We start from the raw sequence: 114,652 nt of genomic DNA on the forward strand, positions 1-114,652 counted from the left end.
GCCGGGAGCCTCGGCACGACCGGCGCCAGCGCGCACCGGATCGAGAACACGAGCGCCAGCGGCGCCAGCGCGTTCCTCGACGCCGTCGACGCCGTCCGGGCAGGACGCGCCGACGTCGCGCTCGTCGTCGGCGGCGAGAAGATGTCGACCGCGGACACGGCCACAGCCACGGAGGTCATCAGCCGGATCACCCACGAGGACGAGTACGCCCAGGGGATCACGCTCCCCTCCTTCGGCGGCCTGGCAGCCGACCGCTATCTGCGGGAGCACGACGCGACCCGCGAGGACCTCGCACGGGTCGCCGTGAAGAACCACGCCAACGCGGCCACGAACGAGTACGCGCAGTTCCGGAAGCGGATCGACGTCGACGACGTGCTCGACTCCCCGACCGTCGCGAGCCCGCTCCGGCTTTACGACTGCTGTCCGACGGGGGACGGCGCCGCGGCCGTCGTGATCACCAGCGAGGAGTTCGACGGCCTCGCGGCCGACGGCGGCGACCTGTCCGGTGCCTCGGGCAGCGTTGAAATCGCGGCCTGTGAGGGGGCCGTCGGCACGCACGCGGTCGCTGACCGCCCGGATCCCCTCGAGATCGAGTGCGTCCGCGAAGCGGGAGCCGCCGCCTACGACGCCGCCGACGTGACGCCCGACGCCGTCGACGTCGCCTGCATCCACGACGCGTTCTCGATCCTCGAATGGCTGGAGACCGAGGAGCTCGGGCTCGCCCCTCGCGGTGAGGCCTGGAAGCTCACGCGCGACGGGGAGACCGAAATCGACGGCTCGCTTCCGACCAATCCCGGGGGTGGCCTCAAGGCGCGAGGCCACCCACTCGGCGCCACCGGCGTCTCGCAGGTCGTCGAGCTCGTCTGGCAGCTCCGCGGCGACGCGCCGGCCGAGCGCCAGGTCGACGACCCCACCACCGGCATCGCCGTCAACGTCGCCGGCTTCGGCAACAACAGCATCTGCACGATCCTGGAGGCGGGTCAATGAGCCGGGCGCTGGAGTGCTCGGTCTGCGGCCGCCGGAGCTTCTACGACAAACGCCGGTGCCTCGACTGCGGCTCGGACGCGTTCGAGGAAGTCGACCCCGGGACGGGTGAGCTGCTCGCCGTCACTACCGTCGAGGTGACGCCGGACGGCGTCCGCGAACCGAACGCGCTCGGGATCGCCGCCTTCGACGGCGACGCGAACGTCGTGGCGCAGCTCGACGATCCGGCCGCGGTCGACGTCGGCGACGGCGTGCGGCTGGACGGTGACCACGACCTCCGGCAGGCCGAGGACGGACCGATCGTCGGGCCGCGGCTGGTCGTCGAGTAGCAGGACGGAGTAGGGGTCCGTCGCCGTTGTGGACGCGGGAAATGGGTCGCCGTTGTGGACGCGGGAAATGGGTCGCCGTTGTGGACGCGGGAAATGGGTCGCCGTTGCGGACGCAGGAAAGTGGCGTCTCGCGGCGGTCGAGGAGAGTGCTTCCGAAGCTATTCTTCGCGCTCGGCGAGCAGTTCGTCGATGCTTTTTACCTGTCTTACTGGCTTTCGCCCTTCCGGCGGCCAGCCGAGGGCGAGGAGCCGGACTGGCTCGTCGAAGGGGTTGTGGATGAGGTGGGCCCCTTCCCGCCCGGCGTCGAAGCGGACGACGTCGTCCGGCTCCGCGACGAAGCGGTCGTCGTCGACCTCGACGCGACAGCGGCCGGCCGCGACGTAGACGAGCTCCTCCTGATTCTCGTGGTAGTGGAAGTGGTTCTGTGAGAGGCGCTCGCCCGGTTCCAGGGTCGCGACGTTGAGGTTGAACAGATCGATGCCGAGTTCGTCGGCGAGTTCGAACCGCTCGCCGGGCTTGTCGTCGCGGCTACTCGTCTCGCGGGGTCGGACGTGGGTCCAGCCGTCGGACATACCCGAACGTACGCTCGGTGTCGCATAAAGGTACGCGGAGCCGCAAAAGAGACCTCCGAGTGAGTTAGCTACGCGAGAGCCGGGGGAATCGAACGGTGGCGAAGTCCCCGAGGTAGACGATGCTGAGAGCGATGACGACGGCCAGAACCGCCTGAACGACGACCATCGGGGCGAACACCGCGCCCGCTCCGAGCGCGAAGAAGCCGACCCGGGCCGGGGCGGACACCGTCTCGCTGATGCGGCCCGTGAAGGCGACGCTGAACGCGACGAACCCGCTGAACACGAGCAGGAACGAGACGAACGTCATCAGGCTCGGGTACAACAATGCCTGATTGTACATGAACGCGAACGGGAGCAGGAACATCGGGAAGCCGAGCTTGAGCGACTCCAACGCGGTCTCCCAGAACTTCGACCCGGCTATGCCCTGCCCGATGATCACCGACAGCGCGATCGGCGGCGTGATGTTCGACACGATCGCGAAGTAGAACACGAACATGTGCGCCGTGAACTCCGGGATGCCGATCTGCACCAGCGACGGGGCGACCAGCACGGCGACGATCATGTACGCCGCCGTCGTCGACATGCCCATGCCGAACGCGATAGCGGCGATCATCGCGAGCAGCAGCATGACGACCATGCGGCCGGCCGCGATCGTCACCAGGAACGACGAGAGCTGCTGGGCGAACCCGGTCACGGTGAGCGCGCGGATGACGATCCCGAGGCTGGCCAGCAGGATCGTGATGTCGATGGTGGCCTCGGCGCCGCGGCGAAGGCCCTCCACCGTCTCGCGGAGGTACTGCCGACCGGCGGGGCCGGCCGCTTCGTCCGTCCGGACGACGTCGGTGCCGACCCGGAACAGCCGAAGGATCATCAGGAGTCCGATCGCGATGAAGCCGGCGAACATCGGGTCCGCGCCGACGACGACGAGGTAGTACAGCAGGACGACGAACATGCCGATGTACTCGTAGTGCCGGAAGACGTCGAACAGCCGACGCACCGAGCTGCGACCCTCCTCGTTCACCGTGATCGTCGTCGACACCGAGTTCGAGGTGGCGAGCGAGATCGAGACGGCGACCGTGAGGAAGAACAGGACGGCGGGGGCGACGGCGCCGACGACGATGTCCGAGTAGTTCGGCTCGATGAGTTCGGCCATGAGGAACGCGCCCGCGCCCATGATCGGCGGCAGGACCTGACCGCCACAGGAGGCGACCGCCTCGATGGACGCCGCGATCTTGGCCCGGTAGCCGTTCTCCTTCATCAGGGGGATCGTGAACGCGCCCGTCGTCGCGGTGTTCGCGGCGGTCGATCCGTTGATCGACCCCATGAACATGCTGGCGGCGACGGCGACCTGGCCGATCTCGATGTGTTTCCGCTTGGCCGCGATCCGGGTCATCCCCTTGATGAACGTCGCCATCCCGCCGTACTTCTCCATGAGTCCGGCGAGAATGAGGAAGATGACGACCCAGGTGGCCGAGATCTGCAGGAGCGCGCCGAAGAGCCCCTGCATTTCCACGGTGTTCATCGTGATGATCCGCAGCGGCGTCAGGCCGCGATGCTGGAGGATCCCCGGCATCATCGGCCCGAAGTAGGAGTACACGAGTCCCGACGCGGCGATGGCGCTGATGAGCTTTGAGATGTGAAGCAGGGCGAACAGCACCAGACCGATCACGAGGGCGCCGAGGTAGACGAACCTGTCAGGGTAGATCCCGGCAGCCTGGACTATCATGTCGTAGTTCGCCTGAATCACGTACAGCGGGACGACGGAGACGATGCTGTACAGTCCGTAGCCCACCGTCTCGACCTTGCCCCGGATCGTCGAGCGGTCCGCATCCACCATCCGGAACAGCCCCCACAGGACGAGCACCATCGCGAGGTGGATGATCCCGTGGCGGGAGGCCGGAATGGCGAACGTGTACGCGAACCACATGTGGTACGCGAAGAACACGATAGCGATCGCGTAGATCAGGACGTCGATCGGTCCCTTGGTCAACAACGATTCGTCATAGTGATCCCGGAACTTCTCGTCGATCGTCTGCTCGATGTCCTCGAGCGTCCGGGTACTCGCCTCGTCGGGTGTGTTGTCGGTTCCCATCTATTCTAAGAAAACAACGGCGGTGGTTCCAAATGAAAGTTCGGGACGACTGCAGTCGTCTCAGTTGGCTTCCGGCGGTGCGGTCAGGTCGTACTCCTCCCAGAGGCCGGCCTCCTTGTAGTACTCGTAGGCGCCCTGGTGGATCGGCACGTCGGGGTGGAGCGTTCCCAGGAACGCGTCCGCGTCCGGGAAGAAGCCCATAACCTCGTCCTCCTCGACGAGGTCCTCGCCGTGTTCGTGCGTGAACTTCGCGATGTCGTAGACGACGTCGTTGCTGGCGCTGGCCTTGACGGCGTACAGGTACGTCAGCGTGAACGAGTCGATCGGGCCGCTGTAGTTCTCCGAGAAGCTCGAGACCGTCTCCTCGTCGAGCTGGACGTACGTCGAGTACGAGAGGTCGTCCGAGAGCGCCTGCTTCGTCGAGTCCGAGAACTGGAGCGGCTTCCAGTTCACCGTCGCGTCGATCTCCTGGAACCAGCCCTGCGCGATGTCCTGGTTTACCGTCCAGGTGAACGCCGCGTCGACCTGGCCGGACCGGAGCGCGCTCGGGATGTCGGCGAACGCCATGTACCGGTTGTCGATGTTGTCGAGACCGATCTCCTGATCGACCAGCCATTCGACCGGCGGGCGCGTACCGGAGCCGGCGGAGGAGATGGCGACTGACTTGCCTTCGAGGTCGTCCCAGCCGCTCACCTTGTCCGCGTTGTAGAGGCCGAAGTTGTAGAAGCCCATGTACCCACGGACCTGCCGGATGGAGTCGAAGTTCTCGAGCGGCTGGTCGGCGTACGCACCCTCGTCGGGCGAGTCCTCAAGCAGCTGGGTCGTCGTCCCGCTCATCTCGTACTGACCGGCGTCGAACCGGCGGTAGGACGCACTGGTTCCTTCCGTAATCACGGCCTCGACGTCGACCGAGTCGAGGAGGTCGTTCTGGTTAGCGTAGCTGGTCCAGGTCGAGCCGATACGGAACGAGGACGAGCCCTGCGACGAGGTCCCGAGCGTCCACTGCTCGGCGTTCTGCGATTCCGTTCCCGTCCCGCCACCGTCGCCGCCTCCACCGTCGCCACCGCCGCCACCGGCGGTCTGGTCGAGACACCCGGCAACGCCGAGGATACCTGCTGTCGCTGCGCCCTTGATAAATGTCCGCCTGTTGCTGTCGTGCTTGTCTGACATAGTCTGAGTCGTGCCAGCGTTTCTCACTCGCTGACCGTCTATTGCGCACATTGTGAGAAGGTTAGTTAAATCTTTACCCACCTGGTCGTTCGTGTTGTTTATCTACGATCATCCGGCGTCGAAGGATGAGGTCTGACAGCGGGCTGTCGCTTCCAGCACTGTCACGACCGGAACGCTTTATATTGGTTCCCCGAACGTGACTGTATGCGTGCGGTTCAATATCACGAACACGGCGACGAGAGCGTACTGACCCTCGAGGACGTCGAGCAGCCGACGCCGGCGCCGGACCAGGCGCTCGTCCGGATCGAGGCGGCGAGCGTCAACCCCATCGACACCTACATTCGCGGAGGCAACGTCTCCCCGCCGAGCGGACTCCCACACGTCGGCGGGTCCGACCTCGCGGGCGTCGTCGAAGCGGTCGGCGACGAGGTGACCAGGTTCGAACCCGGCGACCGCGTGTTCGCGACCGGGCTCGGCCTCTTCTCGCCGGGCACGTACGCCGAGTACACGGTCGCCCCCGAGTCTCAGCTCGCGTCGCTCCCGGAAGGCGTCGAGTTCCGCGACGCCGCCGCCGGGGCGATGGCGTTCGCGACGGCCTGGCGGGCGCTCGTCACCCGCGGCGACCTTGAGCTCGGCGACGTCGCCCTCGTCCACGGCGCGTCCGGCGGCGTCGGGCACGCTGCTGTGCAGGTCGCGAAGGCCGCCGGCGCGTTCGTCGTCGGAACCGCCCGCGAGGGCGAGGCGGCCGACCTCGCGCGCGAGTACGGTGCTGAGGCCGTCGTCGACTACCGATCCGACGACCTCGCGGACGACCTCGAAGCCGCCACGAACGGCCGCGGGGTCGACGTCGTCTTCGAGCCCCACGCGGACCTTCACCTCGCGGCGAACCTCGACGTCCTCGCGCGCGGCGGCCGCATCGTCGTCATCGGCGAGGAGAACCCGATCGAGATCGACGCCGGCGTCTCGATGACGGCCAAGCAGGCGGACGCCGACCTCCGCTTTATGTCCCTGATGGCCTCGCCGGACGACCAGGTCCCGATCCTCGAACGCGTCGGCGAACGACTGGCCGACGGCCGCTTCACCGTCGAGATCGACGAGGTGTTCGGCCTCGACGAGCTGCCGGCGGCTCACCGGGAGCTGATGTCCTCCGGGACGCTCGGGAAGATCGTCATCGACCCGAGTAAGTAGGGCGCGATTTCGTGTTTCGGTTGTCATCGGACGATGGTCAACGACAGTGTGTTGAGGGTTTTGAATAATTTTTAAATAGGTCGGCCCAGGCGTCAGGTGTGGTTCCCGACAGCGACGTGAATTCCCGGTAATTCCTCGGCCGTATTTATAAGCATAGTCGCCAGGTGATACGGTCTCGCTCTTGACAGCACCGCAAACGCCCGGAAAGCCCTCGGCCGCTCGCGGTCGCTCCGCGACATATCCGCGGCTCTCAGCACCGCCCGCCGCGGATAGGGGCCGGCGGAGCGACTCCCCTTCGGCGCGACCGGCCATCGCCCTTTCAGTCCGCCAGGACAGCACCGCAACAGCAACCGCGACAGCCTCGCACGGCAACCGCAATTCCTCAGTCCTCCCCAGCCTCGGCCGGGGCGCGCCGGTCCAGCACCGCGCGGCGCGCCCCGGCCTCCCTCGCACGCGTTACTCGCGCGCGCCGACCACGGCCGCGCCGCGACCGCCCGCCAGCGGCCGCAAGCGACACCCGTCAACCACTCGGTGGGTGGGACTGAAAGGGGCAGCCGCTGCGCGGGACGCCCTGCGACGCAAGCACAGCAGCCAGCGAACGAGCAACTCGAGTGAGCTGGCGAGGCGGACAGCGAGCAGCGCGACCGCTCAGCGGCTGGGGCTTTCTGGGCAGGCTGAGTGGTGTCGCAGGCGGCGACAGCCGGATTTGTTTATAAGCGCCACCGCACCACGCTGGGGGATGTCCAGTGACCTCGCCAGCCAAAGGATCGCTCGACCGGAGAAGACGAACAGTTCGCGCCGTGGTTACCGTGTTCTCTTAATCAGCGTCAGCGGAGACGCCCTCGGTCGACGGGATGACGCCTTCCTCCTGCATGCGAGCGATGCGGTCCTCGTCGTAGTTCAGCGCGCGGAGGATGTCGACGGTGTCCTCGCCGAGCAGGGGCGGAGCGTCCTCGAAGCCGGAGGACGCCTCGTCGTAGTTGAGCGGGTGCTCGAGGACGGGGATCTCGCCGGCTGCGGGGTGCTCGACGTGCTGGACGACGCCGCGGGCCTCGACCTGCTCGTTGTTGAGCGCCTCGTCGACGTCGAACACGGGGCCGACGGGGAGGCCCTTCTCCTCGGCCAGCTCCTCGACCCACTCGTCGGTCGTCCGCTGCTGCAGAACCTCGGAGAGCTCGGCCTCGAGCTCGTCCATGTGGTTCACGCGGTCGGCGTTGCTCTCGAAGCGCTCGTCGTCCTTGAGGTCCGAGCGGCCGATGGCGTCGCAGAACCCCTCCCAGAGCTTCTGGTTGCCGCAGGCGACGTTGAGGTGGCCGTCCTTCGTCGGGTACGTCTGGTACGGCGCGAGCACGGGGTCCTTCGTTCCCATCCGCTCGGGCTCCTCGCCGACAAACGACTTGCCCGCCTGCTTCGTGAGCCACGGGATGGCGGAGTCGAGCATGCCGAGCTCCACGCGCTCGCCCTCGCCCGTGCGCTCGCGGTGGTACAGGGCGTTGACGATGCCGAAGGCGGCCCACATCGCGGTGATGAGGTCCGTCTGGGGGAGCCCGACCTTCGCCGGCGGCTTGTCCGGGTGCCCCGTCACGCTCATGATCCCGCTCATCCCCTGCACGAGGAGGTCGTACCCGGGGCGGTCGCTCCAGGGACCAGTCTCGCCGAACGCGGAGATCGAGCAGTAGACGACGTCGTCGTTGTACTCCTGCACGCTCTCGTAATCGACGTCGAGGCGCTCGGCAGTGCCGGGCCGGAAGTTCTCGACGACGACGTCGGCCTCGCTGATGAGGTCGTAGAGCGCCTCGAGCCCCTCCTCCGCCTTGAGGTTCAGTTCGATGCTCCGCTTCCCGTAGTTGACCGTCCAGAAGTACGGGGACTCGCCCTGCTCCGCCGCGGAGCGGCCGGGGCCCTCGTAATCCTCGACGTCGACGAACGGCGGCCCCGAGTACCGGCTGTCGTCGCCGACGCCGGGTCGCTCCACCTTGATGACCTCCGCGCCCTGGTTGGCGAGCATCGTCGTCGCGAACCCACCTGTGACGAACGTCGTGAGGTCGACGACGGTGATCTCTTCTAACAGTCGCTGGTCGTCCCGCTCATTGCGAATCATACGCATCCGTTCGTAGTATTGGAAATAAATCTACTGGTGACCGCGATACGTTGCCGGTCGCCGCGCCAGGTCGAGAGTCCGTCCCCGGTCAGGCGAGCCGCCGGAGCAGGAGCGCGCAGCCGACGCCGGCCGCGGCGATCGCCGCGAGCGCGACGAACAGCGTCGAGCTCGTCGCGTAGGTGAGTACGGCGCCCGCCATCGACGCCCCGAGCGCCCCGATGCCGAACATCGCGAGGTACGTGTAGCCGTAGGAGAGCCCGTGGACGTCGTCGGCCGCCTGCTCCGCGATGACGACCTGATAAATGGGTGCCGTGCCGTAGACGAAGAAGCCGAGCGCGAGGCTGACGGCGACGAGCGGGACGACCCCGACCGACGAGGCGACCGGAAACAGCAGTGCGAGCGCAACGAGCACGCCGAGCGACCCGGTGAAGGCGGTCGTGCTCGGGAGCCGATCCGTCAACCGCCCACCGGCGTACTGCCCGCCGATGCCCACCGCGAGGAGCGCCGAGTAAACGTGCTGGGACGGGTTGACCTCGCGGCCCAGGACGTCGATCGGTGCGAGCGCCGTCGACCCCGCGAGCACGTCCGGGAGGAACGTCAACAGCCCCCGGTAGTACGTCCCGTATAGCAGGACGGCGACGAACGCCACGGAGAACCCGAGCCCGAACAGCGAGCGAGTGTCGGCAGCAGTCCGGCGCAGGTCGTCGCGGAGCGTTCCCGCGGATCCCTCCGAGGAGGTGTCGGAGTTCTCGTCGACCCCTTCACCGACCTCCTCGCCGATCGCCTCTCCTACCTCCTCGCCGACCTCCTTACCGACCTCTTCACCGACGCCCGCCGCGGCCACCGATTCGAACTGGATCCGGGACCCGACGAACGCGGCGACGAACGCGGGCAGCGCCAGGAGGGCGACCGCAACTCGCCACTCGACAGCGAGCAGGAGCAGCGCGGTCACGAGCGGGCCCGCGGCGGTGCCGACGTTGCCGCCGGCACCGTGGTAGGCGAAGACCGTCCCCCGTTCCTCCGCCGACCGGCTGATCAGCGAGAGCCCGCAAGGGTGATAGAGGCTCGCGAAGGCGCCCCAGACGACGACGGCCACGCCGAGCGTAACGACGCCCCGAGCGAGGCTGACGAGCAGGAACGAGGCGCCCATCCCGACGACCGACAGGAGGATCAGCCGGCGCGACTCGAGCCTGTCCGCCAGGATGCCGCTGGGGAGCGCGCCGATGCCGACGAGTCCGTAACCCGCGCCGACGACGAGGCCGATGACCGCCGCCGACACGCCGAACTCCGCCATCCAGAGGCCGACGAACAGCGGGATGGACAGCTCGTAGGTGTGAAAGAGCGCGTGGGCCAGGGCCGTGAACCGCACCAGCCCGCGGTCGTTGGCTTCCATCGAGTCGAGATACGACGTCGCCCCGTGAAAAAGACACCGAGTACCGGATTAGAAGGCCGATTCCCGAATCGAGCGTTTCCGACGCCGCGCTATCGCCGGCGGTCAGCCCTGGACGGAGTGGGCGATGTGGAGCTCGAGCTCGTTGGTCGCGCCGAGGATCCGCTCCGGCAGCGTGTCGGTGAAGCGCTCGCCCTTGACCCGGTTCGCGGGACCGGCGACGCTCAGCGCGCCGACGACCTCGTCGTTCGCGTCGGTCACGGCCGCGCCGACCGCGTGAACCCCCTCCGTCGTCTCCTGGCGGTTGAACGCGTAGCCACGGTCCCGAATGCGGGCTAGCTCCTCGTCCAGCTCCGCCCGTGAGCTGACCGCGTTCGGGCCGGACGTGGTGAGCCCGCGTTCCTCGAGGATCTCGTCGACGCGATCGCCGTCGAGGTCCGCGAGGATCGCCTTGCCGGCCGCGCTGGTGTAGAGTTCGCCCCGCTTCCCGGTTGTCGCCCCGGTCTGGACCGCGCTCTCGCCGACGTTCGTGTACAGGTAGACGCGCTGGCCGTGCTCCTCGACGATAAACTGCGCTCGTTCCCCGGTTTCGGTCGCGAGCGTGTCCACCTTCTCCTTGATCATCGGGTACGCGGTGGTTCGTCGCCGGGCGTGCTCCCCGACCGTGAGGAAGCCGAGCGCGACGTGGTACTCCTCGCCGTCGCGCACGGCGTACTCGTGTTTCCGTAACGTGGCCAGATGTCGATGAACCGTGCTCTCCGCAAACCCGAGATATTCGGATATCTCCTCGATCGTTCCGCCGTCGAGGTCGCGGAGGGCGTCGACGACCTCGAACGTCGTCTCCGACGTTTTCGCTACCGATTTGATGTCCTTGCTCATACCGATTCTCTCAGCCGAAAGGACTTCAATCCCGCGTTCTCGGATATTCCCGCGATCCTCGGCGAGTATCGCGAATTGCCGTGTGGTCGAATTCGAATTATCCTCCCTCTGTCCGAGAATGTGGGATATGAGAGCGCGGGAGGTACTTACTATGATTACAACAGTAGGAATGTAATGGTTATCTTTGCTGACCTCGATCGGGAGCACCTCCGTGATCGGGGTAGCGATTATAAAACCATCTAGAAGCTGAGAGAACTCGTGATAATACAGTTATTTTATAAGCTTCTGTTGACTGAGGTATTTGTTTCGAGTTGACACCACAATATAAAAGTTGATAAACACAATATTTCCAGCATTTACACGGTTATTCGGAGCAGAATAATAGATCTAGAAGTATATTGTTTCCCCAGATCCAGAAGCGCATATACTACTATAGAATTTGAGTATCCTATATGTATGATATGTAAGAGAGAGTTAGTCGGCACTCGATACATCTCCAAGAAACGGGGACACCTTCCACCCCGAACGACCGGAACCCGTCTACGCGATGCGTGTCGCTGGGTCTGCCACTACAGCCCTGAATCAGGACCAAAAATACGGAACGGGTCAGTAGGCGGGCGATTCCGCCTGGATGACCTGGGCGAGCTCCCGTTGCTCGTCCGCGAGGAGCGTGTTCAGGTCGTCGTGGGTGACGATCCCCGCGAGGTTGCCGTCGTCGTCGACGACCGGCATTCGACGGACGCAGGCGTCGCCGAGTTCGTTACACAGTTCCATGACGCCCGTGTCCGTCCTCACCGTCCGCAGTTCCCGCGTCATCGCGTCTTCCGCCGACCACCCGTCTGCGGTCCCCCCGTTCGCGAGGACCCGGGTCGTGAGGTCGCGGTCGGTGACGATCCCCTCCGGTCTCCCGTTCCGTTCGATGACGACGCTACCGACGTTTTCTTTCTCCATCCGCTTGGCCACGTCGCCAACCGATTCGTCCGGGCGTGCCGTTACGACGTCCTCCCGCATCAGGTCGGATACTGTCATGGTTGGGTAGAGCGCGAGGCTCCACGTAATGGCTCGCCTCCAACCTGCTTGACATTTTGGGCCAACGGTACGCCCGACGGTCGAGATGGATCCTGCCGGAGACGGCGGTAACCGGCTGGTATTCGGTGTTCCGACTCGACGTCGGCGCCCCCCTCCTGAAACGGTGACCTATAAAAAGGCCTCGACGGGTGCGGTAAAGACGATCTCCTCGCCGCCGTGGCTCGACTGGGTTCGTTGTTGGTGGAACCCGTGGGACCGGAAGAACTCCCGGGCGCTCGGCTGGTCCACCGGCGTGCACGTCCTGATGACGTCGACGTCCTCCTCCGCGAGGTGGGCCGCGAGGCGTTTGAGAAGCCGCTTTGCGACGTCCTCGCCCGCTCGCTCCGGATGCACCCAGAGAGCGAGGAGTTCGGCCGCCTTTCCGTCCTCGTCCGGATGCGCGAGCGCCAGACCCATCGGTTGCCCGTCCTCCTCGACGAGGAAACAACAGTCCGCGGACGCGGCGGCCTCGCGGACGCCGACCTCCGAGACGTCCAGTAACGGTGCGCCGATATCGTCGAAAACGGTAGCCTCGCCCGCGCGGGAGACCGCCGCCCGTAGCGCCTCGGCGTCAGCCGGGCGCGCCGGTCGGACTCGCATTGTATACGACGAGAGGAGAGACACCGGGGAATATCTTTCGCACCGCGCAACCGATCACGGCCGGACGCTGATGTCAGTGAATAACGCGGCAGATATTGGCCTGTTCGGCGAAAACGGAAGCGACGGCTCGGTAGGGGAAATCACCGGGGGGAACGGACCCGCGCCGGCGACGGGTCGTGCGAGGTGTCGTGGTTAGGCGCGCTCGACGCCGATGGAGACCGTTTCGCCCTCGATCTCCCATTCCTCGACGAGGTCGTCGGCCGCCTCGGGGCTGTCGAGCCACTCGTCGGTCCGGGTCTCGTCGGCGATCAGCTCGCGGTGCTGGTCGACGAACTCGGCGACCCGCGCGTCGTCGGCGTCGACGCCCAGGTTGATGCGGGCGTCCACGTCGAGGTCGAGGTCCTTGCGCATCTCCTGGACGCGGCGGATCACGTCGCGGGCGTAGCCCTCGGCCTCGAGCTCGGGCGTCAGTGACGTGTCGACGTAGACGGCGCCGTCCTCGAACTCGACGCCCGTGACGTGTTCGGGCGGTTCGGCGACGAACTCGACCATCTCATCGGTGAGTTCGACGGGCTCGCCGTCGACGAGCACCTCGTCGTTCTCGACTGCCTGGCGCGTCGCGCCCTGCACGGCGTCCATCACCTTCTGGGCCTCGCCGCCGAACGCTGGGCCGATTTCGGCCATCTGCGGCTCGGCGTGTTCGACGAGCTCCTCGAAGCCCTCGGTGACTTCCAGGCGACGCGCGTTGACGCGGTCGAGGATGAGGTCCTCGAGGTTGCGGACGGCGTCCGCAACGGCCGCGTCCTGCGTCTCGACGACGACGCGTGGAACGGGCCAGCGGAGCTTCCGACCGGCCTGCTGGCGCGCGTTGGCTGCGGCCTCCTCGACGTCCCGCAGGACCGCGACGTCGTGCTCGAGCGACTCGTCGTGCAGGTCGGCGTCGTATTCGGGGTACTCCAGCGCGTGGACCGTCTCCGCGGTGCCGTCGAGCGTCTGGTACATCCGCTCGGTCATGTACGGCGCGAACGGCGCGAACATGCGGAGCACCTCGTCGAGCACCGTCGACAGCGTCGCGTAGGCGCCACGTTTGGAGGCCGAGTCGGCATCCTCCCACATGCGCTCGCGGATCGCCTTCACGTAGAACCGGGAGACGTCCTGGGTGATGAACTCGATCAGCTCGTTGACGACGTCGCTGACGTAGTAGTCCTCCCAGTACTCCGCCACGTCGGCCTTGACCGACTGGAGCCGCGAGAGGATCCACTCGTCGACGACCTCCAGCTCGCCGTCCTCAAGGGAGGCGTCGGCCGGGTCGTAGTCGTCGAGGTCCATGTACGGCAGCGGGAAGCGGAACACGTTCCAGAAGATGTTCAGCTTGCCCTGGATCTCGCCGAGGCCGTCCCACTCGAACGCGAGGTCGTCGCCCTGCTGGTCGTGCGAGAGAAGGTACGTGCGAAGGGGGTCACGGCCAGCGCGGTCGATGGCCTCCTCCGGCGTGACGATGTTGCCGACGGACTTCGACATCTTGCGGCCGTCGCTGTCGTTGGCGAAGCCGTGCATGAGCACCTCGTCGTACGGGATCTGGCCGACGGCGGCGGTGCCCATCCCGAGCTGGGACCAGAACCAGCCGCGCGTCTGGTCGTGCGCCTCGATGATGAGGTCCGCGGGCCAGAGTTCGTCGTGGGCGTCCTCGTCGCCGGGGTAGCCGAGCGTGCCCCAGGTGGCGACGGAGGAGTCGAGCCAGACGTCGAAGACGTCCTCGATGCGCTCGTAGGTGGTCCCGTCCTCGACGATCGTCAGGTCGTCGACGCTCGGTCGGTGGAGGTCGATCGCCTCGGGGTCGACGTCCTCCTCGACGCGCTCGGCCAGTTCCTCGCGCGTCGAGACGACGATCATCTCCTCGTCGAGGTTGCCCTCGTCGGCGTCCTCGGGGACCCAGATCGGGATCGGGATGCCCCAGTAGCGCTGCCGGGAGACGTTCCAGTCCGGCGCGTCTTCGATGAAGTCGCGGAAGCGCTGGTCGCGAGCCCACTGCGGGTGCCACTCCGACTCCTCCATGTTCTCGAGGAGCTCGTCTTTGATGTCCGTGATCGAGATGAACCACTGATCGGTGACGATCTGGATGATCCCGGTGTCACAGCGCCAGCAGTGACCGTACGAGTGGTACACCGTGTCGTGCGCGAGCATGTGGCCCTCGGCGACCAGGTCAGCGATGATGTCCTCGTTGGCGTCGCGGACGAACCGGCCGGCGTACTCGCCGGCGCGGTTGTCGAACTCGCCGCCCGGGCCGACCGGACAGTAGATGTCGAGCCCCAGTTCCTCCCCGCGGTGGAAGTCCTCCTCACCGTGCCCGGGTGCGGAGTGGACGAGGCCAGTGCGGTCGGCCTCGACGTAATCGGCCGTGTACACCTGGCCGGCGCCCTCGAAGTCGGGGTACTCGTCGACGTGGTCCGCGAGGGGGTGGTCGTACGCCCAGCCGACGAGCTCCTCGCCGGTCAGCTCGGCCTCGACCTCGTAGTCGTCGTAGCGGCCCTCCTTCAGCACGTCCTCGACGCACTGCTCGGCGACGTAGAGGACCTCCTCCTCGCCGTCCCGCTCCGCGCGGACGGCATTGTACGTGAGCTCGTCGTCGACAGCGACGAACGTGTTCGCGGGGATGGTCCACGGCGTCGTCGTCCAGATGACGAGGCTGCCCTCGCGGTCCGCGAGGGGGAACTTCACGTAGATGGAGGGGTCCTCGACGTCCTCGTACTCGACCTCATTGTTCGCGAGGCCCGTCTCACACCGGGGGCACTGCGAGATCGACCGCTTGCCCTGCTCGACGAGGCCGCGCTCGGCGACCTGCGAGAAGGCCCACCAGGCCGACTCCATGTACTCCGGGTCGATGGTCTTGTACGGGTCGTCCCAGTCCATCCACGTCCCGATGGACTTGAAGTCCTCGTCCATCGCGACGCGGTTGGTCTCGGCGAACTCCTTGCACTCCTCGATGAACGCCTCCATCCCGTAATCCTCGATGTCCTGCTTGGACTCGAAGCCGAGCTCCTCCTCGACTTTGACCTCGATGGGGAGCCCGTGCATGTCGTAGCCCGGCCGGTCCGTGACCCGGTGGCCGGTCATGCGCTTGTACCGGATGACGGCGTCCTTCAGCGTCTTGTTCCACGCCGTGCCGAGGTGCATCTGCCCCGACGTGTACGGCGGGCCGTCGACGAAGAAGAAGGGCGGGTCGTCCGCGTGGGCCTCCTTCGTCGCCTCGTACGCGTCGTGTTCGTCCCAGTAGCCCTCGACCGTCGACTCCACGTTCTCGGGCGTATACTGGTCGTCTACCTGCTCCATACCCGAGGGTATCCCGCCGCGTATTTGAATACGGCGGAGTTGCAGTCGCCGCGTCGCCCCAGTCGCTCGGGCAATCTACAAGGGGGCCGCTGCAGAATCGTTGGCTCACCCCCCGAAAGATGCCCCGTGACACCCGACTCACGACCGTCGAGACCGTCCACGACGCCGGCTCCTGGCTGTTCACCGTCCGCGACCGATTCGACGCCGAGGAAGAAGTGCTGCTCGTCCCCTGCGAGGACGGCGTCGAGGCCTGGGTGAACCAGTGCACGCACGAGGCCCAGCGGTTCGACACCGGCCGCGGCGCGCCGATCCGCGACGGCGAGCTCATCTGTCCGAAACACGGGTCGCTGTTCGACACCTGCTCCGGCCACTGTGACAACGGAAAAGCGGCCGACACAACGCTCCCGTCCGTCGAAGTCGACGTCGACGACGGGGAAATCTACCTCGCGGACGCCGAGTACGAGTACCTCCACGAGGGCGGCATCGAAGACGACGAGGGGCCGTCCTCGACCTCGCACCTCCGCTTCTAACTCGGTCGGAGCCTTTTAAATAGGTCCGGGCTGCCCGGATCAAGCGGTCCCCGGCTCGACCCGGACGCCGATCTCCGACCCGTCGACGAGGATCCGCGAGGTCGAGGCGGTTCCGTCGCCGACATCGTCGGCGAGGTAGAGCTTCGAGCCAGTGACGTAGACGATCTCGGTCTCGCCGTCGCCGTCCCAGTCGAACGCCGCGACCGGAGCCTTGTCGGCCTGTATCTTGGAACCGCCTTCGGTCAGTATTGTCTTGGTCCCATCGGCGGTGATGAGCGAGAGGTAGCCGCTCGAATCGATGTACGCGACGCGCGGCGTTCCGTTCCCGTCGAAATCGGCCGGCGAACCGACCCCGAGTCCGTTGTTCTCCCCCACGCCGCCGTTCTGGATCTCCACGATGGTCGACCCGTCCTCCTCCACGTAGCGGAGCTGTTGACTCCCGTCGACGAACAGCAGTTCGTCCGCCCCATCCTCGTCGATGTCGAAGATGGCGGCCACGGCACGCACGCTGTTCGGCGGCGAGATCACCCGCTCCGCGCTGCTGGTGTCCGCCCGGTAGATGTGTTCCTGGTTCTTGTTGGTGAAAAACACGGAGATCGCGCTGTTGTTCCAGGTTCCGACGGCCATCCGGGACTTGTCGGTGGCAACGTTGGAGATCCCCGAGTGCTTGCTCGCGTTAAACAGGACGGTGACCCCCTTCGACCTGTCGATGGCGTAGACGTACGTGCTGTCGTTGACGTACGGGATTTCGAGCTCGCCGTCGCCGTCGAGGTCCTTCGTCTGCGGCCCGGTGACCTGGATGTCCTGGGGACCGTAGCTCGTCTTCGACCCGTTCCGAGCGGTGTGGAGTTCCCGGCTGCTCGAGCCTGCGTAGACGACGCCCCTGATCCCGTCGGTGCCACAGGCCGCATCTTCGATCGGGACCGCCGAGCTGATCGTCCCGGAAACCCCTGTCCCCTCGACGCTGACGTCGAACGTGACGTTCTCGCCGACGATCGACGTGTCACAGTCCGTGTCGAAGTCGACCTCCGTGCTCTCGCCGTTGAGCAGGCTGTAGGACGTGGAGTCGCCGACGTCGGTCCCGGACAGCGAGAGGTTGCCGTAGTCAGTCGCCGCACCGGTGACCGTCAGCGTCACGGTCACCTCCTGATCGAGGTAGTTCGTCGTGTTCGCCAGCAGCTCGGTGGTTCCGATGTGCACGTTGCTGGAGACGCTCAGTGAGAGGACCCCGTTCTCGTTGCTCACGACGTCGACGTGGTTCTGCCGCTCGACGACCGCGGTCTCGAACGCGATCGACCCGTGCAGCATGCTGAACACGACCCCGACGACGAGTACCAGGAATAACAACGTGCGCAGCCGGCTCCGACCGTTTCGACGACGCGAACGCCTCCTCACGGTCGCTCACCCTCGACCGGGCACCGACGCGTTCGCCGTCCAGTTCCCCGGGTCGGACCGTCCGCCCGCCCGAACGGCTCGCCGGCGACGGGCGTCGCCATCGACGGCTCGAACGACCGGAAGGATCGGTCCGCAGCGGAAGCGGCCACGCTCCCGGCGCCCACGGTCACGACGCCGACCGCAACTGGGAAGCGGACCATTGATCGTACTTCAATATGTGTTCCTATATAATAATTGGCCAGCTAATATGTTCTGAAAGGCTGTGGCCGCGGCCGTCCCCGACGGCGGAGTAGGTTCTCTCAGTACCTCTCTCCGGCTCTATTCACGGCCCATCGACCAGGTTACAGGCTCGAACGCAACTGGGGTTACAGACTCGAACACAACCGGTCAGACCCCACCTTGTACCGGGATTCCGGGCTCCTGTAGCCACGTACGGCGGTGATAGAGTCAGCGTTCGCTGAAACGCCCAGCAATTATATGTTAGCTAACATCAAAATTTATTATTATGGATAGAGCGATATCTCCGCTCTTCGGCGTCGTGATGATGGTGATCCTCACCATCCTCCTGGCATCGATGTTCGTGGTGGCGCTCCCGGAACTCTTCGACCTGGGGCTGGCCGAGACCAACGCCGAGGAGGTGATGAGTGGAGGCGTCGGGACCGAGTCACAGGCCGCCGGGGACGACTCCGGGAGCCAGCTGCTCGAGGCGGCGAAGCGGGAGATCGTCTTCACGGACGAGCAAGGTGCCCTCTTCTCACTCCGGACGGACAGAACGATAGTCCACTATCAACCTCCCGAAGTCGAAAGCAGCGGCGACTGGAACGTCGAGGGCGTCGGCCCGAAGAAGGTCGACTTCGACGACGACGGCAACAGGGAGATCCCATACGTCAACGGGAGTAACTATCTCAAGCTCATCGACGAGAACAACGAAACGCAGGTGCTGGTAAACGACGCCAGAAAGAACCTGGTCGCCGTCGGGAGCTGGGGGAACGGCGATACCATTCCGACGTGGACCGCGGTCTACTACGCCGGGAGTTCCGGTAACAGGCTGTTCCGGGCCCGGCTGGATTCGGACGGGAACGCTCAGTCCGAGTGTATCGCGGACATCTCCACCGGCAAGTTCGTCGCGGTCGCCGGGGTCGTCGACTACGACGGCGACGGAAGTACCGAGGTCGTCTACGTCTACAAGGTCGACCAGACGGCGAAACTCGGCTATCTCACTCCCGACGGCACCAGCGACGACGACGTGGGCAGCGAGGAATGCGACGCACCGAGCCAGAAACACCAGCCTATCCGAAAGATCGCCGATTCAAACGGATACGGCACCGGCGAACCGAGCGATTTCGACGGTGACGGGACGGTGCAGGCACCGATGCTCAACAAGTCCTCCGACCCGATATTCGAGCTGGTTACCCACGACGGTACGGCGGAAACGCTGACGGAGAACGGCACCCCGAAGAAGGCGTCCATTCGGGTCGCCGACTGGGTCGACAACGACGAAATGGCGGTCGTGTACGTCGGGGATGGGGAGACGTTGTACTACGTAACCGCCTCGGGCGAGCGAGTCCTGCTCACGGACGCCGACGGCGATCCCATCGAGGCTGATGCGGACCAGGGTGTCGCTTGAATCCCGATCGGCGCTCACAGACCCTCGTGGGAACCCCGATCGGCGCTATCGCAGCGACCGTGGCGAACCAGCGGCTGAAACACGGACGATGGTGGACGAGCGATTCCGCGAACGACCGCTGTGCCCGGTGAACGGTGAGATATTTTCGTCACACTGCACTCCGCGTCCCGGACATCGCTCGAAGCACGACTCCTGCCGTCGGCACCGTTTCCGACGGAACTCGACGGAATTCCGAAAGCAGCAGCGACGAACCGCCCAGTCACGCACTCGTCGCCGAACGTCGAAGCGGGGTCCATCGAAACTCGCTCCCGTGAAGTTATTTCCGCCGAATCGGACTTGCGCAAAGGTGTCAAACAGCCAAACTACTTAGCCTGCTAACTTATATAGATGGTCGGTCCCTCTTTTTATACGTGATGTCCCGTGGTAGATCGGTGGTCCTACTCTGTGCCGTGTCCCTCGTCGGCGTTGCAGTCGTCGGTCCGATGGTCGGCGCGGCCCAGAGCCCGCCCGAAGATCTACTTCCGGACGAGTCGATGGGCGAGGACGGTGTGCAATCGAACGTGCCCCCGCTCGAACCGAAACAGATCGTCATGTCGTTTCACGTGGGGGCAAACGGGACGGCGTCCGCGAGCGTCGCGTACTGGATACCGCTCGACGACCAGGCGAGCGTCGCCGGCTTCGAGCGGTTTCAGGAGAAGGTCCGGACGAACCGGTCGAGATACACCCGGCGGTTCGAGCGCCGGATCCGGGCCACGGTAGCGAACGCGGAGCGGACCACGGGCCGCCGGATGTCCACCGAGAACGTCACCGTGCGGGCGTACCGGGAACCGCAGAAGTACGGCATCGTCGAGTACTCCTACCGGTGGAACGGGTTCGGCGCGGCGCAGAACGACGAACTGATCGTCGGTCCAGCGCTGGGCGGCCTCCACCTGAGCGAGGAGACCCGACTGTTCATCTCCTGGCCGGCGGACTACAGGGTGAAGACGGTCGCGAACACGGTCTCCGAGCGGCGGGACCAGAGCGCCGTCTGGGAGGGACCGATGACGTTTGACCGGGGCGGACCCCGGATAGTGCTCGAACGAGATCGCGGCCTCAGGATGGATATCTTCATTGGTTCCGCGGGTCCGTTTTCGATCGTCGGACGGAGACTCGTTCCCATCGCCGCGATGGCGACGTTGCTGATCGTCATCGGGGGCGTCGCGTTGCGGAAACGGCGACCCTGGGTCGGGTCCACTCTGTGGCCTGGCCTGCTCGCCGCGGTCCCCATCGGTAGCGGAGAGGACGGGGACGTCGACGAACCCGAGACGGATCGGGACGGCCCGGACGACCTCACCGGTGATGCGGAGGAACCGGTGGCGGAAGCCGGGGGCGAGTCCGCGACCCGTGAGAGGACCGAGCCGCCGGAGCTGATGAGCGATCGCGAGGCCCTGTTGTGGGAGCTCGAAAAGCGGGGCGGGCGCGAGAAGCAGAAGACGCTCGTCGAAACCCTCGGCTGGAGCGACGCGAAGGGGAGCCGGCTGATCAGCAAGCTTCGGGAGAACGACGAGGTGGAGACGTTCCGGCTCGGAAACGAGAACGTGCTCACGCTCCCGGGGGAACAGGGACTGTTAGGCAACGGCGGCGGCGACGACAACGGGGGTGAGCGGGATGGCTGACGAGCACCGCGTGTCCTGGACGAAGGTACGGCGGAAAACCGTGCAAATCGGCACAAACGCGCTGAACAGTGTCAGCGGTTTAAGACACGTTGGGTCGAACGCGTACTCGATGAGAACGCTCGCAATAACCCTCGCCATCGCGATGGTTATCTCCGGCGTTGCCACTGCCGGCGTCGTCCCCGGAGTCGCGACGCCGGGACCGACCGATCCCGGCAACGATGGGGCCGCGAGTAACACGACGGTCCTCCCCGGAACCCAATACAGCGCCGTCGCCTCGGCCCAGCGCGCGGAGGTCGAAGCCGAGCAAAACGAACAGGCGTTCGCCGTCCGATACGCGAACGCGACGACGAACGAGTCGAAAGCGGTCGTCGTCGCCGGCGAACTGGATGCGGCCCGCGATCGCATCGACGAGCTCGTCCAAGAGCTGAACGCCCTCGAGGAAGCGCGAGAGGAGGGGGAGATCGCGGAGGCCGAGTATCAGACTCGCTCGACGGCGCTCGTCGCGAAGGCCGTCTCGCTGGATCACCATCTCGACAAGGTTCACGGCGCCGCGGCGCGGCTGCCGCCGGACGTTCGGGAACGACACGACGTCACCGAGGCCGAATTCGACACCCTTGACGAGCGGATCTCCATCCTGACGACCGAAGACATGGAGACCGTCGCCGTCGCTGCCGCCGGCGAGGACATCGGTGACGACTTCGACGACGACACCGGCGAGGCGGACGACGGTGACGCCATCGAGGACCGCGACGACGGAGAGGACGACGATGCGGACGACAGCGAGACCGACGTCGTCCCCGACAATCTCGACGCGGACGGCGACTTCGACGGCGACGGCGACGACGACGACGACGACTCCGACAGTGATTCCGACAGCGACTCCGATAGTGACTCCGACAGCGACTCCGACAGCGATTCCGACGAGGACACCGACAGCGATTCCGACAGCGACTCCGATAGTGACTCAGACAGCGATTCCGACAGCGACTCCGACAGCGATTCCGACAGTGACTCCGACAGCGATTCCGACAGCGATTCCGACAGCGACTCCGACAGCGATTCCGACAGCGACTCCGACAGCGATTCCGACAGTGACTCCGACAGCGACTCCGACAGTGAGTCGGACTAGTTCCGACACGTCGGAGCAGGTGTAGGTGGCGGGTTGCCTGCTCCGACTTCGGGTGGGCCGATCTCGTGAGTCACCTCACTGCTCTCCTCGCGGGAAGCTCTCCCCGGTCTTTTGCCCGGGAAGACCACTGTCCGAACGACCGCCTTCGACGGACCGATTGCGGAGCCCGCGAGCGACAGCGAATCCGGTCGAGTCGGCGTCCCAGTGCCCCGTTGAAACTGCCGTTCCGCGAGTACAGCCCCGGCACCGCCGCGACCCAGAGGAACCTGCTCGAGTTGCGAGCCGACCCCTGGCAGGAACCCGCAGGCACAGAGGTGATTGGGGGGCCAGGAGATATCGGACGTCCGAGTTCGACGCCCCCTCGTCCGCAGGGTGTGTCACTGACCCGGAATACGCACGCTATTCGACGTGCCTGACCAGCGGGGCACGTACGTGGCGTGAAGAGCGGGCGTCTGCTGACCACCGGCGCATTCCCCGCGGTCAGAGTGCTCCACGAGCCGGAAGCGATGCCGAGGTAGCCGTTACCGGGCGCGAGACCCCACGGCCAGCGAGCGCGGGGTCGACGGCGCCAGCGGCGGACCTCCCGACGGAGTTTATCGGTCGAAGACGCCCATCGCACGGAAGACGCGCTGGCCACGCGCCGTCGGTGAGGGACCTCCCGGGTGAATCGGCTGGTCGATCGAGTGTTGTGGTCGCGCGGTCGACCCGACTCCGCGTCTCCGGTAGCGGAGGCCCTGCTATCCACCTGCGAGCCCGGGATCGCGGTCGGTACCGTGAAAATAGGTGAAAAGAGGCGGAATCGGTTGGAAGTTTTCGGAAGTATTCGGAATTAGGTTCAAGAATTTCACCGTTTCATACCCCTCGGAGTACTGGTCCCAGGTGGAGGAAACACCCAATGACGAACCTCAAAACGATCGCAGTGCTGTTCGTGGTGCTCATGACGGTTATGGGCACCTCCGCAGCAATGCCCGGCGCCGGTGCGGATGGACAGATCGCTGACCAGAACGACCTCGACGATAGCGTCTACAACCAGGACGCGGACGATTCGGACGCGAACGAAACCGACTCGGACGGTGACGACGATCGCGACTCGGACGGAGACACCGATGCCGACGACGATAGCTCGAGTCTGTGGGACTTCGTTCCCTTCGTTGGTGACGACGATACTGACTCGGACGGCGACGACGACCTGGACTCGGACGGTGACACCGATGCCGACGACGACAGCAGCTCGGGCATATGGGACTTCATCCCGTTCGTCGGTGATGACGACTCCGCCGACGAAGGTACCGACGACGTCGATACCGACGACGATAGCTCGAGCCTGTGGGACTCCGTTCCGTTCGTTGGTGACGACGCGGACGACGCCGACGACGCGAACGATTCCGACGATGACTCCGATGCTGATGATGGGGACGACTCCGACGAAGCTGACGACGGGGACGACTCCGACGAAGCCGACGACGGCGACGACTCCGACGAGGCTGACGACGGGGACGACTCCGACGAGGCTGACGACGGGGACGACTCCGATGCTGACGACTCAGACGGTGATGATGACTCAGACGACGGAGACGACTCCGATACTGACGACTCAGATGGCGATGATGACTCAGACGACGGAGACGACTCCGATACTGACGACTCAGACGGCGACGATGACTCAGACGACGGAGACGACTCCGATACTGACGACTCAGATGGCGATGATGACTCAGACGACGGAGACGACTCCGATACTGACGACTCAGACGGCGACGATGACTCAGACGACGGAGACGACTCCGATACTGACGACTCAGATGGCGATGATGACTCAGACGACGGAGACGACTCCGATACTGACGACTCAGATGGCGATGATGACTCAGATGACGGAGACGACTCCGATACTGACGACTCAGACGGCGACGATGACGACGATGACGACGACGATGACGACGACGACTCGGATAACTGAGGGAGGAGAGCGGCCTCGAGCGTTCTGAAGCCGGATTCACCCTCCGGCTTTCGTCGAACCACTCCGTGGACCGCCGGTGGACGTTTCGAACGATTATCGTCCAATACGCCGGAAATCGAGCGTATTAGTCAGTCGACGAGTCGATTATGCGAAGTGTAAAACGGCCAATATTGTTATAAATAATTATTGTGTAGCTAACACTATTATCCAATGATAGAACTGCTTTCACTTCCGGGCGGCCGGTCGGCGTACCGTTTAAAATCGAGCGCGGAGCGGTTAGAGGGGATCTGTGCAGTGTTACTGACCCTGATGCTCGTCGTCGCAGCAATCGGCGTGCCCATGCAGTTCGTGGGCGTTGCGAGCGCGTCCGACGCGGCGACCATCGACGCGGACCCGAACACCGTCAGTTCGACGTCGACCCACACGGTGAGAGCGGAGGTCGAGGACGAAGACGAGGGGCAGTCGCTCCAGGACATCGACGTCGACTACAACAGCGCCCAGATACCCGCCAGTGTCGAAAACGTCGACGAGAGCGACGTCTCGAAGGTGGGGATCGACAATAACGGCGACGGAGCCATCGATATCGACCTCTCGGGCACCATAACGAACATCGAGTACAACAACGACTTTCACACGATCACGTTCATCTTCGACGAGAGCTACGAGCTCAACCAGTCGGACGCGGTCGTAATCGCGTATCAGGACGTGACCAATCCGGACGAACCCGGCGAGTACCAGACGCAGGTCTCGATCAATCACGACAAGACGGACCACCCGGCGAAGGCGACGCTCAACATCGTCGAGGACGACTCGACGCCGGAGACGACGATCGATTCCGCCAGCGTCGATCCGAGCACCGTCGCGCCCGGTGAAACCGTCTCGAATCAGATCGTCCAGTTCTCCGTCTCGAACGTGAGCGGCGACGGCGACTCTGACACCCACTACGTCACGTTCCCGGACGCGCTCGCGGGACGGCTCTCGCCGAACAGCGCGACGGTCGTTTCAGGACCGGCGAGCATCGTGTCCAGTATCGAGCTCGTCGACGGTCCGGACGGCGACGGCGAGATGGACACGCTCACGTTCGCGACGAACGACGACTCGGGGAGTGTCTCCGACCTCGTGCTCGAGGTCGATACGACCGTGGAGTACCCCGACGCAAGTTCGGGGACGCAGTACGGGATCGACATTCGGGTCGACGACAGTGATAGCACCGACGCGTTCAGCGACGACGCGGCAGTCGTCACCGTCGAGGACAATACCCCGCCGGAGATCAGTTCGTTCTCACTGACGAACCCGTCGGATACGACGCTGCAGGTCTCGTTCGACTCCAACGAGTCGCTGTCGGACATCCAGGTCGAGATCTCCGGGGAAACCAATCACGCATTGAACGAGGAGGACTTCTCTTCCACGTACGATTCCGGGACCTACACGTACACGGCGACGTACGATCCCGGTGCCACCGGCAGTTACACGGCCACGCTGGAGGTCGCCGCCGACGACGCGGGCAACGACGGGGCCGACGGAGACGACGAGGAGACCGACTCGGTGACGATCGAGGACGACAGCACAACGACGACGGACAGCACAGACGACGGGTCGACGAGTTCCGACGACAGCACGTCGACGACCAGCACTGACACGGCGAGTTCCAGTGACGACACGTCGACGTCGAGTACCGACGACGGATCGACGAGCACCGACGACGGTTCGACGAGTTCCGGCGACGGCACGGCGACGCCGAGCGACGGTACGTCGACGCCCGACGGCGACACGTCGACGGAGACGGCGACCACGACGGCTCCCACGACCACCGACCCCGGTGTGAACCAGTTGGTGATCGGTTTCGGAACGGCGGAAGCTCCAGCCCCGAGCAGCGTCGACGACGGCGCTGGCTCCTCGGGACCGCTACCTGTCCTGCTGGCGATCCTCCTCCTGCTGCTGCTGAGCGCGGTAGCCGTCCGAAAACGGGAGGGGTGAAGTCTCAGCTGGAGCGCTCCGTTCAGGGAGACTCCCCTTCGACGGCCACCTTTTCAGATCGAGAATGGGTCCCTCTCACGGTGCCTACCCGACGCTCACGGCAGCCGCAGCTAGTCGGCTGGTATTCGAGAATGCACGGCTGACAGTTCGAGAATTCCGCTTCCCGGCCGTGGCCACGGTAAAAAGGAATGCGTCAGTCCGTCCGACCGATCGGCGGATTACGCTTCGGTCTCGATCTCGGTGCCGCGCGTGGGCGCACCGGTTTCGACCGGGAGCCGGAGTTCAAGCAGCCGTTGGTGTACTCGGCTTCGAGGTCGTCGCTCTCGACGTTCTTCGGGAACCGGAAGCGACGGTGGTAGGTCTTCCGCTCGCCGCGACGGTCGTCCTCGTGCTCGGCCGCGATGTCGAGGACGCCGTCGTCCCAGGGGGCGGTGATCTCCTCGGTATCGAAGCCCGGCATCTCGACGCTCAGGACGAACTCGTCGTCCTCCGCAAACAGCTCGTAGTCGTTCCCACCGGAGTCGAAGAGCTTGCCGGCAGGCCGGTGCGCTGGAACCAGGAACTGGCGGGGCCAGTGCAGTGCCATGGCTGATCACCCCGATCCCGGAGAAAACTGATCGTGGTTCGTAGACAACATCGTGCTAATTTGTCGTATAAATAGTCGATGGAGATTGCGGCAATAGGGCTCAACCCCAGAGTATTCCACGTCAGTCGAGGACGCAGCTATGCGTCGAAATCCGGCAGGTCGTCCGGCGCCTCGTAGTCCGCCTCCCAGTCGATGTAGTCCTCCTTCAGCACCTCACAGACGATCTGGCCGAGTTCGGTCAGGCCGGCGTTGATCCCGGAGACGCGCTCCCAGGAGTCGAGGTCGGGATGGATGTCGCGCTGCTTCCAGTCCTCCGGGAGTCCGGGGGCGTGGTAGCCGACGCGGTCCGCGAAGTCGTCCCAGAAGAAGTCGAAGCGGGATATCATGTCGATCTCCTCGACGATCCGCCAGGTCTCCTCGTCGAGGTCGCTCGTCGCGGCCCACTGCTCGAACGCCTGCTCCCACGCGCCGTCCCTGAGGAACTGCTCCATCTCGTCGCGGCGGTACTCGTCGCCCTCGACCTCGGCGTCCTCGTACTCGTTCGGGTCGACGCCGGAGAGCTCCGGCGGCTCCGGCGGATCCACGTCGAGACTCATATCGAACACTTCTCGCGCGGGGACATAAGGGGCGCGCCCCGCGGCCCGCGGGCCGGTGGCGAGTCGCGCGTCGGTGGCGAGTCGCGCGTCGGTGGTGAGTCGCGCGTCGGTGGCGAGTCGCGAGCCGGTGGTGGCGACGACGGCCCGCACCGCCTCCCCGGGATTTAACGGGGGCCGGTCCTACCCGCGGACATGGACAAAACCCGGCGCGGGTTCCTCGGGGCGGTCGGCGCGGCGGCGACGGCGACGGCCGGCTGCGTCGCCCCCTCGAGCTCACGGGGGACTGGGGAGAACCGATACGAACAGGTGTACGAGCAGGTGTCGCCGTCAGTCGTCCGCATCCGGACGTACGCGGACGGACCTCGCGGCCAGGGCTCGGGCTTCTTCTACGACGGGGACCACGTGCTGACGAACGCGCACGTCGTCAGCGGTGCGGACGACATTCGGATCCAGTACGCCGACGGGACCTGGGAGGAGGTCGAGGTCGTTGGCACCGACCCGTACAGCGACCTCGCGGTGATCGAGGCCGGTCGCGACGCCGTCAGCGATCCGCTCCCGCTGGTCGAGGAGCTCCCGGACATCGGCACCGAGGTGCTCGTCGTCGGCTCGCCGCTCGGTCTGGAGGGAAGTGCCTCGCAGGGGATCATCAGCGGCCGGAACCGGTCGATCCCGGGGCCGAACAACTTCTCCATCGCGGACGCGATCCAGACGGACGCCGCGCTCAACCCGGGCAACAGCGGCGGCCCGATCGTCACCCTCGACGGCGAGGTCGTCGCCGTCGCCACCGCCAACATTCCGGGGACGGACAACCTCGGCTTCGGCGTCTCCGCACCGCTCATCGAGCGAGTCGCGCCCGCCCTCGTCGAGGACGGCTCGTACGAGCACTCCTACATGGGTGTCGGGATTCTGGAGGTCGAGCCACTCCTCGCGGCGGCGAACGACCTCGCGGAGGCCCGTGGAGTCTACATCGCCTCGGTCGTCGACGGCGGCCCCTCGGACGGGGTCCTGCAGGGCAGCGACGGCACGACGACGGTCGACGGCACGTCCGTCCCGACGGGCGGCGACGTGGTCGTCGGGTTCGAGGACACCGATATCCGGACGCAGGGCGAGCTCTCGCGGTACCTGGCCCTGGAGACCAGCCCCGGCGACGTCATCGACGTCGCGGTCGTCCGGGACGGCGAGCGGCAGACCGTCGAACTGGAGCTCGGCTCGCGGCCCGAGCCGACCTGATCGGCGGCCGACCTGGTTCGTCGGCGTCGGCGTCGGTGTCGGCCTCGTTGTCGCCGTCGGCGTCTGGGTCGTTGTCGCCAGCACCGTCGCTCTCGCCGTTGCTGCCGCCGTCGCGGTCACCAGCAGCCTCTTGCGGAGACTGCAATACATAAATGCCCGCGCCTCGCAGTCCCCGGTAATGAACGGGAATCGGTTCGGTCGCCTCTTCCAGGTGACCACCTACGGGGAAAGCCACGGCGACGCGATGGGCGTCACCGTGTCGGGCTGTCCGGCCGGCGTCGAGATCTCGGAGGAGCTGATCCAGCGCGAGCTCGACCGTCGCAAACCCGGCCAGTCGATGATCACGACTTCGCGAGGCGAGCCGGACGAGGTGACGATCAACTCCGGGACGCTGGAGGGGCACACCACCGGCACGCCCATCGGCATGGTCATCCAGAACAAGGACGCCCGCTCGGGGAAGTACGAGCCGTTCGTCACGGCGCCGCGGCCGTCCCACGGCGACTACACCTACTCCGCGAAGTTCGGCACGCGCAACTGGGGCGGCGGCGGGCGCTCCTCGGCGCGGGAGACGGTGAACTGGGTCGCGGCCGGCGCCGTCGCGAAGGCGGTCCTCGACCAGTCCGAGTACGACGTCGAGGTGAAAGCGCACGTCAACCGCATCCACGACATCGAGGCGACGGACGTGACCTTCGAGGAGATGCTCGAGCACAGCGAGGCAAACGAGGTCCGGTGTGGCGACCCGGAGAAGGCCGAGGAGATGCGCGAGCTCCTCGAGGAGGTACAGGAGGCCGGCGACTCGGTCGGCGGCTCCATCTACTTCGAGACGCGCGGGGTCCCGCGCGGGCTCGGCGCCCCGCGCTTTGACGGCTTCCCGTCCCGACTCGGTCAGGCGATGATGTCGATCCCGGCGACGACGGCCTTCGAGTTCGGGCTCGGCACGGAGGCGGCCGCGGTGAAGGGCTCCGACCGCAACGAGGACTGGGAGTTCGACGACGGCGACTCGCACCCCGAGACCGTCAGCGAGGAGGGCGATCCCGTCCCCGTCGGCAACGACCACGGCGGGCTCCAGGGTGGGATCACCACCGGCGAGCCGATCTACGGCGAGGTCACGTGGCACGCGCCGACGTCCATCCCGAAAGAGCAGACGACGGTTGACTGGGAGAGCGGCGAGGAGAAGCAGGTGCAGGTCGTCGGCCGCCACGACCCCTCGCTACCGCCGCGAGCGGTCCCCGTCGTCGAGGCGATGATCTACTGCACCATCCTCGACTTCATGCTGCTCGGCGGCCGCATCAACCCCGACCGGCTCGACGACCAGCCCGGCGAGTACGACACGGACTACCACCCGAGCAGCCCGCGGAACGAGTAGGCCCAAAAGGGGGAGACGACGGAACGGCGCCCGTCAACCCTGGCGGTCGATCGAGAGCTGGAAGAGCTTCCCGTTCGCCGAGTCCTCCTGTTCCATGTAGACGCTCCTGTCCCCGCTTTCCGACGGCAGGGCGATGTCCCGCGTAACGGTCGACGGCTTCTCGCCGACGCGTATCGACGCCTCCTCCTCGCCCGACCAGTAGACGTATGCGCTGTCGCCCTCCGCGAACTCGGCCGGAAACGTCGGGCCACCCCTGCTCGAGATAGCGATGTACTCGTTGTCCTGGAACGTGAGCGGCGTACCAGCCTGCACCGTCGGGCCGCCCGCGTGGTCCAACCTGATCGCGGATCGGTCGTCCGTGAGGTCCCCCTGCACGTGGAGCGCGTCGTCGACGAAGTCCGGGGGCGCGACCGAGACGCCGCCGAACTCCGTCACTTCGTACTCGTACGTCACGGTCTGTGACTCCTCCGCGTCGGCGCTCTCCGCCAACTCGAGCACCGCATCGATCGTCCGAATATACCCCGGCGCCACCACTTCGACCGTCACGTCGACCGTTCGGTAATCGACCTCGTCCTCCTCCGCTGCTTCGCTCGGCCCCGTTGCTTCGAAAACGACGACGGGCGGTTCATCGTCGGTAACGTCCGCCCGTTCGAACACGGCGATTTCGCCGATCGCCGACACCGTGGACCTATCGACGATCGGTGGCGTGACGCCGTCGGGGTTGAACCGATGGACGATGCGACTCACTCGCGCGCGATCGGTGAACCAGAGCTGTTCCGTGCCGTCGGCGTTGACGCTTCGCGCGACGTCGTCACCCTCGAGCAGGGTTCCCGCCTCTCCACCGGTGATGCGCTTCTCGGTGACATCGCTCTCGCCCGACGAGCGTTCCTGTTCGATCGACTCCGTCGCCTCGAACGTCGCATCCCGAAGCGTCGCCACGTGCTCTTCAAGCAGCGTCGCTGCCCCGGGGTACTCCTCGTACGGAACCGTGTACTCGGTGGTGGGGTTCGCGGTCGCCGCCCCCTCGGTGTCATTCCCGGCCGAGGGCTCACCAGTCGCTTCGTCCCCACTGCCGGTGCACCCCGCGAGCACGGTGAGCGCGCCACCCATTCCCGTGATGAAATGTCGCCGCTCCATACGCCGGCCACACGTGGTAGATATTTAATAGTAATCGGTGATTCACCAGACGGCAGCGTCGGAGTCGAACCAGTCCCGCGATCGGTCCTCACGCACCTCCCGAGGCTGGCCCGCTCGGAGAATATTGCTCGAAGCGGAATCTCCCATAATTGTTCATTGTGAATCCATGACAAGCCCTAATAGGACCCACATGCAACCTCGGGATACTAGGCCTATGGAGGGCCGGTTTCAACTATGACTGACGAAGAACTCATCTGGCGGATTTCCGGGGGATCTGGTGACGGGATCGCCTCGACCAGCCAGAACTTCGCGAAGGCCCTGATGCGGTCGGGGCTGAACGTATTCACGCACCGACACTACCCGTCGCGGATCCGCGGTGGTCACACGTACACCGAGATCCGCGCGGCCGAAGACGACGTCAAGTCCCGCGGGGACGGCTACAACTTCCTCCTCGCGCTGGGTGACTCGTTCGCCCGGAACCCGGACGAGGACGCCCTCTACGGGAACGAGGAGATCAAGCCCCTCTCCGAGAACCTCGATGACCTCCGCGAGGGCGGCGTCATCATCTACGACGAGGGGCTGCTCGACGCCGCCGAGATCCCGAACTTCGACGAGCGCGTCGAGGAGAACAACTGGCACGTGTACCCGCTCGACCTGCGCGGCCTCGCCCGCGAACAGGGTCGCGAGGTCATGCGGAACACGGCCGGCGTCGGCGCGACCTGCGCGCTCATCGGCATGGACCTCGAGCACGTCGAGGACCTCATGCGCGACGCGATGCCGGAGAAGATCCTCGAGCCCAACATCGAGATCCTTCACACGGCGTACGACGCCGTCAAGGAGGACTACGACGTGGACGCCCACGACGTGACGGTGCCGACCGGCTCCCACGACGAGACGCAGCTGCTGATGTCCGGTTCGGACGCCATCTCGTACGGCGCCATCGACGAGGGGTGCCGCTTCATCGCGGGCTACCCCATGACGCCGTGGACCGAGGTCTTCACGATCATGACGAAGAACCTGCCCAAGCTGGGCGGGATCTCCGAGCAGGTCGAAGACGAGATCGCCGCCGCGTCGCTCGCCGTGGGCGCGTCCCACGCCGGCGCGAAGGCGATGTCCGGCTCCTCAGGCGGCGGCTTCGCGCTGATGTCCGAGCCGCTCGGGCTCGCCGAGATGACCGAGACGCCGGTCGTCCTCGTCGAGGCCATGCGCGCCGGGCCGTCGACGGGGATGCCGACGAAGCCGGAGCAGTCGGACCTCGAACACGTGCTGTACACCTCCCAGGGTGACTCCCAGCGCGTCGTCCTCGCGCCGGGGACCATCGAGGAGGCGTACGAGCAGAGCCGGCTCGCGTTCCGGCTCGCCTACGAGTACCAGATCCCGACGATCCTGCTGTACGACCAGAAGCTCGGCGGCGAGATGCGGAACCTCCCGAAGAGCCACTTCGACCGCGAGCCCAACCCGACGCTCGGGAAGACGCTCACCGAGGAGCAGCTGGCCGACCAGCCGCACTCGGAGGACGGGAAGTTCCACCGCTTCCAGCACGACGTCGAGGACGGCGTCACGCCCCGGTCCATCCCGGGCCAGAAGGGCGGCCGCTACCTCGCGACGGGCAACGAGCACGACCAGACGGGCCACATCAGCGAGAGCCCGGAGAACCGCGTCGCGCAGATCGATCGCCGGCTGGAGAAGCTGGAGGCGATCCGCGCGGACCTCGACACGGAGACGACGGGCAGCTTCCACGGCCCGGACGAGGCCGACTACGGCATCCTGACGTTCGGGAGCCAGCAGGGGACCGTCGAGGAGGCGGTCGACGTCCTGAACGACAACGGCCACTCGGTCAAGTCGCTCGGCGTCTCCGACCTGCTCCCCTTCCCGACCGACGAGGTCGAGGACTTCATCCGGAGCGTCGACGAGGTGCTCGTCGTCGAGATGACGGCGTCCGGACAGTTCCGCGGGCTGACGCAGAAGAACCTGGGGCAGTACGGCGAGAAGCTGTCGAGCCTGCTGAAGTACAACGGCAACCCGTTCGAGCCGGCCGAGATCGTGGACGGCTTCGAATCGGTGATCATCGAGGGCGGCGAACTGGACAGCCAGACGACCACGTTCGTCCCCGCGGCAGGTGACTAACAATGAGTACATTCTCAGCAATCGGCGAGGAACGTGAGGTCGACCGCGACGAGTACACACCCGGCGTCGAGCCGCAGCCGACGTGGTGTCCGGGCTGTGGCGACTTCGGCGTCCTGAAGGCGCTCAAGCAGGCGCTGCCGGAGGTCGGGCGCTCGCCCGAGGAAACGATGCTGGTGACGGGGATCGGCTGTTCGGGCAAGCTGAACAGCTACCTCGACTCCTACGGCTTCCACACCATCCACGGTCGCTCGCTGCCCGTCGCCCGCGCGGCGAAGCTCGCCAACCCCGGCCTCGAAGTGATCGCGGCCGGCGGCGACGGCGACGGCTACGGCATCGGCGGGAACCACTTCGTCCACACGGCTCGGGAGAACCACGACATGACGTACATCGTGTTCAACAACGAGATCTTCGGCCTCACCAAGGGCCAGACCTCGCCCACGAGCCCGAAGGGCCACAAGTCGAAGACGCAGCCCCACGGCAGCGCGAAGGAGCCGATAAAGCCGCTCTCGATGGCGCTGACCGCCGGAGCCTCTTACGTGGCCCGGACGGCCGCCGTCAACCCGAACCAGGCGAAGGAGATCCTCGTGGAGGCGATGAACCACGACGGGTTCGCCCACGTCGACTTCCTCACCCAGTGTCCGACCTGGAACAAGGACGCGAAGCAGTACGTCCCGTACATCGACGTCAACGAGTCCGACGATTACGACTTCGACCGGACGGACCGGGTCGACGCCCAGCGCATGATGCGCGAGGCCGAGGAGGGCCTCTACGATGGCGAAGTGCTCACCGGCCGGTTCTACGTCGACTCCGAGCGTCCCTCCTACCAGCAGGAGAAGCAGGCGATCGGCGAGATGCCGGAGGAGCCGCTCGCGGAGCGGTACTTCGACGAGGACTACGAGTGGGAGCGCTCCTACGACATGTTCCTCGACAAGCACGAGTAGGCGAACGCGGCGCCGCGCCCGTTCTCGAACTCTTATTTCCACCCTCTCGCCAGTGAAATCGGCAGCAGAAACCTCGTTTTTGGGTTCGCAAGGTATTTTTCACGTCGGGCAAAATATAGTAGTATGAGTACCGTGTCGACGGAGGAACGCATCCTCTCCGTCCTGGAAGAGGACGCGCAGGCCTCCTACGCCGAGATCGCGGAGCGGGCCGACGTCTCGAAACCGACCGTCCGGAAGTACATCGAAAAGCTGGAAGACGAGGGCGTCATCGTCGGCTACTCGGCCGACATCGACCCGAAGAAGCTCGCCAGCCAGTCCATCGCGCTCGTCGGGATGGACGTTGCGAGCGAGAAGTACGTCGAGGCGACGCGCGCCCTCAAGTCGCTCTCGGCCGTCGAATCGCTGTACACCTGCTCCGGCGACCACATGCTGATGGCCGAGGTCCGCGCCGACGACGGCGACGCCCTCGGCGACGTCATCTCCGAGGAACTGCTCGAAACCGAGGGCGTCACCGCGGCCCACCCCTCCTTCCTGCAGGAGCGCCTGAAGTAACGATTCGCCGCGTGAGCGGTCCCCGAACGCCGGGAACACTTATGCCGGGTCGCCGTCAGGAACGGCCATGTCCTCCAGCGACGCGAGCGACGCAGATCCACCGGACGGCGCCGGCACGGTGCGACGCGTGCTCGGATCGCTCCAGCTGCCGGTCGCCGGGGCCGGTGTCCTGGTCTGTTTCCTCGCTGCCAGTACGTTCGGGTCGTTGCTCGCGGAGACGCCACCCGGGGACGGGTTCCTCCACGGCGGCGCCCTGCTCCTGAGCTACGTCCTGGGGGTTGGCGGCTTCGCGCTGTTCGCGCTCGGCCTCGCCATCCCGCCAGGTTCGGGGTTCGGGATCCGGTTCCGGCGACCGCAACGGGGCCTGTTTCTCGTCTCGGCCGTCGCCGCCGTCGCGAGCGTGGTCCTCCCGCTAGCCGCGTTCCCGACGGCCCTCGGCGGCGACGTGACCATCGTCCTCGTCGCCTGGGGCCTGCCGACCGCCGTCGCAGTGCTGGGCGTCGCTTCCGGCCTCCTCTGGCGTGCTGTCGAACGGTTCCGAGACCGCGACTACGACTGAGAGCAGCCCGGCCCCGATCACTTCCGCCACACCGGGAGCGGGCGCTTAAAAGGCCGGGGCGCGAACCCTCTCTCGATGGACGGCGAGACGCTCCCGGGGGCCGACGCCGGCGAGGACGACGCGGATCGCGTCATCCTCCACGTCGACATGGACTGCTTTTACGCCTCCTGTGAGCGCCTGCGCGAGCCCGAGCTCGCGGGCGAACCCCTCGTCGTCGGCATGGGGTACGAGCCGGGCGAGACCATCGGCGCCGTCGCCACCGCGAGCTACGAGGCCCGGGAGTTCGGCGTCGACAGCGCCCAGCCGATCTCGCAGGCCCTCGAGAACCTGCCGCGGCGGGCGAACGCTGACCCCGACGACCCGGACGCACCGGACCCGGCGGAGACGGGCCACTACCGCCCCGTCGACATGGAGCACTACAAGTCGATCGCGGCGGACGTGAAGGAAGTCCTCCACGACTGCGCCGACACGGTTCGGGAGGTCAGCGTCGACGAGGCGTACCTCGACGTGACCGCGCGGACCGCGTGGGACGTCGCCGGCGACGCGGAGCCGGGCCCCGAAGCGGCGGAGCCGGGATCGAGCGAGGCCGAGGAGAGCGCCGCCGCTGGCTCCGCGACCTACCGCCGGCTCGCCGAGGGGTACGCCCGCTACGTCCGTGACCGCATCGAGCGCGAGGCGGGCGTCCCGGCGAGCGTCGGCGTCGCGCCGAACATGTCGACCGCGAAGATCGCGAGCGACTTCGACAAGCCCGAGGGCCTCGTCGTCGTGCCGCCGGGCACAGTCCAGGAGTTCCTCGCACCCCTCCCGACGGAGGAGGTTCACGGGGTCGGCCCGGTGACGGCGCGGACGCTCGCCTCGATGGGGATCGAGACCGCGGGCGAGCTCGCCGAGGCGGACGTGGCCGAGCTCGAAGCGGAGTTCGGCGACCGCGGGCGGGAGCTGTACGAGCGCGCTCGCGGCGAGGACGACCGCGAGGTGACGCCGACGGGGCTCCCGAAGAGCCTCTCGCGGGAGTCCTCGCTGCCGGCGACGGACGACGAGGAGCGAAAGCGGTCGACGATACGGGCCCTGGCGGCCGACGTCAGCCGTCGCGCGCAGGAACGAGGGTGTCTCTACCGGACCATCGGGATCAAGGTCATACAGCCCCCCTACGACGTGAATACGCGGGCGAAGAGCCTCTCCGGGCCCGTCGACGACCCCGATCTCGTGGAGACTGTCGCGCTGGAGTTGCTGGAGGAGTTCGAGGGGGAGCAGGCGCGGAAGCTCGGCGTGCGCGTGTCGAATCTGGACTTCGGCGACAGCGACCAGGCGACGCTGGGTGGGTTCGACGGCGACGATGGTGACGTTGGTGGAAACACCGCCGCCGCGGCCGACGGCGAGCAACTAACCGACTGGATCGAGTCCGACTCCAGGAGTACGGATGACCGTGAACGCGGCCGGCGACGAAACCGCGACGGGCAGAAGTCGTTAGAGGAGTTCGAGTAGACCGCATTTATAAAGGTAGTCTGCTTTCTTCGCTTGCGACGCCACTCAATCAGCCTGGAAGGCAGTTGTTCGTGTAGGGTCGTTCTTATAAATGGAGCCGGGCATTGTCGCTACCCGAGACACCACTCAGCATGCCCAGAAAGCCCCAGCCGCTGACCGGTTGCGCTTCTTCGGTTGATCCACGACCTGCGGCGGTACCACCACTCGGCACACCCAGAAAGCCCCAGCCGCTGAGCGGTCGCGCTGCTCGCTGCGCTCCTCACGGCTCACTCGCTAGGCTCGTTCGCCGTTGCGGTGCTAGCGTCGCAGGACGTCCCGCTCAGCGGCTGCCCCTTTCAGTCCCGCCCGGGAGTGGTGGCCGGGGCGTCGCGCGCGGCGGTTGGTTCGCGGGCGACGTCGCCGGCTGTCCGGCGTGCGGTGCTGTTGCAGCGGCGCGCGCGAGCAACGCGTGCGAGGGAGGCCGGTGGCGCGCCGATGCTGTGCAGTCCCGGCGCGCCCCGGCCGAGGCTGGGGAGGGCTGAGGAATTGCGGTTGCTGTGTGGTCGCGGTGCGGTCGCGGTGCCGTCGCGGTGCCGTCGCCGTCGCTGTGCGGTGCGGTCCTGGCGGACTGAAAGGGCGACGACCGGTCGCGCCGCAGGGGAGTCGCTGAGCCGACCCCTATCCACGCCGGGCGGTGCGGAGAGGCGTGGATATGTCGCTCAGCGACCGCGAGCGGCCGAGGGCTTTCTGGGTGTTTGCGGTGCTGTCAAGAGCGAGCCCGTTTCACCTGACCAAACCGACTTCTATGAAAGAGCGGCCGAGGGCTTTCTGGCTGTTGGTGGGTAGTGTAGCAGCGTCTGCATCTGGCCATCCAGTATATAAGTGCGAGCGGCCGAGGGCTTTCATGCTGTTCCGGTTGAGTGTAGCAGTGTCTGTACCCTCACAGCTGTTTTATAAGCAAGGGCTGCCGAAGACGACGAATTGCTTCAAGAATCGGCCGCATGCATTTAGGAACTACACACCGACCACCGACACATGCCCGACGAAACGCCCTCGGACGTGAAACGGATCCTTATCATGGGCGCTGCCGGCCGCGACTTCCACGACTTCAACACCTGCTTCCGCGGGCGCGACGACGTCGAGGTCGTCGCGTTCACGCGGGCGCCCGGCCAGAACCTCGGGGAGGCGACCGACGACGCCGCGGACGGCGACGACGCCGCAAACGCCGCAAACGCCGCCGACGACGCTCGCCGATACCCGGCCGAACTCGCCGGCGAGGGGTATCCGGAGGGGATCCCGATCCTCCCGGAGGCCGACCTCGAAGCCCTGATCCGCGGCGACCATCCGGCCGTCGACGGCCCGGCAGACGAACCGGCGGACGAACCGGCCGCGACGAACAGTTCCCCCTTCGTCGACCGGGTCATCTTCTCCTACTCGGACGTCTCCCACGAGCACGTCATGCACGCGGCCTCCCGCGCAGTGGCGACCGGTGCCGACTTCGGGATACTCGGCCGGGACCACATGCAGCTCTCCGTGGACGTGCCGGTCGTCGCTATCGACGCCGTCCGGACCGGTTGCGGGAAGTCCGCCCACGCCCGCGAGGTTGCGACCGAACTCGCCGACCGCGGCAACGACGTCGCAGTCGTCCGCGAGCCGATGCCCTACGGCGACCTCGTGCGCGAGCGCGTGCAGCGGTTCGCGACGATGGACGACCTCGACGAGGCGAACCTGACGCTCGAGGAGCGCGAGGAGTACGAGTGGCACGTCGACAAGGGGCACGTCGTCTTCGCGGGCGTCGACTACGCCGACGTGTTCGCGCAGGCGACCGACGAGGCCGACGTGCTTGTCTGGGACGGCGGCAACAACGAATTGCCCTTCGTCGACGCGGACGTGAACCTCGTCCTCGCTGACCCCACCCGCCCCGGCCACGAGCGGCGGTATCACCCCGGCGAGGCGAACCTCCGGTCGGCCGACGAGGTCTGTCTGACAAAGCTCAACAGCGCGCTCCCGGACGACGTCGCGACCGTCACGGAAAACGTCCGGGAGTTGGCCCCTGACGCGCGGATCCTGCGCTCGGATTCGGTCATCACGGTCGAGGACCCGGAGCGGGTTCGCGGCGCTCGCGTCCTCGCCCTGGAGGACGGGCCGACGGTCACCCACGGCGAGGCCAAACACGGGGCCGCGATGGTCGCCGCCCATCGGTACGGTGCCGCGGAGTGCGTCGACCCCGAACCGCACGCCGTCGGCTCCATCGCAGACGCGCTCGCGGAGTACGATCATCTCGACCGCGTGCTCCCGGCGATGGGCTACACCGACGAGCAGATCGCCGAACTCGAGGAGACGATCCGGGGCTGTGACGCCGACCTCGTGCTCGCGGGGACGCCCTGTGACGTCCAGCGCGTGCTCGACGTCGACACGCCCATCCTCGACGTCGACTACCGGTTCGAGCCGGTCGACTGGTCGTTCGGCGGCTTTCTCGACCGCTACGCGGACAGACTTGGCGACGCGGTCGAGTGATAAGCGTCGCGACCCGGCGCGGTTCGTACCCGGTGCGGCCCGTGCTCCCGCGGTCGGCGGAGGCCGACGACCGCGCGCGAGCTCGATCGGTCCGCCGACAGGGCCGGATTCGCTGCTTGCCCCCACCATCACGCCGCCCGCGCCGACTCCCGCGGTGGTGCGCGACCGGCGCACCACCCCGCTATTTATAAGTAAAATTTTCGCACGCACGCGCGTGCGGGGCCTTTATGAAGGGTGACCGATTAGGGTAAGCAAGTTCTATGCCAGAGGACAGTGAGTACGGAGCCGGGCAGATCCAGGTTCTAGAGGGTCTGCAGGCCGTACGCAAACGTCCCGCGATGTATATCGGATCCACGGACGGCCGTGGACTCCACCATCTCGTCTACGAGGTCGTCGACAACTCCATCGACGAGGCGCTCGCGGGCTACTGTGACGATATCGAGGTAACGATCCACGACGACAACTCCGTGAGCGTCAGCGACGACGGCCGCGGGATCCCGGTCGAGACCCACGAGGAGTACGACCGCCCCGCCCTCGAGGTCATCATGACCGTCCTCCACGCCGGCGGGAAGTTCGACGCCAAGTCCTACCAGGTCTCGGGCGGCCTGCACGGCGTCGGCGTCTCCGTCGTCAACGCGCTCTCGCACCGCCTCGAGGTCGAGGTCAAGCGCAACGGCGGCGTCTACGAACACGAGTTCGTCACGGGCGAGCCCCAGGAGGGGGCCTTCCAGCGCGTCCGCGACATGGAGCCGGACGAGGAGACGGGCACGCAGATCCGCTTCTGGCCCGACGAGGAGATCTTCGAGACGACGGACTTCGAGTACGACACCCTCGCGAACCGCCTGCGCGAGCTCGCCTTCCTCAACTCCGGCGTCGAGATCACGCTCGCCGACGAGCGGTCCGACGAGGCCGACACGTTCCTCTACGAGGGCGGTATCAAGGAGTTCGTCGAGTACCTCAACGAGAACCGCTCGCCGATCCACGACGAGGTCATCTACTTCGAGGGCGAGGAGGACGACATCCAGGTCGAGGTCGCCATGCAGGCGACCGAGGAGCTGCAGGGCTCCGTCCACGCCTTCGCGAACAACATCAACACCCGCGAGGGCGGCACGCACCTCACCGGGTTCAAGACCGCGCTGACGCGGACGGTCAACGACTACGCCAACGAGCACGACCTCATCAGCGACCTCGAGGGCAACCTCAAGGGCGAGGACGTGCGTGAGGGGCTCACCGCGGTCATCTCCGTCAAACACCCCGACCCGCAGTTCGAGGGCCAGACGAAGACGAAGCTCGGCAACTCCGAGGTCCGCGGCATCGTCGAGTCCGCGACCAACGAGCAGCTCGGCACGTTCTTCGAGGAGAACCCCGGGACGGCCCGCAAGGTCGTCCACAAGGCCGCCGAGGCCGCCCGCGCCCGCAAGGCCGCGAAGAAGGCCGAGGAGCTGACGCGCCGGAAGTCCGCCCTGGAGTCGACGGCGCTGCCCGGCAAGCTCGCCGACTGCCAGACGAAGAAGCCGAGCGAGGCCGAGCTGTTCGTCGTCGAGGGCGACTCCGCCGGCGGCAGTGCCAAGCAGGGTCGCGACCGCGAGAACCAGGCCATCCTCCCCATCAAGGGGAAGATCCTCAACGTCGAGAAGCACCGCCTCGACCGCATCCTCGAGAACGACGAGATCCGGTCGCTGATCACCGCCATCGGCACCGGCATCGGCGAGGAGTTCGACATCGAGGAGTGCCGCTACGAGAAGATCATCCTGATGACCGACGCCGACGTCGACGGCGCGCACATCCGGACGCTGCTTCTCACCCTCCTCTACCGCCACATGAAGCCGCTCATCGAGTCCGGCTACGTCTACGCGGCGCAACCACCGCTCTACCGGGTCCGCTACCGCGGCGAGACCTACGACGCGATGACCGAGGAGGAGCGGGACCGCATCGTCGAGGAAGTCTGTGACGGCAACCCGACGCAGGTCCAGCGGTTCAAGGGGCTCGGCGAGATGAACCCCGACCAGCTCTGGGAGACGACGATGAACCCGGAGAACCGCCACCTCAAACGGATCACCATCGACGACGCCGCCGCGGCCGATAAGATGTTCAACGTCCTGATGGGCGACGCCGTCGAGCCGCGCAAACAGTTCATCAAGGAACACGCCACCGAAGCAGAATGGGTTGACATCTAATGAGTTCGGAAGCACCCTCCGACGACACCGAGATCGCCGCCGCGCAGATCGAGAACGCCCGCATCGAGGACGAGATGGAGCAGTCGTACATCGACTACGCGATGAGCGTCATCGCGGGTCGCGCGCTCCCGGACGTCCGCGACGGGCTCAAGCCCGTTCACCGCCGCATCCTCTACGCGATGCACGAGGCGGGCGTCACGAGCAACTCCTCCCACCGGAAGTCCTCCTCCATCGTCGGCGAGACGATGGGTGACTACCACCCCCACGGGGACAGCGCCATCTACGACACGCTCGCGCGGATGGCCCAGGACTTCTCGATGCGGTACCCCCTCGTCGACGGCCAGGGGAACTTCGGCTCCGTCGACGGCGACCCGCCGGCCGCGATGCGGTACACCGAGGCCCGCATGGCCCCCATCGCCGAGGAGCTCATGGCGGACATCGAGATGGACACGGTCGACTTCCAGTCCAACTACGACGACCGCCTCACGGAGCCGGAGGTGCTCCCCTCCGCGTTCCCGAACCTGCTCGTCAACGGATCGTCGGGTATCGCGGTCGGGATGTCGACGAACATCCCGCCGCACAACCTGGGCGAGGTCATTGACGCGACGGTCGAGCTCATCGAGAGCGAGGACCCGACCGTCGAGGACCTGATGGAACACGTCGAGGGGCCCGACTTCCCGACCGGCGCCAACATCGTCGGGCGCAACGCCGTCCACAAGGCGTACAAGACGGGCCGGGGCCGGCTCCGCGTCCGCGCCGAGTTCGAGGTCCTCCCCGAGGAGGACCGCATCGTCATCACGGAGCTCCCCTTCCAGCAGAACAAGGCCCGGATGGTCGAGCGCATCGCCGAGGACGTCAACGAGGGCGCCATCGAGGGCATCCGCGACCTGCGCGACGAGTCCGACCGCGACGGCATCCGCGTCGTCATCGAGCTCAAGCGCGACGCGATGCCCGAGGTCGTCAAGAACCAGCTGCTGGAGAGCCACCTCGAGCGCACGTTCGGCGTCATCAACCTCGCGCTCGTCGACGGCTCGCCGCAGGTGCTCGACCTCAAGGAGACGCTCTCCCACTACCTCGAGCACCGCCGCGAGGTCGTGCGTCGCCGCTCGCAGTACGAGCTCGAGGAGAAGCAGGACCGCGCACACATCCTCGAGGGCCGGCTGAAGGCCCTCGAGAGCGCCGACGAGGTCGTCGACCTCATCCAGGACTCCGAGGACCGCGACGCGGCCCGCGCCGCCCTCCAGGAGGAGTTCGACTTCTCCGAGGAGCAGGCCGCCCACATCGTCCGGATGCAGCTCGGCTCCCTGACCTCGATGGAGGCCCAGGAGATCGAGTCCGAGTACGAGGACGTGACGGCCCGCATCGAGCGCCTCCAGGAGATCCTCGCCGACGTCGACGAGCTCGACGCCGTGATCAAAAAGGAGCTGCTCGAGATCAAGGAGGAGTACGCCGACGAGCGGCGGACCTCCTTCATCGAGGACACCGGCTCCGTCACCCACGAGGACCTCATCCCGGAGGAGGAGTGCGTCGTCGTGATGAGCGAGGACGACTACATCAAGCGGATGACGCTGGACGCCTTCAGCGCCCAGAAGCGCGGCGGCAAGGGGATCATCGGCACCGATCTCAAGGAGGACGACCGCGTCAACAGCGTGTTCGTCGCGAACACGCACGACTACCTCCTCGCGTTCACGAACCAGGGCCAGATCTACCAGCTGAAGGCCTACCAGATCCCGGAGATGTCGCGGACGGCCCGCGGCAAGTCCGCGGTCAACATCCTTGACCTCGACGACGGCGAGGAGATCCAGGCCGTCGTCAACACCGACGACATGGCCGACGACGAGCTGCTCACGATGGTTACCCGGGACGGGTACATCAAGCGGACCGCCGTCGACGAGTTCGAGAACATCCGCTCGACGGGGATCCGCGCCATCCGCCTCGAGGACGGCGACGAACTCGTCGACGTCGAGGTCACGGACGGCGACTACGACCTCGTCATCGGCACCAGGAACGGCATGTCCATTCGATTCGAGGAGGACGAGGTCCGCCCGATGGGCCGGACGGCCCGCGGCGTGCGCGGCATCGACCTCCAGGGCGGGGACCGCGTCGCCGGCCTCGCCGCCATCGACGAGGATCAGCACAACTGGGTCCTCACCGTCACCGAGAACGGCTACGGCAAGCGCTCGGACCTCGACGAGTACCGCGTCCAGTCCCGCAACGGGAAGGGGCTCATCGACATCAAGACGGGGAGCCGCAACGGCGAGGTCGTCGGGCTGGAGACGGTCACCTACGACGACCACCTCGTCGCGATGAGCGCCGGCGGCCAGATCATGCGGACTCGCGTCGAGGAGATCTCGAAGGTTAGCCGCAACACGATGGGCGTCATCGTGATGGACATCGAGGGCGACGACGAGGTGTCCTGCATCGACATCATCCCGTCCGACCTGTCCGAATCCGACGACGGCGACGGCGACGGCGACGAGGAGTAAGCCGTCGCCGACGAGCAGTAAGCCGTCGCGGTCGCCGGTGGTGTGAAGTCGGCGTCGGCAGTGACGGAGTCGGAGCTTTTTAAGCGGACGTCGTAGCGCGACCACTCCCGGAGACCGAAACGAAGGGGTCCGACATACAGGGAGACGGGTGAAACCCATTTACGTTACCGAACCCCATGGTGTGGTTGCGAGTGATTTGATATTACCGACGCGAATTCACACGACCCGGACCTTCGCCAATACAAGCAGCTCATCGAGACGCTCCCGATCGGGTACGTCCGCACGACCGTGAGCGGCGAGTTCAGGTCGGTGAATGCAACGTTCGTCGAGATGGTCGGCGGTGACTCACAGGCGGACGTGCTGTCCCGAGACGTCGGGGAGTTCTATCAGGACCCGGCGACGCGGGAGAACCTCCTCACTGCGCTCTCCGAGGAGGGGCAGGTCCACAACGAGGAGTTGAAGGTGACGACGCTAAACGGCGACACGCTCTGGGTGTCAGTTACTGCTCGGGTCGTCGACACCGGGGAAGAGCGGTGTTTCGACGCGCTCGTCCAGGACATCACGGACCGACGGAGACGCGAGGACGTCCTCCGGGAGATGCACACCATCATTTCGACCCGGGATCAGACCTTCGAAGAGCAGGTACAGGCGCTCCTCGAACTGGGTCGAGCGGAACTCGGCACGGAGTACGGAACGCTCTCGGAGATCCGGGGAGAGGATTACGTATTTAAGATCGTCGCCCCCGAAGACGACGGGATTCGAGCGGGGGACGTGGTACCGGTCACGGCGACGAACTGCGAGATCGCCGCGAGCTCGGAGCAAACGCTGGTTCTCGGTGACGTCGAACGCGATGCGCCGGCGGAAACCGACCGAAGGGGGTACACTGAATGGGGCATCTCCTGTTACATCGGCGCCCCAGTCACGATCGACGACGACGTGTACGGTACCTTCTGCTTTTACGATACGGAACCACGACCCGGACAGTTCTCCACATGGGAGGTGACGCTCGTCGATCTGATGAGCCGCTGGGTCGGCTACGAACTCCAGCGACATCGAGCCAACGAACGGCTCCAGCGGAAAAACGAGCAGCTGGAGGAGTTCGCCTCGATCGTGTCTCACGACCTCCGGAATCCGCTTAACGTCGCCCAGGGGCGACTGGAACTCGCACTGGAGGAGTGTGAAAGCGAGCATCTCGATACCGTGGAGGAGGCTCACGCCAGGATGGAAACGCTCATCGACGACCTGCTGGAGCTCGCGCTCGCCGGCCAGCAGGTCGGAGACACGGAGCTAGTCGATCCGTCCGTCTTCAGCGGGAGCTGGTGGCAAAACGTCGACACTGGCGACGCGACCCTCCAGGTCGAACTCGACCGGCAGATCCGAGCTGATCCGGGGCGTCTCCAGCAGCTGTTCGAGAACCTCGTTCGGAACGCAGTCGAGCACGGTGGCGAGGACGTGACTATGACGGTGGGGGAACTTGCAGACGGGTTTTACATCGAGGACGACGGACGTGGAATCCCCCCGGAGGAGCGTGACGACGTGCTGAAATCAGGGTACTCGACCGGCGGAAAGGGAACGGGATTCGGGCTGCGCATCGTCGAGCAAGTCGTCGATGCCCACGGCTGGGATCTCACCCTCTCGGAGAGCTCCCAGGGCGGTGCACGGTTCGAGGTCACTGGTGTCGAGTTCGCTTCGAGATAACCAGGCCGGACTCTGGGGCAGCCACTGAAAGCACAGCCAGCGGTATCGAACTCCCGCGAAGTAGTGTTCCCGGGCAGGCAGTGACTTACAGCACCGTCTTGCCGAACGCGCTCGCTGCTAGCTCGGTCGCGAGGCCGGCCGTCTCGTTGTGCTGGTCGAGCGTCGGGTTCACCTCGACGAGCTCCATCGAGCGCATGACGTCGGCCTCGGCGACGAGCTCCATCGCGAAGTGAGCCTCGCGATAGGTGACGCCGCCGCGGACGGGCGTCCCCACGCCGGGGGCCTCGTTGGGGTCGAGCCAGTCGAGGTCGAGGCTGACGTGGACGCCGTCGACGCCGCGGCTCGCGGTCACCAGCGCCTCCTCGACGACGGGGGCGATGCCGCGCTCGTCGATGTCGGACATCGTGTAGGCCGTGACGTCGCTCTCCTTGATGTACTCCCGCTCGGCGCTGTCGGCGCTGCGGAGGCCGACGATGACGGTGTTCTCCTCGCGGAGGTTCGGGGCGTGGGCCCACTCGGCGTCCGCGAACTCGCCGAGCCCAAGCGCGGCGGCGAGCGGCATCCCGTGGACGTTGCCCGAGGGCGTCGTCTCCGGCGTGTTGAGGTCAGCGTGTGCGTCGAACCAGATCGTCCCGATCTCGGCGTCGCGGGCCGACCCCGTGAGCGACCCGATGGCAATGGAGTGGTCGCCGCCGAGCGCGAGCGGGACCTCGCCCTCCGCCAGCGTCGCGGCGACCTCCTCGCTCAGGCGACTGCAGACGTCGCTGGTCTCGCGGAGGAACTTCGCCTTCCCGCTCGTCGGCTGCTCGGCGTCCGGGTCACGTTCCTCGGCCCGCGGGACGAGCAGGTCGCCCGTGTCGCGGGCCGCGACGCCGGCCGTTTCCAGTTCCGCCGCGAGCCCCGCGTATCGGATCGCGGAGGGACCCATGTCGACGCCACGTCGGTTCGCGCCGTAGTCCGTCGGCGCGCCGATGATGCGTACGGTCATGCCTACAGGTGAGTGACCGCACGATTTGAACGTTCGGGACTGGTCGCGAGAGTCGATCGTGAGCTAATATACGTGGCCGAACTTGAACTGGATACGGAAACTCCCGGCTGTAGACGCCGAAAAGATCCGGCCGGTTCGGAGCAAATCTGCAGAGTGCACCATCGGGTTGCTGACCCGTGATTTCAGCCGACAGGTCGGGTCGTACGGGTCGTCCGGTTACACGGGATACGCAGGACGACACTGCGGGCTCCTCGAAGCTTCTTGGCAGCGCTCCCTCGTCCGAGACAGCGTCCGCGGCACCACGACCCGGCGAGCGAACGCGGTGAACGCCGCGCGACGATCGGTCGACGATCGGGACGCTCAAGCTATATCTAAAAAGAACACTCGTCCGCTTGCCGTCTCGGCGAGCTGCTACTGACCGGTGCGATACGGGCGCTTCCAGTGACAAAGTCGAGACACCCCTCCTCGTCGTCGAGCACGGTTCTCGCTAGCAATCGTCTGTCCATTCCCGGACGAATAAAACTTCCATCGCCTTTAAGCGCGTTCCGTCATTAAGAGTGCTCATGTCATCGATAGAGCTGACCTCCAGTCAGGAAACGATCCTCACGGCGCTTATCAACCTGTACCGTGAGCAGGAGGATGCGGTGAAAGGCGAGACTATCGCCGACGAGGTCGACCGCAACCCCGGCACGATCCGGAACCAGATGCAGAGCCTGAAGGCGCTCCAGCTGGTCGAGGGCGTCCCGGGCCCGAAGGGCGGCTACAAACCGACCGCGAACGCCTACGAGGCGCTCGACGTCCAGCGCATGGACGAGCCCGCCGAAGTGAAGCTCCAGCACAACGGCGAGGAAGTCGAGTCGGTCAACATCGAGGGCATCGACCTCTCCAGCGTCCACCATCCTGAACTCTGCCGCGCGGAGATCCACGTCCAGGGCTCCGTCCGCGACTTCCACGAGGGCGACTCCGTCACCGTCGGCCCGACGCCCCTCTCGAAGCTCCTCATCGAGGGCACCGTCGACGGCAAGGACGAGACCGCGAACGTGCTGATCCTGCGTATCGACGACATGCGCGCGCCGGCCGAAGAGCCCGAGCACTGACGCGATTAGCTCCTGACTCGACCTGTTCTTCTCTCCCGCAGACGACTACGACCCGCCGTTCGTGACAGGAAGTCGGACGTGGAACGTCGTCCCCTCGCCTGGTTCGGAGTCGACGGTGATTTCGCCCCCGTGTCGTTCGGCGATCCGCTCACAGAGCGCCAGTCCGACACCGGCGCCGTCGTACTCGTCCCGCGTGTGGAGTCGCTTGAACACCTCGAAAACCCGGCCCTGATCGTCCGGGTCGATGCCGATCCCGTCGTCGCTGACGGAGACGACGGCGTGCTCGCCCTGCGTCTCGCCGACCACCTCGACGTGCGGCGGCTCGTCGCCGCTGTACTTGATCCCGTTCGAGACCAGGTTCTGGAGCAGCTGCCGGAGCTGGTCCGGGTCGCCTTGAACTGTAGGCAGGTCCCCGACTTCGATCGTCGCGTCCGCTTCCTCGATCTGTACCTGCAGATCCTCGCGGACGTCGTCGACGATCTCGCCGAGGTCGACGGGTTCGAACGGGTCCCCGTGCATTTCGACCCGGGAATAGTCGAGGAGCCCCTCGATCATGGTCTTCATGCGCTCGGTGCCGTCGGTCGCATATTCGAGGTACTCTTTCCCCTCCTCGTCGAGTTCGTCGCCGTACTGTTGCTCGATCAGCTGCAGGTAGCTCGCAACCATGCGGAGCGGTTCCTGCAGGTCGTGGGAGGCGGCGTACGCGAACTGCTCGAGTCGGTCGTTCGACTCCTCGAGCTGGTCGACGCTCTCCTCGAGTTCCGTCCGCGTCGCGTCGAGCTCCCGCGTCGTCTCCGCGAGCTCCGCCATGGTCCGGTCCCGCCGTGCCTTCTCCAGGCCGCCGACGGCACCAGCCACTGCGCCCACCAACCCGACGAACGTCGCCTGGAAAAGGATCACGTCGAAGGCGACGTTCGCCTCCGGGGTCAGGTACTGGTGAACGGAGTAGCCGCCGGACGCTAGTCCCGCCAGCCCGTAGCCGATCCCGGCCCTGATGCCGATGACGTCACGGCTGCGGTCCGATTCGACGAGCCGGAACGCGTAGTACGTCGTTGCCCCGAACACGACCACGAGCAGTAGCAGTGACCACTGGCCGAGCAGCTCCGCAAGCAACGAGGCGTCGTGGACCCGGATGTGATACATCGAGATCGCGGCAGAGAGGACGAACACCGCGCCAGCGATAGCTGGTCCGACCAGTCCGGCTGACCTGCTGGCCATGCCACCGGTATTCACCCAGTTAATAAGTAATTGATCCCGGCAACAGCCGGCTGAACTCGTCGTCATCGCTTCGACTTCCTCCGTGAGCAGTCGTGGCGGCAGTCTTTACCTCGTCGTCACGGCGCCGCCGACGCGCAATTCCGAGGCGCAAGCCCCCACAACGACGACGAGCGCGCCCCTCGCCGAAGACTCCGAGTACTGGCGCAGGTTTTTGAAAGGACGATCGACTGCTCGTTGATCGTCCACAACGAGGGGTGTGCGCTCTCAGCACCGAAAGAATACTCACCAGCGGCGGGCGCGTTCAGTCGTCGGCGGCCGGAAGCGTAACGTAAAAGCTCGCGCCCTCGCCGGGTTCCGAGTCCACGTCGATGTCGCCGTCGTGGCGCTCGACGATCCGCTGGCAGAGCGCGAGTCCGACGCCGGACCCGTCGTACTCCTCGCGGCTGTGTAATCGCTGGAACATTTCGAATATCCGGTCCTGTTCCTCCGGCGCGATGCCGATGCCGTCGTCCGCGACCGCGATGACCGCCTCGTCGCCGTCGCGCTCACCGGTGACCCGGACCTCCGGTGGGGACTCGTGGCTGTACTTGAGGGCGTTCGAGAGCAGGTTCTGGAACAGCTGTCGGAGCTGGTTCGGGTCTCCCCGTACCCGCGGTAGCTCGCCGACCTCGACGGTTGCGTCGCAGTCGTCGACCTGAAGGTGGAGATCCGTCAGGACGAACTCGACGACGGCATCCAGCTCGACCGACTCGAGGGGCTCGCCGCGGGTTTCCACCCGGGAGTACTCCAGGAGGCCGTCGATCATCGTCCGCATGCGGTCGGCGCCGTCGACCGCGAACTCGAGGAACTCCTCGCCTTCCTCGTCGAGCACGTCGCCGTAGCGTCGTTCGATGAGTTCGAGGTAGTTCGTCACCATCCGGAGCGGCTCCTGCAGGTCGTGAGACGCCGCGTAGGCGAACTGCTCGAGCCGCTGGTTCGAGTCCTCGTGCCGGCCGTGGTCCGTTTCGGGCACACGGCGAGCCGAGTCGAGCCGTCCCACGGTCCGAGACAGCTCGCTACGGGCTCGTCTCCGACGTGTCTTCTCCACGCCGACGACGAGGCCAGCGAACCCACCAACGAGGGCAACGAATAGTACCTGAAACAGGGCTGCGTCGATAGTGGCGTTCGCCACTGGGCTGACGTACTGATAGTACGAGAAGCCGCTGGAGATGAGTCCCGCGAGCACGAAGCCGACCCCGGAACTGACGCCGATGACGTTTCGTCCGGACGTCGATTCGACGTTCGTGAACGCGTTGTACGCGACGACGCCAAACCCGAGAGAGACCAGCACCACCGACCACTGTCCGATGAGGTCCACGGACAGCGACGTATCGTACGCCAGGGCATAGAAAATCGAGGCAGAACTGGAGAAGGCGAACACTCCTGCAGCTATCACCACCCCGACCGCACCCATGTTACCATTGCCCATACCTGTTGTCTAACTGGCACTCTTATAACATTATTCCTCAACAACAGGTTCTTTCGTTTAACTTTTCTGAAACGCTACGTGGTCAGGTGAGCTGTGCCGTCACGTCCGTCGAGGAGATCATGCCGACGTAGTCGTCGTCGACGACCGGCAGGTGGTTGATCCCGTAGTTCGTCATCATCGCCGCCACCTCCTCCATGTAGAGGTCTGGCGCGGCGGTCTCGACCTCGGTCGTCATGGTGTCGGAGACGAGCAGCTCGTTCGCGTCGGCCCCATCGGCGACGGCGTCGAGGACGTCAGTACTGCTCACGATCGCCCGCGGCGAGGTGGTGACCACGAGCGCGCTGATGTCCTCCTGGCGCATCTTCCGGGCGGCCTCCCGCACCGTCGCGTCCTTCGAAATCGTTTCGAGCGGCGTCGACATCACGTCCTCGACGGTCGGATTGTCTGTGGTACTCACACCCACACATGTATGCGGGACGTTATGGGTGTTGCCCTGGCCACAGTTTTCACGCGGGGAAAAGCGGCTGACCGACTGACTGACCGAGCCTACATGTCGCCGAAGGCGCCGGCGGCGCGACCGACCGACGACACCTTCGCGATCCACCGAGAGGCGATGCCCTTCTTCAGCACTTTGGCGCTCGTTCCCCCGAACGTGGTGATGGGGCAACCGGCGACGTCGTGGGCGACGGCCTCGTCGCCGACCGAGATGACGGTGCCCTTGTCCTCGTGCCGCCAGGTCTTCAGCGGCGACCCGCGAACAGCGCGGGCGAGGTTCTCGCCGGCGACTTCGGCGGCCTGCCAGGCGGCCTGGGCCGTCGGCGGCGCGACGTCGTCCTCGCCCTGGTCGACCAGGGCCGTGTCACCGATGGCGAACACGTTGTCGTCGCTCGTGGTGAAGTCCGACTCCGCGATGACGCGGTTCGAGCGCTCGTCCTTCTCCACGTCGACGTTCGCGAGTTCCTCCTGCCCCGTGATGCCGCCGGTCCAGACGAGCACGTCGTACGGGAGCTCCTCCGGTTCCTCGTCCTCGCCACCGCCGAGGTAGACCCGCTCCTCGTCGGCCTCCGAGATGAAGTCGCCCGTGAGGATCTCGACGTCCTTGTCCTCCAGGCGCTTCCGGAGCGCGCCCTGGATCTCGGGGTCGTTGCCCGGGAAGATCTCGTCGAGGCCCTCGATGAGCTTGATCGAGATGGGCGCGCGGTGCTTGTCCCGGTACTCGGCGATCTCGCCGGCGGTCTGGATGCCGGAGAGGCCGGCGCCACCGATCAGCACCTCTGCGGGGTCGGACTTCGTCGCGTCCGCCGCCGCCTCGCGGACGTCGTCGTGGATGTCGTGGGCGTCCTGGAGGCTCTTCAGCTCGCGGGCGTTCTCCTTCAGCCCGTCGATGCCGAAGAACGCGGTCGAGGAGCCGACCGCGAGCAGGAGGTAGTCGTAGTCGACGGTCGTGCCGTCGTCGGTCTCGACGACCTGATCGTCCGTGTCGACGCCCGTGACGCGACCCTGCAGGAAGTCGGTGCTGGGCGATTTGATCTCGTCGACGGGGATGGTGACGTTCTCCTCGACGCCTGGGTCGCGAATGACGCGATGGACCTCGTGCAGCACGAGGTGGTAGTCCTGTTCGGAGATCCACGTCAGGTTCGCTTCGCCGTCCCGGATTTCGTCCTCGAACGCCTTCACCGTCCCGGCGCCGGCGTAGCCGGAGCCCACGACGACGACATCGTTGGTCATGTGGTTCGGTCCGGATTCACGGGGTAAATCAGCTACGAAACCGCGCGCAAGGAACGACAGGATATCTCGCCGACAGGACGACGCTCGTCCGGTCCGGAGGGGGCCCGAGAACCGCTATTCGAGGCTCAGCCCGGCGTGCCAGTGATCGACGCCGGCCTCGCGTTTCTTTTCGTCCATCCGCGCGAGCAGCGAGACGGCGAGGCTGGCCGTTTCGGCCGCGCGCGACTCGCCCTCGGTGCGGAACTCGCCGGTGACGCGGTTGGCGTACACCGAGCAGATCGCGCCGGCGCGCAGGCCGTAGACGTTTGCCAGCGTGAGGATCGCGCTGGCCTCCATCTCGATGTTCTTCACGTTCGCGTTCCGAAGCTCCTCGACAAGCTCGTCGGAGCCGGCGGCCTCGAAGCCCTCGAAGCCCTCGCGGCCCTGGCCCGCGTAAAAGGAGTCCGCGCTCATCGTCAGCCCGACGTGGTAGTCGTAGCCGAGGCGCTCGGCGGCCGCGACTAGCGCGGAAACGACTTCGTCGTCGGCGACGGCGGGGTAGTCCTCGCGGACGTACTCGTCGCTGGTCCCCTCCTGGCGGACCGCGCCGCGGGTGATCACGAGGTCGCCGACCTCCATCCCCTCCTGGATGGCGCCGCAGGAGCCGACGCGGATGAACGTGTCCACGCCGACGCGCGCGAGCTCCTCGACGGCGATGGCGGCCGACGGGGACCCGATCCCGGTCGACGTGACCGAGATGGGCGTGTCGTCGTACTCGCCGGTCGCGGTCCGGTACTCGCGGTGGTGGGCGACCTCGTCGTATTCGTCCCAGAGGGCAGTCACCTTGTCGACGCGCTCCGGGTTCCCGGGCAGCAGGACGGCGTCGGCGACGTCGCCGGGGGCGAGTTCGACGTGATACTGGAACTCCTCGTCAGCGTCGCTGTCCTCGGACATATCTGCGGGCTTCGCCGGGTTCGGTGAAAGGTCTGTCGTGAGCGGACGGGGCCCGCACCGCCCGAGCGGGCCTTGCAGCCGCCCTCGCCGGGAGCCCATGGTATAAAAGCCCCCGCCGTCGACACCTCGCCATGGAATTCCCCGACGCGGACGGCTTCGAGTCGGTCGACCCCGAGGAGGTCGGCCTCGATCCCGACGCCGTCGCCGACGCGGTCGACTACCACCTCACCCACGGAACCAGCCACGAGACGATCAACTACGACTTCGGGAACATGGACCCGTGGGACGAGAGCGAGGGCGAGTACGGCGAGCAGATCGGCCCGCACCCCGAGCGCCGCGGGGGCCCGGCCGGACTGATCCTCAAGGAGGGGAAGCTCGTCGCGGAGTGGGGCGACACGCGCCGCGTCGACCAGACGTTCAGCGTCGCGAAGAGCTTCATCTCGATGGTCGGCGGCCGCGCGTTCGAGAAGGGGCTCTTCGACGTCGACGATCCAGTCCGCGAGACCGTCGACGACGGTGGCTTCGAGAGCGAGCACAACCGCCAGATCACCTGGCGGCACCTCTTCGAGCAGACCAGCGAGTGGGAGGGCACCCTGTTCGGCAAGCCGGACGCCGTCGACCGCAACCGCGCGGTCGGGAAAGACGGCCAGGAGCTCGACAAGGCCGAGACGCGCGACCTCGAGGAGCCCGGCACGTTCTTCGAGTACAACGACGTCCGGATCAACCGGCTCGCGCTGTCGCTGCTGCGCGTGCTGGGGCGGCCGCTCCCGGCCGTCCTCCGCAAGGAGATCATGCAGCCCATCGGGGCGACCGACACGTGGCAGTGGCACGGCTACTACAACTCGGTCGTCGACGTCGACGGGACCGCGATGCGCAGCGTCACCGGCGGCGGCCACTGGGGCGGGGGACTCTGGATCAGCGCCCGCGACCTCGCGCGCGTCGGCCACCTGATGCTCAACGACGGGGAGTGGGACGGGAACCAGATCCTGCCTGAGGAGTGGGTCAGCAAGTCGACGACACCCTCCGACGTCTACGACGGCTACGGCTTCCTCTGGTGGCTCAACACGGACGGGCAGCTCTGGCCGAGCGCGCCCGAGTCGGCTTACGCGGCGCTGGGCCACGGCCAGAACACCGTCTTCGTCGACCCCGAACACGACCTCGTCGTCGTGCTCCGGTGGCTCCACCTGCCCGACGACCGCGGCGACATCGAGCACCTCCCGGCACAGGAGGCGTTCCACGCGAGGCTGCAGGACGGGCTCGAGTAGGCCCGGCCCACGGTCGCTGCGCCGCTACGCGGCCAGCGGCCCCACGGTCGCCGCGCCGCTACGCGGCCAGCAGTTCCTGGAACCGCCGCGCGTTCTCGTACATCGCGTCGTTATTGAACAGGACGTACACTGTCTCGTGGCTCTCCGAGAGCACCTCGACACGCTCGTGAAGCTCCCGCAGCTCCGCGTCGCTGTAGTCGTACGCGTAGTCGTACCGTTCGTCGTTGAGCCCGTGGAGCCGGAGGTAGGCGGTCGGGTGATCCGACACCGGCTCGTCGCGCAGTGGGTCGACGACGTGGACGAGGTCGAGGTCGTCGCAGACGTCGGCGACGTGGTCGGGTTCGTCGTGCCAGTCGCCACGGGGCTCCCAGGCGACCGTGAGCCCCTCGCGATCGACTTCGGAGAGCAGCTCGCGCATCGCGTCGACGGTCGCCTCATTGGTGCCGAAGCTCGGCGGGAGCTGCAGGAGGACGACGTTCGCGTCGAGCGCGTCCGCGCGGGCTTTCGTCCGGCCCCAGGCCTCGTGGACGGTCGGATTCGGCCGGAGCGAGCCGACCTCGTCCGTATCGACGTCGGGGTCGTCCTCGACGCCCTCGCGGTGGGTGTTCCACGTCGGGCTCGCCCACTCGTGGGTGAGCGCCTGCCAGCCTTTCACCGCGAACTCGAAGTTCTCGACGACCTCGCGGCGCCAGCGCTCCGCCGTCGACACCTGCGGGAGCTCGTAGAACGTCCGGTTCAGCTCGACGAGGTCGAACGCGGGGTCCGCGGAGTAGGCGTGGAGCTTGCTCTCGTACTCGTCCTTCCACCCCTCGGGCGGGTCGTACCACTGGTAGCCACAGGTGCCGACCCGCACTCCCTCGGGGCTCCTCGATCCGTCCGACGGGTCCGACCCCGCGGCCATGCTACCAGCCCTTCTCGGGGCGCTCCTCGCCGGACTCGACGACCTCGCCTTTCACCTCGTGGTAGCGCGCGTCGTCCGTCCGGGCCTGCTGCTCGACGTCGTGTTCGTGTTCCGCTTCGTGCTCCCGCCAGGCGAGGAGCTGTTCGTCGACGCCCGCCGTCGTCTCCGGCATCGACTCGAACTCGTCCCGGAGCAGCTCGTGGACGAGGTCCTCGACCGCGTCGGCGAGCTCCTTGCGGACGTCCAGCGTCTCGATGCTGTGCGGTCCGTGGAGGGCGTCCGCGAGCGCGTTCCGGTTGAGCCGCATGTCCTCGTCGACGACGGCGAGCTCGAGGTCGGCGACCGATTCCGGCGGGAAGCCGCCCTCGCAGAGCAGGAAGTGCCCGGCTATCGTCGTCGGGTCGTCGCCCGCGACCGCTTCCCAGTCGGGTTCCTCCCAGCGGTCCGTTGCGGTGCCGTCGAACCGCGGTTCGTGGAGTTCGTAGGACATGTGCGACGGTGCACGCGTCGTCGGGAAAAAGCTACTCGCCGTTTCGGGAAGCCGGCGCTTCCCTGGCCGCTCAGTCCTCGACGGAGCCGGCTTCCTGCAGGGTCTCGACGTCGATGGTGTTCGGGATGAGTTCGCCGAGGGTGTACTCCGCGGTCTCGCCGTCGCCCTCGTCGCAGACGACGACCAGGTCGTCGTCGCAGAACTCCGCGAGCGTCTGGCGGCACATCCCGCAGGGCGTCACGCCGTCGCGGGCGCCGCTCGTCACGGCGATGCGGTCGAACGCCTCGTGGCCGTTCTTGACGGCCTCGGCGACGGCGACCTCCTCGGCGTGGAGACTGTTGGAGTAGTTCGCGTTCTCGAGGTTACAGCCCTCGTACACCGTCCCGTCCGCCGTACGGAGGGCCGCACCGACGGTGTACTCGGAGTACGGGACGTAGGCGTTCTCGGCGGCTTCGCGTGCGCGTTCGACCAGCGGATCCATACGTGCTGGTTGCGAGCGAACAGGAAAAGCCCGGCGAGGCGCGCGGGTTTATAAGCGCTCCCGGGACGACGGGCCGACCGCCCCGTCAGCTCCCGGTGTCGTACTTGTACGACGCCTTCTCGGGGTCGATCCCGAAGTCCTCCGGCGATTCCTCGGGCTCCTGCTCCTCGGGACGCTTGCCCTCCGCCTCCTTGAACGCCTCCCGGAGATACGCGGGCATTTCGAACTCGTCGGTGTCGAGCGCGAGGCCGACGACCGCCTCGCTGACGTCCTCGCGTTTCTCCGCGAGCCGGTCCTGCAGGCGGTCGGGGAGCTCCGCGTCGTCGAGCCGGTCGAAGCCGAACCGCTCCAGGTAGTTCGGCTGGTCGGTCAGCGTGTACACGGTGTCGAACCCCTCGTCGCCGGCCGTGTCGATCAGGCGTTCGATGACGTGGGCGCCGACGCCCTGTCCCCGCCACGATTCGAGGACGCCGATGCCCGTCAGCTCGCAGAGCTCGGGCTCGCCCTTGTGAATCCGGATGCGCCCGAACCCGACGCGGTCGTCCGTTTCCTCGTCGACGGCGATGACGTAATCGCGCGACCGGAACGCGGCGGCGTCGAGCCCCATCTCCTCGATGTGGTGCAGTAACCACGCCTCGTCCCGGTTTTTCGCATCACGGACGTACATGGACGGGGGTACCACGGCCAGCCTCAAAACGGTTCCCCGCGATCCGATCGGTTCCGACGATCGTGTGTGATGACGATCGAACTGCTCGTCGCCCGCGACACCGCTCGGCCTATTTGTAAAGACGCAGTCGCGCGGAATTGCACTTATAAATACGATCGGCTATCGTCACTCGCGACACCACTCAGCGTCCTTTGAAAGCCCTAGCCGTTGAGCGCTCGCGCTGCTCGCTGCGCGCCTCGCCAGCTCACTCGCTTCGCTCGTTCGCTGGCTGCGGTGCTAGCGTCGCAGGGCGTCCCGCGCAACGCCTGTCCCTTTCAGTCCCACCCAGGAGTGATCGCCGGAGCGCCGTAGTCCGCCGTGACTCGACGGGAGGTCCGATCGCGCGGTCGCCGTGACTTTGTAGGGGCCCGACGAACGGTGACCATGGACGTGTTCGGCGACCTGCTGGCTCGCGACCGACGGAGCGAGGCCCCGGCACTGCGAACCGCGGACGGGCGAACGCGGAGCTATCACGAACTGTTGACGAACGCGTTCAAGGCCGGGAACGCGCTCCGGCACGTCGGCGTCCGGGAGGGCGTCGAGCTCGGGATCGCGCCGGTGCCGGCGCTCCAGCCGGTCCTCGCGTTCCTCGGCGCGGGGTTACTCGGCGCAGTGACGCGGTTCGATCCGGCCGAGAGCGTCGAATCGGGGGCTCGGGGGTTGCTCGTTCCCGCCGCGTCGGAGGCCGAGTACGATCCGGGCCCGGGGACGAAGGTGGCCGTCTTCGGCGGCGAGCCTGAGCGCGCGGACACGACCAACTGGGAGGAGACGATGTGGAGCGAGAACCCGTCGTTCCCGCCGACCACGTTCGGCCCCGAGACGCCGGTTCTCGCCGCCGGCGACGAGGAGTGGAGCCACGGTGAAGTGCTCAGCGCCGCCGCCGAGATCGCGGACGTCTACGGCTTCGCCGGCGGGACGGAGGTGGTCATCCGGACCTCGCTGGCGACGCCGGGCGCCGTCGTCGCGGGGGTGATCGCACCGCTGTACTCGGGTGGGACGGCCGTGCTGACCGATGCCGTCGACACTGAGGCCGCAGCCGACTCCGAGGCCGCAGCCGACTCCGAGGCCGCAGTCGAGACGGAGTCGCTCGGCACGGTCGCCGTCGGGGCCGGGCCGGAACCGGCGACGATCGATCCCGACGACGTGCCGCTGTAGTTCCTTTTAATATCCCACGACTGGATGGGTGGACGATGGTTCCGGCCCTCCGTCGCGTGCTCGCCGACCGGATCTACTACGGCTGGCTCGTCGCGGTCGCGTGCTTTCTGGCCTCGATGGCCGTCTTCGGGACCTCCTACGCGTTCGGCGTGTTCTACGAGGCGTTCATCGAGACGTTCGCCGTCTCACGGACGGCGATGGCGGCCGCGTTCGGACTGCAGACGGCGCTTTTGTACGTCGTCGGCGTCGGCGCCGGACAGCTAGTCGACGCGTACGGCCAACGGCGGGTTGCAGCGGGGGCCGGCGCCGTCTTGACGCTCGGGCTCTGTCTGACTGCGCTCGCTCGGACGTACGCGGAGCTCCTCGTCGCGTTCGGCGTCGTCGCCGCCGTCGGCATGGCCGGGCTCTACGTCGTCGGCTACGCGTCGATCCCGCTCTGGTTCGAGCGCCGACGCGGGGCCGCGGCCGGGCTCGCCTCGGCCGGCCTGGGTCTCGGTCTCGTCGTCGTTCCGCCGATCACGAACCGACTGATCGCGGCGTTCGGCTGGCGGGCGGCCATGTTCGCATTGGCCGGGGGCGTCGGGGTCGTCTGTACCCTCGTCGCGCTGCTCTTCGCGGACCAGCCAGCCGACGTCGGTGCGGACCCGAGCATCGAGTTCGGCGACCGCGACCAAACGGGGCCGGCTGAACACGTAGCCGAGGAACCCGCCGGGCGAGACCGGCCGACGAGCTTGCGTGCCGTCCTCTCGTCGACCCCCTTCCTGCTCGTGCTCCTCGGGTGGACGCTGCTTTTCGCGCCGCTGTACGTCGTGTTGAGCCACGTGGTGTTGCATGCGACGGAGATCGGGTTCGGCCGGACCGTGGGCGTCCTCGCGATCACGGTCGTCGGCGTCACGACGACCGGTGCACGGGTCGTCGTCGGAGTACTGTCGGACCGGTTCGGCCGAACGGCCACGTTCGCTGCGAGCGGCGCACTACTGGGGGTCGCGACCGTGGCGCTCGTCGCGGCCCCGACCGCACCGGTCTATCTCGGAATATTCGCCGTGTTCGGCGTCGCGTACGGCGGGTGCGGCGGGCTACTCGGCCCGGTGATCGCCGACCTGTTCGGCGAGGACCGCCTGAACACCCTGTTCGCCGCCGCGTCGCTGTCGCTGGCCGTAGCGGGACTGACGGCCCCGCCGGCCGCGGGGTTCCTCTTCGAGCGACTCGGGAGCTACACGCCGGCGCTGGTCCTCACCGGCACGCTCGGGGTCTGCGGGGCCGGCTGTGTCGTCCTCGCGGCCCGCATCCACTCCTGAAGAGAGTGGTTCTGGGGCTCTCGCGCGAGGAGCAGGCACCGACCACTAACCGACGGAGTACTGGCGACGAAAAGCGGTACTGAAGCGGGCCGGCCCCGTCAGGACGCGTCCCGGATCTCCTCGAGCGCCTCCGGGTTCTCCATCGAGGACAGATCGCCGGGCTCCTTTCCCTGGTGGACCGCGGCGATGGCGCGCCGGATGACCTTTCCGGACTGCGTCTTCGGGAACTCGCTGACGAACTCGATCTCGCGGGGGCGGAACGGCTTCCCGTGCTCCTCGCCGACGAGCCGCCGGAGCTCCTCGCGGAGGTCCTCTGACGGCTCGGCGTCCGCCTCGAGCACGGCGTACGCGACGACGGCAGTGCCGGTCGTCTCGTCCGGCACGCCGACGACCGCGGCCTGGTTGACGTCCGGGTGCTCGATGAGGACGCTCTCGATCTCCGCGGGGCCGACCTTCCGGCCGGCGACGTTGAGCGCGTCGTCCGCGCGGCCGTGGAGGAACCAGAAGCCGTCCGCGTCCTTCTGCGCGAAATCACCGTGGTCCCAGAGGTCCTCCCACGTCGACCAGTACTCCTCGAGGTAGCGCTCGTCACCCGACCAGAGGCTCTTCGTCATCGACGGACAGGAGTCGCGCGCGACGAGGTAGCCGCGCTCGTGGGTCTCCCTGATCGACTCGCCGGCCTCGTCGACGACGTCGATGTGCATCCCGAGGCCCGGCCCGCCGAGCGTGCAGGGCTTGAGGGGCTGGGTCGGCATCGGCATCAGGAAGCAGCCGCAGATCTCCGTGCCGCCGGAGATGTTGATGATCGGAGCCTCGCCGTTGCCGATCGTGTCGTAGAACCAGCGCCAGGACTCGGAGTCCCATGGCTCACCGGTCGAGCCGAGGAGCCGGAGCGAGGAGAGGTCGTGCTGCGCGACCCACTCGTCGCCGTGCTTCCGGAGCGCCCGGACCGCCGTCGGCGAAACGCCGAAGACGGAGAGGTCGTGGCGGTCGATCATCTTCCAGAAGCGGTCGGGCTCGGGATGGTCCGGCGCGCCCTCGTACATGAACACGGTGCCGCCGAAGGTGTGGTTCCCGATGAGCGTCCACGGGCCCATCATCCAGCCGATGTCGGAGACCCAGAAGAACCGGTCGTGGTCCTTGTGGTCGAAGCCGAAGTAGATCTCCTTCGCACACTGGGTGAGCACGCCCGCGTGCGTGTGGACGATGCCCTTCGGCTCGCCGGTCGTGCCGGAGGAGTACAGCAGCATCGACTCCTGGTCCGCGGGGAGCGACTTGGTGTCGTACTCCGGCGACTGCGTGGCGACCGCGTCGTCCCAGGTCTCGTCGCGGTCGTCGTCCCAGGGGATCTGCGCCGCCGCTGAGGTCGCCCCGGAGTCGTCGGGATCGCCGCTCGCGGGCGTGAGCCCGAGCCGGTCGTAGACGACGGTGTGCTCGACGTGGCCGGCGGCGTCGATGGCGGTATCGCAGTCGGCCTTCAGCCGGACCTCGTCGCCCCGGCGGTAGAAGCCGTCGCCCGTGAACAGGACCTCGGGCTCGCTGTCGGCGATGCGCGTCGCCGTCGCCTCCGTGCCGAAACCGGAGAAGATGGGGACCGCGATGGCGCCGACCTTCAGGCAGCCGTAGAGGATGGAGACGACCTCCGGCACCATCGGCATGTAGAGCCCGACGGTGTCGCCGGTCTCGACGCCGACCGACTCGAGGTAGTTGGCGACGCGATTGGACTGCCGGTGGAGCTCGTGGAAGGTGATCTCGCGAACGTCGCCGGGCTCGCCCTCCCAGATGAGCGCGACGTTGTTCCGATTCGGCGAGTCGACGGCGGCGTGGCGGTCGACGACGTTGTGCGCGGCGTTGATCTCGCCGCCGACGTACCAGTCGGTGAACTGCGGGCCCTCGGCGTCGTCGCGCACCTGGTCGTAATCCTCGTAGAAGTCGATGCCGAGGTAGTCGACGATCTCGTCCCAGAACCACTCGACGCCGGAGTCCTCGACGCCCTCGATCCCCTCCGTGGTTCGCTGGATGAGCTCGTCGTAGTCGTCGATGTCGTACTCCTGCATGAACTCGTAGACGTTAGTCGACTCCACGAACTCCCGGCTCGGTTCGTGGACGACCTCGTCGATCCCCTCGAGCTGATCCATAGCTGTTCGGTGCTTTCGGTCGGGTCGGTAAGTAACTTTCTTGAATAATGTGGATCGTCATTCTCGGCTTCGAGTTGGGATACGAGAGTCGGTGCGAGGTTTATATAAGCAACACAGAGATTCGCGAAATATATTGGCTACTCTCGCTCCGAGGATGGAGAAGACGACCTCGGGTGCGCCTCGGGTTCGACGTCGATCCGGGAACCACCTTCGCCGCCGTAGTAGCTAAAGAACGTCGCCACCTTCCGGATGGACGTGGACAGGTCCTGATGGGTGTCTACACCCGGAACGGCGATCGGTTGGCAGGTGTGCGACCCCACTGATTCCGCACGGCCAGGTCGCTGAGCTCGTGCATGCACGCGAATCCACCCAGCAGGCCGGAAAGCGACGTGGCTGGCCGCGTCGGCGCTCGTGGCCGTTCCCGCCACAGGACACGGTGGCCCGTCGACCCCTGTGTGACTCTTTTATACGTACGGTCGACACCGTTAACAATCGTCGCGTTGTATGGTACCACATGGCAACCGATGAGGCGACGCTGTACGCGGGCGACTCGCTCGACGGCCGTCGCTGGATCGTCGGCGCCGGCGGCGGCGTTATCGGCGCGCTCCTGTTCGGCGCGCTGACGACGTTCGCGCTCCCGGAGGCCGCGCTCGTCACGTCGATATCCGCCGTCTACGGCTCGACAGGACCAGGGCCCGTGGCCGCGTGGGGGCTCCACCTGTTCCACGGCGCCGTGCTCGGGTTGGTGTTCGCCGCGGCGGTCCAGCACCGCCGGATCGGCAGTCACACCTACAAGTACTGGAACTCGCTGGGGCTCGGCACCGCATTCGGCGCGGTCATCACGGTCGGCGTGGTCGGCCTCGCCGCTGCACTCACGCTCTCGGACGTCCTCGGCGGCAGCTTCGGGTTCGTGATGACGCCGTCCGGGTTCGCCGCGGTGACCATCGGGCACCTCGCGTTCGGCATCACGCTCTCGCTGCTTCACACGGTGTACGTGCGCGGCTGACCGCGCCGGCAACGACGGGCGAGAGTCTGAAGGAACGACGAACGCGACGCAGAAGAACCGTCGGGAGCGACGATATCGGCCCTCAGATGGTCAAAAGAGGCTTTTCGGCGGTCAGAAGGAGCTCTTCAGCCGCTCGAAGAAGCCCTGTTCGACGTCGATCTCCTCGCCGCCGGCTTCGGCGAACGCCTCGAGGGCGTCCCGCTGCTCGTCGGAAAGGGAGTCGGGGACGACGACCTGCACCTTGACGAGGAGGTCGCCGCGGCCGCGGCCGCGGATCCGGGGCATCCCCTTGCCGCGGAGGCGGAACGTCTCGCCGCTCTGGGTGCCTTCCGGCACGTCCATCTCGACAGTGCCGTCGACGGTTTCGAGCTCGATCGTGTCGCCGAAGACCGCCTGCGGGAACGAGATGGCCTCGCGCACGCGGAGGTCCGCGCCGTCGCGCTCGTAGCGCTCGGGGACGTCGACGTCGACCTCGATCAGCAGGTCGCCGTTCGGGCCGCCGTTCTCGCCGGGGGCGCCCTCGCCCTCCATCCGGAGCGACTGGCCGGAGCGGATCCCGGCCGGGATCTCGACGGAGAGGGTCGCCTCCTCGCGGACGACGCCCTCGCCGCCGCAGTCCGGACAGTTCTCGCTGTACGTCTCGCCGGCGCCGTCACACCGCGGACACTGGCCGGTCTGCTGGACGCGACCGAGCGGTGTCTGCTGGACCTGCGTCACCTGCCCGCGACCGTCACACTGCGGACAGGTGGAGACGTCGGCGTCGGGCGGGTGGCCCGCGCCGTCACAGGTCGAACACTCGGCGGGTCGCTTGACGTCGAACTGCTTCTCGACGCCCTCGAACGCCTCCTCGAGGTCGATGGTGAGGTCCGTGCGCAGGTCGTTGCCCTTCCGCGGCCGGTTGTCCTGGGCACCGCCGCCGGCGCCGCCGCCGAAGAACTGGTTGAACAGGTCCTCGAAGCCGCCGGCGCCGCCGCCGGCGCCACCGCCGAAGGGGCTGCCGCCGCCGCGACCACCACGGCCGCCGCCACCGGTCGCGCCGTGTTTCTCGGCCTCCTGGAACCGCTCGTGACCCATCTGGTCGTACATGCGGCGCTTCTCGTCGTCGGTGAGGACCTCCTTCGCCTTCTGCAGCTTCTTGAACTTCTCTTCGGCGTTCGGGTCGTCACTGACGTCGGGGTGATACTCCGAGGCCTTCTGTCGGTACGCGGACTGGATCTCGTCCTCGTCGGCATCCCGCGAAACTCCGAGTATGTCGTAGAAATCTTCGCTCATGCGTTACGTAGTCGTTGGTGGTCGTAATCCGTGGTGGTACTTGAAACGCGTGTCCGCGGGGCAGCCCGCGACGAGATCGTTACTCGTCGTCGTCCGCGTCGTCCGCGTCGTCGTCGACGTCCTCGAAGTCGGCGTCGACGTACTCCTCGCCGTCGCCGCCCTGGCCGGCACCGCCGGGGCCAGCGCCGCCGGGGCCGGCTGCGCCGCCCATACCGCCGGGGCCGCCAGCCGCGCCGCCGGCGCCCGCCGCGCCGGCCTGTGCGGCCTGCTCCTGGTACATCTGCTTGCCGATCTCCTGGAGCTCGTCGGCGAGGTCCTCAGTGACCTGTTCGAGCTCGTCGACGGAGGCGTCCTCCTCTTCGAGAACCTCCTCGACGTCCTCGATGGCCGCCTCGATGTCGGCGGCGAGGTCCTCGTCGACTTCCTCCTCGTTCTCCTCGAGGAGCTTCTCGGCGCGCTGGATCGAGGACTCGGCCTCGTTGCGCGCTTCGATGCGCTGGCGACGTTCCTCGTCCTCCTCGGCGTGCTGTTCGGCCTCCTCCTGCATCTGCTCGATCTCCTCGTCCGAGAGGCCCGCGCCGCCCTCGATGGTGATCGACTCGGCGTTGCCGGAGCCCTGGTCCTCGGCCTCGACGTTGACGATGCCGTTCTCGTCGATGCTGAAGGAGACCTCGATCTGCGGGGTCCCGGCCGGCGCCGGCGGGATGCCGGTCAGCTGGAACTCGCCGAGCAGCTCGTTCTCCTCGGCGATCTCGCGCTCGCCCTGGAAGACGCGGACCTGGACGGACGTCTGGTTGTCCGCGGCCGTGGTGAACACCTTCGACTCCTCCGTCGGGATGGTGGTGTTCTTGTCGATGAGGCGCTCGAAGAGGCCGCCCTTGACCTCGATACCGAGCGAGAGGGGCGTCACGTCGAGCAGGACGATGTCGTCGACCTCGCCGCCGAGCACGCCGCCCTGGATGGCCGCACCGAGCGCGACGGCCTCGTCCGGGTTGACGTTCTTCTTCGGCTCCTGGCCGATGAGCTCCTCGACTTTGTCCTGAACCTGCGGCATCCGGGTGGAGCCGCCGACGAGGATGACCTCGTCGATGTCGCCCTTGTCGTAGTCGGCGTCCTCGAGGGCCTGCTCCGTCGGGCCGACGGTCCGCTCGATGAGGTCCTCGGTCTCGGACTCGAACGTCGCCCGCGTGATGGACTGCTCCAGGTGGACCGGGCCGGAGTCCGTCGCCGTGACGAACGGGAGGTTGACGGTCGTCTCCTTCTTGTTCGAGAGCTCGATCTTCGCCTCCTCGGCGGCGTCCTTCAGGCGCTGGAGGGCCTGGCGGTCCTCGCGCAGGTCGATGCCGTGCTCGTTCTCGAACTCGTCGGCGACGTGGTCGATGATCGCCTCGTCCCAGTCGTCGCCACCGAGGTCGTTGTCCCCGTTGGTCGCGACGACCTCGTAGACGCCGCCACCCAGGTCGAGGATGGAGACGTCGAACGTGCCGCCACCGAGGTCGTACACGAGGACGGTCTGGTCGGAGTCGTCGTCGAGGCCGTACGCCATGGAGGCGGCGGTCGGCTCGTTGACGATGCGCTCGACCTCGAAGCCGGCGATCTCGCCGGCGTCCTTCGTGGCCTGGCGCTGCTTGTCGTTGAAGTAGGCGGGGACCGTGATGACCGCCTTCTCGACGTCGTCACCGAGGTACTCCTCGGCGTCGTGTTTGATCTTCTGGAGGATCATCGCCGAGATCTGCTCGGGCGTGTACTCCTCGTCGTCGATCTCGACGGTGTAGCCCTCCTCGCCCATGTGCCGCTTGATCGACTGGATCGTGCGGTCGGGGTTCTGGACGGCCTGGTTCTTCGCCGGCTTGCCGACGAGCCGCTCGTCGTCGGAGAACGCGACGACCGAGGGCGTCGTCCGGTCGCCTTCCTCGTTCGAGATGATCTCGGGCTCGCCGCCCTCCATCACTGCGAACGCAGAATTGGTGGTACCGAGGTCGATACCCAGAATTTTGTTGCTCGCCATCTTACACATTCATATCGGCTTAACCCGGTTAAACGTTACTAGACGAACTAGCCAGCGCCAGCGACCCGCCACGACGCTATCTTGCGGTTTTCGTGCCACCAGTCACCCGCCGGCCGTTCCTTTTATATCGATCTGCAAATCGATCGTCACGGGCGACGATTCAGGGACCTATCTGGTGGGACGGTTCCAGGGGCTGTCGGGGGCCGTCGGTGCGTCTGGGGGATCCGGCAGTGTCGGCACCTCACCCGAGCACGCCCGCGAGTTCCAGCAGTGTCCGGTCCGCGCAGTCGTTCGGCACCGCCTCGAACCAGTCGACGCGCTCAATGCTCTCGTCGCTCGTCCCCGGGTCGGTGGCGACGGCTGGCGCGTCACCGCCCGTCCGCGCGAGGAAGCCGACGAACCACATCGTCACCTCGTCGCTGCCGTCGGCTCGTTGCAGGCGCTGGCGTCGGAACTCGACCGGCCGCTCGATCGTCGCGTCGACGCCGGTCTCCTCCCGGACTTCGCGCTCGGCCGCCGTCGCGAGCGACTCGCCGGGCTTCGCCAGCCCGCCGGGCACGATCCAGCCGTCGCTCCAGGCGTTCGAGACCAGCAGGACCCGTTCCGCCTCGTCGCGGACGACGGACCCGACGCTCGCGGCCGTCTCCTGCTCGGCGCGCGTCAGCGCCTGCTGAAACGCCGCCGGCGACAGCTCCTTGACCGATTCCGTTACCGGTACGTCCGAATACTGCTCCCGGAGTTCCTCGATGCCCGTCATGCTCCCTGCTACGCGAGGCCCTGGTGAAAATAGCTCCGTCCACCCGACCCGGCCGTCGCTGGAGGTCGTCCACCCGACCAGTTACGACGCCAGGTCGCGGCAGGCGTCCGCGCACTCCTCTAGGGGCTCGACGCAGGCCCAGCAGTGGGCGTCCTCCTCGTGTTCCCGACACTCACCGGCAGCTGCTTCACAGGCGTCCGCGCAGGCTTCGGCGACGGTCGGGGCGTGTGGCGATCCGCGCGCCATCAGCGATGCCAGCGTGGAGGCCAGCGTCGCGGCGTCGCGACAGGTCCAGATACACGCGCCCTTGCCCTCCTCGCGCGAGCAGGCGTCGACGCAGTTCTCGGTGGCTTTCACGACGGCGTTACACGAGCCGATGCACGATTCCTCGGCTGCTCCGAGCGAGATTGCGTCCTGCATCCGCCGGTCTGCTCCCGGCGCGCTCAAAAGCGGGATGGCCGTCACGGGACGGCCGACGGACCGGTCGCTCGCGCCGTATACGTATCAACTCCCGAAGTACAGCAGCCCCCAGGCACCAGCCAGCGAGTGCCGCCTACAGTCCCCGGACCGTCTCGATGACGCCGGTGATCTCGAGGCCGATCCAGAGCAGGAACGCGCCGTACAGCCCGATGAAGACCCACGCCTCCGTGTTGGTGAGCTCGAGGTCGGTGCGGGTAAAGACGATGAACACCAGCGTCACGAACGCGAGGTAGCTCAGGAGCGGGACGGCGACGAGGAAGTTGATCGTCACCGACCCGGCGAGGATGACGCCGACCGGGATCGCGACGAGCAGGTTGAACGTGTTGCTGCCGAGGACGTTCGTCAGGCTCGTCACGCTCGAGTCCCGCCGGGCCGCGCGCACGCTCACGAACGCGTCCGGCAGGCTGGTGGCGACGGCGATCACCGTCAGCCCCCAGAGAAGGCTCGGCGTGTCGAAGATGGCGCCGAGATTGAGCGCCGCGCGGACGATCCCCTCGACGCCGACGGCGATGACGACGAGCGACACCGCGAGCCTGATCCACTCGCGACGCGGTTCGACGTCGACGTCCTCGGCGCTGACGTGCTCCTGGGTGTCCTGGTGGTGCAGGAAGACGTAGATGGCGTACGTCGCGAGCGGGAAGACCACGAGCGTCGGCGTCAAGATTGCGGCCCGGTTCGTCCCGCCGGGGACGTAGGTCGCGCCGAGCGCGAACGTGACGAAGAGCACGAGGACGCTGATAATGTAGAACTGCGCGTCCTTGTGGACGATGTCGCGCGTGGACTCCAGCTCCTCGCTGGCGAACGCCGAGAGCGCCGGGATCATGAGGAGGTTGAAGATCGCGCTGCCGACGATCGCGCCGACCCCGAGCGAGAACTCGTCGTGCAGGAGCGTGCTCACCACGACGGAGCTGAGCTCCGGAAAGCTCGACCCGACGGCGACGACGATGGCCCCGTGAACGGCGAGGGGTAACCCGTAATGCTTGCTCAACCGCTCCGCCGAGTTCTCGAGCAGTTCGCTGCCCTTCCAGATGATGCCGGTCGTCACGACAGCCAGCGCGAGCGACCCGAGTACCCCGACCATTGACCGGAACGTCGTCGCACTCGGATAAAAAGGCGGTTTTTCGCGACGGTGGGACAGGTCTCTGGAGTAGCCCAGTTCTGCTGACCGATCCGCGCGCCGACCGGTGGTGTGTTACCAAAGTATAACAGCCGCGCGCCGACAGTCGAACCATGCGCGAGGCGTTCATCGAACTGCTCCGGGGGAACGCGGATCACGCCCGCGAGTTCCAGGGCGCGTTCGACGACGTGCAGGCGTCCCAGGCGCCGCCTGTCGTGACGGTCTGCTGTGCCGACTCGCGCGTCCTCCAGGACCACATGTGGGACAACGACGAGCCGGGGCGGGTGTTCACGTGCGCGAACATCGGGAACCGCGTCGTCCAGCGGACGGCGGTCGGCGAGGTCGTCTCCGGCGACGTGCTCTACCCGATCGCGCACACGGGCACCGAGACGGCCGTCGTCGTCGGCCACACCGGCTGCGGCGCGGTCACCGCCACCTACGACGCCCTCACCGGCGAGGTCGCGGAATCGCCGGGGATCGAACACTGCCTCGCGCTGCTGGAGCCCCACCTGGAGGTCGGCCTCGACCTGCTCCCGGACGACCTCTCGCGACCGGAGGCGATCAACCGGCTCGTGGAGTACAACGTCGACCGGCAGGTCGAGTTCCTCCGCCGGAGCGACGAGGTCCCCGACAGCGTCGACCTCGTGGGCGTCGTCTACGACTTCCAGGACGTGTACTCCGAGCGCCGCGGGGAGGTCCACGTCGTCAACGTCGACGGTACTATCGACGTAGGGGAGTTAAAGGAGGAACATGCGGAGGTTGCCGACCGGATCGATCGGCTGTGGACTTATTGAGTTAAACATTTTATATATAATTAAGGATCTTTTGACTTCACCGACTCACCCAGTGATGCATTTTCCGTTAAATTGGAGGCTAGATGGGCGTTTAACGCGAACCGGACCTCGACGGCAGCGCAAGTTTTCAGGGAGCTCTCTGTGGCTCTTGCTTATAAATCGCATATAAACGAACGAACGCTGCTGCGCTTGCCAGCAACGCAAACATCCAGAAAGCCCTCGGCCGCTCGCGGTCACTCCGCGACATATCCGCGGCTCTCCGCACCGCCCGCCGCGGATAGTGCCTGGCTCAGCGACTCCCCTCCGGCGCGACCGGCCGTCGCCCTTTCAGACCGCCAGGACCACGACCGCACAGCTACCGCAAGCCTCGGCCCTCCCCAGCCTCGGCCGGGGCGCGCCGGTCCGCCTCGGAAGACGGTCCGGGCTTCCGTTGCGTCTGCGACGGACGGGTCCGGGCTGCGACTTCCGGCCCCTCGTTCGCTCCGCTCACGAGGACACCGCGCGGCGCGCCTCGGCCTCCCTCGCACGCGTTGCTCGCGCGCGCCGCCGCACCCGCACCGCGACCACCCGGCAGCCGCCGCGAGCGACGCCCGGCCACCACTCCCGGGCGGGACTGAAAGGGGCAGCCGCTGCGCGGGACGCCCTGCGACGTAAGCACCGAGCCGACGAACGAGCGACCGAAGGGAGCGAGTGAGCTGGCGAGGCGCGCAGCGAGCAGCGCGACCGCTCAGCGGCTGGGGCTTTCTGGGTGTGCTGAGTGGTGTCACTCGCGATGATAGCCAATCTTATTTATAAGTGCGAACGCGCAGCGACAGGAGCATTCTGCGTATGCTGAGTGGTGTCACTCGCGATGACAGCCGATCCTATTTATAAGCGAACTGGCACGTCGCGTTCGTCGAGGTACTCCTTGATCTCCTCGATAGTGTACTCGCCGAAGTGGAAGATCGACGCCGCGAGCGCCGCGTCGGCGCCGCCCTCGGTCAGCACCTCGTAAGCGTCCTCCGGGCCGCCGCAGCCGGAGGAGGCGATGACGGGCGTCGAGACGTTCTCGCTGACGGCCTTCATCAGCGGGATGTCGTAGCCGTCCTTCGTCCCGTCCTGGTCGATCGAGTTGATGAACAGCTCGCCGGCGCCGCGGTCCTCGGCCTCGTTCACCCACTCGATGACGTCCCGACCGGTGCCCTCGCGGCCGCCCTTCTTCGTGCACTCGAACCAGACGGACTCGCCGTCGACCTCGACGTAATGTTCACCCTCGTCGTCGTAGCGCCGGCGCGCGTCGACGGAGATGACGATACACTGCGAGCCGAACGCGGCGGCGCCCTCCTCGATGAGCGCCGGGCGCTCGAGCGCGCCGGTGGTGATGGAGACCTTGTCCGCGCCGGCGCGCAGCGTCTCCTTGATGTCGTCGGTCGTCCGGATGCCACCCCCGACCGTCAGCGGGATGAACACCTCGTCGGCGACGCTGCGGACGACGTCGAGCATCGTCTCGCGGCCCTCGGCGGACGCCGTGATGTCGAGGAAGACGAACTCGTCGGCGCCGGACTCGTTGTACTTCTGTGCCAGCTCGACCGGGTCGCCGGTGTACTCCAGGTTCTCGAAGTTGACACCCGTGTAGACGGCAGCGTCGCCCTCCTCCGTGACGTCGACGTCGATACAGGGGATAATTCGCTTCGTGAGCGCCATTGAATACCGGCAGCTACGACCCGGACGGTACTAAAAGGTCCGAGGTCCGCCCGGCGACGGCGACGCCCCCGGCCGGGGCTGGCGCCGTTCTTACGAGCTGGGAACGGGGGGCGTGTTTATGACGGTTTACGCGAACTCGTACGTAATGCGGACGCGTCCCACCTCAACCCATGACTGACAATCATTTCGTCTTCGTGTGTGAGCGCTCACCAGGGTTCGCTCGTATCGCCGCCGCGGTCGCGAACGCCCGGAGTACCGACGATACGACCGCCGTCGGCGGCCCGATACAGGCCGCGGGGTTCGTCCACAAGCGCGTCGCGGACGCCGGCCGACGCGTCGGCTGCGAGATCGAGACCGGGCGCGTCCAGCCGCTCGACGTGCGAACGCTCCGGGACGCCGACCGCGTCGTCGCCATGGGCTATGCGCCGGACTGGGTCGTCGACCTCCCCCACGCCGACCACTGGGACGGCGACTTCCCGAGCGCCGCGGACCCCAACACCATCCAGGACGCCGTCGAACGAGCGGAGACCAAGGTCGACCGCCTGCTCGTCGAGACCACCGCGGTCGACGCGACGACCCCGACCTCCGGCCAGAGCGTCGGCGACTGAAACGCTCGGCCGGAGAGCGACCGATGGGCGATCTAATGGGACAATCGAACCCTCCGGCAACTCTACAGGCGACCTGGACAGGCGGCCTGAACAGGTTGAGGAGGAAAGCGGCAAGATCGCGTCGCGAGTAAATAGTCGACGACCCCCGTTCCTCGTTGACTGTCGTTGTGAACTCTTCTCACACGTCCGATAGGGCTATCACTCGCCTCATCGACGTCGCCGTATGCATATCCGCGAACTCCAGGGGCTCGCCGACGTTCGGGGGACCGACCGAGTTAACCGGCGGTGCTGGCAGGCAGCCTACGACGACGTCCTCCCCGCATCGGTCGTGGATCGTGACCCGGCGAGTGAGGACGCGCTTCGGGACCGGCTGGCCGCGATACGGTCGTGGACCGGTGCCACGCTCGTCGCCGTCGACGACGACCGAATCGTCGGCTACGCGTTCGCCCGCTGGGGCGACGATACCAAGCCGTTCGTCGAGGCCGACGACGCCGGCCTGAAGGAGCTCTACGTCGATCCGGATCACTGGAACGAGGGCGTCGGCACGGGCCTCCTGAGTCGGGTCGAGGAGCTGGTACCATCAGCGTGCGGGGGACTCACTCTCTCCATGCTCGCAGGCAACGAGGTCGGTCGTCGCTTCTACGACCGGCGGGGGTTCGTCGAGGACGGCGACACGACCGACGAGATCGGCGGGAACGTGTACGCCTGCGTGCTGTTCCGGAAACCGCTCCCCGGCGGGGACCGCTGAGCTGCTCGTCAGTCTCGAGCCGTTCATCGTCAGTCCCGCACCGATCGTCGTCAGTCCCGCGTCGTTCAGGTGCGTTTTTGTACTCGCGGCTCGCAGACGCTCCCATGACGGACCACTCTTCCGACTCGGAATCGGACAAGCGCGTAACCGCCCCGATGCAGGAGTTCGGCGGCCGCGAGGTCGGCGTCGGCGCCGTGATCCTCCTCGTAGGGCTCCTCGTCGCATACGCCCTGCCGCTGCTGCTCGGCTGATTTTTAAATTCCCTTCCAGTCGCGATTACGGCGTCCGCACGACCACGCCTGCTGCTCCCTTCTCGGCTCCACCGTCACGTTCGGCCGTGACGGTCGTTTCGGCGGTGAACGCCGAGTCGCCGACGACGAGTGCGACGGTTTCGTCGTCGACCCTGACGGTCCTGAACGTCGCGTTCGTCTCCGGTGCCGTCCACACCTGTACCGAGCCGTTCGCAGTGTCAACTCGCTTCGGCTCGCCGCGCGCGTCGAGGTAGTCACCCATCGCGCGCTCGGCCTGCGTCGCGTTCGGCTCGTCAGCGAACCGGAGGACCCAGACGTAGCTCCGGTTCTCGCCGTCGTCGAAGGTGAGCCGCTTGTCGGCGCGCCATCCGGTGCCAGCGGTCGCGGCAGTCTCGTCGTCGAGCTCCGTCGCGAGCGCGACCCGGAAGTAGAGCTCGCCGAGTCGGTCCCGGCGGTCGCTGCGCTCGGTCCAGGCGTCACCCTCGCGCACGTCGACCGGGAGCGAGGCGACCGGGGGCCGGTCCGTGTTCACGCCGTGGATCACCTCGCTCGTCGTCCGCGGGGGCTGCTCGTAGACGGTTCGCAGGTCGCCGGCGTCGTCGGCGCGGGCCGCGACGTGCTCGGACCCGTAGTGGTACGGGCCGAGCGCCAGCCTGGTCGCGCCGGAGGCGTTCTCGTATCGCCATTCCATCGACGTCCGCGGCGGGACTCCCGTGTCCATGTACGCCTCGTGATACGCGTCGGTCGCGTAGACGGCGCTCCCCTCGATCGTCGCCCGGTAGGCGAGCTGGGAATCGGTGGTCCCTCGGAGGTCGCCGGCGTTGACACGGCTCGAGGTGATCGAGAACGCTTGCTGCTCGAACTGGATGATGTGGACAGCCTCGTGGGCCAGAACGGCCTCGGTCGTCGTCTCGTTGTCGAGAATCGCCTCGTTCACCACGATCCGGTCGGGGCCGTCGACGTAGCCCGCGGCAGCCAGCCCCTCCCGGTCAGGGTACGTGATGCCGAGCAGCCGCTGGAATCGCGGGACTGCGCCGGATCCGAGCTGCATCCGCCCGTCGGGGAAGACCTGGATCCGCTCCGGCGGGAGCGCGGCCGTCTCGTTCGTGAGCACGGCCATCCGTGCGAAGACCAGGGCCGGCGGCTCCGCGAAGCGGTCGGCCTCGTCGACCTCGATGTCGTAGGTGTCCGCCAGCGAAGCAGGGTCTGCCGGTGTGCCCGTCGCGTTCGTGGCGCTCCCGTTCGAGGCGTTTGTCGCGTTCGCCGTCGCGTCCGGCGTCGACGGCGCGTCCGTGGCCACGGCTGGTTCGCCGGCCGTCGAGTTCGTCGGCGCCGCCACGGGGGCGGCACAGCCGGCGAGGAGGAGCATCACCACGACGAGGAGGGCGGGGCGAGCGCGCATGCTATGCCGGGCTGAGTGCCCGTGCCGCAAAAGCGTTCGGTGGAAACGCTCCGGTTCCGGCCGCCTACAGCCTTTTGTACGTCACCTGAGTTTCCCTCGACAGGGATGCCGGGTGATACTGTGTTCGTCTGTACAGCCGAGGAGTGTGACGCGGGGCCGTGGGAGGGATCCCACGACGCGATGGCTCACTGCGCGGAGAATCCGGGCCACGCGTACACGGGACGCCCCCGAAACGAGGTCGAGACCGACCCGCTGCCGGCGACGTCGGTTGAGGACCAGGACAACCGGAACCTCCAGCACAAGGGTGATCCCCAGGGGGCGGTCGCTGACCAGGAGTAGTCGCGATCGCCGCTCGGGAGCGGCCCGCAGTCGCTGGGATTCTCGCCGACCCCGCCGCTCAGCAGCGGGTGAATCGCCACGGACGGGCCGAGGCCGACCCGGACCGGCTCACTCCGCGTGCGTGACGCGCGTTCCGGCCTCATCCCGGAGGGCGTCGCCCAGCCGAGCCGGCGACGTGAGTATCGCCCGCCCACCCACGGCCTCGACGAAGTCGACGCAGGCCTCGATCTTCGGCTGCATGCTCCCAGCTGCGAACTCGCCGGCATCCAGATGCGCACGGAGCTCGGACGGGGTCGTCGCGCCGATGGGCCGCTGATCCTCGGTCCCGTAGTCGAGGTAGGCGGCGTCGACGTCGGTGAGCAGCAGCAGCTCGTCGGCGTCGACCGCCTCGGCGACGAGGCGGGACGTGTGATCCTTGTCGATGACGGCGGGGACACCTTCGAAGCACGTGGTGTCGGAATTTTCGCCCGCTCCGTCGCCATCGTCGGCGGCCACAACCGGAACGCCGCCCCCGCCGCCGCAGATCACCGGGCCGGCGTCGTCGCGGACGAGGGTGCGGATCCGGTCGATCTCCAGCACCGACGTCGGCCTGGGAGAGGGGACGACGCGGCGGTAGGCCGTCCCGCCGTCGCGGTGGACCTCGGTCGTCTCGAACGGTTGCTCGGTCACCTCCGACTCGGTGTAGTAGGGGCCGATGGGCTTCGTCGGGTCCTCGAAGGCTGGATCGTCCGGATCGACGCGCGTTCTCGTGATGACGACCGCGGGGTCCGGACCGAACGCGTCGCCGAAGGCCCCCTGGAGCAGGTACCCGACCTGCGCTTGCGTCTCCGCGCCGACGACGTCCAGCGGCTCCGCTGGCCCGGAGGACTCCTCCTCCGCGAGGAGCCGGTTTCCGACCTGCGGCCCGTTCCCGTGCGTGAACACGACGTCGTAGTCGCGCTCGCGGAGCGGACGCAGGTTCTCGCGCGTCTCCCGCATGCGCTCGCGCTGCTCCGCGACCGTCCCCTCGCCACTTCGCAGGAGCGTGTTACCGCCGAGCGCGACGATGGCCCTGGGCATGTGCGGACGTTTCGGGGGACGCGGAAGGGGATTGTGGCCGGCGTTACGCCTCGACCTCCTCGACCGCCGCGACCCCGCCCGCGACCGCATCGAGGAGTGCATCGACGTGTTCGTCCCGGCTCCGCGAGCAGAACAGCTCGTGGCCGCCGTCGAACTGGATCCGGTTCGCCGCCGGCGTCTGGGCCTCGATGGCGTCTGGGCCTCGATGGCGTCGGTGCCGACGATGGCGTCCGCGGGGTTGGTAAAGACGAGGTCGTCCGCGTCGAACGGCGGGATCGACTCCTGTGCCCGTCTCGCCTCCCGGAGGAAGGTCGGCGAAGCGTAGTCGCGGACGGGCGCGAGATACTCGGCCTCGAAGTCGGTGATGGTCCGCAGGATCTCGAAGGCGGTGACCGCGTACTCCGCCGCCGTCAGCTGCGTGATCAGTCACTAGACGCCGTCGTGCTCGGGGTGGTTGCCGAACCCGAGAATCAGGACCACCTCCTCCGAACCGGCACCGAACTGAACGCGTCGCATACGGCTTCGATATTGGCAGGCTACAAAAATACTCTCCCGGGGCCGCCGACGTCGTGGCCCGTCAGGTCGATATCGGGTCGCAGTGCCAGCCTGGATCCTCGCCCGTTCGCTCGATCAGCTCGGACCGGCACGCCGGACAGTAGTCCGGCTCCGGGGAATCGCCCCGGGGAACGTACACCGCGCCGCCACACTCGACGCACGCGTCCGCAACGATGGTGACGCAGTCCGCACAGACGTTGAAGTCGTCGACCGTCAGATCGCGCAGCGGTTCGAGTTGTTTATCCAGCGTGTACTCGTCGATGACCGTCTGACAGTTTTGGCACGGTTTCATAGCGATGCATATTGGTCCATGTGACCGATACCCAAATACCTGCCCCCCGCGACAATCTGAAAACGGGGGAGGGTGGTGGGGTTGAGGTAACTTCGAGTTGCCTCCGAGCAGGACTCGCGCCAACACCGGTTGGACCGGGAAGAATTACTGGACGAGGAAATGTGACGCCGCGGAGAGATAGGGGGACGCGGCGAAGAAACGCCGAATTATACCACTCAGGTGGCCGTTCCGTCCCGCTGGAGCGCCATCAGCCTGTGTCACGTTCGCGAGGTCGTCGCTGACCGGACGTCGCTCCTCGATGGCGGCGAGTGTCGCTCCGGGTAGGGATTTATAAGCGTCAGCCGGACTCCGCGACGCGGTCCATCTGGCACTGCACGCACAGGTCGTCGGCGAAGCAGCCCACCTCGTCGTACGGGCACTCGTGCTCCTCGACGTCGAAGGCGAGCCGGCGCTTGGCGCGTTTCCACTCGTTCTCCCAGCGCTCGATGTCCATCTCGTCCGACCGGAAGACGACCTCCCCGTCTGCCGCCTCGATCTTCGCGGCCGCCGCCTCGGATCCGCGCTCCGTCACCGTCTCGATGGCCGCCCGATACGAGCTATGCTCGATCCGGTCGTGGTCGCCGCTCTCGTGCAGGAGGATCACCGTGACGGGGCGACGCGTCGTCTCGGTGGGCTCGTGTTCGGTCGGCATTACGACCCGGTACGCGGGGCCGACCCAAGAAAGTGCGCTTGCGCGGCGACGTCCGCGCGCGGAACGGCCGTCGACTGCGGATCGATCATCGGTGCCGTCGGCGATTATTCGAAAAGTGGCCGAAGTGTGCGGGATCCATACATACTAACCAGATGGTTTCATAACGCTGGTAACAGGATGGGAACCTCCGAGATACGGGTGCTCCACGTCGACGACGAAGGAAGCATCACGGAGATAACGGCGGAGTTCCTCGAGCGCGAGAACGAGCGGTTCACCGTCGAAACCGCTCCGAACGGGGCCGACGGGCTCGAAGCCCTCGAAGCGAACGAGTACGACTGCGTCGTCTCCGACTACGACATGCCGGGCATGGACGGCATCGAGTTCCTCGAAGCCGTCCGCGAGCGGTATCCGAACCTCCCGTTCATTCTCTACACCGGAAAGGGCAGCGAGGAGGTGGCGAGCGAGGCCATCGTGGAGGGGGCGTCCGACTACATCCAGAAGGAGAGCGGCACCAGCCAGTACGCGGTCCTGGCGAACCGCATCGAGAACGCCGTCGGGAAGTACCGGGCGGAGCGCGACGTCGAAGCGACCCGGACCCGCTACCAGCGCCTGATCGAGGAGTCGACGGACGTCATCCTCGTGGTCGACGACGCCGGCAACTTCGAGTATTTAAGTCCCGCCGCGGAGCGGGTCCTCGACTACAGCTCCGACGAGATGACCGGCAACTACGCGTTCGACTACGTTCACGAGGCCGATCAGGACGAGGCGATGGCGCGATTTAGCGACCTGGTCCGGACCCCCGGCGGACACGAGAGCGTCGAGTTCCGATTTAAAGCCGGGGACGGCTCGTGGCGCTGGCTCGAAGCGCGCGGCCGGAACCTGCTCGACGACCCGATAATCGAGGGGATCGTCGTCTACGCTCGGGACATCACCAGTCGGCGGGAGCGGGAGGAGACGCTAAAAGAGCTCATCCAGCGGACGGGAGACCTGATCGAGGCGACGTCGAAAGCGGAAACCGCGGAGGTCGCGATCGACGTCGTTGGCGACGTGCTCGACGCGCCGCTTGCGGGGTTCCACCTGCTGTCCGACGACCGGCAGCGGCTCGAACCGGTCGCCACTCTCGACGAGGTACGATCGGAGCTCGGGGACCCGCCAACGTACGACCGGTCCGACGAGTCGCCGACGTCGGCGATCGTCTGGGACGCGTTCGAGGACGGGGAACCGGTCCACATCGACCGCGTCGAGAGCGTGGACGAGCTGGCCGACGCGACGCCGGTCCGGACCGGGTGCATCTATCCCCTGGGCGACCACGGCGTCTTCATCGTCTCCGAGATGGAGCCGAACGCGTTCGACGAGGTCGACAGGAAGTTCCTGGAACTACTGGGCCGGACGGTTCGGGCCGCACTCGACCGGGTCGAGCGGGAGTCGGTGCTTCGGGAGCGGAATCGGCGCCTCGAGCGACTTCACGAGACGGGACGGGAACTCATGCAGGCGGATTCGACCGAGGAGATCGCCGAACGCGTCGCCGCTGCGTCGGGAGCCATCCTCGGGTTCCCGATCACGGTGGTCCGCTACCACGACGAGGAAACGAACCGGCTCGTCCCCGTGGCGACTACCGACGAGGTCACCGACTTGCTCGGCCCCCGCCCGGCGTTCGGCCCCGAGGAGACGAGCACCACCTGGGAGGCGTACCAGGAGGGGTCGCCGGTGATCTACGACGACGTCGACGACGTGGACCACGCAGCCGACCCGGAAACGCCCCTCCGGAGCTTCATGATCGTGCCGATCGGGGAGCACGGCACGGTGAGCTTCGGCACGACGGCGCCGGGGTCGTTCGACGACAACGACGTGTTTCTGGCCCGGCTGTTGGGAACGACGACCGAGCTGGCGCTCTCTCGGCTCAAACACGAGCAGGAGCTCGTTCGCCAGCGGGACGAGCTGGACCGCCAGAACGAGCGCTTAGACCAGTTCGCCAGCACGCTGAGCCACGACTTGCGGAACCCCCTCAACGTCGCGATGGGACAGCTGGACCTCGCTCGCGGCGAGCGTGACAGCGAGCACCTCGATGCCGTGGCTCGCGCGCACGAACGCATGGAGTCGCTCATCGAGGACGTGCTGTCGCTGGCGCGTGCCGAGACCGAGCTGGCCGAGCTCGAATCGGTCGATCTGGCGGTCCTCACGGAAGGATGCTGGCAGACCGTCGAATCCGGGTCGGCGGAGCTGCGCGTCGAAACCGACCTGGTCGTCCGCGCGGACGACGCGCGACTGCGCCAGCTCATGGAGAACCTGCTGCGGAATAGCGTGGAGCACGGGGCCGGGAGCAGTCCGTCGAGTGGGGACGGCGAGGTGACGATAACCGTCGGCGACCTCGAAGACGGGTTCTACGTCGAGGACGACGGGCCGGGAATTCCGGCCGACGAGCGGGAGGCCATCTTCGAATCGGGCTACTCGTCGACGACCGGCGGCTCGGGGCTCGGGCTGAACATCGTCAAGCAGGTCGCGGAGGCCCACGGATGGGAGGTCACCGTCACCGACGGTACCGATGGTGGCGCCCGGTTCGAGTTCCGAGGGATGGAAAGCCAACAGGCCAGTGCCGGGTGACCGAGGCTCGCTCCGACCGCGTGGCCGAGTCGGTGGCGACGCCAACGGTGACTCGGCAGTCCCGACACGCGGCGGGGTCGAAGCCCGTATCGCTACGGTATGAAGACAGAATATTTAACCTAGACGCGATAGAAACGAATCGACGAGGCAACTCAAATGGATTTTCTCGAGAGGTATCCGGCCATCACACACTACCTGTTTGCCCTCTCGAGTTTCGGAATCGGGGTCGGTCACTACGTCGCCCACGCCCATCCGTTCTGGATCCTCCTCGCGGAGACCGTCGTCCCGCTCCTCTTGAGCGTGGGCATCGGGTACGCCGGGCGTCGGTTCGAACGGCTCGATCCGTCCGCGAGACACGTCCTTCGCTCCGCGGTCGTCCTCTGTGCCGGCTACCTGTACGGCGCCGGCTTCGTCGCGTTCATCGAAGCCTTACAGACGCTTGCCGGCGCGACGCCGATGGGGACACAGTACCTGATCCTCGTCGGTGGCTTCGGCGGGGCCGCCATGGCGACGATCATCACCCACTTCCACGTCGCCTACGACCAGCGACTGGCGGAGCTGCGCGACCAGACCGAACGGGCGACCCGGCTACAGAAGCAGGTCAGCGTCCTCAACCGAACGTTGCGGCACAACATCCGGAACGAGCTGTCGATCATCGAAGGGTGGCTCGACGAGGCGCTAACGGGCGAGGAGGACAGCGCCGAGGAGGCACGGGAACGCGTGCTGGCGCACCTCGACGAGCTGGAGGAGCTGAGCGACACGGCGAGACGTATTCAGGAGGTGTTGAGCGAGGAGACGCGGACGACGATGGACGTGACGGACTGCATCGACAAGGGTGCAGAACGGATCCAGAGCTGCGAGCCCGCGGTCGACGTCAGCACCGAGCAGACCGAACCCGTGGTCGTGGAAGCCCACCCGGACCTCGAGATGGCCATCCGGGAAACGTTCGCCAACGCCGTCGAGCACAACGATCCGGACGATCTCGAAATAGCGGTCTCGATAGTCGAGGACGCCGAACACGCCGACTCGGAGGACTGGTGTCGGATCGACATCACCGACACCGGCGGCGGGATTCCCGCGGTCGAGGTCGAAGCCCTCGAGAACGTGGAGGAGACCAGACTCACCCACGGGGTCGGCCTGGGGCTGTATCTGATAAAAGCCGCCGTCGAGCAGTCCGGTGGCGAGGTGGAGATCAAGCCTTGCGACTCCGGTGGGACGACGGTGCGTATGTGGCTGCCCAAAGCCGACGCCGAGTCGCTCGAGTGAGGGTATCTTTATAAATCGGCCGAGCGGGGACTTCCGCCTAGCCCAGGGTGACCCACTCGCCACGGTCGTCGCTGCGCTCGATGGCGTCGAGCACGCGCTGGACCGCCAGCCCGTCCGCAAACGTCGGGGCGCTGCCCTCGCCGCCGGCGACCGCGGAAAGGAACTCGTAGTTCTCGTGGACGAAGGTGTGCTCCCAGCCGAGGACGTGCCCCGGCGGCCACCAGTGGTCCAGGTACGGGTCGTCCTCTTCCGTCACGAGGACGCGCTGGAACCCGCGGTCGCCCTCGGTGCGCACCTGGAGCTCGTTGAGTCGTTCGAGGTCGAACTTCAGCGCCCCGCGGGACCCCTCGATCTCGATGGTGTGGGCGTTCTTGTGGCCGGTTGCGGCCCGCGAGCCCTCGATCGTTCCCATCGCGCCGTCGTCGAAGGCTAACTGCGCGCTGTACGCGTCGTCGACGGTGACCGGGCGCGTGTCGCCGTCACCCCCGCCATCACGATCGCCCTTGCCGTCGCCCTCCACGGGTCGCTCGTCGACGAACGTTTGGACATGACCGCTGACCCGTCGGATCTCACCAGCGACGTCCCCGATCAGGAAGCGAGCCAGGTCGATCGTGTGGGCACCGAGGTCGCCGAGCGCGCCGCTGCCGGCGAGGTCGGCGTCGTTCCGCCAGGACCAGGGGGCCTCGGGGTCGACGAGCCAGTCCTGGAGGTAGCGGCCGCGGAAGTGGCGGATCTCCCCGAGGGCGCCGTCGTCGATCAGCTCCCTGGCGTACTGGATCGCGGGCACGAACCGGTAGTTGAACGCAACGGCGGCCGGCACGTCGGCGTCGCGGGCGGCCGCGGCCATCGCCTCCGCGTCCGCGAGCGTCGTCGCCAGCGGCTTCTCGCAGAACACGGCGGTGCCGGCCTCCAGCGCCGCGACCGAGGGCTCGCGATGGAGGTGGTTCGGCCCGAGGTTGTAAAAGACGTCGACGTCGTCGACGACGGACCGCCAGTCCGTTGCCGTCCGGTCGAACCCGAACCGCTCCGCGGCAGCGGCCAGCCGCGCCTCGTCCCGGCCGACGAGTACCGCCTTGTTCACGGCGGGGGCGTCCGGGAAGAAGGTCGACAGTCGGTCGAGCGCGTTCGCGTGCGCCTTGCCCATAAAGCCGTACCCCAGAACGCCGACGTCGAGTGTGTGTCCCGTCATGTGGTGACCCCGAGTGCCCGAACGCGACGCCGCCCATCCGTCGGATCGAGCTGGTGCAGTCGCCAGTCGGTTTCGCGGCCACCACACTGAATCCTTGGGTCGGGCCCCGGTCGCTTCAGTACTGACTGGATGCATCCGGGCGCTAGCGACGATGCAGTGAGGTTCCGACGCGGACGGCGTCGGCGGGGTACAGCGACGACGCGGTCGGGGCGCCGGGGAAGGCCCGAAGGTCCGACCCGCGCAGGTCAGTCGAACACGGCCGCGATCGCCTCGTCGATCGCGTCGACGGCCCGGTCGACCTCCGCCTCAGTCACGCACAGCGGCGGCGAGACGATCGCCTGCACGTCCGGCCGACCGCTGCCGAGGATGACCCCCCGGTCCTGGGCCGCCTCGCGGAACTCGGCGACGGGATTGTCGCCGTCGTCGGAATCGGGTCCATCCTCCTCGCGCTCGGCTGGCTCGTCCGGGGCCCACGGATGGTGAAACGGCTCGCCCGTCTCCGGGTCGGCGAACACGAGGCTCCACAGCAGTCCGCGGCCCCGAACCTCGGCGACGGCGTCGTGGTCGGCCGCGACGTTTCGGAGGCGTTCCTCGAGGTAGTCGCCGACGGCCGCGCCGTGCTCGATGAGGCCGTCCGCGTACTCGTCGATCGCCGCGAGGCCCGCCGCGCAGGCGACCGGGTGGCCCGCGAACGTCTGGCCGAGATCGTAGGAGCCCCCGCGGATCTCCGCACCGATGGCCTCGTCGACGACGACGCCCGCGAGCGGGACGTAGGCGCTGGTGACGCCCTTCGCGAACGTGATCACGTCGGGCTCGACGCCCTCCGTCTCGATGCCGAACCACTCGCCGCACCGGCCGAAGCCGGTGATTACCTCGTCGGCGACGAGCAGGACGTCGTACTCGTCGCAGATCGCGCGGAGGCGCTCGAAGTAGCCCGGGGGCGCCGTGTACGCGCCGCTGGTGCCCGCGACCGGTTCCATCACGATGGCGGCGACCGAGTTCGCGCCCTCGTTCCGGAGGACGAACTCCACGTGGTCGGCGGCGCGCTTGGCCAGCTCCTCGCCCTCGGCGCCGCCGAAGCACTCCGGCAGCGGCGGGAGGAACTTCCCCGCGCCGGTCGTCGCGGCGTGCACCTCCAGCGACGTGCGCGTGCTCGGGTCGCCCGTGAGGCTCCCCGCGCCGTAGGTGCCGCCGTGGTACGACTGCCAGCGCGTGAGCACCTTGTGCCCGTCCTGCACCTTCCGCGCCATCGCGACGGCGGTCTCGTTCGCCTCGCTCCCCGAGACGGCGAAGTAGACGTCCGAGAGCGTTCCCGGGGCCACCTCGGCGAGGCGCGTGGCCAGCTTCGAGCGCGTGTCGTTGTGTTTCGCGGAGGAAACGTACGGGATCCGGCGGGCCTGCTCGTCCATCGCGTCGAGGATCGCCTCGTTCGAGTGGCCCGCGTTACAGCAGTACAGCTGCGACTGGAAGTCGAGGTACGCGGTCCCGTCCGCGTCGTAGACCGTCGCGCCGTCGCCCTCGACGACCTCGAGGCGATCGCTGTCGGCGTCGTACCAGTGCGGGATCGCGGCGTCGTCGGGGTCCGATTGCGTGGGTGGCTGGTGGTTGCGCATGGGCGTGTCTCTGTGGTGGGGCTTATATGGGTGGTGGTGGCGGAGCCCACACTATCCGTCACACTAGAAGCGGGGTGTTTAGAGACGTTCACAGCCCAGCACGAGCGCCGGAGGTTCGAAGCGGAGTTGCGGCCGCTATCGACGGGTCACTCCCCGGACTCAGCCGCCGTGGGGGCGTCGAGGTCGTCGAGGGCCTCGACGAGCTGGGTGACCTTCCCCACGACGTCGTCGACCATCCGCGCGCCCTTCTCGCGGGTCGCGACGGTCGGGTCGCCGAGGTTGCCGGTGGGGGTGAGCTCGTCCATCCGGTCGGCGGAGAGCGCCCAGCCGACGCGGTTGTCGCCAAACGCGTCGTAGTCGGTCAGCGGGAGGGCGTCGTCCGGGGCGTCGACGGCTTCCGCGCGGTCCATATCCACGAGCTCCGGGAACAGCTCGAGCATCATGCTCGTCTCGAACTCGGAGGCGTGGAAGGAGACGTCGCTGTCCCGGACCGCCGTCGCGGCGTCCTCGAACCCGGAGATCAGCGGCACGTGGAACGCCCGCATCCCGTGTTCGTTCGTCAGCTCGCGGACCACGACGTCGAGCTCGGGATCCTGCACGAGATAGTGGCCGTTGATCAGCAGCACGTTCTCGACGCCCCAGTCGGCCGCGGAGGCGCAGATGTCGCGGACGTAGTGCTGGAACGTCTCGCTCTCGACGGTGAACGTCCCTGGTTTAAACGTGTGATGCGGGCTGACGCCGTACCAGACCGGCGGAGCGAGCAGGCAACCAGTCCGCTCGGCGACGCGCTCGGCGACAGCGTCGGGCATGTACACGTCGACGCCGAGCGGCATGTGGTGGCCGTGCTGTTCGGTGCTCCCAACCGGCAGGAGGATCGTCTGCGTCTCGTCGACGGCGGCCTCGACCTCCTGCCAGGTCATTTCCGCGAGCCGGTACAGGTCGTCCGATTGGGACATGTACGGGCGCTCGTCGGCGGTGGGCTTAGTTCCCGTGTCTACGGTTTGGCGGTATCTTCCAGGAAGGTTCGCGTCGAGATCGACGGCGGGACGCACGATCTTTAGGTCACCGAGCAGCTCTCCCGGGACCTCGACGTCGCGATCGAAACGCTACAAAGCGACCGGGTCGAGGACGCCGACGACGGCGACGCCGACAACGATCCCGACGAGGAGTTAGTCGAGGTCATCACCAGCGTGGACGGTCTCGGCCCGACCGTCGCGAAGCGACTCGAGCAGTGGTTCGACTCGTTGGGAGAAATAGACGAGTCGTCATTGCTCAGGGATTCAAATTAAATAATTTCCTCTTCGGCTTGATAACGACAATCCGTAAAGTGACGCATACAACGCTGTACGGTCTAATTGGCGACTGACAGGTGTGAAGTGAGGCCTGAGAGTCTTCAGTCTAAGAGACTTCCGAGCTTGTAACTGCCGACGGTTTGGATGAGGATGACTGCCGCCAGCTGCTCGCGAAGCCCGTCAAACCGGGTGGCGTTCTCGAGTCAGACGGGAAGCACTGGACAGTTCTAAAGGGCGAGTTCGCTTTGACGAGTACGACCACCCACATAGTATAACTGGAAATGCCACTGATGGCGTGGAGCATATTCGATAACCGTTATTGTGAGATAATAAATATTTAAGTGCTAACTGTTTGTTGATTAGTTATGGATAGACGTAGTTTTATCAGATTAGCAGCAGTTCCAACAAGTGTTGCGGTGGCGGGGTGTAGCGGCGGTTCGTCCAGTGACGGTCAGCAAAGCCCTACCCCTCCCGAAGAAGTGCAAGAGGCGAAAGAAGAATATTCTGAGACACCAGAAGACAGCGAAACGCCGAGTTCACAGGTGAAACCAGTAGACTGGATTAGCCGGGCGAAGGACGGTACGAATAGCCGGTTCGTCCCAACGCAGACTTTTACTGATAGTGACTACTCGACAAATTGGGAGGCTCGTGTCGGTGAGCCGAGGTATACTGCTATGGACGTTATCGCTGGCGACGGCCAGCTATTCGTTCTTAAATCGAACGAGTTTGTGGCCTATAGTGGGGCGGGCGAACGTGTCTGGCAGATTCGAGATCACGATCTCAGGTCGATAGTTTATGCGGACGGCTTTTTGGGTGCACTCAACCAGTTTGGCGATCTCTTGATACTGGATGCTAAAACCGGAAAGAGAACTGGACTTCTCAAAGAAGGTTGGACAGAACCTTATATGAGAGAAGCTCAGGCGACAGATTCAGGACATATCGCTTATCTATTCGAATCGTCGAACGTCCACCTCAGAATTGTCAACCCGAACGACGGCGAACTGGTGTTTGACAGTGAGTTGGATGGGTTTGATGGAAACGGTACAACTGCTCCCAAACGGCTCCTCACCGAGGGAGATCGGCTCTACCTCATCGGTCACGAGCCGGAGAACTATAGTATGAAAGTCCAAGTCCGGAATGCCCAGTCTGGGGCTGTCGAGTCTGAGTTCACCAAAACGTGGGTAGACGATAACGACATGGATAATCTCGCTGACTCGACAATCGCAAGCGGTCAGCTCATCTCGGCGATGACAGCTGATGAGGACCTCTCAGGAGATGGCAAAATAGCCTCTGGGCTCATTTCGTATACCGCGGATGGATCCCAGAACTGGGTTGCGAACGATCTCCTCGGAACGGAAACTGTCCTGGGGGTCTGTTCCGATGGTGATCGAGCTTACCTCATCAGTCCAGAGACGATCGTCGCTGTTAGTGCCTCTGATGGATCGAAGCAGTGGGAGTATAGCAATCGGAACAGGTTTGCCGAGGATGCTGGAATACTAACCGAAGGCAAGTTGCTCATTCCGGATGATGATGCCAGTTCCGGGATTCGGGTCCATGCGATCGACACGCAAAGTGGCGAAGCTACCAGAACGCAACTTGTGACCGAAGACGACCAGCCGACTTCGTATTCGGATGCTGTTGCTCACTTGCGGCCAGCAAGCGAGGGAATATACACGATGGGTCAGACTCTCCGGCATATTACTCCAAACAATACGAACTGAGCGCGCTGGCGGGAGCTGCCCGTCTAACGAGGGCAGTTATTTTGGGACTGGAATCTCCCACTCAATATCACGCTCCTCCGCTTTGAAACTACTATAGTGCCATCTGAACGTGACTTGATTGAGGTCTTCCGGAATCGGACCATACACCCATCCCCTCATCGTGGCTCCTCCTCCGAGCGCGGCTCCTTCGGTATAAAGTTCCTTCTGCGGAGAGTCCAGCTCGCCCTCACTTCCACCTGATCCTTTGGCCTCATATTCCGTGTCACCGTTTACGTATGTGAGTTCTCTTGGAGGATTGTCTAATGAATCGCCTTTGTTCTCGGCGAGAAGCTCGACCAGTAAAAACAGGTTTCCCTCACCAGGTTTGCGTTGCTCCCCATCGATCGTCAGTTCCGGTTCCGTTGCAGCGTTCAAGACGGTCAATGACATCTCCCCATGTGTCTTCGTCTCGCTGAATTCCGGTGTACTAGTCGGTGTCGGAGTCGGTGTGGGCGTATCCGCCGGCGTTGGAGTTGCGGTTGGCTCGTCGACCGTCTGTTCTCCACGCGGGGTCTTCTGACTGAACACATAGCCACCGCTACCAAGCAATCCTAAGCCAGCTAAGATACTCAGGTAGTCTCGACGTTTCATAGTAATGCCTCTCCAACTGGAGAAATAAACGTTGCCATCAGTTGACATTCACTGCCCAAAAAGTGTTCATTGATACAGCAAGGTATCCGACTTACCGTAGCAATTGACCGCCAGTCCTCATGAGCTCTTGGGCAGGCTGCTCGGCGTATGCCTCTTCGACCGCGACCTCGGGCTTCTCGATTGTCTATATCGGAGTAATCGGGTTCTCCATCCCGCCAGTCTGGTCCGTTTGGCACCCCGACTGTCGAAGGACTGGCAGTGGTGGACCCGATCCTGGTCAGTGGTAACGGTCCGAGCGAGCTCAGTAGAGACGTGGGCGCTGCAGTTGAGACAGCAACCGCGGTCGGCCTGCTGGCCGATGCGGTTCATGCAGCCCACCTCTGTGAAAGAGCGGCGTCTGTTGGATTAAACAGACATCTCTCAGAAGCGATAAGATAGAGTGAAGGATGGTATGGGGCCGGAGGGATTTGAACCCCCGATTGACTGATATCTCCGGTTTGCCTCGGTACTCCAGAGGGTCGTCAACACGAGCGATGATCAGTCGCCCGCTCGGTATATCAGTCTGGAGTTCGTCACCGGGCGTGGCCTCTGGAGTCAGTCGCCCTGCCTGGCTGGGCCACAGCCCCTCTTGCGACTCTTGTTTATCCGATAGTACCTAAAGGGGTTTCGATTCACCACGATCGATGGACGGGACGGCGACGACGACGGCGCCACGGAGCGACGCCGCGGCGCGTTGCCGCAACGCTGCATCGACACGACGCCGCTGCGCCTCACCGACGACGCTACTCCCGGTCCGTGTCGCTCCAGTCGCACTCCTGGCACTTGAACCCGGTCACGAACTCCGTGACGCTGGGCATGTAGCCGACCTTGACGACGTCGCCGCCGCAGTCCGGACACTCGCGGTCGGCGTCCTCGATCGACTCGGCTTCGAGCGGGGCCTCCCCCTCGATCAGCTCCGCCAGGTGTTCCGGCGTCACCATCCGTCCCTGAACGACGCGATTGCTCATACGTGGCGTGGGACAGCGACGACCTAAAGCCCGGCGAAGCGCCGGGTGGCCGCGAACGCGCGACGGAGAAGCAGCGACGGCGACGGACGGCGACCCCTCCGACGACTTTGACGACCGCGAGCCCGCGCTACAGCCAGGGCGCCCGCTCGTCCTCGTCGTCGGCGTCCTCGCCGGCACCGTCGACGACGCCGCCGGCCTCGTCGACGTCCGTTTCGACGTCCACGACGGTATCGCTCGCAACGTCGGACGACGTCGCGGAGCGGTCGCCGAGCTCCGCTGCGGGGACGCCGTCCAGCTGGGACGTCCTCGCGCCGGAGCCGTCGGCGACGCCGACGGAGGCGGGCACGGCATCGGGGGCAAGCGGCCCGGCACGGTCCTCCGCGGCCGGATAGCCGTCGGTGTTGCTGGCTGCTCCCGTCGCGACGTCGGTCACGCGGTCGACGACGGAGTCCTCGTCGTCGGGGCCCTCGTCGTCGACGGCGTCGACGTCGAGCTGGGTATCAGGTGAATCGTCGTCCGAGTCGCCCCTCGCGTACGCGGCCACGGCTTCGGGGTCCGCGTCGGGGTCGTACGCGAAGAGGGCCGTAACGGTGAGGACGGCCAGCGCGATGGGCGCGTCGGTCTGCAGCAGGCCGAGGATGGGCAGCGCAAGGACGCCCAGCGCGACGGCGGAGCCGAAGCGGAACCGGTCGATGTTCACGCGACCGCGGAGCTGCGGCGAGGCGATGGCGACGCCGAGCGCGAAGGCGACGCCGACCGCCGCGGCTGCCGCGCCGCGGGCGACGACCATCGGGTCGCTGGTGAACTCGAGGGCCGCGCCCGACGGCTCGAAGCTGGCCACGAGCCCGAACGCGATGATGACGCCCGGTGAAGGGAGGATCTCCCCGACCTTCGAGGAGGCCGTCTTCGCGGCGATCGCGAGGATGACCAGCCCGGCGAAGCGCTGGAAGATGTCCAGGTTTAGCAGGCTGGCCAGCGTTGGCGCGATCGCCGCCTGGACGGCGGCGACCGGGATGATGAGCGCGCCGATCAGGAGGACCGAGGCCATTTGCTGGCGCCGCGTGCCCTCCATCTCCGCGAGGATGACGGCCATCGTCGCGGAGCCGCCGAAGATCAGCAGCCCCGTCTCGAGGATGCCGACCGGCGTCGACAGCGCACCTGCCAGTACGAGGGCAGCGAAGATGCCGTCGATGAGCGGCAGCGCCATGACCGTCGCGAGCAGCCTCGTGGCGCCGCCCACGGTCTCCTCTAGGCGGAGCGCTATCGGGTGCTGTGAGACGCTCATTCAGCGCGAGACGCCCTCACCGACGGGCAAACGGTGGTGATCGGACAACCGACGATAGCCGAGCGCGCGACCGAGCGTCCGGCCGAGGCCGTCGAGTCCGAGACAACCCTTCCAGTCCCACGCAAATGTAAAGATATTGCCGGATTTTGTGCGGTCGCCGAAGCTGGCGATCGACTGGCCGGCAATGCTCACGTCTGCGGGACTGTCGGAGTCCATGTGCGAAGGCAGAGGGGGGATAAGGTTAAACGTTGTGTGAGACATGCCCGCAAGCGACGGTGATATCACGGGGCGTCTTTTAAACCCAGCAAGGGATCTACGTTCGATCGCGTTTACGGGTTGTATATCGTCGATTTGTGATCGGTCGTACACGATCAATCAATTCGGACACCGGTTGCCCGGATGGACGCCGTTCGCGAAAGAACCACCGGGCTCGGACGATCGACTTGTCGGGCTCGCTCGTCGATAGTTGGGGATCGTCGTCGGGATCCTCGTCGGGATCGTCGGGATCGTCGACGGTAGTTGCCAAACTCGTATACCCTCGATAAATGCACTTCCATGTATACCTCCGCCCGCCATGTGGGAAACCGGTGCATAACCGTGCTGACTCGCAACGTTTTTCCCGGATCCCGAGTGACCCATTACATGGCGAAGCAATCCTCATCGGACGGACCTTTCTCCGAGAAGCTGCGCGTCCCCGAAGCGCTGACGTTCGACGACGTCCTCCTTCGACCGAAGGAGAGCCGCGTCGAACCGGACGCCGCGGACGTCTCCTCCCGCGTGTCGAAGAACGTCGAGGTCAACCTCCCGGTCCTGTCGGCCGCGATGGACACGGTCACCGAAAGCGAGCTGGCGATCGGGATGGCCCGCGAGGGCGGACTCGGCGTCCTCCACCGCAACATGGACACCGAGGAAATGGTGGCCGAGGTCGGGCGCATCAAGCGCGCCCACGAGATGGTCATCAGCCGCGAGAACGTCGTCACCGCGGAGCCGGAGATGACCATCGAGGCGGTCGACCGCATGATGCAGGTCGAGGGCGTCTCCGGTGCCCCCGTCGTCGACGAGGACGACACGGTCCTCGGTATCATCTCCGGAACCGACATCCGCCCGTACCTCGAGGTCGGCGAGGAGGACGCCGTCCGCGAGGCGATGACCGACGAGGTCATCACCGCGCCGGAGGACGTCAGCGCCCGCGAGGCGCTCGAGCTCATGTACGACCACAAGATCGAGCGCGTCCCCGTCGTCGACGAGGACAACCACCTGGTCGGCCTCGTCACGATGGCCGGCATCCTCGAGCGCCGCGAGCACGAGAACGCCGCCCGCGACGAGGAGGGCCGCCTCCTCGCTGGCGTCGCCGTCGGCCCCTTCGAGGACGAACGTGCCATCGCCGCCGACGAGGCCGGCGCCGACGTGCTCTTCATCGACTGTGCGCACGCCCACAACCTCGACGTCCTCGACTCCGCGGAGGCCATCGCGGAGACCGTCGACGCCGACGTCGTCGTCGGCAACGTCGGCACGCGCGCGGCCGCCGAGGCCGCCGTCGACTTCGCGGACGGCCTGAAGGTCGGCATCGGCCCGGGCTCCATCTGTACGACGCGCGTCGTCAGCGGGGCCGGCATGCCGCAGATCACGGCCGTCACCGAAGTGGCCGACGTCGCCAGCCAGCACGACGTCCCCGTCATCGCCGACGGTGGCATCCGCTACTCCGGCGACGCGATCAAGGCCATCGCGGCCGGCGCTGACGCCGTCATGCTCGGCTCCTACTTCGCCGGCACGAAGGAGGCGCCCGGCCGCGTCATCACGCGCAACGGGAAGAAGTACAAGCAGTACCGCGGGATGGGCTCGGTCGGCGCGATGAACGAGGGCGGCGGCGAGCGCTACCTCAAGGAGGAAGAGGAGGACGAGGAGTTCGTTCCCGAGGGCGTCGAGGCCGCGACGCCGTACACCGGCACCCTCTCCTCGGAGCTCCACCAGCTCGTCGGTGGCATGCGCTCCGGCATGGGCTACGTCGGCGCCGAGACGATTCCGGAAGTGAAGGAACGCGCCGAATTCGTCCGCGTCTCCGCGGCCGGCCAGACCGAGGGCCACCCGCACGACGTGATGATCACGGACGAGGCGCCGAACTACAGCCCGGACGAATAGCTGCTATTCGCGGCTTTCGGTTTTGGACGGGGCGTTTTTGGGCGTTTTATCGGTTCGCTGTACTTCCAGAAGCTACCGGCAGCTAAGGTAGTCGTTTGTTAGTTGGTTTATTCGGTCGTCGTTGCGAGCGACAGCACTCGGCACACCCAGAAAGTCCCAACCTCAGGGGCGGTCGTATTTATAAATAGAGTTGGTTATCGTCGCGGACGACACCACTCGGCACACGCAGAAAGTCACAGCCGCTGAGTGCTCCTCTTTTAAACAAACCCGGTTAGCGTCGCTAGCGACACCACTCGGCATGCCCAGAAAGCCCCAGCCGCTGAGCGGTCGCGCTGCTCGCTGCGCTCCTCACCCGGCTCGCTCCCTTCGGTCGCTCGCCGGGGTTGCGGTGCTTCCGTCGCAGGGCGTCCCGCTCAGCGGCTGCCCCTTTCAGTCCCACCTGGGGGTGGTGGTCGAGCGTCGCTCGTGGCGGTTGGTTCGTCAACGACGTGCGCCGGCTGTCCGGCGCGCGGTGGGGGGGGCAGCCGGCGCGCGGTGGGGGGCAGCCGGCGCGCGCGAGTAACGCGTGCGAGGGAGGCCGGTGGCGCGCCGCGGCTGTGCGGGCCGGCGCGCCCCGGCCGAGGCTGGGGAGGGCTGAGGGATTGCGGTTGCTGTGCGGTGCTGTCGCTGTCGCGGTTGCGGTGCGGTCGTGGTCCTGGCGGACTGAAAGGGCGACGGCCGGTCGCGCCGGAGGGGAGTCGCTGAGTCGACCCCTATCCGCGCCGGGCTGTGCAGAGAGGCGCGGATATGTCGCTCAGCGACCGCGAGCGGCCGAGGGCTTTCTGGAAGTTTGCGGTGCTGTTGAGAACAAGCCCGTATCACCTGGCCAAACTCACGCATAGCGAGCGGCCGAGGCCTTTCTGGGTGTTTGCGGTGCTGTCAAGAGTAGCAGCGTCTGCACCTGTACAGCCGGTTTATAAGCGAGAGCGGTCGAGGGCTTTCCGGCTGTCGTGGGTGAGAGCAGCAACGTCAGTACCGGCAAATACGGTCTATAAGAAAGAGCGGCCGAGAACTCTCAAGGAGTCTGCAGTGCGGTCAAGCGCAGCAGTGTCTACAAAGGACCACCCAGGAACGAAGAGCGAAACCACAGGACGGAGCGGCATACGTTGGCCGCGAACGATTAAATTAAGAGAGACATCGTCCACCTACGAGTATGGATTCGACGAACCGGGCTCGGGCAAGCTCCGGCGTCCGGCCGAACTTCGGACGCAGCTACCTGCGCGGTGGTGCAGGGCGAACTCCCGAACGGATCGGGGAGCCGGATAAGGGGTATTTTGATATGGCGGGGGGTCCGAAGATGCATGTGAGCGACGACGTCGCAGGGTCAACGAAACATGAGTGAAGAATCTCCCCTCATCCTCGTCGTCGAGGACGAGCCCGACCTCGCTGATCTGTATGCCGCGTGGCTGGGCGACGACTATCGCGTCCGGACTGCCTACGGGGGTCGAGAGGCCCTCGACGCGCTCGACGACGAGATCGACGCCATCCTGCTCGACCGGCGGATGCCGGGCCTCTCCGGCGACGAGGTGCTCGACGAGGTGCGCGACCGCGGCATCGACTGCCGCGTCGCGATGGTCACCGCCGTCGAACCCGACTTCGACATCATCGAGATGGGTTTCGACGACTACCTCGTCAAACCGGTCTCGAAGGAATCGCTTCGCGAGACGGTCGAGTCGCTGCTGGAGCGCAACGAGTACGAGGAGGGCGTGCAGGAGCTCTTCTCCGTCTCCTCGAAGATAGCCGTCCTCGAAGCGGAGAAGCGCCAGGCCGAGCTCGAGGAGAACGAGGAGTACCAGCGGCTCAAGGAGCGCCACGAGGAGCTCCAGGAGGAGCTCGACACGACGGTCAGCGGCTTCACGGAACACGAGGAGTTCGAGGGCCTCTTCCGCGAGGTCGGCAGCGGGGACGCCGAGGACATCGACCTCCCAGACGGCGACGAGAAGGAGTTCGGCGAGTAGTCCCGACGGATTCGGTCTCTTATATCGTCCGACCCGGCTGACCGTCTCGCCGATCACGACGACACGTTTTCCGCTGTGTCCCGTCGACAGCTGGCCGAGGAGCTCGAGGTGTCCCGTCCGTCGACGAAGACGGCTACAGGTCGAGTCCCAGCAGCCGGTTGCCGAGCAGCGTACACAGGCCGATAGCCATGATGCCGGCGAGGAGGCCGAAGGCCGCCGGCCAGCTAACGAGGGTGGAGAGCGTGCCGACGACGACGCTGCCCGTGGCGCCCAGGACCATGTAGGCGGTGCGGACGAGCCCGAAGCCCGCCCCGCGCTCCTCGGCCGAGAGGAGGTCCATGAACCGCGACTGTACCGGCGCGCCCCACGACATCGCGAGGCCGACGAACAGCGTCGCGACCGCGTAGGTGACGATGCCGACGTCCGCGAGCGCGCCGACGACGAGCAGGCCGTAGCCGACGATGCCGGAGGTCATCGTCACCATCGCGGCGGGGTCGCGGCCGATCCGGTCGGAGAGTCCACCGGTGAGCGGCTGTGTCGCGCCGTGGATCACGAAGTACAGCGAGAACAGGATCGCCGCGTTACCGGTCGAGAGGCCGCCGGCCTCCGCGAGGAACGCCGGCAGGAACGAGGCCGTCGCCTGCCAGGCGAACGCGCCGAACATCGCGAGCACCGTCGTGTAGGCGATCGACTTCCGGGAGAGCAGCTCGACGAGCGCGCCCAGCTCGAACCGCTCCCGAATCGGCTGGTCCGGGCGGGCCGGCTCCGTCGGTTCGACCTTCGCCGCGAACAGTACGAACACGGGTACGGCGGCGACGACACCGAGCAGCAGCGCCGACCGCCAGCCGTACTGGGCGCCGACGTAGGCCGCTATCGGGGGCGCGAGGAGCCCGGCGATCGGGCCGCCGGCGACGTGGAAGCCGATCGCGCGGCCGATGTCGTCGAACTGCTTCGCCAGGAACGTCGTCGCGACCGAGTAGTGGAGCCCTGCGCCGGTACCGAGAAGGACCGTCCCGAGAATGAACACCTCGACCGACGGCGCGAACGCCAGGAGCAGCGCGGTGACCGCCGTCGACCCGACTGCGGTGAGGATGATCCGACGCTCGCCGAACTTGTCGCCGAGGACGCCGGAGGGGAACTGCGCGAGCGCGTAGGCAGCCCACATGCCCGAGAGCGCGAGCCCGATCGTGCCGTAGGAGACGCCGAAGTCCGCCGCGATGAGGGGCACGACCGGGCTGATGACCAGTCGCGCGACCATCGTCGCCGCGAACGCGAGCGTGCAGAGGAGCAGTGCAGTGTAAGCGTACCGCCAGTTCACGTCATCGCTTGGACCGGCAGTTAAAAGGCGATTGCGATCCCGGCGCGATCAGCCCCGTCTCCGGCGATATTCGGACGAACTATCGTGAAGGTACGTCGCGGATACCGCGGACGGATCCGGGGAACGTGTGCGCGCGTCGAGACGTCCGGGTCCGAGCTAGATCGCGCTGTCGGCTCGTTCGGCGTCGGCGGTTTGCTCCTCGAGCGCGACGTCCGTGAACTCGAACCGCGCGCCCCCGCCGGTTCCCTCGGTGACGCGAACGCTCCAGCCGTGGGCGAGGGCGATCTGCCGAACGCTGACGAGTCCATACCCGCCCTCGTCGGCCTTCGAGGTACGTCCGGGCTCGAATACCGTCTCGCGGTCGGGCTCGGGGATCCCCGGTCCGTCGTCCTCGACGAAGAAGCCGTTCCGGATCGACCCAACTCGGACGGACGGCGACGGGCCGGCGTGATCCGCGGCGTTCGAAAGCAGGTTCTCCGCGAGCCGCGTGATCGCGCAGGCGTCGCCCTCGACGAACAGGTCCGGATCGACGGTCAGTCGAGTGCCGTCGGACCCGACGCCCGAGAGGGCATCCTCGAAGACGCTGGCGAGCTGCACCCGCGTCGTCGACTCCGCGATCGAGCCCTCCTGCATCGCGTCCGCCAGGTCGTCGATGGCGCTGTCCAGGTTCGAGAGCGCATTGGCGGCGGCATCGAGGTGCTCGGTCGACCCGATCTCGAGTGCTTGCTGTACACGGCCGGAGGCCACGGCGAGCGGGTTGCGGAGGTCGTGGGCCAACACCTCGGCGAACGACTCGAACTGTGCCGCCTGCCGTTCGAGCTGGCGCTCGCGACGGCGCTGGTCGGAGATGTCGCGACCGCTTGCGACGTAGCCGATGGTGTTGCCGTAGGTGTCCGTCATTTCACGCGTCCGGAACTCGTAGGGAATCGTCCGGTCGTCCTTCGTGACGAGCGACGCCTCCAGTTTAGCCCGGCCGGCGACGTCGCGTTCACGAAGGTACGTCTCGATCCGCCCAACGTCCTCGTCCCTGAACAGATCGCTGCGTTTCATCGCGCTCAGCTCCTCGAGGGAATACCCGGTCACCTCAGCGAACCGGCGGTTGGCCCGCAGGAAGTTCCCGTCCTCGTCCAGCACGACGAAGATGTCCTCCATCGCGTCGAGCGCCTCGTCGAGCAGGCGGTCGCCACCCTCGGGCATGCCATGCGTTTCGGTGCCGAACGCGTCGCTGATGAGACAGACCATCGTCCCGTCGTCCGTGTAGGAGAGCACGTGGTCGACGACGACGGGTCGGTCGTCCTTCCGGACGTACGTCGTCTCGCCTTGCCAGTAGTCGGTTGCTTCCAGCGACGGCTGGATCTCCTTGTTATAATGGACTACGGCGTCCTCGGGAGCCAGCAGTTCCCAGTGCTCCCCGACGAGATCCGTCCTGTCGTAGCCGGTGATCTCGCAGTACGTGTCGTTGACGTAGAGGAACGCGCCGTCGTCGTCGAGCAGCGCGATACCCTCCTGGGCCGCGTCGATGGCCTCGAACGCGCGGTCCATCTGCCGGTTCGCCTCGGTTTCCGAGACGGCGTTCCGGATCCGGTTCGCGAGGATCTTGTACTGCTCCGTGCCCGACTCCTTCTGGAGGTAGTCGGTGACCCCCGCGGAGATGGCCCGGCTGGCGATCGCCTCGCTCCCCTTGCCCGTGAAGAGGATGAACGGCAGGTCCGCGTCCTTCGAGCGGACGCTTTCGAGCAGTTCGAGCCCGTCGAGCCCCGGCATGTCGAAGTCGCTGACGACGCAGTCGACGTGCTCCTCGTCGACGATGCGCAGCGCCGCCCGCGGGCCCTCCGCCGTTCGGACCTCGAACCGGTCGTCCAGCCGCTCCAGATACGTCGAAACGAGTTCGCTGAACGCCGGGTCGTCGTCGACGGTAAGTATCGTGATCCTGTCGCTGCTGGGAGTTCGAACCCCGCTCACGTTCGACTCTCCGACTGCGAAGCAGGCGACGGCGCGACGGTGGCCTGACTGTGATCGTCACCGTAAGTGTGTGCCTTCATATGTGGTCTCCGTCCCAAGGCGTCACATCACGGGTCGGACCCGGGTGCGACCGCAGAGGGTGGTAAGTATCCAGTATAATGGCTATTCACGGAAAAGCCCGTTGGAGGGCGTGACAGCACCACACACGTCACATTCGCGATTTATATCGTCACTCGGACCGTGGTGAATTCCGAAAACCGACCGAGGCCGAGGCGTAGTGATGCACGGTGGCACGACTCACCGATGGATGACCCGAAACGACGACGACTCGCAGCGAAAATCGGCCCGCCGAACCGTCGAACGCGACAGTGACTGAGTCGACCGCAATAGCGCCTCGCTACTCAGTCGAGCACGAGTTCGACTGGGTAGTCAGTGAGGTTCTCGTAGCCGTCCTCGGTGACGACGACGAGGTCCTCGATGCGGACGCCGCCGACGTCGGGGTCGTAGAGGCCGGGCTCGACCGTGATCACGTGGCCCGGCTCCAGCTCGCCGCCGCCGGTGGCGAGTCGCGGCAGCTCGTGGACGTCGAGCCCGATGCCGTGGCCCGTCGAGTGGATGAAGCCGGTCTCCGTCTCCGGGTCGGTGCGGAAGGTCGGCTCGCCGGCGTCCTCGTACACCTCGCAGGCGGCCGCGTGGACCGCCTCGCCGGTGGCCCCGGGCTCGACGGCGTCGAGGGCGGCCTCGAGGGCCTCCTCGGTGAGGTCGAACCACTCCCGGACGGTCTCGGAGGGCTCGCCCTTCGAGAACGTTCGCGTCATGTCGGCGTTGTACTTCGAGGCCTTGTCCCGCGGGAAGATGTCGATAATGATCGACTCGTTGGCCTGCAGGGGCCCGGAGCCGCGGTCGTGGGGGTCAGCGGCGGCCGCCCCGCAGGCGACGATCGTCTCGTCGAGCGCGCAGCCGTGCCGGAGCAGCGTCACCTCGATCTCCTCTTTCACGCGCTCGCTCGTGAGCGGCGCGCCCTCGTACACGAGGGTGCCGGGGTCGTAGTCGGCGTCGGCGTCGCCAGCGACACCGTCCTCCCCCACAACGTCGCCCTCGCCGGCAACGTCGGCGGCGGCGATCAGGTCCTCGGCGGCTCGCATCGCGGCTTCGTTCGCGTGCTGGGCCTCCCGGATGTGGTCGATCTCGGCCTCGGTCTTGACGGCTCGAATGTCGGTCACGACGTCGTTGCGGTCGACCTCGACGTCGATCCCGCGGTCACGGAGCCCGTCGGCGGTTTCGACCGGGCCACGGGGCGGGACGATCACCGAGTCGACGTCCTTGTCCGCGACGAACTCGGCGTACATGTCGAGCTTCTCCTCGCGGCCGCCGTACTCGAAGTCGTAATCGGCATGGCGCTCAACGGTGTCGGCGGTGGCCTCCTCCGTCGCGCGGCCGTACTCCAGGCCGGAGACGAGCAGGTGGGTCCGGCCGTTCGCGCGGAGCGTCAGGAACGGATCCGGGCCGGTGAACCCGGAAATGTAGAGCTGGTCGGAGTCGTCCTGCGAGGCGTCGAGGAGATAGCCGTCGACGCCGGCGTCCTCGAGATGGTCGTCGAGTGCGGAAAGGTCCCGCTGCATACCCGACCTGCGTCGGCGCCTCCTAAAGCCGTTGTCCTCGCGGAACCCGCCGCCGGTTGCCGGGCCGGACGCATCGCGGGTTGCCGGGCCGGATGCGTCGCCGGTTGCCGGGCCGGACGCATCACGGGTTTCCGGGCCGGACGCGTCGCCGGTTGCCGCGTCGCGGTGACCCACCGACAAAACGACCCCGGTTCCCGGAGGCTCGTCGAGGCGCGAGGCTGGCTCAGTATCTGCGAAACCATTATATATGGGCTGTAGTGAGCTATGGTCCATATCGACTGGAGGTTCGGATCCGGGCTGGTCTGCTGTCATAGGCCTTCTGTCGGTTGATTTCTGGCGTCTTCGTCGAATCCTTCAGCCGACGCTTTTAAATGTCTGGCAAACCTCGTTACTGATACGGAGAACGGATCCGAGATCCATCTTTCGGACCCTCCAGCCTACTTCAGCAAAATGAGTGAAAACGTGCGAAACCACACCGGGGAGCGTGCCCGCGACGAAACCGAAGCGGAGACCGAGGAGGAACAGGAGGAGCAACTGGTCTGTCCCGAGTGTGGCGGTCAGCTGACGACCGACACCGCACACGGTGAAACCGTCTGTAGCGACTGCGGCCTCGTCGTCGACGAGGAGACGATCGACCGCGGCCCGGAGTGGCGCGCGTTCGACTCCAAGGAGAAGGACGAGAAATCCCGCGTCGGTGCCCCGACGACGAACATGATGCACGACAAGGGGCTCTCGACGAACATCGGCTGGCAGGACAAGGACGCCTACGGCAACTCGCTGTCGAGCCGCCAGCGCGAGAAGATGCAGCGGCTCCGCACCTGGAACGAGCGCTTCCGGACCCGAGACTCGAAGGAACGAAACCTGAAGCAGGCGCTCGGCGAGATCGACCGGATGGCCTCCGCGCTGGGCCTCCCCGACAACGTCCGCGAGACGTCGTCGGTCATCTACCGTCGCGCGCTCGACGAGGACCTCCTCCCCGGGCGCTCCATCGAGGGCGTCGCGACGTCCGCGCTGTACGCCGCCGCCCGACAGGCCGGAACCCCGCGGAGCCTCGACGAGATCGCGAACGTCTCCCGCGTCGAGAAGGACGAGATCGCCCGGACGTACCGCTACGTCGTCCGCGAGCTCAAACTCGAGATCCAGCCGGCCGACCCCGAGAGCTACGTCCCGCGGTTCGCCTCCGACCTCGACCTCTCCGACGAGTCGGAGCGTCGCGCGCGACAGCTCCTCTCGACGGCGAAGGAGCAGGGGATCCACTCGGGCAAATCGCCGGTCGGCCTCGCCGCGGCCGCCGTCTACGCCGCCTCGCTGCTCACCAACGAGAAGGTGACACAGAGCGAGGTCAGCGAGGTCGCGAACATCAGCGAGGTCACCATCCGGAACCGCTACCACGAGCTGCTCGAGGCCGAAGAGCAGATCGCGATGCCCTGAGACGGGCCGAACGACTGTCGCCTTTTTAAATAGCTCCTTTTGAGCCGGATACGCCGTGCATCGACCAGTCCTGTGAACGCAGTGGTATTTCGTCCTTTCTAAGGGGAGAGAATTCCCGCTGTATATAACCGCGGAGCCGTATCGCTAGACAGTGCATCCGTCTATCGCGCGAGAGCGGGCCGCCATCGGCCTCCTCACGCTGCTGGGGGTCGCGTTGGCCGGCGCCGTGCTGTTCGACGTGCTCCAGGACTGGCTCGTCCAGGGAACGTCGCTCAGGTCGACGCTCGTCGAGAACGTCGTCCCGCTCGCCCTCGCGCTCGCGATCCCCGTCGCTGCCGGCCGGCTCGCCGCCAGCGATCGCGACGCGAGCTCGCTGGTCGTGGCGACGAAGTGCGCGGTCGCCGGGTTCGCGGCGACGCTCCTCGTCGCCGGCTGGGTGATCGGCCTCCAGCTCGAACAGGGGCAGCTCAAACCGTGGACCATCGTCGTCCAGATGACCATCTTCGGCACCGCCGGTGGCCTCCTGCTCGGGACGACCGTCTGGCGGGCCGATCGGCGACGGGAGCAGCTCCGCGACGTCGAGAGCAGGTACGACGCGCTCACGGAGGCGTTTCCGGACTACGCCTTCATCTACGACACCGACGGCGAGTACCTCGACGCCATCCTCGGGTGGGAGCGCGGGGGCGGCCGGACCCACACAGCCGACGACCTGGTCGGCGAGACCGTCCACGACGTCCTCTCGCCGGAGCCGGCCGACACTATCCTCGACGCCGTTCGGGAAGCGGCCGAAACGGGATCGATCGAAACGGTGGAGTACCGGATCGAGACCGCGCGTGGCGGCCGCTGGTTCGAGGGGCGCGCGACGCCGATCGCCGAGCCCGTCGACGGCGAGGAGGCCGTCATCTTCGCGGCACGCGACGTCACGAGGCAGCACGAGCTTCGAGCGGAACTGGAAGCCCAGAACGAGCGCCTCGACCGGTTCGCGAGCATGGTCTCGCACGACCTGCGAAACCCGTTGAGCGTCGCGGAGGGACATCTGGAGCTTGTCGAGGCCGACGTGGACACCAACGCTGACGGGAACGAGCATCTCCGGAAGATAGGAGATGCCCTCGACCGCATGGAGGCCATCATCGAGGACACGCTCGTGCTGGCCCGACAGGGGCAGACGGTCTCGGAGCCCGAGCCGGTCGACGTGAGTACCGTCGCGCCGCTGTGCTGGGAGACGGTCGACACGGCGGCCGCCGAGCTCGAGGTCGTCGAACCCTTCGAGATCCGCGCCGACGAGGACCGGCTCCGGCACCTGCTGGAGAACCTGTTTCGGAACGCGGTCGAGCACGGCGGCGAAGACGTCTCTGTCAGGGTCGGCCCGATCGACGACGACGGCTTTTACGTCGCGGACGACGGGACCGGACTGCCGCCGGCGGACCGCGAGACGCTGTTCGAACACGGGTACACGACCCGGTCCGGCGGGACCGGGTTCGGCCTGACCATCGTCAGGGAGATCGCGCAGGCACACGGCTGGACGGTCGACGTCACGGAGAGCCAGCGCGGCGGCTCGCGGTTCGAGTTCACGGACGTAGACGTCGCGCGCTAGTCGGCCAGTCGATCGCGAGGTGACCTTAAAAAGCGGTCGACGGCTCGGCCGCGGGCTACAGCTCCAGTTCCGACGCCGAGTCGACGTCGAACTTGAGCACCTCAGGTTCGCCCGCGAGGAACTCGGGGAGCGCCGCCTCGAACTCCTGGAAGTGGTCCGTCTGCGTATGGGCCTCGAAGGCAGCTTCGTCCTCGTACTGCTCGAAGAAGCGGACCGTGTTCGGGTTCCCGACCTCGGTCGTGGCTCGGTAGTCGATCATGCCGTCCTCCGCCTGGGACTGCTCGACGAGGTCCGCGATCAGATCGAGTGCCTCCTCGCGCTTGTCGGGGTCGATGGGGAACGTCGCGTGTAGCACTATCATACGGAACTATCGACGGGCTAACGCCTCAAAAACCCACCCGAAGCCGGAAGCCCACGGAGTCCCGGGCGCGGTTCGAAAGACGGGATTTTACCCCCGGCGTTCGCAACGCAGCGCATGGAAACGACCCGCCACTTCACCGCGACGACGTACGTCGTCAACGACGGTGCGACGGCGCTGCACGCCCACGACCGGCTGGGGATCCACCTCCCGCCGGGGGGCCACGTCGACCGCGACGAGCTCCCGCACGAGGCCGCGATCCGCGAGGTCCGGGAAGAGACCGGGCTCGACCCCGACCTCCTCGCGACCCAGAGCGATGTCCCCGGCGAGAACAGCCGCGGGCTCCCGGAGCCAGCCCACCTCGTCCTCCACGACATCAACGTCCATCCGGACGGCCAGGTCGGCCACCAGCACATCGACCACCTCTACTTCGCCGAGGTCGACAGCCGGGAGATCGACCCGAACGGCGACGACGAGGCGAGCGTCGACGAGTGGGACTGGTACACCCCCGAGCAGCTGCGCGCGAGCGACCTCGAACCCGACGTCGTCGAGCTCGGCTGCGAGGCGATCGCGGCCGTCCGCGACCGGTAGCCCGACGGCCCGTCGCGCCAGCGATCCCATTTCGCCGAAAGCGCGTCAGACGGCTGTCCTGCGCCTCCGGAAAGTATTTGCGTCAATGCCGATGAGGAAACCCAAATGGACGCCGACCGCATCGACAGGGTGACCGGATGGGATTCCGAGTCGTTCTCGGACGGGTTCGACGGGCTCCGGGCGCTCGCGGACCGCGACTTCTCGGGAGCCGTCACGGACGGCGCTGCCTGGCTGTTCATGCTGAACGGCCGGGTCGTCGGCGTCGTCGACGGCACCCTCGAGGGGTTCGAGACGGCCTCGGGCACCGCCTACGAAGCCCCGCACGAATCGCTGCCGCTCCTCTACGCCATGCTCGAGGAGGGCGGCCGCGAGCGCGCACAGTACTACACGAACGACACGCCGCTTGCCGACGCCGACCGGAAGCTCTCCGCGGGCAACTTCACGGGCTACGTCGAGCTCTCGGAGAACGTCCTCTCGGGCGACTACTACGTCGCCTACTACGGCGGCGAGTCGCTGTCGGCCGCCTTCACGGGGAGCAGCAACGACACGCTCAAAACCGGCGAGGAGGCCTTCGAACTCGCGAACGACGAGGTCGGGATCTACACCGTTCACGAGGTCGACCTCGACGTCCGCCAGGTGCCTGACCCCGACGACGTCGGGAGCACGGGAGTCGCCGGCGGTACCGAGACCGTCGACGGCAGCGACACGGCCGCCAGCAGCGACACCGACAGCACAGACACTGATACGGACAGCGACGACCACGGCCTCGGCAACGTCGCCGCCGGTGTCGGTGGGGGCGTCACCGTCGACGACGCCGAGGACGACCCCGCGACGGACGAGGCGGACGCGACGACGGACCCGTCCGGCCCCGTCGACCCCGCACCGAGTGCGGCTGCTGACGACGCCGGCGAATCCGGAGAAATGGACGACTCACCGTCGGCCGATGCCGGGACTGAGACGGACGAACCCGAGACGAAGACCGACGAGCCAGAGACGGAACCAGCCGAGCGGACGGCCCCTGACACGGGCGCGAACTCCGCCGACGGGGAGGCTGGTTCCCCGACCGACGGCGCCGCCTCGGGGTCCCCCGGCGCGTCGTCGGCGACCGACCCCTCGGCGACTCCGGCAACCGAGTCCGAGGAGGAAGACGGGTCGGCGACGGAGGGGGACGTTCCGCCTGACGCCGACGAAGACGTCTTCTCCGAGGAGGAGGAGTGGCGGGAGACGAAATCGATCCCCGCGCTGGACCCCGACGAGTCCGCGGACGTCGTCCGCGAACAGGAGTCCGGGTCGGCAGCCCGCTCCTCACGGTCGTCGGCCGAAACCGGCGCCACCGACGGTCGCTCCTCGTCCGCCTCGGGGAGCAAGCAAGCGACCTCGGGGAAACAGGCCGCTTCGAGCAAGCAAGCTGCGGCGAGTGCGTCGACGGCGGACTCGTCCGCCGCGGGAAGCACGCGATCGGAGAAGACCGCCTCGGCGGGCGAGGCGAACGGATCCGGGGCTGGCGCCGGTTCGGAGGACGTGAACGAGCGCGAGTCGGTCAAGCGAAGCCAGCTCCACCGTCGCGTGAACCGGCTGGAGAGCGCGCTCGAGGAGACGGAGGCAAAGCGCAAGGCGCTCGTCGAGGAGCGCGACGAGGTCGCCGCCGAGCGGGACGAACTCCGCGAGACGAACGAGCGGCTCGAATCCCGCGTCGCCGAGCTCGAATCGGAGCTGGAGAGCGTCCGCGGCGAACTCCGCGAGGCTCGGGCGCAGCTCCCGGACGGCGACCAGATGATGTCGCCGGCGGACGCGCTGGACGGAACGAACCTGTTCGTGCGCTACGGCTCGCAAGGCGGCGCGACGCTGGAGAAGGCCCGCGACGACGAGGTCGACCGAGAGGAGCTGGTGAACAACCTGCAACTGGAACACCACACGAGCTTCGAGGCCGACGGCGTCGTCGTCGACGACCAGCCCTACGAGGCGTTCCTCCGGGACACGATGGAGTACGGCTTCACCCGGTGGCTCGTCGAGGACCTGCTGTTCGAGATCCAGGACACGGGCAACACGGGCGACCTCCAGGAGCTGTACGATGCGATCCCCGAGATCGACCGCGCGGAGATCGGCGGCACCGTCCAGATCGTCCACCAGGAGAACGGCGAGGAGACGCGCGAGCAGCGCGATTTCGACCTCGTCTTGCGCAACCGGATGGGGAACCCGCTGTTCGTCGCCGACCTGAACGCCAGTCGGGACCCGACGGCGAAGGGGTCGCTCGACCAGCTGGTCGAGGACTCCAGTCTCGTCGCGGAGTCCGGCGACGAGTTCGCGAGCGCGTTCGCCGTCACGTCGAGCTTCTTCAAGCCGGGCGCGCTGGAGACGGCCGACGACGCGACGGGCGGCGGGCTGCTCAGTCGGTCGAAGAAGAAGAGCTACGTCAAGATCTCACGCAAGCAGGGGTACCATCTCTGTCTCGCCGAATCGCGAGACGGCGGCTTCCACCTGACCGTGCCCGAGCTGTAACTCGCAGTCGGAGCGTCCCCGACCTCTCGTTTGCGGGGCGAAATTCAGCTGTAACGGTCTGCGGTCCCGGACGAGTTCCGGCGTTAGCTCTCGACTTCGGTCGCCGAGTCGATGCGCATCGTGCCCAGGCTGTCGACGATGTCGTCGAGCTTGTCGTCGAGCTCGTCGACGAACTCCTGGGTGCGCTCCGTCGTGATCGCTCCCTGGCTGGACGGCTCGATGAGGTTCTCCTCCTCGAGGACGCGCAGCGAGTAGCGGACCTTGTGATGGGGGTAGCCCGTCTCGTTCGACATCTTCACGATGCCGATCGGTTCGTTCTCGATCACCATCTTCAGAACCTGAAGATGCCGTTCCAGCATATCGACTTCTTTCTCTAGCCGGTCTATCATGCCATATGTTAACTCGTCATGCCAGGCTTTAAAAGTTATTGTCGGGAACGGCGTTCCCAGAAGCGTGGAATGAAAGCTATACCGTGCGAGGAGTTAACGGTTCGGGTCTGGCGTCGGTAATTCGGGGAGGCAATCGGGGAACGATCCCGACGGAGTCGGGGATCGCGGCGCCGACGAACGAGAGCTGAGCGACCCGTCGGCAGCGGCGCATCATGCACGACCGTCGATAGGTACCCCGCCTACTCCGACATCTGATCCATATCCCTGCACATCTCGTTGACCGCGACCGAAATCTGTTTACAATCCCCCCTTGAACTGAGACTGTATATGACTGTTACCATCGTCGGCTCCCAGCTGGGAGACGAGGGCAAGGGCGCCCTCGTCGACCGGTGGGGAGGGGACGCGGACGTCGTAGTCCGTTATCAGGGCGGCGACAACGCCGGCCACACCGTCGTCGAAGGCGGCGAGGAGTACAAACTGTCGCTCGTGCCGAGCGGGGCCGTTCGAGGGAAGGTCGGCGTCCTCGGCAACGGCTGTGTCGTCAACCCGCGCACGCTGTTCGACGAGATCGACGGGCTCCGCGAGAAGGGGCTCGACCCGGACGTGCGCGTCGCCCGCCGCGCTCACGTCATCATGCCGTACCACCGCGTCCTCGACGGCATCGAGGAGGAGGTGAAAGCCGAGGACGAGTCCGGCACGGAGGTCGGCACGACCGGCCGCGGCATCGGCCCGACCTACGAGGACAAGGTCGGCCGCCGCGGCGTCCGCATCGGTGACCTTGCCGACCGCGAGACGCTCCGCGAGCGCCTGGAGTACGTCGTCCCGCAGAAGCGGGCCCTGGTCGAGGACGTCCATGGACTCGAGATCGACGGCACGGACCGCGAGGACGCCTTCGACGTCGACGCCCTCCTCGAGGAGTTCGCCGAATTTGGCGAGCGCCTCGCCGACGGCGGCATGACGGTCAACTGCAGCGACTTCCTCCATCACCGCATGCAGGCGGGCGACCGCATCATGTTCGAGGGGGCGCAGGGAACCTCCATCGACATCGACCACGGTAACTACCCGTTCGTCACCTCCTCGAACCCGACCGCCGGCGGCGCGGCGGTCGGTTCGGGCGTCGGGCCAACCGTCGTCGGCCAGGGCGAGGTCGTCGGCATCGTGAAGGCGTACCTCTCCCGGGTCGGCAGTGGCCCGATGCCGACCGAACTGGACGGCGACGAGCAGGAGGAGGCCCTCGCCGACTTCATCCGCGAGAAGGGCGGGGAGTTCGGCACCGTCACGGGGCGCCCGCGCCGCATCGGGTGGCTCGACCTGCCGATGCTGCGCCACGCCTCGCGCGTGTCCGGCTTCACCGGCGTCGCCGTCAACCACGTCGACGTGCTCGCCGGGCTCGACGAGCTGAAGGTCGCCCACGCGTACGAACTCGACGGCGAGGTTATCGAGACGGTCCCCGCGACGGCCGAGGAATGGGCCCGCTGTGAGCCGATCTACCGCGAGTTCGACACCTGGGACGAGGTCGACTGGACCGCCGTCGCCGAGGCGGGCTACGACGCGCTGCCGGAAGCGACGCAGACGTACCTCGCGTACATCGCCGAGGAGGTCGACGCCGACGTGTACGCCGTGGGCGTCGGCCCGGACCGCGAGGACACCGTCGAGGTCGTCAACCCGTACAAGAAGCAGTAACGGATCGCCGCAACGGAGACGACCCAGGCGGCGCCTCGGCCCCGACCCGCAACCCGCACACTTTTGCCCGGTCCGGTGTAACCTCGCTTTATGAAGGAGTCGCTGATGGACATCATCTGCTGTCCGGTGGACAAACACGACCTCGAGCTCGAGGTCGACGACCGCGACGACGACGACGAGATCCTCCAGGGGACGCTTACCTGCACCGAGTGTGGCGAAACGTACCCCATCGAGGATGGGATCCCGAACCTGCTGCCCCCGGACATGCGCGAGGAAGCCGCGGCGTAGCGACGACCCGATTAACTCATCTCGGGACTGAAGTTTTTTCTACCGTCGGCGGAACAACGCAAACGTGCCGACACTCCCGGTCGAGCTGAACAGGGACGGCGTCTACTCGATCCAGGCTCCCACGGAGTTCACCACGACGGAACCGTTCACCATCGAGCTCCGGAACCGGGGACAGCCAGTCCACGTTCACCTCAACGTCGACGACGAGCTCGCCCGCGTCGCGAAGCCGGCCGCGACCAGTCACTACGTCGACGCGAACTCGATCACGCGGGTCCGCGTCGACACGCGAGAGCCCGCGCAGCCGACGGGCGGGAAACTGAAGATCGCCGCGGGCCACGGCTCCGAGACACACTACGTCGACGTCGCGGTCGAACCGGTTCCCGAGGAGGAACAGCCGGTGATCCTCGACGAGGATCTCGCGAAGCCCGCGACCGACGAGTCGACGAGCTCCTCGGAGTCGCCGGTCGAGGCCGTCGCCGATGCGCTCCCGGACCGGTCCGCGATCCCGCGGATCACTGCCGCGCACGTGTTCGTCGCCCTCGCCGTCGCGGCCGCGATCCTCGTCGGCGTCCTCGTTCGGAGTACGGTCGTGACTCTGGGCGTCTTGGTCGTCATCGTCGCCGCGGTCGGCGCGCTGGCCGTGCTGCAGTCTGACTCCCGGTCCGGGTCGCCGTAGCAGCGGTGCGACGACCAGTGCGTCCGCTAGCGTCACGACAGTCATCACGATACAGGGAATGGTCCGACACGAAACCGAGACGGTCGCCAGTCGAGTAGCACGCCGATGAAGCGCCGCGCCCTCCTTTCCCTCGGTGTCACCGCGCTGGCGGGCGGTTGCCTCGACGGGGGACGGCCCCGGCCGCGACCGCGGATCGCGTGGATCTGGCTACGAAACGACCGTGACGAACCGAACGACGTGACCGTCGTCGTCAGGGAATCCGGCGACGCGGTGTTCGCCGAAACGTACCGGTTGGGAACGACTCCGGACACTGCATCCGTCAACGTGGAGGAACCGGTCGACGAGCCGGGCGACTACGTCGTTCGGGCCACGGTCGACGGCGAAACTCGCGAGGTCAACGTTGCGGACCACGTCGACGGCGACGAGAACTGTGTCGGGGTTCGGGTCACTCTGCTCGATAACGGCGGCGTCGATTACTGGACGAAATCAATGCAACAATGTTAGATCGATCCGCGACCGCCCCCCGAGTGGGTCAGCCTATCCGGGAACCACCAGTCGACGGGATTCCGGACCTGTCGAGCACAGCTACTCGTCCACGTCCGGGTCCGTCGGGACGCCCCCGAGGTTCCCGTCCTCGTCGAACCGCTTCGCCCGGAGGAAGCGGGCGCGATAGCGGTTCGCCCCCTCGCCGAGGTCGGCCTCGCGGATCTCCTCGGTGCGGCCGTCCGCGACGGCGTCGATAATCTCCTCGACCTGCTCCTTCTCGCTGGGCGTGAGCTCGAACTCGTAGGTCCGCTCGGCCTCGGCCTCGAGCTTCGTCCACTTGCGGGCCGCGCTGACGACGACCGAGCAGGGCTCCCGGCACGGGAACTCGCCGTCGCCGCCGTCGGCCTCGAGCTCGGTGTCCGCGTCGTACTGCCACTCGCGACGCTTCACACACTGGGAGTCGTCACAGCAGGCCTCCGCGACCCACTCGACGTGCTCGTGGCCCTCCTGGCGGTCCCAGGTTTCGATGAGGCCGTACATCCCCGTCTGGCGCTGCATCGTCTCGTGCCAGTGGGAGACGTCGAGCTCGCCGCGCCGCTCGCGGTCCCAGTTGGCGACGGTAGCCGGGTAGATCGTCTCGACCGTCTCGTAGGCGTCGCGCTGGTCGAGGTCCGCAAAGGCCCAGCCCGTCGGCAGCGACGGCGCCGTCTTCAGCGGCCGGTAACGGCCGTCGTCGTCGAACTTGACGAGCCGGCGGGCGTCTTCCGGCCGGTCGTGGACGTCGAGGTCCGCTCGGTCGGCGCCGGCCTCGTCGGCGTGGCGAACCTCGTAGCGGCGCGTGCCGTCGTCCGCGAGCGTCACCGTGACGAGCAGCTGCCCCCACTCGCGCTGGACGCCCGCCGCGAGGCCGGCGTAGCGGTCGCGGACGGCCGACGCGGCGTCGACGCCGCGCTGTTCGGGTGGCGACTCGCCCGGATACGCGCCGGTTTCGAGCCAGTAGAGGTAGGACCGCCGCGGGCCCGCGTCGCCGACGACGCTCTCCCAGAAGTGCCAGTTGGAGACGACCGCCGCGTAGTCGGCGGCGACGTCGCGGAAGGCGGCCTCGTCCAGACCGCTCCAGCTCTCGTCGCCGGCTTCGAACGCGTAGCCGTCCTCGGTGCGGGCGACGCGAAGGCCCTCGAAGTTGAGCGCCTCGTCGCTACCGAGCGAATCGGCCGCGCGCAGGAGCGCGTCGACGGCGGCGTCGGTCAGGCTGACGGCCGGTGCTTTGGCGGACTCCCCGGCCGCGTCGGCGGCGGATGGCGACTGCCCCATCTCAGTCCCCCGTGGCGACGCGAGTCGTTTCACGCACTTCCTCGAGCGAGTCGCCAAGGTCGGCGCCGGCGTCGGCGGCGCGTTCGAGGATGACGTCCGCCATCAGCGGCTCCGTGCCGACGGCGCCCGCGTACCAGATGCGGTGGCCGTCGACCTCGCTGGGGACGTCGTAGCCGGTGCGGTAGTCGTCGGTGAGGCCCATGTCCTCGGGGATGTCCTCCTGCGTGTGGAAGCCGTCCGCGACGAACAGCGGGACGACGACAATGTCGTCGGCCTCGAAGAAGTCGGCCACGTCGTCGACCTCTGGGTCCTCGTCCATGTAGAGCGCTTTCACCTCGTCGAAGCGGTCGAGCTCGCGGAGGCGGTCGGCGTGGTACTCGATGGCCTTCGCGGAGTTCTCGTTGCGCTCCGTGCCGTGGCCGACGACGGCGAAGCCGAAGCCGTCGCCGACGTCGGGATCGCCGGTGACCGTCTCCGCGCGGCGCACGAGCACGTCCGTCATCGACTCGTGGGTGCCCACTGGGCCACAGTAGTGGACCTCCCGGCCGATGTCCTCGGCGACGAGCGTCGCGGTATCCGCGGAGAGCCCGTCGGAGTCCCACTCGGCGACGTCCCACCCGGAGAGGCGGAGCTCGCGGGGGATCACCTGCTCCGTGAAGTAGCCCTCCGAGATGAACAGCGGGACGACGTACACCTCGTCACCTTCGACCGTGCGAAGCACCTCCCGGATGTGGGGCTCCTCCTTCCAGAAGCCCGTCCTGACCTCGTCGAACGCGCCGACGGAGCGGATGGTGTCCGCGTGCTCGTACGTCGGCGTACTGGAGTCCGGATTTAAATGTGACCCGTGTGCGACGATGACGAGAGACTGCATACTCCCAGTAGGGACGCGCCGTTCTTAGGGACTTCGGAGACGACGAACCCGCGTCGGTGTGATCGGGCACTGTCTCCGAACATGGTCGGCCGGATCGAGGGTCGTTCGACGCGCTTCCGGCTGCAAGTCCCGCCGGCCGTGTTCGGGTTCGTCTCGCGATCCCTCCCTCCGAGCTAACTCGGAAGACCGGGGACGACTTCGACGTTCTGTGTCGAGTTCGAGTTTCGAACTTCAAACATAAACACACGAAAACAGCAAAACCACGCCAGTCAATCTCCCTCGACATCTATTTATAATGCGCAAGACATAGTATATTTAATGACAACAGAGTCAAGCTACGGCGTCGAGCGGCGTGACGTACTGAAAGGCGTCGGAGCGGCAGGGCTGGCGGGACTGGCGGGCTGTATGGGTGGCTCCTCGGGCGAACAGATCTCCTGGCACGCCGGCGGCCAGTCCGGGACGTACTACCCGCTCTCGAACGAGTTCAAGACGATCGTCGACGGCAACACCGACCACTCGCTGACGGTCCAGTCGACCGGCGCCTCCGTCGAGAACGTCGGGAGCCTGGGGTCGGGCGACGCCGACTTCGCGCTGATCCAGAACGACGTCGCGTACTTCGCGCGGAACGGCACGAGCCTCGAGACGTTCGAGGGGAACCCCGTCGAGAGTCTGCGCGGCGTCGCGACGCTGTACCCGGAGACGATCCACATCGTCGTGCGCCCCGACGCCGGCATCGAGTCGCTGTCGGACATGGAGGGGAAGTCGATCAACACCGGCGACCTCGGCTCCGGGACGCAGGTGAACGCGCTCCAGATCCTCGAGACCGTCGGCATCACCACCGACGACTTCGACCAGCAGAACGCCGACTTCGGCACTGCCGCGGACCAGCTCCGCGACGGCGACGTCGAGGCAGCGTTCGTCGTCGGCGGCTGGCCGGTCGGCGCGGTGGCCGACCTCGCCGAGACGGCCGACGTCGAGCTGCTTAACCTCGATAGCGACACCCGCGACGACCTGAAGGATGCGGCGTCCTGGTTCGCGGACGACACCATTCCCGCCGGGACGTACTCGGACATCGACCAGGAAGTCAACACGGTCTCCGTGCAGGCGATGATCGCCACGCGCGCGGACTACAGCGCCGACGTCGTCGAGGCCGTCACGGCGGCCATCTTCGACAACCTCGGCGAGTTGACGATCAAGACGGACTTCATTAGCGTCGACACCGCACAGGACGGTATGTCCATCGAACTGCACGAAGGCGCCGCTCGCTACTTCGAGTAACGCCGTGGTTCGGCGTTCGACAGCCGCCCTGTTGGCGCTTTTCGCTGTCCTCCTGGCGACGTCCGTCGCCGTGGGGGCACCGACCGACCACCGGATCGTGGTCGAGTCCGCCGAGGGCGAACCCCTCATCGTGAGCGACGCCGACGGCTTCGTCCTCGAGTACACACACAGCGTCGAGAAGACGCCGGTGATCGAGACGTACGAGCGCCAGGGTGAGTCGCTCGTGATGACGCGGATGGAGTTCTCCTCGTACGGCGCCGGACTCCCGTCGACGGCCGACGTGAACCACACCGCGAACGACACCTTCGTCTTCCAGCCGAACGACTCGACTGAAGAGCTGTACGTGAAGCCCGGGCGTATCGCCGGCCACGAGATCCGCTTCGGTTCGGAGACGTACGATCTCGTCGCGTTGTCGGACGCCGAAACCGTCCGGATCTACGTGACGACGCGACCGACGATCTTCCAAACGAGTTCAGCATGGGTCTAAACGACGATACCGACGACGAATCGAATAGCCCCGACCGTCCAGGCGGCGACGCGGACGACTCGAACCGACCGATCGACGGCGACGCGGACGACTCGAACCGACCAGTCGACGGCGACGCGGACAGCTCGAGTGCCAGCGACGACGGTTCGAACCCCAGCAATGCCGCCACCGACGAAGTGTACACGGGTCCCGAGGAGGATATGCAGGAGATCGACCCGGACGACGCGTCGCTGTCCCGCGACGAGACCGAGGAGGTGCTCGACGAGATCGAGCGAAAGCGCTCGCTCCGCGGCGTCGCAACCATCGCAGTCACGCTCATCGCGATCGCGTTCTCGGCGTTCCAGATGGCCATCGCGGCGCGCTCGTTCACTTTTCGCGTCACGATACCGCTCTTAGAGCGCCAGGTCGAGATCTTCGCGCTCCAGCAGCTGCAGGCCAACGCGATCCACGTCGCCTTCGCGCTGACGCTCGCGTTCCTGCTGTTCCCGACCACCCACGGCGAGGGACCCGCCGCCCGGCGCCTGGGCGCCGCCGCCGACCGCGTGGCGGCAGCTACCGGCGACGCGGGCGCAACCGTGGTCGGCCGGCTCCGCGCGGGGGCCCGCTGGTTCGCCGTCGACGCCGACGGCGACCGGGTCACCCCCGCCGACGTGACGATGATCGGCCTCTCGCTGCTGACGCCGATCTACATGCTCAACGAGTTCGACGAGATCCGGACGGTCATCCGGTCGCGCGGGATCCAGAACGCCCGGCCGATCGCCGAGGTCTTCCCGATCCTCGAGGCGCCGCTGTCGGCGCTCGCGGCGGTGGGCGTTCCGTTCGTCGAGGCACCGTACGCGCTGTTGCTCGGAACGGTCGGCGTCCTGCTCGTGCTCGAGGCGACGCGGCGCGCGCTCGGCACGTTCCTCGCCGGGCTCGTCGCGACGTTCATCGTCTACGCGATGTTTGGGCACCTCATTCCGCGCGCGCTTCCCGCCGTGGGCATCTTCGCGATCCCGCAACTCTCCTGGGGGAGCATCGTCCAGGACCTCTGGTTCACTACGCAGGGCGTGTTCGGCATCCCCGTGACGGTCTCCGTCCGGTTCATCTACATCTTCATCCTCTTCGGCGCGTTCCTGGAGATGTCCGGCGCCGGGAAGTGGTTCATCGACTTCGCGTACGCGCTCACGGGCTCGCGGCGCGGCGGCCCGGCGAAGGCCTCCGTCGTCGCCTCGGGCTTCATGGGGATGCTCTCCGGCTCCTCCATCGCGAACACGGTGACGACCGGCGCGTTCACCATTCCGCTGATGAAACGCTCCGGCTACTCGCCGGAGTTCGCGGGCGGCGTCGAGTCGTCGGCCTCCTCCGGCGGCCAGATCCTCCCACCGGTGATGGGGGCGGCCGCGTTCCTCATCGTCGAGTACACGGGGACGCCGTACGGCGAGGTCATCGTCGCCGCCGCGGTCCCCGCCATCGCCTTCTTCTTCGGGATGTGGGTGATGGTCCACCTCGAGGCCGCCAGACACGACATCGGCGGCCTCGACCGCTCGGCGTTGCCGCAGGTCCGTGACCTCCTGCGCCGTGGCTGGTTCTACCTCGTCCCCATCGCGCTGCTGCTGTACTTCCTCGTCGTCGTCCGGCTCTCCGTCGGCCGGTCCGGGTGGTACACGATCATCGCTATCGTGGCGCTGGTCTCGTTCGTCGCGGCGTACACCCGCGGCAACCGACTGCTCCTGGTCGCCGGTCTCGCCGCCGCCTTCGGTGTCCAGACCCTCTCGTACGCGACGCTCGGGGTTGGCCTCTGGGGGACCCTGACTGGAGCCTCCGCGCCGGCGCTCGCACTGCCGGCCGCCGCGCGGGCCGCAGCCGGCGCCATCGGCCCGATCACGATCGCGGTCTCGATGGCCCTCCTGCTCCTCAAGCCCGACACGGATTCGTCGCTACTTGAACTCGATCCCGGCGTCGACGAGGCGGCCGAGTCGTCGGCCGCCGCCTTCGGCCGGCCGAGCCTGGCGGAGAACCAGGCGTACCGGCTCGCCGCGTTCGTCGTGAAGTCGATGGAGTCCGGCGCGAAGACGGCGACGACCGTCGTGGTTGCGGTCGCGGCCGCCGGCGTGATCCCCGGCGTGATCAGCGTCTCCGGGCTCGGCCCGAACCTCACGTCGCTCATCGTCACGCTGTCGGGCGGCTCGCTGATCCTCCTGCTGCTCATCGCCGGCATCTCCGCGCTCATCCTCGGGCTCGGGATGCCGACGACGGTGATGTACATCCTGCTCGTCGCGACGCTCGGCGGGGCCCTGGAGGGGCTCGGCATCCCGCTGCTGGCCGCGCACCTGTTCGTGCTCTACTTCGGGCTGATGGCGGACGTGACCCCGCCCGTCGCCGTCGCCGCCTACGCCGCGGCCGGCGTCGCGAACGCCGACGAGTGGGCGACCGGGAAGATCGCCTTCCTGCTGTCGCTCAACAAAGTGCTGGTCCCCTTCGCGTTCGTGCTGTCGCCGGGGATCGTCCTGCTGCGCCGGGTCGACGGCGAAGTGCGACTGATCTCGTTCGCGGACGTCCTCGACATCCCGTTCTTCCTGCTCGAGGTGCTGATCCCCATCGTCGGCATGTTCGCCGGCGTCTGGGCGCTCAGCGTGACGATCATCGGCTTCCTCGACGACGAGGTGACCGGCGCGAAGCGCGTCGGCTTCGCGCTCGCCTCGGTGCTGCTGATGGTGCCGGCGCTGCTGCTCTCGCCCGTTGG

At 66.6% G+C, this 114,652-nt stretch carries 94 protein-coding genes, 1 tRNA gene and 2 pseudogenes (2 of these 97 only partly in view); 47 read left to right on the top strand and 50 right to left on the bottom strand.

Translation table 11 applies throughout. The annotated features are described in order from the left end of the window. Together ACQE3M_RS07275 and ACQE3M_RS07280 are read left to right on the top strand one after the other, a co-directional pair. Positions 1-987 carry the 3' portion of a thiolase C-terminal domain-containing protein gene (locus ACQE3M_RS07275; protein WP_430504932.1) on the top strand. The gene continues 171 nt to the left of window position 1, outside the view, so 987 of the gene's 1,158 nt are visible here — the last part of the coding sequence; its start codon lies off the left edge, out of view; its stop codon occupies positions 985-987. Then, positions 984-1,313, top strand: a complete 330-nt coding sequence (locus tag ACQE3M_RS07280; protein ID WP_430504933.1) for a Zn-ribbon domain-containing OB-fold protein — start codon at positions 984-986, stop codon at positions 1,311-1,313. The genes ACQE3M_RS07275 and ACQE3M_RS07280 overlap by 4 nt, the downstream gene beginning before the upstream one ends. A 158-nt stretch (positions 1,314-1,471) precedes the next feature. Here the strand turns inward: ACQE3M_RS07280 and ACQE3M_RS07285 are convergent, their stop codons facing one another. From ACQE3M_RS07285 to ACQE3M_RS07295, 3 genes are all read right to left on the bottom strand, one after another. Continuing rightward, complete coding sequence (locus ACQE3M_RS07285; RefSeq protein ID WP_430504934.1) at positions 1,472-1,885, bottom strand: cupin domain-containing protein; 414 nt, start codon at positions 1,883-1,885, stop codon at positions 1,472-1,474. A 64-nt stretch (positions 1,886-1,949) separates the two neighbouring features. After that, positions 1,950-3,977: a TRAP transporter permease gene (locus ACQE3M_RS07290; protein ID WP_430504935.1), complete on the bottom strand. Its 2,028-nt coding sequence runs from the start codon at positions 3,975-3,977 to the stop codon at positions 1,950-1,952. Positions 3,978-4,037: 60 nt separating this feature from the next. Then, positions 4,038-5,147, bottom strand: coding sequence for a TAXI family TRAP transporter solute-binding subunit (locus ACQE3M_RS07295; RefSeq protein WP_430504936.1), 1,110 nt, complete (start codon positions 5,145-5,147; stop codon positions 4,038-4,040). A 204-nt stretch (positions 5,148-5,351) separates the two neighbouring features. Here ACQE3M_RS07295 and ACQE3M_RS07300 point away from each other — a divergent pair, with 204 nt between their 5' ends. Continuing rightward, positions 5,352-6,335 carry an NADPH:quinone reductase gene (locus tag ACQE3M_RS07300; RefSeq protein WP_430504937.1) on the top strand — a complete coding sequence of 328 codons (984 nt, stop codon included), beginning with the start codon at positions 5,352-5,354 and terminating at the stop codon, positions 6,333-6,335. Positions 6,336-7,152: 817 nt separating this feature from the next. On the opposite strand, the gene ACQE3M_RS07305 is transcribed toward ACQE3M_RS07300, so the two are convergent. The 6 genes from ACQE3M_RS07305 to ileS all read right to left on the bottom strand — a co-directional run bounded on the left by ACQE3M_RS07305 (position 7,153) and on the right by ileS (position 15,703). Further along, on the bottom strand, positions 7,153-8,436 hold the full coding sequence (locus tag ACQE3M_RS07305) for a CaiB/BaiF CoA transferase family protein (RefSeq protein ID WP_430504938.1): 1,284 nt from the start codon (positions 8,434-8,436) through the stop codon (positions 7,153-7,155). An 88-nt stretch (positions 8,437-8,524) separates the two neighbouring features. Continuing rightward, entirely contained in the window at positions 8,525-9,829 is a 1,305-nt protein-coding gene (locus ACQE3M_RS07310) for an MFS transporter (protein WP_430504939.1), read from the bottom strand. A gap of 102 nt (positions 9,830-9,931) precedes the next feature. Then, on the bottom strand, positions 9,932-10,705 hold the full coding sequence (locus tag ACQE3M_RS07315) for an IclR family transcriptional regulator (protein WP_430504940.1): 774 nt from the start codon (positions 10,703-10,705) through the stop codon (positions 9,932-9,934). Between the two features lie 606 nt (positions 10,706-11,311). After that, positions 11,312-11,734: a CBS domain-containing protein gene (locus tag ACQE3M_RS07320; RefSeq protein WP_430504941.1), complete on the bottom strand. Its 423-nt coding sequence runs from the start codon at positions 11,732-11,734 to the stop codon at positions 11,312-11,314. Positions 11,735-11,902: 168 nt separating this feature from the next. Continuing rightward, positions 11,903-12,373, bottom strand: a complete 471-nt coding sequence (locus ACQE3M_RS07325) for a GNAT family N-acetyltransferase (protein WP_430504942.1) — start codon at positions 12,371-12,373, stop codon at positions 11,903-11,905. A gap of 192 nt (positions 12,374-12,565) precedes the next feature. Beyond that, complete coding sequence (gene ileS / locus ACQE3M_RS07330; RefSeq protein WP_430504943.1) at positions 12,566-15,703, bottom strand: isoleucine--tRNA ligase; 3,138 nt, start codon at positions 15,701-15,703, stop codon at positions 12,566-12,568. A 119-nt stretch (positions 15,704-15,822) separates the two neighbouring features. On the opposite strand from ileS, the gene ACQE3M_RS07335 reads away from it, so the two are divergent. After that, positions 15,823-16,233, top strand: coding sequence for a Rieske (2Fe-2S) protein (locus ACQE3M_RS07335; protein ID WP_430504944.1), 411 nt, complete (start codon positions 15,823-15,825; stop codon positions 16,231-16,233). 39 nt (positions 16,234-16,272) lie between these two features. Here ACQE3M_RS07335 and ACQE3M_RS07340 read toward each other — a convergent pair whose 3' ends face one another. Together ACQE3M_RS07340 and ACQE3M_RS07345 are read right to left on the bottom strand one after the other, a co-directional pair. Continuing rightward, a complete protein-coding gene (locus ACQE3M_RS07340; protein WP_430504945.1) occupies positions 16,273-17,550 on the bottom strand; it encodes a hypothetical protein in 1,278 nt (425 codons plus the stop codon). A 74-nt stretch (positions 17,551-17,624) separates the two neighbouring features. Next, complete coding sequence (locus tag ACQE3M_RS07345) at positions 17,625-17,828, bottom strand: hypothetical protein (protein WP_430504946.1); 204 nt, start codon at positions 17,826-17,828, stop codon at positions 17,625-17,627. A gap of 305 nt (positions 17,829-18,133) precedes the next feature. Here ACQE3M_RS07345 and ACQE3M_RS07350 point away from each other — a divergent pair, with 305 nt between their 5' ends. The 5 genes from ACQE3M_RS07350 (at position 18,134) to ACQE3M_RS07370 (ending at position 25,976) form a co-directional block, all read left to right on the top strand. After that, positions 18,134-19,255, top strand: a complete 1,122-nt coding sequence (locus ACQE3M_RS07350) for a hypothetical protein (protein WP_430504947.1) — start codon at positions 18,134-18,136, stop codon at positions 19,253-19,255. Between the two features lie 431 nt (positions 19,256-19,686). Next, positions 19,687-20,910: a helix-turn-helix transcriptional regulator gene (locus tag ACQE3M_RS07355; RefSeq protein ID WP_430504948.1), complete on the top strand. Its 1,224-nt coding sequence runs from the start codon at positions 19,687-19,689 to the stop codon at positions 20,908-20,910. A gap of 109 nt (positions 20,911-21,019) precedes the next feature. After that, positions 21,020-22,039 carry a hypothetical protein gene (locus ACQE3M_RS07360; RefSeq protein WP_430504949.1) on the top strand — a complete coding sequence of 340 codons (1,020 nt, stop codon included), beginning with the start codon at positions 21,020-21,022 and terminating at the stop codon, positions 22,037-22,039. A gap of 895 nt (positions 22,040-22,934) precedes the next feature. Next, positions 22,935-23,999, top strand: coding sequence for a hypothetical protein (locus ACQE3M_RS07365; RefSeq protein ID WP_430504950.1), 1,065 nt, complete (start codon positions 22,935-22,937; stop codon positions 23,997-23,999). A gap of 210 nt (positions 24,000-24,209) precedes the next feature. Beyond that, positions 24,210-25,976 (top strand): COG1361 family protein, encoded by a 1,767-nt coding sequence (locus tag ACQE3M_RS07370; RefSeq protein WP_430504951.1) that lies wholly within the window; start codon positions 24,210-24,212, stop codon positions 25,974-25,976. Positions 25,977-26,194: 218 nt separating this feature from the next. Here ACQE3M_RS07370 and ACQE3M_RS07375 read toward each other — a convergent pair. Together ACQE3M_RS07375 and ACQE3M_RS07380 are read right to left on the bottom strand one after the other, a co-directional pair. Next, positions 26,195-26,594, bottom strand: a pseudogene (locus ACQE3M_RS07375) (Hsp20/alpha crystallin family protein). Positions 26,595-26,699: 105 nt separating this feature from the next. Next, on the bottom strand, positions 26,700-27,158 hold the full coding sequence (locus tag ACQE3M_RS07380) for a hypothetical protein (RefSeq protein WP_430504952.1): 459 nt from the start codon (positions 27,156-27,158) through the stop codon (positions 26,700-26,702). 192 nt (positions 27,159-27,350) lie between these two features. Between ACQE3M_RS07380 and ACQE3M_RS07385 the strand changes: the two genes are divergently transcribed. Next, entirely contained in the window at positions 27,351-28,388 is a 1,038-nt protein-coding gene (locus tag ACQE3M_RS07385) for a S1C family serine protease (RefSeq protein WP_430504953.1), read from the top strand. A 178-nt stretch (positions 28,389-28,566) separates the two neighbouring features. Next, the gene (gene aroC / locus ACQE3M_RS07390) at positions 28,567-29,754 is read left to right on the top strand and encodes a chorismate synthase (RefSeq protein ID WP_430504954.1); all 1,188 of its coding nucleotides are present in this window, start codon (positions 28,567-28,569) and stop codon (positions 29,752-29,754) included. 33 nt (positions 29,755-29,787) lie between these two features. Here the strand turns inward: aroC and ACQE3M_RS07395 are convergent, their stop codons facing one another. Beyond that, on the bottom strand, positions 29,788-30,891 hold the full coding sequence (locus ACQE3M_RS07395; protein WP_430504955.1) for a hypothetical protein: 1,104 nt from the start codon (positions 30,889-30,891) through the stop codon (positions 29,788-29,790). Between the two features lie 234 nt (positions 30,892-31,125). On the opposite strand from ACQE3M_RS07395, the gene ACQE3M_RS07400 reads away from it, so the two are divergent. From ACQE3M_RS07400 to ACQE3M_RS07440, 9 genes are all read left to right on the top strand, one after another. After that, positions 31,126-33,018, top strand: a complete 1,893-nt coding sequence (locus ACQE3M_RS07400) for a 2-oxoacid:acceptor oxidoreductase subunit alpha (RefSeq protein ID WP_430504956.1) — start codon at positions 31,126-31,128, stop codon at positions 33,016-33,018. A 2-nt stretch (positions 33,019-33,020) separates the two neighbouring features. Beyond that, positions 33,021-33,959 (top strand): thiamine pyrophosphate-dependent enzyme, encoded by a 939-nt coding sequence (locus ACQE3M_RS07405; protein WP_430504957.1) that lies wholly within the window; start codon positions 33,021-33,023, stop codon positions 33,957-33,959. Positions 33,960-34,082: 123 nt separating this feature from the next. Continuing rightward, complete coding sequence (lrpA1, locus tag ACQE3M_RS07410) at positions 34,083-34,511, top strand: HTH-type transcriptional regulator LrpA1 (protein WP_430504958.1); 429 nt, start codon at positions 34,083-34,085, stop codon at positions 34,509-34,511. Between the two features lie 67 nt (positions 34,512-34,578). Next, the gene (locus tag ACQE3M_RS07415; RefSeq protein WP_430504959.1) at positions 34,579-35,070 is read left to right on the top strand and encodes a hypothetical protein; all 492 of its coding nucleotides are present in this window, start codon (positions 34,579-34,581) and stop codon (positions 35,068-35,070) included. Between the two features lie 75 nt (positions 35,071-35,145). Next, a complete protein-coding gene (locus ACQE3M_RS07420) occupies positions 35,146-36,555 on the top strand; it encodes a DNA polymerase Y family protein (protein WP_430504960.1) in 1,410 nt (469 codons plus the stop codon). Positions 36,556-37,569: 1,014 nt separating this feature from the next. Beyond that, positions 37,570-39,051 carry a GTPase gene (locus ACQE3M_RS07425; RefSeq protein ID WP_430504961.1) on the top strand — a complete coding sequence of 494 codons (1,482 nt, stop codon included), beginning with the start codon at positions 37,570-37,572 and terminating at the stop codon, positions 39,049-39,051. A 260-nt stretch (positions 39,052-39,311) separates the two neighbouring features. Continuing rightward, positions 39,312-41,228: a DNA topoisomerase (ATP-hydrolyzing) subunit B gene (gyrB, locus tag ACQE3M_RS07430; protein ID WP_430504962.1), complete on the top strand. Its 1,917-nt coding sequence runs from the start codon at positions 39,312-39,314 to the stop codon at positions 41,226-41,228. Then, positions 41,228-43,714 carry a DNA gyrase subunit A gene (gyrA, locus tag ACQE3M_RS07435; RefSeq protein WP_430504963.1) on the top strand — a complete coding sequence of 829 codons (2,487 nt, stop codon included), beginning with the start codon at positions 41,228-41,230 and terminating at the stop codon, positions 43,712-43,714. The genes gyrB and gyrA overlap by 1 nt, the downstream gene beginning before the upstream one ends. A gap of 201 nt (positions 43,715-43,915) precedes the next feature. Then, positions 43,916-45,412 carry a sensor histidine kinase gene (locus tag ACQE3M_RS07440; RefSeq protein WP_430505276.1) on the top strand — a complete coding sequence of 499 codons (1,497 nt, stop codon included), beginning with the start codon at positions 43,916-43,918 and terminating at the stop codon, positions 45,410-45,412. An 85-nt stretch (positions 45,413-45,497) separates the two neighbouring features. Here ACQE3M_RS07440 and rocF read toward each other — a convergent pair whose 3' ends face one another. After that, positions 45,498-46,400, bottom strand: a complete 903-nt coding sequence (gene rocF, locus ACQE3M_RS07445) for an arginase (protein ID WP_430504964.1) — start codon at positions 46,398-46,400, stop codon at positions 45,498-45,500. 563 nt (positions 46,401-46,963) lie between these two features. Between rocF and ACQE3M_RS07450 the strand changes: the two genes are divergently transcribed. Next, entirely contained in the window at positions 46,964-47,497 is a 534-nt protein-coding gene (locus tag ACQE3M_RS07450; RefSeq protein ID WP_430504965.1) for an Rrf2 family transcriptional regulator, read from the top strand. 45 nt (positions 47,498-47,542) lie between these two features. On the opposite strand, the gene ACQE3M_RS07455 is transcribed toward ACQE3M_RS07450, so the two are convergent. The 5 genes and pseudogenes from ACQE3M_RS07455 to ACQE3M_RS07475 all read right to left on the bottom strand — a co-directional run bounded on the left by ACQE3M_RS07455 (position 47,543) and on the right by ACQE3M_RS07475 (position 52,844). Continuing rightward, the gene (locus ACQE3M_RS07455; protein WP_430504966.1) at positions 47,543-48,715 is read right to left on the bottom strand and encodes a sensor histidine kinase; all 1,173 of its coding nucleotides are present in this window, start codon (positions 48,713-48,715) and stop codon (positions 47,543-47,545) included. A gap of 301 nt (positions 48,716-49,016) precedes the next feature. Beyond that, a pseudogene (locus ACQE3M_RS07460) lies at positions 49,017-49,823 on the bottom strand (sensor histidine kinase); the annotation flags it as partial. A gap of 442 nt (positions 49,824-50,265) precedes the next feature. Then, entirely contained in the window at positions 50,266-50,604 is a 339-nt protein-coding gene (locus ACQE3M_RS07465; RefSeq protein ID WP_430505277.1) for a CBS domain-containing protein, read from the bottom strand. Positions 50,605-50,729: 125 nt separating this feature from the next. Continuing rightward, positions 50,730-51,911: an NAD(P)/FAD-dependent oxidoreductase gene (locus ACQE3M_RS07470; protein ID WP_430504967.1), complete on the bottom strand. Its 1,182-nt coding sequence runs from the start codon at positions 51,909-51,911 to the stop codon at positions 50,730-50,732. A gap of 114 nt (positions 51,912-52,025) precedes the next feature. After that, a complete protein-coding gene (locus tag ACQE3M_RS07475; RefSeq protein ID WP_430504968.1) occupies positions 52,026-52,844 on the bottom strand; it encodes a nucleoside phosphorylase in 819 nt (272 codons plus the stop codon). A gap of 131 nt (positions 52,845-52,975) precedes the next feature. Between ACQE3M_RS07475 and ACQE3M_RS07480 the strand changes: the two genes are divergently transcribed. Further along, entirely contained in the window at positions 52,976-54,109 is a 1,134-nt protein-coding gene (locus ACQE3M_RS07480; RefSeq protein ID WP_430504969.1) for a serine hydrolase domain-containing protein, read from the top strand. A 58-nt stretch (positions 54,110-54,167) separates the two neighbouring features. Here the strand turns inward: ACQE3M_RS07480 and ACQE3M_RS07485 are convergent, their stop codons facing one another. From ACQE3M_RS07485 to ACQE3M_RS07500, 4 genes are all read right to left on the bottom strand, one after another. After that, positions 54,168-55,010 carry a DUF72 domain-containing protein gene (locus tag ACQE3M_RS07485; protein WP_430504970.1) on the bottom strand — a complete coding sequence of 281 codons (843 nt, stop codon included), beginning with the start codon at positions 55,008-55,010 and terminating at the stop codon, positions 54,168-54,170. A gap of 1 nt (position 55,011) precedes the next feature. Then, positions 55,012-55,500 carry a hypothetical protein gene (locus ACQE3M_RS07490; protein ID WP_430504971.1) on the bottom strand — a complete coding sequence of 163 codons (489 nt, stop codon included), beginning with the start codon at positions 55,498-55,500 and terminating at the stop codon, positions 55,012-55,014. Positions 55,501-55,570: 70 nt separating this feature from the next. Next, the gene (cdd, locus tag ACQE3M_RS07495; protein WP_430504972.1) at positions 55,571-55,981 is read right to left on the bottom strand and encodes a cytidine deaminase; all 411 of its coding nucleotides are present in this window, start codon (positions 55,979-55,981) and stop codon (positions 55,571-55,573) included. An 85-nt stretch (positions 55,982-56,066) separates the two neighbouring features. Continuing rightward, the gene (locus tag ACQE3M_RS07500; RefSeq protein ID WP_430504973.1) at positions 56,067-56,648 is read right to left on the bottom strand and encodes a GNAT family N-acetyltransferase; all 582 of its coding nucleotides are present in this window, start codon (positions 56,646-56,648) and stop codon (positions 56,067-56,069) included. 423 nt (positions 56,649-57,071) lie between these two features. On the opposite strand from ACQE3M_RS07500, the gene ACQE3M_RS07505 reads away from it, so the two are divergent. Together ACQE3M_RS07505 and ACQE3M_RS07510 are read left to right on the top strand one after the other, a co-directional pair. Beyond that, positions 57,072-57,842, top strand: coding sequence for a hypothetical protein (locus tag ACQE3M_RS07505; protein WP_430504974.1), 771 nt, complete (start codon positions 57,072-57,074; stop codon positions 57,840-57,842). Between the two features lie 35 nt (positions 57,843-57,877). Then, positions 57,878-59,140, top strand: a complete 1,263-nt coding sequence (locus tag ACQE3M_RS07510; RefSeq protein ID WP_430504975.1) for an MFS transporter — start codon at positions 57,878-57,880, stop codon at positions 59,138-59,140. Positions 59,141-59,238: 98 nt separating this feature from the next. Here ACQE3M_RS07510 and ACQE3M_RS07515 read toward each other — a convergent pair whose 3' ends face one another. Then, a complete protein-coding gene (locus ACQE3M_RS07515; protein ID WP_430504976.1) occupies positions 59,239-61,278 on the bottom strand; it encodes an AMP-binding protein in 2,040 nt (679 codons plus the stop codon). A gap of 514 nt (positions 61,279-61,792) precedes the next feature. Between ACQE3M_RS07515 and ACQE3M_RS07520 the strand changes: the two genes are divergently transcribed. Beyond that, complete coding sequence (locus tag ACQE3M_RS07520) at positions 61,793-62,284, top strand: hypothetical protein (protein ID WP_430504977.1); 492 nt, start codon at positions 61,793-61,795, stop codon at positions 62,282-62,284. Positions 62,285-62,395: 111 nt separating this feature from the next. Here the strand turns inward: ACQE3M_RS07520 and dnaJ are convergent, their stop codons facing one another. The 5 genes from dnaJ to ACQE3M_RS07545 all read right to left on the bottom strand — a co-directional run bounded on the left by dnaJ (position 62,396) and on the right by ACQE3M_RS07545 (position 67,882). Next, positions 62,396-63,556, bottom strand: a complete 1,161-nt coding sequence (gene dnaJ, locus ACQE3M_RS07525) for a molecular chaperone DnaJ (protein ID WP_430504978.1) — start codon at positions 63,554-63,556, stop codon at positions 62,396-62,398. 79 nt (positions 63,557-63,635) lie between these two features. Continuing rightward, the gene (gene dnaK / locus ACQE3M_RS07530; RefSeq protein WP_430504979.1) at positions 63,636-65,564 is read right to left on the bottom strand and encodes a molecular chaperone DnaK; all 1,929 of its coding nucleotides are present in this window, start codon (positions 65,562-65,564) and stop codon (positions 63,636-63,638) included. A gap of 241 nt (positions 65,565-65,805) precedes the next feature. After that, on the bottom strand, positions 65,806-66,321 hold the full coding sequence (locus ACQE3M_RS07535) for an NUDIX domain-containing protein (protein ID WP_430504980.1): 516 nt from the start codon (positions 66,319-66,321) through the stop codon (positions 65,806-65,808). 81 nt (positions 66,322-66,402) lie between these two features. Next, positions 66,403-66,741, bottom strand: coding sequence for a four-helix bundle copper-binding protein (locus tag ACQE3M_RS07540; RefSeq protein ID WP_430504981.1), 339 nt, complete (start codon positions 66,739-66,741; stop codon positions 66,403-66,405). 133 nt (positions 66,742-66,874) lie between these two features. Next, positions 66,875-67,882: a sodium:calcium antiporter gene (locus tag ACQE3M_RS07545; protein WP_430504982.1), complete on the bottom strand. Its 1,008-nt coding sequence runs from the start codon at positions 67,880-67,882 to the stop codon at positions 66,875-66,877. A gap of 149 nt (positions 67,883-68,031) precedes the next feature. Here ACQE3M_RS07545 and ACQE3M_RS07550 point away from each other — a divergent pair, with 149 nt between their 5' ends. Then, a complete protein-coding gene (locus tag ACQE3M_RS07550; RefSeq protein WP_430504983.1) occupies positions 68,032-68,712 on the top strand; it encodes a carbonic anhydrase in 681 nt (226 codons plus the stop codon). Between the two features lie 867 nt (positions 68,713-69,579). Here the strand turns inward: ACQE3M_RS07550 and hisF are convergent. Continuing rightward, on the bottom strand, positions 69,580-70,395 hold the full coding sequence (gene hisF / locus ACQE3M_RS07555; protein WP_430504984.1) for an imidazole glycerol phosphate synthase subunit HisF: 816 nt from the start codon (positions 70,393-70,395) through the stop codon (positions 69,580-69,582). Between the two features lie 170 nt (positions 70,396-70,565). On the opposite strand from hisF, the gene ACQE3M_RS07560 reads away from it, so the two are divergent. The 3 genes from ACQE3M_RS07560 (at position 70,566) to ACQE3M_RS07570 (ending at position 72,002) form a co-directional block, all read left to right on the top strand. Further along, positions 70,566-71,003, top strand: a complete 438-nt coding sequence (locus ACQE3M_RS07560; RefSeq protein WP_430504985.1) for a hypothetical protein — start codon at positions 70,566-70,568, stop codon at positions 71,001-71,003. A 223-nt stretch (positions 71,004-71,226) separates the two neighbouring features. Then, positions 71,227-71,751: a GNAT family N-acetyltransferase gene (locus ACQE3M_RS07565; RefSeq protein WP_430504986.1), complete on the top strand. Its 525-nt coding sequence runs from the start codon at positions 71,227-71,229 to the stop codon at positions 71,749-71,751. A gap of 104 nt (positions 71,752-71,855) precedes the next feature. Continuing rightward, complete coding sequence (locus ACQE3M_RS07570; protein WP_430504987.1) at positions 71,856-72,002, top strand: DUF7550 family protein; 147 nt, start codon at positions 71,856-71,858, stop codon at positions 72,000-72,002. A gap of 25 nt (positions 72,003-72,027) precedes the next feature. On the opposite strand, the gene ACQE3M_RS07575 is transcribed toward ACQE3M_RS07570, so the two are convergent. After that, the gene (locus ACQE3M_RS07575; protein WP_430504988.1) at positions 72,028-73,404 is read right to left on the bottom strand and encodes a hypothetical protein; all 1,377 of its coding nucleotides are present in this window, start codon (positions 73,402-73,404) and stop codon (positions 72,028-72,030) included. A gap of 105 nt (positions 73,405-73,509) precedes the next feature. Here ACQE3M_RS07575 and ACQE3M_RS07580 point away from each other — a divergent pair, with 105 nt between their 5' ends. Next, entirely contained in the window at positions 73,510-73,743 is a 234-nt protein-coding gene (locus ACQE3M_RS07580) for a hypothetical protein (RefSeq protein ID WP_430504989.1), read from the top strand. A gap of 108 nt (positions 73,744-73,851) precedes the next feature. On the opposite strand, the gene ACQE3M_RS07585 is transcribed toward ACQE3M_RS07580, so the two are convergent. Further along, positions 73,852-74,802: an amino acid kinase family protein gene (locus tag ACQE3M_RS07585; protein ID WP_430504990.1), complete on the bottom strand. Its 951-nt coding sequence runs from the start codon at positions 74,800-74,802 to the stop codon at positions 73,852-73,854. On the opposite strand from ACQE3M_RS07585, the gene ACQE3M_RS07590 reads away from it, so the two are divergent. Then, positions 74,801-75,127, top strand: coding sequence for a hypothetical protein (locus ACQE3M_RS07590; protein ID WP_430504991.1), 327 nt, complete (start codon positions 74,801-74,803; stop codon positions 75,125-75,127). The genes ACQE3M_RS07585 and ACQE3M_RS07590 overlap by 2 nt on opposite strands. 252 nt (positions 75,128-75,379) lie before the next feature. Here ACQE3M_RS07590 and ACQE3M_RS07595 read toward each other — a convergent pair whose 3' ends face one another. Both ACQE3M_RS07595 and ACQE3M_RS07600 read right to left on the bottom strand, forming a co-directional pair. Beyond that, positions 75,380-75,649 (bottom strand): DUF7571 family protein, encoded by a 270-nt coding sequence (locus ACQE3M_RS07595; RefSeq protein ID WP_430504992.1) that lies wholly within the window; start codon positions 75,647-75,649, stop codon positions 75,380-75,382. A 337-nt stretch (positions 75,650-75,986) separates the two neighbouring features. Next, a complete protein-coding gene (locus tag ACQE3M_RS07600) occupies positions 75,987-76,340 on the bottom strand; it encodes a hypothetical protein (protein WP_430504993.1) in 354 nt (117 codons plus the stop codon). Between the two features lie 177 nt (positions 76,341-76,517). Between ACQE3M_RS07600 and ACQE3M_RS07605 the strand changes: the two genes are divergently transcribed. Continuing rightward, the gene (locus ACQE3M_RS07605; protein WP_430504994.1) at positions 76,518-78,941 is read left to right on the top strand and encodes a sensor histidine kinase; all 2,424 of its coding nucleotides are present in this window, start codon (positions 76,518-76,520) and stop codon (positions 78,939-78,941) included. A gap of 156 nt (positions 78,942-79,097) precedes the next feature. Further along, positions 79,098-80,207 carry a sensor histidine kinase gene (locus tag ACQE3M_RS07610; protein ID WP_430504995.1) on the top strand — a complete coding sequence of 370 codons (1,110 nt, stop codon included), beginning with the start codon at positions 79,098-79,100 and terminating at the stop codon, positions 80,205-80,207. Between the two features lie 37 nt (positions 80,208-80,244). On the opposite strand, the gene ACQE3M_RS07615 is transcribed toward ACQE3M_RS07610, so the two are convergent. From ACQE3M_RS07615 to ACQE3M_RS07625, 3 genes are all read right to left on the bottom strand, one after another. Then, the gene (locus ACQE3M_RS07615; RefSeq protein ID WP_430504996.1) at positions 80,245-81,396 is read right to left on the bottom strand and encodes a Gfo/Idh/MocA family protein; all 1,152 of its coding nucleotides are present in this window, start codon (positions 81,394-81,396) and stop codon (positions 80,245-80,247) included. A 245-nt stretch (positions 81,397-81,641) separates the two neighbouring features. Further along, entirely contained in the window at positions 81,642-83,009 is a 1,368-nt protein-coding gene (locus tag ACQE3M_RS07620; RefSeq protein WP_430504997.1) for an aminotransferase family protein, read from the bottom strand. A 146-nt stretch (positions 83,010-83,155) separates the two neighbouring features. Then, the gene (locus tag ACQE3M_RS07625; protein ID WP_430504998.1) at positions 83,156-83,965 is read right to left on the bottom strand and encodes a creatininase family protein; all 810 of its coding nucleotides are present in this window, start codon (positions 83,963-83,965) and stop codon (positions 83,156-83,158) included. A gap of 701 nt (positions 83,966-84,666) precedes the next feature. Between ACQE3M_RS07625 and ACQE3M_RS07630 the strand changes: the two genes are divergently transcribed. Then, a complete protein-coding gene (locus tag ACQE3M_RS07630) occupies positions 84,667-86,022 on the top strand; it encodes a PQQ-binding-like beta-propeller repeat protein (protein ID WP_430504999.1) in 1,356 nt (451 codons plus the stop codon). Positions 86,023-86,058: 36 nt separating this feature from the next. On the opposite strand, the gene ACQE3M_RS07635 is transcribed toward ACQE3M_RS07630, so the two are convergent. From ACQE3M_RS07635 to ACQE3M_RS07655, 5 genes are all read right to left on the bottom strand, one after another. Further along, positions 86,059-86,652, bottom strand: a complete 594-nt coding sequence (locus ACQE3M_RS07635; RefSeq protein ID WP_430505000.1) for a DUF4352 domain-containing protein — start codon at positions 86,650-86,652, stop codon at positions 86,059-86,061. 452 nt (positions 86,653-87,104) lie between these two features. Then, positions 87,105-87,278, bottom strand: a tRNA-Trp gene (locus tag ACQE3M_RS07640). A gap of 156 nt (positions 87,279-87,434) precedes the next feature. Then, complete coding sequence (locus ACQE3M_RS07645) at positions 87,435-87,659, bottom strand: DUF5795 family protein (RefSeq protein ID WP_430505001.1); 225 nt, start codon at positions 87,657-87,659, stop codon at positions 87,435-87,437. 127 nt (positions 87,660-87,786) lie between these two features. Beyond that, positions 87,787-88,944 carry a DUF5794 domain-containing protein gene (locus ACQE3M_RS07650; protein WP_430505002.1) on the bottom strand — a complete coding sequence of 386 codons (1,158 nt, stop codon included), beginning with the start codon at positions 88,942-88,944 and terminating at the stop codon, positions 87,787-87,789. Then, positions 88,945-89,160, bottom strand: coding sequence for a DUF8099 family protein (locus ACQE3M_RS07655; protein WP_430505003.1), 216 nt, complete (start codon positions 89,158-89,160; stop codon positions 88,945-88,947). Positions 89,161-89,586: 426 nt separating this feature from the next. Between ACQE3M_RS07655 and guaB the strand changes: the two genes are divergently transcribed. Together guaB and ACQE3M_RS07665 are read left to right on the top strand one after the other, a co-directional pair. Beyond that, complete coding sequence (gene guaB, locus ACQE3M_RS07660) at positions 89,587-91,083, top strand: IMP dehydrogenase (RefSeq protein WP_430505004.1); 1,497 nt, start codon at positions 89,587-89,589, stop codon at positions 91,081-91,083. Positions 91,084-92,456: 1,373 nt separating this feature from the next. Next, the gene (locus ACQE3M_RS07665; protein ID WP_430505005.1) at positions 92,457-93,080 is read left to right on the top strand and encodes a HalX domain-containing protein; all 624 of its coding nucleotides are present in this window, start codon (positions 92,457-92,459) and stop codon (positions 93,078-93,080) included. A gap of 133 nt (positions 93,081-93,213) precedes the next feature. Here ACQE3M_RS07665 and ACQE3M_RS07670 read toward each other — a convergent pair whose 3' ends face one another. The 3 genes from ACQE3M_RS07670 to ACQE3M_RS07680 all read right to left on the bottom strand — a co-directional run bounded on the left by ACQE3M_RS07670 (position 93,214) and on the right by ACQE3M_RS07680 (position 97,982). Then, positions 93,214-94,398 (bottom strand): MFS transporter, encoded by a 1,185-nt coding sequence (locus tag ACQE3M_RS07670; RefSeq protein ID WP_430505006.1) that lies wholly within the window; start codon positions 94,396-94,398, stop codon positions 93,214-93,216. A 156-nt stretch (positions 94,399-94,554) separates the two neighbouring features. Next, the gene (locus ACQE3M_RS07675; RefSeq protein WP_430505007.1) at positions 94,555-96,360 is read right to left on the bottom strand and encodes a PAS domain-containing sensor histidine kinase; all 1,806 of its coding nucleotides are present in this window, start codon (positions 96,358-96,360) and stop codon (positions 94,555-94,557) included. Between the two features lie 401 nt (positions 96,361-96,761). Next, positions 96,762-97,982: a M24 family metallopeptidase gene (locus ACQE3M_RS07680; protein ID WP_430505008.1), complete on the bottom strand. Its 1,221-nt coding sequence runs from the start codon at positions 97,980-97,982 to the stop codon at positions 96,762-96,764. A gap of 450 nt (positions 97,983-98,432) precedes the next feature. Here ACQE3M_RS07680 and ACQE3M_RS07685 point away from each other — a divergent pair, with 450 nt between their 5' ends. After that, positions 98,433-99,413: a transcription initiation factor IIB gene (locus ACQE3M_RS07685; RefSeq protein WP_430505009.1), complete on the top strand. Its 981-nt coding sequence runs from the start codon at positions 98,433-98,435 to the stop codon at positions 99,411-99,413. A 151-nt stretch (positions 99,414-99,564) separates the two neighbouring features. Beyond that, a complete protein-coding gene (locus ACQE3M_RS07690; protein WP_430505010.1) occupies positions 99,565-101,007 on the top strand; it encodes a sensor histidine kinase in 1,443 nt (480 codons plus the stop codon). Between the two features lie 55 nt (positions 101,008-101,062). Here ACQE3M_RS07690 and ACQE3M_RS07695 read toward each other — a convergent pair whose 3' ends face one another. Next, a complete protein-coding gene (locus ACQE3M_RS07695; protein WP_430505011.1) occupies positions 101,063-101,368 on the bottom strand; it encodes a putative quinol monooxygenase in 306 nt (101 codons plus the stop codon). Between the two features lie 114 nt (positions 101,369-101,482). Between ACQE3M_RS07695 and ACQE3M_RS07700 the strand changes: the two genes are divergently transcribed. Further along, positions 101,483-101,956: an NUDIX hydrolase gene (locus tag ACQE3M_RS07700; protein WP_430505012.1), complete on the top strand. Its 474-nt coding sequence runs from the start codon at positions 101,483-101,485 to the stop codon at positions 101,954-101,956. 105 nt (positions 101,957-102,061) lie between these two features. Then, a complete protein-coding gene (locus ACQE3M_RS07705; RefSeq protein ID WP_430505013.1) occupies positions 102,062-104,455 on the top strand; it encodes a DUF7527 domain-containing protein in 2,394 nt (797 codons plus the stop codon). A gap of 83 nt (positions 104,456-104,538) precedes the next feature. Here the strand turns inward: ACQE3M_RS07705 and ACQE3M_RS07710 are convergent, their stop codons facing one another. After that, entirely contained in the window at positions 104,539-104,844 is a 306-nt protein-coding gene (locus ACQE3M_RS07710; RefSeq protein WP_430505014.1) for a hypothetical protein, read from the bottom strand. Between the two features lie 327 nt (positions 104,845-105,171). On the opposite strand from ACQE3M_RS07710, the gene ACQE3M_RS07715 reads away from it, so the two are divergent. The 4 genes from ACQE3M_RS07715 (at position 105,172) to ACQE3M_RS07730 (ending at position 107,995) form a co-directional block, all read left to right on the top strand. After that, positions 105,172-106,527 (top strand): adenylosuccinate synthase, encoded by a 1,356-nt coding sequence (locus tag ACQE3M_RS07715; RefSeq protein ID WP_430505015.1) that lies wholly within the window; start codon positions 105,172-105,174, stop codon positions 106,525-106,527. 90 nt (positions 106,528-106,617) lie between these two features. Continuing rightward, positions 106,618-106,815 carry a methytransferase partner Trm112 gene (locus ACQE3M_RS07720; RefSeq protein WP_430505016.1) on the top strand — a complete coding sequence of 66 codons (198 nt, stop codon included), beginning with the start codon at positions 106,618-106,620 and terminating at the stop codon, positions 106,813-106,815. A gap of 64 nt (positions 106,816-106,879) precedes the next feature. Beyond that, on the top strand, positions 106,880-107,491 hold the full coding sequence (locus ACQE3M_RS07725; RefSeq protein ID WP_430505017.1) for a DUF7524 family protein: 612 nt from the start codon (positions 106,880-106,882) through the stop codon (positions 107,489-107,491). A gap of 105 nt (positions 107,492-107,596) precedes the next feature. Further along, entirely contained in the window at positions 107,597-107,995 is a 399-nt protein-coding gene (locus ACQE3M_RS07730) for a hypothetical protein (protein WP_430505018.1), read from the top strand. Positions 107,996-108,076: 81 nt separating this feature from the next. On the opposite strand, the gene ACQE3M_RS07735 is transcribed toward ACQE3M_RS07730, so the two are convergent. Together ACQE3M_RS07735 and ACQE3M_RS07740 are read right to left on the bottom strand one after the other, a co-directional pair. Further along, on the bottom strand, positions 108,077-109,291 hold the full coding sequence (locus ACQE3M_RS07735; protein ID WP_430505019.1) for a DR2241 family protein: 1,215 nt from the start codon (positions 109,289-109,291) through the stop codon (positions 108,077-108,079). A 1-nt stretch (position 109,292) separates the two neighbouring features. After that, positions 109,293-110,162: a CbiX/SirB N-terminal domain-containing protein gene (locus ACQE3M_RS07740; RefSeq protein WP_430505020.1), complete on the bottom strand. Its 870-nt coding sequence runs from the start codon at positions 110,160-110,162 to the stop codon at positions 109,293-109,295. Between the two features lie 318 nt (positions 110,163-110,480). Between ACQE3M_RS07740 and ACQE3M_RS07745 the strand changes: the two genes are divergently transcribed. The 3 genes from ACQE3M_RS07745 to ACQE3M_RS07755 all read left to right on the top strand — a co-directional run. Next, complete coding sequence (locus ACQE3M_RS07745; protein WP_430505021.1) at positions 110,481-111,440, top strand: TAXI family TRAP transporter solute-binding subunit; 960 nt, start codon at positions 110,481-110,483, stop codon at positions 111,438-111,440. Positions 111,441-111,510: 70 nt separating this feature from the next. Continuing rightward, positions 111,511-111,927 carry a DUF1850 domain-containing protein gene (locus ACQE3M_RS07750; RefSeq protein WP_430505022.1) on the top strand — a complete coding sequence of 139 codons (417 nt, stop codon included), beginning with the start codon at positions 111,511-111,513 and terminating at the stop codon, positions 111,925-111,927. Continuing rightward, positions 111,918-114,652, top strand: partial view of a TRAP transporter permease gene (locus ACQE3M_RS07755; RefSeq protein ID WP_430505023.1) — the 5' portion only. 139 nt of this gene lie beyond the right edge of the window; 2,735 of the gene's 2,874 nt are visible here — the first part of the coding sequence; it begins with the start codon at positions 111,918-111,920; the stop codon falls past the right edge of the window. Before ACQE3M_RS07750 ends, ACQE3M_RS07755 begins: the two co-directional genes overlap by 10 nt.

This window comes from Halosubterraneus shenae, from assembly GCF_050510935.1.
Lineage (GTDB): Archaea > Halobacteriota > Halobacteria > Halobacteriales > Haloferacaceae > JBDGPU01.

Coding starts and splice junctions, on each gene's coding strand:
- ACQE3M_RS07680 (WP_430505008.1), bottom strand. CDS start 97,982: ATGCAGCGGGACCTTTCCGCACTCGACGACCATCTCGAGGACGCCGGC.
- ACQE3M_RS07550 (WP_430504983.1), top strand. CDS start 68,032: ATGCGCGAGGCGTTCATCGAACTGCTCCGGGGGAACGCGGATCACGCC.
- ACQE3M_RS07360 (WP_430504949.1), top strand. CDS start 21,020: ATGAGAACGCTCGCAATAACCCTCGCCATCGCGATGGTTATCTCCGGC.
- ACQE3M_RS07455 (WP_430504966.1), bottom strand. CDS start 48,715: ATGGCCAGCAGGTCAGCCGGACTGGTCGGACCAGCTATCGCTGGCGCG.
- ACQE3M_RS07655 (WP_430505003.1), bottom strand. CDS start 89,160: ATGGACTCCGACAGTCCCGCAGACGTGAGCATTGCCGGCCAGTCGATC.
- ACQE3M_RS07420 (WP_430504960.1), top strand. CDS start 35,146: ATGGACGGCGAGACGCTCCCGGGGGCCGACGCCGGCGAGGACGACGCG.
- ACQE3M_RS07325 (WP_430504942.1), bottom strand. CDS start 12,373: ATGCGAGTCCGACCGGCGCGCCCGGCTGACGCCGAGGCGCTACGGGCG.
- ACQE3M_RS07485 (WP_430504970.1), bottom strand. CDS start 55,010: ATGGCCGCGGGGTCGGACCCGTCGGACGGATCGAGGAGCCCCGAGGGA.
- ACQE3M_RS07605 (WP_430504994.1), top strand. CDS start 76,518: ATGGGAACCTCCGAGATACGGGTGCTCCACGTCGACGACGAAGGAAGC.
- aroC (WP_430504954.1), top strand. CDS start 28,567: ATGAACGGGAATCGGTTCGGTCGCCTCTTCCAGGTGACCACCTACGGG.
- ACQE3M_RS07565 (WP_430504986.1), top strand. CDS start 71,227: ATGCATATCCGCGAACTCCAGGGGCTCGCCGACGTTCGGGGGACCGAC.
- ACQE3M_RS07720 (WP_430505016.1), top strand. CDS start 106,618: ATGAAGGAGTCGCTGATGGACATCATCTGCTGTCCGGTGGACAAACAC.
- ACQE3M_RS07280 (WP_430504933.1), top strand. CDS start 984: ATGAGCCGGGCGCTGGAGTGCTCGGTCTGCGGCCGCCGGAGCTTCTAC.
- rocF (WP_430504964.1), bottom strand. CDS start 46,400: ATGACCGTACGCATCATCGGCGCGCCGACGGACTACGGCGCGAACCGA.
- ACQE3M_RS07575 (WP_430504988.1), bottom strand. CDS start 73,404: ATGCGCGCTCGCCCCGCCCTCCTCGTCGTGGTGATGCTCCTCCTCGCC.
- ACQE3M_RS07385 (WP_430504953.1), top strand. CDS start 27,351: ATGGACAAAACCCGGCGCGGGTTCCTCGGGGCGGTCGGCGCGGCGGCG.
- ACQE3M_RS07295 (WP_430504936.1), bottom strand. CDS start 5,147: ATGTCAGACAAGCACGACAGCAACAGGCGGACATTTATCAAGGGCGCA.
- dnaJ (WP_430504978.1), bottom strand. CDS start 63,556: ATGAGCGAAGATTTCTACGACATACTCGGAGTTTCGCGGGATGCCGAC.
- ACQE3M_RS07310 (WP_430504939.1), bottom strand. CDS start 9,829: ATGGAAGCCAACGACCGCGGGCTGGTGCGGTTCACGGCCCTGGCCCAC.
- ACQE3M_RS07350 (WP_430504947.1), top strand. CDS start 18,134: ATGGATAGAGCGATATCTCCGCTCTTCGGCGTCGTGATGATGGTGATC.
- ACQE3M_RS07610 (WP_430504995.1), top strand. CDS start 79,098: ATGGATTTTCTCGAGAGGTATCCGGCCATCACACACTACCTGTTTGCC.
- ACQE3M_RS07600 (WP_430504993.1), bottom strand. CDS start 76,340: ATGCCGACCGAACACGAGCCCACCGAGACGACGCGTCGCCCCGTCACG.
- ACQE3M_RS07685 (WP_430505009.1), top strand. CDS start 98,433: ATGAGTGAAAACGTGCGAAACCACACCGGGGAGCGTGCCCGCGACGAA.
- ACQE3M_RS07505 (WP_430504974.1), top strand. CDS start 57,072: ATGGACGTGTTCGGCGACCTGCTGGCTCGCGACCGACGGAGCGAGGCC.
- ACQE3M_RS07425 (WP_430504961.1), top strand. CDS start 37,570: ATGCCCGACGAAACGCCCTCGGACGTGAAACGGATCCTTATCATGGGC.
- ACQE3M_RS07590 (WP_430504991.1), top strand. CDS start 74,801: ATGTGCGGACGTTTCGGGGGACGCGGAAGGGGATTGTGGCCGGCGTTA.
- ACQE3M_RS07305 (WP_430504938.1), bottom strand. CDS start 8,436: ATGATTCGCAATGAGCGGGACGACCAGCGACTGTTAGAAGAGATCACC.
- ACQE3M_RS07300 (WP_430504937.1), top strand. CDS start 5,352: ATGCGTGCGGTTCAATATCACGAACACGGCGACGAGAGCGTACTGACC.
- ACQE3M_RS07560 (WP_430504985.1), top strand. CDS start 70,566: ATGACTGACAATCATTTCGTCTTCGTGTGTGAGCGCTCACCAGGGTTC.
- guaB (WP_430505004.1), top strand. CDS start 89,587: ATGGCGAAGCAATCCTCATCGGACGGACCTTTCTCCGAGAAGCTGCGC.
- cdd (WP_430504972.1), bottom strand. CDS start 55,981: ATGGATCCGCTGGTCGAACGCGCACGCGAAGCCGCCGAGAACGCCTAC.
- ACQE3M_RS07595 (WP_430504992.1), bottom strand. CDS start 75,649: ATGAAACCGTGCCAAAACTGTCAGACGGTCATCGACGAGTACACGCTG.
- ACQE3M_RS07540 (WP_430504981.1), bottom strand. CDS start 66,741: ATGCAGGACGCAATCTCGCTCGGAGCAGCCGAGGAATCGTGCATCGGC.
- hisF (WP_430504984.1), bottom strand. CDS start 70,395: ATGGCGCTCACGAAGCGAATTATCCCCTGTATCGACGTCGACGTCACG.
- ACQE3M_RS07370 (WP_430504951.1), top strand. CDS start 24,210: ATGATAGAACTGCTTTCACTTCCGGGCGGCCGGTCGGCGTACCGTTTA.
- ACQE3M_RS07535 (WP_430504980.1), bottom strand. CDS start 66,321: ATGACGGGCATCGAGGAACTCCGGGAGCAGTATTCGGACGTACCGGTA.
- ACQE3M_RS07615 (WP_430504996.1), bottom strand. CDS start 81,396: ATGACGGGACACACACTCGACGTCGGCGTTCTGGGGTACGGCTTTATG.
- ACQE3M_RS07710 (WP_430505014.1), bottom strand. CDS start 104,844: ATGATAGACCGGCTAGAGAAAGAAGTCGATATGCTGGAACGGCATCTT.
- ACQE3M_RS07380 (WP_430504952.1), bottom strand. CDS start 27,158: ATGAGTCTCGACGTGGATCCGCCGGAGCCGCCGGAGCTCTCCGGCGTC.
- ACQE3M_RS07285 (WP_430504934.1), bottom strand. CDS start 1,885: ATGTCCGACGGCTGGACCCACGTCCGACCCCGCGAGACGAGTAGCCGC.
- ACQE3M_RS07580 (WP_430504989.1), top strand. CDS start 73,510: ATGCCGGGTGATACTGTGTTCGTCTGTACAGCCGAGGAGTGTGACGCG.
- ACQE3M_RS07585 (WP_430504990.1), bottom strand. CDS start 74,802: ATGCCCAGGGCCATCGTCGCGCTCGGCGGTAACACGCTCCTGCGAAGT.
- ACQE3M_RS07475 (WP_430504968.1), bottom strand. CDS start 52,844: ATGTCCGAGGACAGCGACGCTGACGAGGAGTTCCAGTATCACGTCGAA.
- ACQE3M_RS07650 (WP_430505002.1), bottom strand. CDS start 88,944: ATGAGCGTCTCACAGCACCCGATAGCGCTCCGCCTAGAGGAGACCGTG.
- ACQE3M_RS07665 (WP_430505005.1), top strand. CDS start 92,457: ATGAGTGAAGAATCTCCCCTCATCCTCGTCGTCGAGGACGAGCCCGAC.
- ACQE3M_RS07510 (WP_430504975.1), top strand. CDS start 57,878: ATGGTTCCGGCCCTCCGTCGCGTGCTCGCCGACCGGATCTACTACGGC.
- ACQE3M_RS07315 (WP_430504940.1), bottom strand. CDS start 10,705: ATGAGCAAGGACATCAAATCGGTAGCGAAAACGTCGGAGACGACGTTC.
- ACQE3M_RS07625 (WP_430504998.1), bottom strand. CDS start 83,965: ATGTCCCAATCGGACGACCTGTACCGGCTCGCGGAAATGACCTGGCAG.
- gyrA (WP_430504963.1), top strand. CDS start 41,228: ATGAGTTCGGAAGCACCCTCCGACGACACCGAGATCGCCGCCGCGCAG.
- ACQE3M_RS07465 (WP_430505277.1), bottom strand. CDS start 50,604: ATGTCGACGCCGCTCGAAACGATTTCGAAGGACGCGACGGTGCGGGAG.
- ACQE3M_RS07500 (WP_430504973.1), bottom strand. CDS start 56,648: ATGTACGTCCGTGATGCGAAAAACCGGGACGAGGCGTGGTTACTGCAC.
- ACQE3M_RS07570 (WP_430504987.1), top strand. CDS start 71,856: ATGACGGACCACTCTTCCGACTCGGAATCGGACAAGCGCGTAACCGCC.
- ACQE3M_RS07400 (WP_430504956.1), top strand. CDS start 31,126: ATGACTGACGAAGAACTCATCTGGCGGATTTCCGGGGGATCTGGTGAC.
- lrpA1 (WP_430504958.1), top strand. CDS start 34,083: ATGAGTACCGTGTCGACGGAGGAACGCATCCTCTCCGTCCTGGAAGAG.
- gyrB (WP_430504962.1), top strand. CDS start 39,312: ATGCCAGAGGACAGTGAGTACGGAGCCGGGCAGATCCAGGTTCTAGAG.
- ACQE3M_RS07480 (WP_430504969.1), top strand. CDS start 52,976: ATGGAATTCCCCGACGCGGACGGCTTCGAGTCGGTCGACCCCGAGGAG.
- ACQE3M_RS07415 (WP_430504959.1), top strand. CDS start 34,579: ATGTCCTCCAGCGACGCGAGCGACGCAGATCCACCGGACGGCGCCGGC.
- ACQE3M_RS07705 (WP_430505013.1), top strand. CDS start 102,062: ATGGACGCCGACCGCATCGACAGGGTGACCGGATGGGATTCCGAGTCG.
- ACQE3M_RS07450 (WP_430504965.1), top strand. CDS start 46,964: ATGTCATCGATAGAGCTGACCTCCAGTCAGGAAACGATCCTCACGGCG.
- ACQE3M_RS07335 (WP_430504944.1), top strand. CDS start 15,823: ATGCCCCGTGACACCCGACTCACGACCGTCGAGACCGTCCACGACGCC.
- ACQE3M_RS07630 (WP_430504999.1), top strand. CDS start 84,667: ATGGATAGACGTAGTTTTATCAGATTAGCAGCAGTTCCAACAAGTGTT.
- dnaK (WP_430504979.1), bottom strand. CDS start 65,564: ATGGCGAGCAACAAAATTCTGGGTATCGACCTCGGTACCACCAATTCT.
- ACQE3M_RS07735 (WP_430505019.1), bottom strand. CDS start 109,291: ATGGGGCAGTCGCCATCCGCCGCCGACGCGGCCGGGGAGTCCGCCAAA.
- ACQE3M_RS07635 (WP_430505000.1), bottom strand. CDS start 86,652: ATGAAACGTCGAGACTACCTGAGTATCTTAGCTGGCTTAGGATTGCTT.
- ACQE3M_RS07730 (WP_430505018.1), top strand. CDS start 107,597: ATGAAGCGCCGCGCCCTCCTTTCCCTCGGTGTCACCGCGCTGGCGGGC.
- ACQE3M_RS07620 (WP_430504997.1), bottom strand. CDS start 83,009: ATGCGCAACCACCAGCCACCCACGCAATCGGACCCCGACGACGCCGCG.
- ACQE3M_RS07715 (WP_430505015.1), top strand. CDS start 105,172: ATGACTGTTACCATCGTCGGCTCCCAGCTGGGAGACGAGGGCAAGGGC.
- ileS (WP_430504943.1), bottom strand. CDS start 15,703: ATGGAGCAGGTAGACGACCAGTATACGCCCGAGAACGTGGAGTCGACG.
- ACQE3M_RS07740 (WP_430505020.1), bottom strand. CDS start 110,162: ATGCAGTCTCTCGTCATCGTCGCACACGGGTCACATTTAAATCCGGAC.
- ACQE3M_RS07545 (WP_430504982.1), bottom strand. CDS start 67,882: ATGGTCGGGGTACTCGGGTCGCTCGCGCTGGCTGTCGTGACGACCGGC.
- ACQE3M_RS07470 (WP_430504967.1), bottom strand. CDS start 51,911: ATGACCAACGATGTCGTCGTCGTGGGCTCCGGCTACGCCGGCGCCGGG.
- ACQE3M_RS07745 (WP_430505021.1), top strand. CDS start 110,481: ATGACAACAGAGTCAAGCTACGGCGTCGAGCGGCGTGACGTACTGAAA.
- ACQE3M_RS07645 (WP_430505001.1), bottom strand. CDS start 87,659: ATGAGCAATCGCGTCGTTCAGGGACGGATGGTGACGCCGGAACACCTG.
- ACQE3M_RS07290 (WP_430504935.1), bottom strand. CDS start 3,977: ATGGGAACCGACAACACACCCGACGAGGCGAGTACCCGGACGCTCGAG.
- ACQE3M_RS07490 (WP_430504971.1), bottom strand. CDS start 55,500: ATGTCCTACGAACTCCACGAACCGCGGTTCGACGGCACCGCAACGGAC.
- ACQE3M_RS07395 (WP_430504955.1), bottom strand. CDS start 30,891: ATGGAGCGGCGACATTTCATCACGGGAATGGGTGGCGCGCTCACCGTG.
- ACQE3M_RS07345 (WP_430504946.1), bottom strand. CDS start 17,828: ATGGTCCGCTTCCCAGTTGCGGTCGGCGTCGTGACCGTGGGCGCCGGG.
- ACQE3M_RS07320 (WP_430504941.1), bottom strand. CDS start 11,734: ATGACAGTATCCGACCTGATGCGGGAGGACGTCGTAACGGCACGCCCG.
- ACQE3M_RS07695 (WP_430505011.1), bottom strand. CDS start 101,368: ATGATAGTGCTACACGCGACGTTCCCCATCGACCCCGACAAGCGCGAG.
- ACQE3M_RS07405 (WP_430504957.1), top strand. CDS start 33,021: ATGAGTACATTCTCAGCAATCGGCGAGGAACGTGAGGTCGACCGCGAC.
- ACQE3M_RS07365 (WP_430504950.1), top strand. CDS start 22,935: ATGACGAACCTCAAAACGATCGCAGTGCTGTTCGTGGTGCTCATGACG.
- ACQE3M_RS07700 (WP_430505012.1), top strand. CDS start 101,483: ATGGAAACGACCCGCCACTTCACCGCGACGACGTACGTCGTCAACGAC.
- ACQE3M_RS07520 (WP_430504977.1), top strand. CDS start 61,793: ATGGCAACCGATGAGGCGACGCTGTACGCGGGCGACTCGCTCGACGGC.
- ACQE3M_RS07515 (WP_430504976.1), bottom strand. CDS start 61,278: ATGGATCAGCTCGAGGGGATCGACGAGGTCGTCCACGAACCGAGCCGG.